82 protein-coding genes and 4 pseudogenes (1 of these 86 running past the window's edge) are annotated in these 115,343 nt (G+C 61.1%); 57 read left to right on the top strand and 29 right to left on the bottom strand.

What is annotated here, in order from left to right:
* Both IPI01_08460 and IPI01_08455 read right to left on the bottom strand, forming a co-directional pair.
* Positions 1 to 1,653, bottom strand: the 5' portion of a protein-coding gene (locus IPI01_08460) for an FAD-dependent oxidoreductase (protein ID MBK7257817.1). The gene continues 1,509 nt to the left of window position 1, outside the view; only the first 1,653 of its 3,162 coding nucleotides appear in the window; its start codon is at positions 1,651 to 1,653; its stop codon lies off the left edge, out of view.
* Complete coding sequence (locus tag IPI01_08455) at positions 1,653 to 2,171, bottom strand: NAD(P)H-dependent oxidoreductase subunit E (protein MBK7257816.1); 519 nt, start codon at positions 2,169 to 2,171, stop codon at positions 1,653 to 1,655. Before IPI01_08455 ends, IPI01_08460 begins: the two co-directional genes overlap by 1 nt.
* A 479-nt stretch (positions 2,172 to 2,650) precedes the next feature.
* On the opposite strand from IPI01_08455, the gene IPI01_08450 reads away from it, so the two are divergent.
* From IPI01_08450 to IPI01_08440, 3 genes are read left to right on the top strand one after another with little or no spacing between them, the layout of a single operon-like run.
* A complete protein-coding gene (locus IPI01_08450; GenBank protein ID MBK7257815.1) occupies positions 2,651 to 3,310 on the top strand; it encodes a redox-sensing transcriptional repressor Rex in 660 nt (219 codons plus the stop codon).
* On the top strand, positions 3,307 to 5,622 hold the full coding sequence (locus IPI01_08445; GenBank protein MBK7257814.1) for a TonB-dependent receptor: 2,316 nt from the start codon (positions 3,307 to 3,309) through the stop codon (positions 5,620 to 5,622). The genes IPI01_08450 and IPI01_08445 overlap by 4 nt, the downstream gene beginning before the upstream one ends.
* Positions 5,623 to 5,636: 14 nt before the next feature.
* On the top strand, positions 5,637 to 6,518 hold the full coding sequence (locus IPI01_08440; GenBank protein MBK7257813.1) for an EamA family transporter: 882 nt from the start codon (positions 5,637 to 5,639) through the stop codon (positions 6,516 to 6,518).
* 8 nt (positions 6,519 to 6,526) lie between these two features.
* Here the strand turns inward: IPI01_08440 and IPI01_08435 are convergent, their stop codons facing one another.
* The 3 genes from IPI01_08435 to IPI01_08425 all read right to left on the bottom strand — a co-directional run bounded on the left by IPI01_08435 (position 6,527) and on the right by IPI01_08425 (position 10,022).
* Positions 6,527 to 7,396 carry a prolyl oligopeptidase family serine peptidase gene (locus IPI01_08435; protein ID MBK7257812.1) on the bottom strand — a complete coding sequence of 290 codons (870 nt, stop codon included), beginning with the start codon at positions 7,394 to 7,396 and terminating at the stop codon, positions 6,527 to 6,529.
* Entirely contained in the window at positions 7,396 to 9,504 is a 2,109-nt protein-coding gene (locus IPI01_08430) for a S9 family peptidase (protein MBK7257811.1), read from the bottom strand. Before IPI01_08430 ends, IPI01_08435 begins: the two co-directional genes overlap by 1 nt.
* A 143-nt stretch (positions 9,505 to 9,647) precedes the next feature.
* Positions 9,648 to 10,022, bottom strand: coding sequence for a hypothetical protein (locus IPI01_08425; GenBank protein MBK7257810.1), 375 nt, complete (start codon positions 10,020 to 10,022; stop codon positions 9,648 to 9,650).
* 257 nt (positions 10,023 to 10,279) lie between these two features.
* Between IPI01_08425 and IPI01_08420 the strand changes: the two genes are divergently transcribed.
* The 8 genes from IPI01_08420 (at position 10,280) to IPI01_08385 (ending at position 24,068) form a co-directional block, all read left to right on the top strand.
* The gene (locus IPI01_08420) at positions 10,280 to 11,113 is read left to right on the top strand and encodes a phytanoyl-CoA dioxygenase family protein (protein MBK7257809.1); all 834 of its coding nucleotides are present in this window, start codon (positions 10,280 to 10,282) and stop codon (positions 11,111 to 11,113) included.
* Positions 11,114 to 11,209: 96 nt separating this feature from the next.
* Positions 11,210 to 11,767: a hypothetical protein gene (locus IPI01_08415; GenBank protein ID MBK7257808.1), complete on the top strand. Its 558-nt coding sequence runs from the start codon at positions 11,210 to 11,212 to the stop codon at positions 11,765 to 11,767.
* A 236-nt stretch (positions 11,768 to 12,003) separates the two neighbouring features.
* Positions 12,004 to 12,891, top strand: coding sequence for an electron transfer flavoprotein subunit beta/FixA family protein (locus IPI01_08410; protein ID MBK7257807.1), 888 nt, complete (start codon positions 12,004 to 12,006; stop codon positions 12,889 to 12,891).
* 7 nt (positions 12,892 to 12,898) lie between these two features.
* On the top strand, positions 12,899 to 13,918 hold the full coding sequence (locus IPI01_08405; protein ID MBK7257806.1) for an electron transfer flavoprotein subunit alpha/FixB family protein: 1,020 nt from the start codon (positions 12,899 to 12,901) through the stop codon (positions 13,916 to 13,918).
* Positions 13,919 to 13,926: 8 nt separating this feature from the next.
* A complete protein-coding gene (locus tag IPI01_08400) occupies positions 13,927 to 15,651 on the top strand; it encodes an acyl-CoA dehydrogenase family protein (protein ID MBK7257805.1) in 1,725 nt (574 codons plus the stop codon).
* A 178-nt stretch (positions 15,652 to 15,829) separates the two neighbouring features.
* Positions 15,830 to 16,693, top strand: coding sequence for a UTP--glucose-1-phosphate uridylyltransferase (locus tag IPI01_08395; protein ID MBK7257804.1), 864 nt, complete (start codon positions 15,830 to 15,832; stop codon positions 16,691 to 16,693).
* Positions 16,690 to 20,016: a UTP--glucose-1-phosphate uridylyltransferase gene (locus tag IPI01_08390; protein MBK7257803.1), complete on the top strand. Its 3,327-nt coding sequence runs from the start codon at positions 16,690 to 16,692 to the stop codon at positions 20,014 to 20,016. The genes IPI01_08395 and IPI01_08390 overlap by 4 nt, the downstream gene beginning before the upstream one ends.
* Before the next feature lie 284 nt (positions 20,017 to 20,300).
* Positions 20,301 to 24,068 (top strand): response regulator, encoded by a 3,768-nt coding sequence (locus IPI01_08385; GenBank protein MBK7257802.1) that lies wholly within the window; start codon positions 20,301 to 20,303, stop codon positions 24,066 to 24,068.
* Between the two features lie 17 nt (positions 24,069 to 24,085).
* Here the strand turns inward: IPI01_08385 and htpG are convergent, their stop codons facing one another.
* Positions 24,086 to 25,984, bottom strand: coding sequence for a molecular chaperone HtpG (gene htpG, locus IPI01_08380; GenBank protein MBK7257801.1), 1,899 nt, complete (start codon positions 25,982 to 25,984; stop codon positions 24,086 to 24,088).
* Between the two features lie 234 nt (positions 25,985 to 26,218).
* On the opposite strand from htpG, the gene IPI01_08375 reads away from it, so the two are divergent.
* A complete protein-coding gene (locus IPI01_08375) occupies positions 26,219 to 27,991 on the top strand; it encodes a hypothetical protein (GenBank protein MBK7257800.1) in 1,773 nt (590 codons plus the stop codon).
* Positions 27,992 to 27,999: 8 nt separating this feature from the next.
* Here IPI01_08375 and IPI01_08370 read toward each other — a convergent pair whose 3' ends face one another.
* On the bottom strand, positions 28,000 to 29,268 hold the full coding sequence (locus IPI01_08370; protein ID MBK7257799.1) for a T9SS type A sorting domain-containing protein: 1,269 nt from the start codon (positions 29,266 to 29,268) through the stop codon (positions 28,000 to 28,002).
* A 463-nt stretch (positions 29,269 to 29,731) separates the two neighbouring features.
* Between IPI01_08370 and IPI01_08365 the strand changes: the two genes are divergently transcribed.
* Both IPI01_08365 and IPI01_08360 read left to right on the top strand, forming a co-directional pair.
* On the top strand, positions 29,732 to 31,519 hold the full coding sequence (locus tag IPI01_08365) for a beta-galactosidase (protein ID MBK7257798.1): 1,788 nt from the start codon (positions 29,732 to 29,734) through the stop codon (positions 31,517 to 31,519).
* A 63-nt stretch (positions 31,520 to 31,582) separates the two neighbouring features.
* Positions 31,583 to 34,429 (top strand): glycosyl hydrolase, encoded by a 2,847-nt coding sequence (locus IPI01_08360; GenBank protein ID MBK7257797.1) that lies wholly within the window; start codon positions 31,583 to 31,585, stop codon positions 34,427 to 34,429.
* Between the two features lie 29 nt (positions 34,430 to 34,458).
* On the opposite strand, the pseudogene IPI01_08355 reads toward IPI01_08360, so the two are convergent.
* From IPI01_08355 to IPI01_08295, 13 genes and pseudogenes are all read right to left on the bottom strand, one after another.
* A pseudogene (locus IPI01_08355) lies at positions 34,459 to 35,202 on the bottom strand (SDR family oxidoreductase).
* 72 nt (positions 35,203 to 35,274) lie between these two features.
* Positions 35,275 to 35,487, bottom strand: a complete 213-nt coding sequence (locus IPI01_08350; protein ID MBK7257796.1) for a T9SS type A sorting domain-containing protein — start codon at positions 35,485 to 35,487, stop codon at positions 35,275 to 35,277.
* A complete protein-coding gene (locus IPI01_08345) occupies positions 35,435 to 36,241 on the bottom strand; it encodes a lamin tail domain-containing protein (GenBank protein ID MBK7257795.1) in 807 nt (268 codons plus the stop codon). The genes IPI01_08350 and IPI01_08345 overlap by 53 nt, the downstream gene beginning before the upstream one ends.
* Before the next feature lie 40 nt (positions 36,242 to 36,281).
* On the bottom strand, positions 36,282 to 37,640 hold the full coding sequence (locus IPI01_08340; GenBank protein MBK7257794.1) for a CotH kinase family protein: 1,359 nt from the start codon (positions 37,638 to 37,640) through the stop codon (positions 36,282 to 36,284).
* Positions 37,640 to 38,230, bottom strand: coding sequence for a Crp/Fnr family transcriptional regulator (locus IPI01_08335; GenBank protein MBK7257793.1), 591 nt, complete (start codon positions 38,228 to 38,230; stop codon positions 37,640 to 37,642). Before IPI01_08335 ends, IPI01_08340 begins: the two co-directional genes overlap by 1 nt.
* 139 nt (positions 38,231 to 38,369) lie before the next feature.
* Positions 38,370 to 38,915 carry a YceI family protein gene (locus IPI01_08330; protein ID MBK7257792.1) on the bottom strand — a complete coding sequence of 182 codons (546 nt, stop codon included), beginning with the start codon at positions 38,913 to 38,915 and terminating at the stop codon, positions 38,370 to 38,372.
* Between the two features lie 198 nt (positions 38,916 to 39,113).
* Positions 39,114 to 39,761: a T9SS type A sorting domain-containing protein gene (locus tag IPI01_08325; GenBank protein MBK7257791.1), complete on the bottom strand. Its 648-nt coding sequence runs from the start codon at positions 39,759 to 39,761 to the stop codon at positions 39,114 to 39,116.
* Positions 39,762 to 39,922: 161 nt separating this feature from the next.
* Positions 39,923 to 40,255: a septation protein SpoVG family protein gene (locus IPI01_08320; protein MBK7257790.1), complete on the bottom strand. Its 333-nt coding sequence runs from the start codon at positions 40,253 to 40,255 to the stop codon at positions 39,923 to 39,925.
* A gap of 150 nt (positions 40,256 to 40,405) precedes the next feature.
* A complete protein-coding gene (locus IPI01_08315) occupies positions 40,406 to 42,217 on the bottom strand; it encodes a DUF4153 domain-containing protein (GenBank protein MBK7257789.1) in 1,812 nt (603 codons plus the stop codon).
* Positions 42,218 to 42,246: 29 nt separating this feature from the next.
* On the bottom strand, positions 42,247 to 43,383 hold the full coding sequence (locus IPI01_08310; protein MBK7257788.1) for a DUF5009 domain-containing protein: 1,137 nt from the start codon (positions 43,381 to 43,383) through the stop codon (positions 42,247 to 42,249).
* Positions 43,380 to 44,501 (bottom strand): alginate lyase family protein, encoded by a 1,122-nt coding sequence (locus IPI01_08305; GenBank protein MBK7257787.1) that lies wholly within the window; start codon positions 44,499 to 44,501, stop codon positions 43,380 to 43,382. Before IPI01_08305 ends, IPI01_08310 begins: the two co-directional genes overlap by 4 nt.
* A 21-nt stretch (positions 44,502 to 44,522) precedes the next feature.
* On the bottom strand, positions 44,523 to 45,377 hold the full coding sequence (locus IPI01_08300) for a DUF5110 domain-containing protein (protein ID MBK7257786.1): 855 nt from the start codon (positions 45,375 to 45,377) through the stop codon (positions 44,523 to 44,525).
* Positions 45,326 to 47,152: an alpha-glucosidase gene (locus IPI01_08295; protein MBK7257785.1), complete on the bottom strand. Its 1,827-nt coding sequence runs from the start codon at positions 47,150 to 47,152 to the stop codon at positions 45,326 to 45,328. The genes IPI01_08300 and IPI01_08295 overlap by 52 nt, the downstream gene beginning before the upstream one ends.
* Before the next feature lie 218 nt (positions 47,153 to 47,370).
* On the opposite strand from IPI01_08295, the gene IPI01_08290 reads away from it, so the two are divergent.
* The 17 genes from IPI01_08290 (at position 47,371) to IPI01_08210 (ending at position 80,245) form a co-directional block, all read left to right on the top strand.
* A complete protein-coding gene (locus IPI01_08290) occupies positions 47,371 to 48,540 on the top strand; it encodes a GntR family transcriptional regulator (protein ID MBK7257784.1) in 1,170 nt (389 codons plus the stop codon).
* A gap of 226 nt (positions 48,541 to 48,766) precedes the next feature.
* Complete coding sequence (locus tag IPI01_08285) at positions 48,767 to 51,637, top strand: TonB-dependent receptor (GenBank protein ID MBK7257783.1); 2,871 nt, start codon at positions 48,767 to 48,769, stop codon at positions 51,635 to 51,637.
* Positions 51,638 to 51,677: 40 nt separating this feature from the next.
* Positions 51,678 to 53,357, top strand: a complete 1,680-nt coding sequence (locus IPI01_08280; protein ID MBK7257782.1) for a T9SS type A sorting domain-containing protein — start codon at positions 51,678 to 51,680, stop codon at positions 53,355 to 53,357.
* Between the two features lie 20 nt (positions 53,358 to 53,377).
* Positions 53,378 to 54,127, top strand: coding sequence for a hypothetical protein (locus tag IPI01_08275; GenBank protein ID MBK7257781.1), 750 nt, complete (start codon positions 53,378 to 53,380; stop codon positions 54,125 to 54,127).
* Positions 54,124 to 55,173: a PD40 domain-containing protein gene (locus tag IPI01_08270; protein ID MBK7257780.1), complete on the top strand. Its 1,050-nt coding sequence runs from the start codon at positions 54,124 to 54,126 to the stop codon at positions 55,171 to 55,173. Before IPI01_08275 ends, IPI01_08270 begins: the two co-directional genes overlap by 4 nt.
* Positions 55,174 to 55,343: 170 nt before the next feature.
* On the top strand, positions 55,344 to 57,749 hold the full coding sequence (locus IPI01_08265; protein ID MBK7257779.1) for an alpha-galactosidase: 2,406 nt from the start codon (positions 55,344 to 55,346) through the stop codon (positions 57,747 to 57,749).
* Between the two features lie 104 nt (positions 57,750 to 57,853).
* Positions 57,854 to 60,460, top strand: coding sequence for a glycoside hydrolase family 2 protein (locus IPI01_08260; protein ID MBK7257778.1), 2,607 nt, complete (start codon positions 57,854 to 57,856; stop codon positions 60,458 to 60,460).
* Between the two features lie 141 nt (positions 60,461 to 60,601).
* Complete coding sequence (locus tag IPI01_08255; protein ID MBK7257777.1) at positions 60,602 to 63,451, top strand: TonB-dependent receptor; 2,850 nt, start codon at positions 60,602 to 60,604, stop codon at positions 63,449 to 63,451.
* Positions 63,452 to 63,491: 40 nt separating this feature from the next.
* Positions 63,492 to 65,027 carry a T9SS type A sorting domain-containing protein gene (locus IPI01_08250; protein ID MBK7257776.1) on the top strand — a complete coding sequence of 512 codons (1,536 nt, stop codon included), beginning with the start codon at positions 63,492 to 63,494 and terminating at the stop codon, positions 65,025 to 65,027.
* A gap of 84 nt (positions 65,028 to 65,111) precedes the next feature.
* The gene (gene uidA / locus IPI01_08245; protein ID MBK7257775.1) at positions 65,112 to 66,899 is read left to right on the top strand and encodes a beta-glucuronidase; all 1,788 of its coding nucleotides are present in this window, start codon (positions 65,112 to 65,114) and stop codon (positions 66,897 to 66,899) included.
* Positions 66,900 to 66,902: 3 nt separating this feature from the next.
* Positions 66,903 to 68,597 carry a sodium:solute symporter family protein gene (locus IPI01_08240; protein MBK7257774.1) on the top strand — a complete coding sequence of 565 codons (1,695 nt, stop codon included), beginning with the start codon at positions 66,903 to 66,905 and terminating at the stop codon, positions 68,595 to 68,597.
* A 28-nt stretch (positions 68,598 to 68,625) separates the two neighbouring features.
* Complete coding sequence (locus tag IPI01_08235) at positions 68,626 to 70,524, top strand: hypothetical protein (GenBank protein ID MBK7257773.1); 1,899 nt, start codon at positions 68,626 to 68,628, stop codon at positions 70,522 to 70,524.
* Positions 70,521 to 71,786, top strand: coding sequence for a hypothetical protein (locus tag IPI01_08230; protein ID MBK7257772.1), 1,266 nt, complete (start codon positions 70,521 to 70,523; stop codon positions 71,784 to 71,786). The genes IPI01_08235 and IPI01_08230 overlap by 4 nt, the downstream gene beginning before the upstream one ends.
* A gap of 12 nt (positions 71,787 to 71,798) precedes the next feature.
* Entirely contained in the window at positions 71,799 to 73,112 is a 1,314-nt protein-coding gene (locus IPI01_08225) for an MFS transporter (protein ID MBK7257771.1), read from the top strand.
* A 15-nt stretch (positions 73,113 to 73,127) separates the two neighbouring features.
* Positions 73,128 to 73,922: a glucosamine-6-phosphate deaminase gene (locus IPI01_08220; GenBank protein MBK7257770.1), complete on the top strand. Its 795-nt coding sequence runs from the start codon at positions 73,128 to 73,130 to the stop codon at positions 73,920 to 73,922.
* The gene (locus IPI01_08215) at positions 73,919 to 75,526 is read left to right on the top strand and encodes a glycoside hydrolase (protein MBK7257769.1); all 1,608 of its coding nucleotides are present in this window, start codon (positions 73,919 to 73,921) and stop codon (positions 75,524 to 75,526) included. Before IPI01_08220 ends, IPI01_08215 begins: the two co-directional genes overlap by 4 nt.
* A 3-nt stretch (positions 75,527 to 75,529) precedes the next feature.
* A complete protein-coding gene (locus tag IPI01_08210; GenBank protein ID MBK7257768.1) occupies positions 75,530 to 80,245 on the top strand; it encodes a glycoside hydrolase family 88 protein in 4,716 nt (1,571 codons plus the stop codon).
* Positions 80,246 to 80,295: 50 nt separating this feature from the next.
* On the opposite strand, the gene IPI01_08205 is transcribed toward IPI01_08210, so the two are convergent.
* Positions 80,296 to 80,544 carry a hypothetical protein gene (locus IPI01_08205; GenBank protein MBK7257767.1) on the bottom strand — a complete coding sequence of 83 codons (249 nt, stop codon included), beginning with the start codon at positions 80,542 to 80,544 and terminating at the stop codon, positions 80,296 to 80,298.
* On the opposite strand from IPI01_08205, the gene IPI01_08200 reads away from it, so the two are divergent.
* Positions 80,537 to 82,141 carry a hypothetical protein gene (locus IPI01_08200; GenBank protein ID MBK7257766.1) on the top strand — a complete coding sequence of 535 codons (1,605 nt, stop codon included), beginning with the start codon at positions 80,537 to 80,539 and terminating at the stop codon, positions 82,139 to 82,141. The two genes, IPI01_08205 and IPI01_08200, sit on opposite strands and share 8 nt — an antisense overlap.
* Before the next feature lie 34 nt (positions 82,142 to 82,175).
* On the top strand, positions 82,176 to 83,396 hold the full coding sequence (locus tag IPI01_08195; GenBank protein ID MBK7257765.1) for a metallophosphoesterase family protein: 1,221 nt from the start codon (positions 82,176 to 82,178) through the stop codon (positions 83,394 to 83,396).
* Between the two features lie 122 nt (positions 83,397 to 83,518).
* On the opposite strand, the gene IPI01_08190 is transcribed toward IPI01_08195, so the two are convergent.
* On the bottom strand, positions 83,519 to 85,432 hold the full coding sequence (locus IPI01_08190; protein MBK7257764.1) for a T9SS type A sorting domain-containing protein: 1,914 nt from the start codon (positions 85,430 to 85,432) through the stop codon (positions 83,519 to 83,521).
* A gap of 381 nt (positions 85,433 to 85,813) precedes the next feature.
* Here IPI01_08190 and IPI01_08185 point away from each other — a divergent pair.
* Positions 85,814 to 87,741, top strand: a pseudogene (locus tag IPI01_08185) (AMP-binding protein).
* Between the two features lie 125 nt (positions 87,742 to 87,866).
* Entirely contained in the window at positions 87,867 to 89,168 is a 1,302-nt protein-coding gene (locus IPI01_08180; GenBank protein ID MBK7257763.1) for an alpha-L-fucosidase, read from the top strand.
* Positions 89,169 to 89,323: 155 nt separating this feature from the next.
* On the opposite strand, the gene IPI01_08175 is transcribed toward IPI01_08180, so the two are convergent.
* From IPI01_08175 to IPI01_08145, 7 genes are all read right to left on the bottom strand, one after another.
* Entirely contained in the window at positions 89,324 to 90,058 is a 735-nt protein-coding gene (locus tag IPI01_08175) for a T9SS type A sorting domain-containing protein (GenBank protein ID MBK7257762.1), read from the bottom strand.
* The gene (locus tag IPI01_08170) at positions 90,013 to 91,293 is read right to left on the bottom strand and encodes a hypothetical protein (protein MBK7257761.1); all 1,281 of its coding nucleotides are present in this window, start codon (positions 91,291 to 91,293) and stop codon (positions 90,013 to 90,015) included. The genes IPI01_08175 and IPI01_08170 overlap by 46 nt, the downstream gene beginning before the upstream one ends.
* Positions 91,294 to 91,568: 275 nt before the next feature.
* A complete protein-coding gene (locus tag IPI01_08165; GenBank protein MBK7257760.1) occupies positions 91,569 to 92,213 on the bottom strand; it encodes a response regulator transcription factor in 645 nt (214 codons plus the stop codon).
* Between the two features lie 62 nt (positions 92,214 to 92,275).
* A complete protein-coding gene (locus tag IPI01_08160; protein MBK7257759.1) occupies positions 92,276 to 93,352 on the bottom strand; it encodes a hypothetical protein in 1,077 nt (358 codons plus the stop codon).
* Complete coding sequence (locus IPI01_08155) at positions 93,330 to 94,100, bottom strand: hypothetical protein (protein MBK7257758.1); 771 nt, start codon at positions 94,098 to 94,100, stop codon at positions 93,330 to 93,332. The genes IPI01_08160 and IPI01_08155 overlap by 23 nt, the downstream gene beginning before the upstream one ends.
* A gap of 75 nt (positions 94,101 to 94,175) precedes the next feature.
* Complete coding sequence (locus IPI01_08150; GenBank protein MBK7257757.1) at positions 94,176 to 94,439, bottom strand: hypothetical protein; 264 nt, start codon at positions 94,437 to 94,439, stop codon at positions 94,176 to 94,178.
* Positions 94,440 to 94,545: 106 nt separating this feature from the next.
* Positions 94,546 to 95,337: a hypothetical protein gene (locus IPI01_08145; GenBank protein ID MBK7257756.1), complete on the bottom strand. Its 792-nt coding sequence runs from the start codon at positions 95,335 to 95,337 to the stop codon at positions 94,546 to 94,548.
* Positions 95,338 to 95,474: 137 nt separating this feature from the next.
* Between IPI01_08145 and IPI01_08140 the strand changes: the two genes are divergently transcribed.
* The 22 genes and pseudogenes from IPI01_08140 to IPI01_08035 form a co-directional block, all read left to right on the top strand.
* Entirely contained in the window at positions 95,475 to 95,879 is a 405-nt protein-coding gene (locus tag IPI01_08140) for an ATP-binding protein (protein ID MBK7257755.1), read from the top strand.
* Between the two features lies 1 nt (position 95,880).
* On the top strand, positions 95,881 to 96,174 hold the full coding sequence (locus IPI01_08135) for an STAS domain-containing protein (GenBank protein MBK7257754.1): 294 nt from the start codon (positions 95,881 to 95,883) through the stop codon (positions 96,172 to 96,174).
* On the top strand, positions 96,164 to 96,745 hold the full coding sequence (locus IPI01_08130) for a sigma-70 family RNA polymerase sigma factor (GenBank protein MBK7257753.1): 582 nt from the start codon (positions 96,164 to 96,166) through the stop codon (positions 96,743 to 96,745). Before IPI01_08135 ends, IPI01_08130 begins: the two co-directional genes overlap by 11 nt.
* A complete protein-coding gene (locus IPI01_08125; protein ID MBK7257752.1) occupies positions 96,742 to 98,007 on the top strand; it encodes a hypothetical protein in 1,266 nt (421 codons plus the stop codon). The genes IPI01_08130 and IPI01_08125 overlap by 4 nt, the downstream gene beginning before the upstream one ends.
* Positions 98,008 to 98,096: 89 nt before the next feature.
* Complete coding sequence (locus IPI01_08120) at positions 98,097 to 100,796, top strand: hypothetical protein (GenBank protein MBK7257751.1); 2,700 nt, start codon at positions 98,097 to 98,099, stop codon at positions 100,794 to 100,796.
* A complete protein-coding gene (locus IPI01_08115) occupies positions 100,763 to 100,909 on the top strand; it encodes a hypothetical protein (GenBank protein MBK7257750.1) in 147 nt (48 codons plus the stop codon). Before IPI01_08120 ends, IPI01_08115 begins: the two co-directional genes overlap by 34 nt.
* 234 nt (positions 100,910 to 101,143) lie before the next feature.
* Positions 101,144 to 102,463, top strand: a pseudogene (gene xylA / locus IPI01_08110) (xylose isomerase).
* Between the two features lie 132 nt (positions 102,464 to 102,595).
* A pseudogene (locus tag IPI01_08105) lies at positions 102,596 to 104,804 on the top strand (glycoside hydrolase family 3 C-terminal domain-containing protein).
* A 55-nt stretch (positions 104,805 to 104,859) separates the two neighbouring features.
* Positions 104,860 to 106,212 carry an MFS transporter gene (locus IPI01_08100; GenBank protein MBK7257749.1) on the top strand — a complete coding sequence of 451 codons (1,353 nt, stop codon included), beginning with the start codon at positions 104,860 to 104,862 and terminating at the stop codon, positions 106,210 to 106,212.
* Between the two features lie 88 nt (positions 106,213 to 106,300).
* Positions 106,301 to 107,560, top strand: coding sequence for a carboxypeptidase-like regulatory domain-containing protein (locus IPI01_08095; protein MBK7257748.1), 1,260 nt, complete (start codon positions 106,301 to 106,303; stop codon positions 107,558 to 107,560).
* Complete coding sequence (locus IPI01_08090; protein ID MBK7257747.1) at positions 107,535 to 107,678, top strand: hypothetical protein; 144 nt, start codon at positions 107,535 to 107,537, stop codon at positions 107,676 to 107,678. The genes IPI01_08095 and IPI01_08090 overlap by 26 nt, the downstream gene beginning before the upstream one ends.
* The gene (locus IPI01_08085) at positions 107,672 to 108,097 is read left to right on the top strand and encodes a hypothetical protein (GenBank protein MBK7257746.1); all 426 of its coding nucleotides are present in this window, start codon (positions 107,672 to 107,674) and stop codon (positions 108,095 to 108,097) included. Before IPI01_08090 ends, IPI01_08085 begins: the two co-directional genes overlap by 7 nt.
* A gap of 309 nt (positions 108,098 to 108,406) precedes the next feature.
* Complete coding sequence (locus IPI01_08080) at positions 108,407 to 109,165, top strand: TonB-dependent receptor (GenBank protein MBK7257745.1); 759 nt, start codon at positions 108,407 to 108,409, stop codon at positions 109,163 to 109,165.
* 150 nt (positions 109,166 to 109,315) lie between these two features.
* Entirely contained in the window at positions 109,316 to 109,498 is a 183-nt protein-coding gene (locus IPI01_08075; GenBank protein ID MBK7257744.1) for a hypothetical protein, read from the top strand.
* 107 nt (positions 109,499 to 109,605) lie between these two features.
* On the top strand, positions 109,606 to 109,842 hold the full coding sequence (locus IPI01_08070) for a hypothetical protein (GenBank protein ID MBK7257743.1): 237 nt from the start codon (positions 109,606 to 109,608) through the stop codon (positions 109,840 to 109,842).
* On the top strand, positions 109,839 to 111,068 hold the full coding sequence (locus IPI01_08065) for a T9SS type A sorting domain-containing protein (protein MBK7257742.1): 1,230 nt from the start codon (positions 109,839 to 109,841) through the stop codon (positions 111,066 to 111,068). Before IPI01_08070 ends, IPI01_08065 begins: the two co-directional genes overlap by 4 nt.
* Before the next feature lie 205 nt (positions 111,069 to 111,273).
* Positions 111,274 to 112,287, top strand: coding sequence for a VCBS repeat-containing protein (locus IPI01_08060; protein MBK7257741.1), 1,014 nt, complete (start codon positions 111,274 to 111,276; stop codon positions 112,285 to 112,287).
* Positions 112,253 to 112,390, top strand: a complete 138-nt coding sequence (locus tag IPI01_08055) for a hypothetical protein (GenBank protein MBK7257740.1) — start codon at positions 112,253 to 112,255, stop codon at positions 112,388 to 112,390. Before IPI01_08060 ends, IPI01_08055 begins: the two co-directional genes overlap by 35 nt.
* On the top strand, positions 112,384 to 112,917 hold the full coding sequence (locus IPI01_08050; GenBank protein ID MBK7257739.1) for a CRTAC1 family protein: 534 nt from the start codon (positions 112,384 to 112,386) through the stop codon (positions 112,915 to 112,917). The genes IPI01_08055 and IPI01_08050 overlap by 7 nt, the downstream gene beginning before the upstream one ends.
* Positions 112,918 to 112,971: 54 nt before the next feature.
* Positions 112,972 to 113,601: a hypothetical protein gene (locus IPI01_08045; GenBank protein ID MBK7257738.1), complete on the top strand. Its 630-nt coding sequence runs from the start codon at positions 112,972 to 112,974 to the stop codon at positions 113,599 to 113,601.
* Positions 113,602 to 113,832: 231 nt separating this feature from the next.
* Positions 113,833 to 114,069 (top strand): hypothetical protein, encoded by a 237-nt coding sequence (locus IPI01_08040; GenBank protein ID MBK7257737.1) that lies wholly within the window; start codon positions 113,833 to 113,835, stop codon positions 114,067 to 114,069.
* Between the two features lie 76 nt (positions 114,070 to 114,145).
* Positions 114,146 to 115,343: beta-galactosidase (locus IPI01_08035; protein MBK7257736.1), on the top strand; the 1,198-nt coding region annotated here is incomplete at its 3' end.

The following is a 115,343-nucleotide window of genomic DNA, read 5'->3' as shown; positions in this document are numbered from 1 at the left end:
ACGGAAGTACCGGAGTGTGCTCAGGACAGGGTTCGAACTCGTCTGTCCGAGTCCGCAGAGGGATGCATCGCGGATGACGTACGCAAGCCGCTCGAGCGTGTCCAGGTCGTCCATGGTGGCTTCACCGCGGGTGATCTTGTTCAGGATCGCAAGCGCCTGGGCAAGCCCCTCACGACAGGGGGTACATTTGCCACAGGATTCCGAGTACGTGACCTCCACAAAGTATCTCGCGACATCCACCATGCAGTTGTCCTGGTCCATCACCACCATGCCGCCCGATCCCATGATCGTGCCGAGCTTGTTCAGCGATTCGTAGTCGACCGGGGTGTTGAAGTGCTCCACCGGCACGCAGCCGCCGGAGGGCCCGCCGGTCTGCACCGCGCGCACCTTCTTCTTGTTGCCCGTGCCTTCGCCCATCTGGTAGATGATCGTGGCGAGGGGCGTGCCGAGCGGAAGTTCCACGAGTCCCGTGTTCTTCACCTTGCCGACAAGCGAGAAGACCTTCGTCCCCGTGCTCGTCGGCGTGCCGAATTTGGCGAATTCGTCGCCGCCGATGGTGATGATCACCGGGACGTTGATCCAGGTCTCGACGTTGTTGATGTTCGTCGGCTTACCCCAGAGCCCTTTCTGGGCCGGATACGGCGGGCGGGGGATGGGACGGCCCGCACGCCCTTCGATGGAGGCGATGAGGGCGGTCTCTTCACCACACACGAACGCGCCGGCACCTTCCACGTACGAAAGATCGAAACTGAATGTCGAGCCGAAGATGTTCTTGCCGAGCAATCCGCGCTCGCGTGCATCTGCAACGGCCTTCTTGAAGCGCTGGACGGCGAGAGGGTACTCCGCGCGGACGTACATGATGCCCTCGGATGCCCCCATCACATACGCGCCGAGCGCCATGCCTTCGATCAATGCATGCGGATCGCTCTCGATCTCGTTCCGGTTCATGTACGCGCCCGGATCGCCCTCATCCGCATTGCAGATGATGTACTTCTTGTCCGTACTGACCTTCTTCATCATCTCCCACTTCACGGCGGTGGGGAACCCTGCACCACCGCGCCCGCGGAGTTTCGACTTCTGCACCTCCTCGAGCACGGTGTCGGGAGTCATGTGCGTGAGCGCCTTGTGCAATGCGCTGTACCCTCCGACGCCGATGTATTCCTCGATGTCCTCGGGGTCGATGAGCCCGGCCTCGCGGAGGACGATCTTCTTCTGCCCTTTGAAGAACGGAACCTCGTTCCAGGCTGGCACGCTGCCGAGCCCTGTGCCGAACGCGACCTGGGTCGTGAAGAAATCCCAGTTCTCGATCTTGCAGAGTGCTTTCTTCAGCGGCGTCATCCCGCGCATGATCCCTTCCACGATGCCTTCGGCGTCCTTCGGGGTGACGCGGTGGAGGACGACCAGGGGCTGGCCCGGGATGTAGCAATTCACGAGCACTTCCTCGGCACAGAAGCCGAAGCAGCCCACCTTGTTCACCTCGATCTTCACCCGGTGTGCCTTCACGGCGTGCACCAGGGCCTCGTAGACATCATGTGCGCCCATGCCGATACCGCAGGTGCCGGCGCCGACGGAGATCTTCGGTACGTCCGGCAGGACCTTTGCCCGGCCGATCCGGGCGACGCGTTCGAGTGCTGCACCATCACGGATCTTCATTACTTTGCCCTCCGCTTGGTGATCTTGCTGACAAGTTTCTGGAGGGTGGCTGCCGTGACGTTGCTGTGGATCACGCCGTCAATGGCGACGACGGGTGCCATCGCGCATTGGCCGAAACACGCGACGGTGGAGATCGTGAACTGCCCGTCAGGCGTGGTATAGTCCGCTTCGGCGTCCTCCATGCCCCTGGTGCAGTTGAGGATCAGGCCGATGTCGCTCAACAATGCCTTCGACCCTTTGGTGTGGCATGCGGTCCCACGGCACACGGTGATCTTGTGCTTCCCCTGCGGGTGCAGGTTGAAGAACGAGTAGAACGTGACGACGTTATAGATACGGGAAAGGGGGACACCGGTGCGCATGGCGATGTGATTCAGGACCTCCTCGGAAAGATACTGGCGCTCGTTCAGGACCTGCGATTCTTCGAGGATGCTCAGTAGTTCTCCGTGACGGCCCCGGTTCTTCGTGATGACCGCATCGATCTCCTGCAGTTCCCGGGATACTGTTTCTGGTGCGTCCATGATGATGGCTCCTGTTTGACATGTGCAGCGTGTTCGCGGACAACGAATGCGTGTGACATCACGGGAAACACGACTCCCATGATGGAAACGAACGTGGAGCTGCCTGGGACTCACCTCTGGAGGGGGAGCGGGATGGAGCGCGCCGCCCGCGGAGCATACCGCGGGGACGCTACAGGGGAATGCTGTGCTGCTCGATCAGCTGCTGATCGCCGTACTTCAACCACGAATGAAGATCGTCCATCTGGCACGGAAACACCGCCGGTGTGCTGTGCTCCTCAGTCTTTCATATACTACAGGTATATCCAGAGTAGAGACGCTGTGTGGCGCCAGGGCAAAGAACGGGTAAAAGATCGGATCGGATATTTTGCGGGGGAAGTGGTTGACCTCATGCCCCCACAATTCGTATATTGGAGCGATTCGGTAAAACACTATCGATACAATTATACCGATATTAAATTATCAATACAACTGTGGACCCCATGAAAAATGGAAAGAAGAAGGCCCCGGCCCCGGTAATCCGCAGATTGTCCACGTACCATCATATCCTTCTGGGGCTGAAACACCGCGAAATTCACAGAATTTCCAGTAATCTGTTAGCCGAACTCCTGGAGTTCAAGCCCATTCAGGTCCGCAAAGACCTCCAGCTTGCCGGACTCGTCGGACGCCCCAGAACCGGGTTCGAAGTCGATGAGATGGAACGGGCGATCAGAGAGTTCCTCGGCTGGTCGCTCGAAAGCAAGGCCGTCCTCTTCGGCATGGGCAACCTCGGGAGCGCCCTCCTCAATTATCCATGGCGCGAGGATCACGGCCTGCGCTTCATTGGCGCATTCGAGACACAGCCCGACCGTTCGAACATCCTCGTCAACAACGTCCCGATCTTCCATCTCTCCTATTTCCCCGAGTTCGCGCGCGAGCACAAGATCGATATCGGTGTGATCGCTGTTCCGGCGGATGACGCACAGGACGTTGCCGATATGATCGCCGCGGCGGGCGTGATGGGGATCTGGAATTTCTCTCACACACATCTGAGAACACGGCAGGGCATGAGCGTCGAGAACGCGCTCTTCACGCAAAGCCTCGCCATCCTGACACGCCGGCTCGTTGAATCGCGCGTCGCAGACGGGGCCGCGGAAGAGTGAAACGGATCCACAGCATAGCGCTCTGTGCATTCCTCCTCGTTGCCGTACGTGGCATCGTGCGATCTGCAGATGCGGAAGCACTCGTGCTCTCCGGCCGCCTCACCGATGGCGAGACGGGACTCCCCGTGGCGGGTGCGCACCTCGTCGTCCGGGAGACCGGCCGCATGACCGCATCGGATAGTACGGGCAGCTTTGTGATACCGTTGCCACGCGCCGGACGCTATACACTCACGGTGCGCCACGTCGCGTACGTGATGGTGGAGCGGAGCATTCTCGTGCCGCGTGATGCGCCCATGCCGGTCCATATCTCGCTTACCCGCGGTACGGTCCAGGCGGAAGAGGTCGTGGTCCGATCAACCCGTGTGTCCGGGTCGCAGGCCTCCACACCGTTCCCCGTTGCCGTGCCCGGTGCCGCGGAAATGTCCAGGCCGGCAATGCCAACCGTCCCCGATGCGCTCGCCATGGTCCCGGGCATCGCGCTCGCGCGCGATGGGTCGTGGGAGACATCATTGAGTGTCCGTGGCATGGGGCGCACGGGCGTCGTGACGATGGTCGATGACGCACGTATCGAAACGTCCACCGATCTTGCCGGCCCGCTGTCCCTGATCGCTTTGCATGACCTCGAACGTGTTGAGGTCGTCAAAGGCCCGGCATCGAGCCTCGATGGTACGGGCGCTCTTGGTGGCAGCGTACACTTCATCTCGAAACGGCCGGCGTTCACGGACCACCCGCAGCTCGGTGGCCAGTACATCGCCGATGTCGCTTCGGTGAATGGTGCTGCCGGACAGTACCTTGCGCTCGAAGGAGGAGCCGGACCCGTCGCCGCCCGCCTCAGCGGCGGCCGCCGCATCGCACGCAATACCCGTACACCCGGCGGACCGCTGGAGAATTCGGGGTATACGGATTTCAGCCTCAGCGGTGCCCTCGGTGTCGAACTCTTCGCGGGCCATGCGCTCTTCGTGAACTATCAGCGTGTGCAGGGTGAGGATGCAGGCATCCCGGGGGGAGCTGCCATCGCCGCGCCAGCGCGTGCGACCTATACGCTCGCGCGACGAGAACTCCTGGCCGTGGAGTACCGCGCAGCGAACGTCTCGTCTTTTCTTCCGCTCCTTACCTTCCGCGCTGCACATCAGCAGATCGCACGGAACGTCGAGATCATCCAGTCGCCGGCGCTCACCCTGACACCGCATGCCGTTCATACCACGAAAAGTGCGCAGACCGAAGTCCGGCTGCTTCCCGCAGCGCACCTCCTCGTGACCGCGGGAGCAGAGGTCTGGCAACGTGCGCTCGAGAGCTGGCGGGAACGGAGGCAAGTACTTGCCGGCGTCATCACCGGTGAACGCCCCTTGCCGATGTCGCGATTCCTGAGTGCAGGAGTGTTCGCCCAGGGGGAATGGGAGATCGATCCGGACCATGTGACCGCAACATTCGGTGCCCGGCACGACTGGATCCGTGTGCAGAACGATGAGGTCTGGTCGCCGGAATACGTCATCAGCGCCGGTGTGAAGCAAGACCCTGCGCCGGGAAGCCGGATGCTGTGGGGCGCGCGCTCCGCCCGTGATGCCTCATGGAGTGCGAATGCAGGAGTCGTCTATAGCCCCTTCGCGGGGGTGGATGTGACAGCGTTGTGTGCCACGGCGTTCCGTTCACCATCGCTTGAGGAGCGCTATGACTTCATCGACCTCGGGACGTACGTCCGGCTCGGAAACCCCGACCTTCACGCAGAACAGAGCGTCAGCGTGAATACCGGGGTCCGCTTCACCGGAGCCGGGTTGCGTGCACAGGCGGATTGTTTCCTGAACGGCCTCACGGACATGGTCGCGGAACTTCCCGGGACGTTCGAAGGACGGCGCGCGTACATCCGGGCGAACATCGGCAGGGCGCGCCTCTATGGCTATGAAGTGAGTCTTGAGCAGAGGCCCGTGCGTTGGGGGACGGTGGCGGTAACGCTCGCCTCCGTGCGGGGAGAGGACCTCGTGCATCATACGGCGCTGCCGCAGATACCGCCGTGGAGCGGAACGGTGATGCTCGGTGGGACTCTGCCGGGTGCAGGCAGCATCACGCTGACCGCTGCCTGGGCGGCGCGGCAGGGGACGCCCGGGGGCGATGAGACCGCCACGCCCGGCTATGTGGTCCTCGATGCCGATCTTGCGGCCGCTCCGTTGGAGATCGCAGGTACCTCGTTCGCCCTGCGGGCCGGAGTGCGGAACATCTTCGACCGCGACTATCGCCTCCACCTGTCGACGCTCCGCGGGGTGGTCCGCTCTGAGCCGGGCAGGAACCTGGTCATCGCAGCATCCGTCACCTTCTGAGGACCATTCCCGCAATGCCCTGGTTCCTGCTTGCTACGATCTCCGCGTTGCTCTCTGCCGGCGCAGCCGTGCTGCAGAAGAAGAGCCTCCTGCAGACCCGGGCCCTGCCGTTCGCTTTCGTCCTGTCATTCTTCATCATGGTCTTCTCCGCCGTGTTCCTCACCGGCGTGGACGTGCTTGCCGTGCCCCCCGGCGTGCTCGCGCTCCTGGTGGGCAAAAGCCTTATCGGCGGCACTGCATTTCTCTGCGTGATGATGTCGCTGGAAAGGGGACAGATCAGCACGGTCCTGCCGCTCATGGGACTGACACCGGCCGTCACGGCGGTCCTGTCGTTCCTCCTGATCGGGGAGACGATGGCGATCACCGAGTGGTTGGGGCTTGGCATGATGATGACGGGTCTCTATCTTCTGGAGTGGACGCCGGACCGGAGGGGGTCGTGGGTGGAGCGGGTGCGGACGATCCTGACCGAGCGCCGGCTGATCATTCTGGCGTTGGTGCTCTTTGCCGTGTCGTCTGTCGCCGACAAGATGCTCGTGAGTACGCACAGGACCGACCCGCGCCTCGTGCTTGTCTACCAGCACGTGGTCTTCTGTGTGTTGTTCGGAGGTATGCTGGTGATACGGAACGTCCCTGCGGGAGAGGTCGTCCGCCAGACGAAGCAACAGCTTCCGCTGTTCCTCGTCATCGCCGTGATAACGATCGCCTATCGATACGCACAACTTGAGGCCACGCGGCTTGCGCCGGTAGCGCTGGTGCTTGCGGTGAAGCGGACGTCGATACTGTATGCGTCGCTCCTCGGGGGGAAGATCTTTGCCGATGACCGTCTGCGCGTCCGGCTTCTCGGTGCCGGCCTCATCGTTGCAGCAGGATTCGTCATCCTCCGGAACGTCGGCTGATCGCTGTCTCAGTGCCTCTCTGCTGTTGCCTTCAGGATGAACCCGACGATCGGGGCGGGGTCGATCAGGCTGTGCGGATGATGCCCGACGCCGGGCTTGCGGATCACCGTGATGCGTCCGCCGGCCGCGAGGATCTTCATCTCGAAGGGATCGGTGTTCTCGCTGATGGGCACCGTCATATCGGCATCGCCGCAGATGTGGAGCATCGGATAGCCGGCCGCGGCGATCTCCGCCGCGCGGTCGAGTGGGTTGCCCCTCCAGGCGATCGCTTCCTCATCCGTACGCAGCCCGAATTCCTGCTTGAACAACTCCCACAACGGATGTTTTCCTTTCCCCGCATCCTTGTATCCGGGCCAGCTTTTGAAGTCCAGTGATGGTGCATCGGCATAGACGCAGCTGACGCGGTCGGGGAAGGCGAGCGCATAGAGATACACGTACAGCCCTCCCCGGCTGAACCCCATGAGCGCTGCGCGTCGCGAAAGTCCCGCCGCTATGAGCTTTGCAGAGAACCTGTCCCAGATCCCGATGGCCTCTGCGTTGCCGAATAGTTCCGAGACGTCGCAGTACACCAGATGAAATCCCTTCTCCAGCAACACAAGCTCTGCCTGCGGTTCATGTCCCCAGAACCTTGCGCGCCAGAGCCACGGGTGCCCGGGGGCCGCGCGTTTCGGCACAACGATCTTCGCCTCGCGCCCTTCAAAGGTGAAGTTGCAGCAGTCGTAGCCATGATAGTCCGTGTGCGTGCCGGTGATCCCGGCGCGTTGGAGGACATGGAAGGCGGTGGTGTCCGGTGCCGCAGACGCTGCCGCACGTGCGCAGAGGAACACCAGCAGGAGCGCGACCGCACGGGCAGGCAGGGAAGATATCCTGCCGGCCATCACTCGTTCACGCCCAGCAGGTGCAGCATGAATGCATACTTGAGCGCCGTGAGCTTCTGGCGTTCGAACCGGCCGGATTCGCCCGAGTGGCCTGCACCCATGTTCACTTTGAAGAGGATCGGGTTGTCGCCCGTGTTGTGCTCCCGCACCCTGGCCACCCATTTGGCGGGCGAAAAGACCGGGACCTGCGTGTCGTTCAATCCGCCCGTGGCAAGGATGGCCGGATATCGCGCCGTCTTCACATTGTCATAGGGCGACCATGTCCGCAGGTACTCATACTGCTCGCGGTTGGCAGGATCTCCCCATTCATCGTACTCGAGGGTCGTGAGGGGCAGGGCAGGGTTCTCCATGTCGGTGATGACATCCATCCATGGAACATCCGCGATGACTCCCCGGAAGAGGTCCGGACGCATGTTGATCACCGCACCCATCAACATCCCGCCCGCGCTTCCACCATTGGCGAACAGGCGGTCGACCGACGTGTAGCGTTCATTCACCAGGTACTGTGCGCAGGCGACGAAATCTTCGAACGTATGTTTCTTGGTGAGCACTTTCCCGTCGTCATACCAATGCCGGCCCATCTCCTGTCCGCCACGGATGTGCGCGATCCCGAACACGAACCCGCGATCCAGCAGGCTGACCACCGATGACGTGAAGTACGGGTCCGAATTCGCTCCATAGGATCCGTAGGCGTACAACAGGAGCGGGTTGCTCCCGTCATGCTTGAAGCGGTCGGCACGGAACACGATGCTCACGGGAACGCGGACGCCATTTCCTCCATCGACCCAGAGGCGCTGGGTGGTGTACAATGATGGCTCGAACCCCGGCACGCGGTCGCGTTTCAGCAACGTGGCAGTTCTCGTGGAGATGTCATAGCGGTACTCGGACCCCGGTGTGGTGAGCGACGTGTAGGTGTAGCGGATGCTGTCCTGATCGTACAGGTCGGTCGCCAGATACATGCCGGCAACATACGCCGGCTCGGAGAACTGGACGTTTTCATCCGTCCCCGACTTCCGGTCGCGGATGACGATCGTGGTGAGTCCGTTGACGCGGTACTGGGAGACGATGGAGCGCGCCAGGATCTCGGTGTTCTCCAGCAACGCCTCCGGGCGATGGGGAAGGACATCCTTCCATGTGGCCATGCCCGGGGACATCACCGGGGCATTCACCAATTTGAAATTCTTCGCATCCCGGTTGGTCAGAATGAAGAGCAGTCCTTCCGCATGCTCGACAACGGAGTACAGCATGTCGGGCTGGCGCTTCTGGATCAGGACCGGGGGTGCGTCGGGCCGGTCCGCCGCGATCACACGCCATTCACTGGAGAGCGTGTTCATGGATGCGATGAAGATGAAGGTGTGGTCCCGCGATGCCCCGAGCCTGACGCTGAAGGTGCTATCCGCTTCGGTGTAGATCTCCTTGTCGGCAGAAGGATCTGTTCCCATGGTGTGGCGCATCACCCTGTAGGCGCGCACCGTCGGGTCGTTCAACACATAATAGAGTGAACGACTGTCATTGGACCATTCAAAATTGCCGCTGGTGTTGACGATCACGTCCGGAAGGACCGTGTCCGTGGCGAGATCGCGGACGGTCAGGACACATCGCCTGTCGCCCGTGGTGTCCGTGCCGTAGGCGACGAGCGCGTTCGCCGGATCGACACTGTATCCGCGCACCATGAAGATCTGATGGCCGGACGCGAGTGCCGGCACATCCAGGAACACCTCTTCGGACGCGTCCGGGGCTCCCTTCTTCCTGCAATAGAAGGGGTACTGTTGTCCCTTCTCATAGCGCGTGTAGTACCAGTAGCCGTTGCGCATCACCGGGTACGATGACTGATCGGGGTCGATGCGCCCCACCAGCTCGTCATAGATCTTCTTCTGCAGGGATTCTGTTGGCTTCAGCATCGCCGCCGTATACGCATTTTCCTTTGTCAGGTGCTCGACGAGGGCCGGATCGGATGCATCATTCATCCAGGAATAATCGTCGACGCGCGTTTGGCCGAACTCGGTGTAGGTCTTCGGAGCTTTGCGCGCTTCGGGTGGAACCGGCTTGCCACAGGACATGAGCAGGAGAGCGAGGAACGAAGCGACAACGACCAGCGTGCGGTTCATGGGTTTGCCTTTCATGGGGTAGGATGAACGTACGAACCCCGGGGATAAGATGAAAGCGGGATGCGGCAGGCCGCGGGCATGGCGGGGAAGAAGCCCCCCGGCCCGTGGCGCCTTGACCGCCACGTCACGGGTCAGGGACCGGGTCAGTTATTCAGGGCTCCCTGCGCGATCCACTCGGCGATCAGGGTGACCTCGTCTTTGGGGATGAGCCCCTGATGTGAGGAATCGGGTGGCATCCGGTAGTGCGCCTGGTTGGTCGAGCTCAGTATGTACAACCAGCTCTTCATATAGTCCCCCGGTATCACGAGGGGCTTCTTCCCGGGGGAGATGCGAGATGCCATCATGGCATCGTAGGATGTCAGGAGGATCTTCCCTTCTGCCCGGTCGGCTCCATGGCATGACACGCAGCGTTGAGTCAGGATCGGCTGGATCTTTGCGGAATAACTCACCGGTTCCGCCTTCTTTCCGCCGCACCCGATGAGCGCGGCAGCGATGACAACGGCAAAGAGGGATCTCATAGGTGCCTCCCGGTCGGTTGGGCCAACAGCGATGGGGACGGACACTTCCGGAGGGGGCGGGAACTGAAGGCCGCGCAGGGCCGTTCTACAAGGGCGACTCTGATGAGCGTGGCAACCGCCTCTCCGGATCCATCCGTGGGTGGTGCAGAGGGTTGCGATGGCAAATCCCGTTCTTCACCGCAGACCTCTGCGGGAAAAGATACGCCGTCACACCGCCAAAGTCAATACGAACCAGACACACCCCGAAGGCGCGAACCATGGAACACCTGGCATTCCTCTCCGATGATCAGATCGTGTTCTTTCACCGGGAAGGATATTTGTCGCTCCCCCGGTTGACGACCGACACCGATGTGGCCTTTCTCCGGCGGTCGTATGACCGGATCTTCGCCGGTCAGGCAGGGCGTGATGTTGGCGACCAATTCGATCTCGCGGGAACGGACGAGGAGGGGAAAGCTGCGGCTCTTCCCCAGATCCTCCATCCGGCGAAGTATGCACCGGAGATGAATACGTCGATCCTTCTGAAGAATTGCACCATGCTGGCCCGGCAACTGCTCGGACCCGAGGCGGTGTGCGAGATCGCCCACGCGATCAACAAGCCCCCCGACGGCGGCGCGGAGACCCCCTGGCATCAGGATGCCGCTTACTGGAACCCGGAACTCCGGTATACGGCGATCAGCATCTGGGTGCCGCTGCAGGAAGCGACGGAAGAGAATGGCTGCATGGAATTCGTGCCGGGGAGCCAGACGTTGGATATCCTCCGCCACCGTAGCATCAATGATGATCCGCGCATTCACGGGCTGGAACTGCACCCGGATGAAATGGGGCAGACGCGCCGGGCTGTCACCTGCCCGCTCCCGGCAGGAGGGGCGACCTTTCACGGGCCGTACATGCTGCATCATACCGGGCCGAACAGGTCGTCGGGGCCCCGCCGGGCACTGATCCTGAATGCCGGGATCCCGCCGGTCCAACGCGAAACCCCGCTCAGGTTCCCGTGGATGGAGCAGAAGGTGACGGCGCGCGAGGAGCGCATCCGGAGCGCACGGTCGAAAGGGCTCGACCCCGGAGGTACTCCGACCGGCGAAGTGCGCTGATCTGTCGCACGATGCGCACATTGACAATCCAGAGGAGCGGGGGTATATTCGATGTGCCGGATGGCATATGCGGCACCCACGTTTCTGGAGAGCTGTATGGAACTCAAAGGCGCCCTTTCGCGCACGGCTTTCGAAGCGGCACTGACACCCGCACAGGTCATGACCTCGCAAATGATCCAGGGGGCCTTGATGATGAGCGTCGTGATCTTCACCATGGTCGTGGCATTCATGTATTCGCAGGCCCCGATCGTGGCGCCGGGTGAAGCGGAGCTCGATCTGATCCGTCTCATGACCTTTGTCCATCTCGGGCTGCTTGCCGTGAATGTCGGTGTGAGCTTTTTCCTCGCCCAGCGGGTGTTCTCGCCCGAGGCGGTGGGGGAAGCCGTGGGGAGTGGCGATGCACGCGCCCTTATCGAAAAGGCCGTGCAACAACAGCGGGCAGCGATGATCGTCCGGATGGCGCTCCTCGAAGGATCAGCATTCTTCGGTCTGGTCATATGCTTGCTGGCGACAACGAATGGCGTTTTGCATGCTTCCCCCGCGTACTGGATCAACCTCCTCTCACCATGCCTCGTCATAGGCTTCGGAGTTGCCACATTTCCCTCGAAAGAACGGCTTGTTTCGTGGTTCGAGGAGCGATTCCTTGCCTCGTGATGTTGAGTTTTTCCACAACAACCCTTGATTGCCAACGAATCGAGCAGTATATTTCCGTGTCACCCGGTGCCCACCGGGTGCGGTCAGATCAGATCCAACCTTTCCTTCAGGGCCACAGCGGTATTACTCCGCAGCACAAGATGTCTCGCAGGGATGCCGGCTAAGCGGTTCCCCCCGCAGGCAACGAGAGCAGGTCTGACAGCGATCAGAAAACAACGACAGGGTGACGAACACCTATGTACCACTCGATAGTCCTCGTCAAGCAGGTCCCCGACACGGCCAACATCACGGGCAACGTGATGCAGGACGATGGAACGGTGAACCGGTCCAAACTTCCCGCCATCTTCAATCCGGAGGACAGGGTCGCGCTGGAAATGGCCCTCCGCATCAAGGATCAATTCGGCGGGAAGATCACCGTCATGACCATGGGGCCTCCTCGCGCCTCCGACATCCTCCGGGAATGCCTTTATATGGGCGCCGATGAGGGCGTGTTGATCAGCGACCGGAAGTTCGCCGGTGCCGATACGCTTGCCACCTCGTACGTGCTCAGCGAGGCGATCAAGAAAGAGGGTGCCTACGACTTCATCTTTGCCGGCCGGCAGGCCATCGACGGCGATACGGCGCAGGTCGGCCCTCAAACCTGTGAAAAGCTGGGCATTCCGCAGATCACCTACCTCGAAGAGATCCAGAAGGTCGAAGGAAAGACCCTGACCGCGAAGCGGAAGATCGAAGGCGGGTATGAGGTCGTGCGGTGCACCCTTCCTGTCCTGGTCACCGTCATCAAGGATGCGGTGGAACCCCGGCCGTTCAGCGCGAAGCGTGTCATGGCCTTCAAAGGCGCCAAGTCCCTCATGGAGATCGAAAAGATGGCGGAAGGGAACTCCCTTCTCTACGTCGATCAGCTCCGCCATGAATTCGAAGCACGCCAGCTCTTCATCCGGACGCTCACCATGGACGATCTGAAGCTGGATGCGGACCGTTGCGGGGTGCACGGGTCGCCGACGAAGGTGTATAAAGTGGAGTCGGTCGTCCTTGCGGGCGGCGACCGCGAGATGATCGAGCCGACCAAGACCGGACTGGGGAAGCTGGTCGACAAACTGATGGAAGACCATATCCTGGGATGATGCGCACATGAGCACGACAACACGTGATGTCTGGGTATTCATCGAGCAGCGGAACGGGAAGCCGGCCGACGTGAGTCTCGAGCTCCTGTGCAAGGGCCGCAAGCTCGCACAGGCCATGGGTGGTGCGGTGAAAGCCGTGGTGATGGGTGACAGCATCGACACGCTGGTCGCTGAAGCGTTCCGGTTCGGGGCGGACGAAGCGATCGTGATCGCGGACCCCGCGCTGGCGCAGTACCGTACGTTGCCGTACGGCCGGATCCTGTCGGACCTGGTGCGGGAACACACCCCGCGCATCGTCCTCTTCGGTGCCACGATCATCGGCCGCGACCTTGCGCCCCGGGTCGCCTCGGCGACGCGCAGCGGGCTGACGGCCGACTGTACCGATCTGCAGATCTCGAATGTGAACTACCTCCGCAAGGAATATGCGGACCTGCTGCTGCAGATCCGTCCGGCCTTTGGCGGCAACATCATCGCCACGATCATCACGCCGGACAATCCGGTGCAGATGGCCACGGTGCGCGAGGGCGTGATGGAGATGCATCCCGCGGAACACCCGGTCGCAGGGCCGGTGACACGCGTTCCGTACGCCGCGGATCCCGTCGATGAGCTGCTTTCGATCGTCGAGCAGCACCACGAGGAGAACCGTGTGAACCTGAAGGCCGCTCCGGTGATCGTTGCCGGCGGGTACGGCCTCGGCACAAGAGAGAATTTCAGGATGATCTACGACCTTGCCCATGCCCTGGGCGGGGAAGTGGCAGGCAGCCGTGCGGCCGTGGATGCGGGGTTCGTGGGGCCCGACCGTCAGGTGGGGCAGACCGGCGTGACCGTTCGTCCGCGACTCTACATCGCCGTCGGCATTTCCGGCGCCATCCAGCACCGGGCCGGCATGCAGGAATCGAACAAGATCATCGCGATCAATACGGACCCCGACGCCCCGATCTTCGGGGTGGCGCACTACGGCATCGTCGGCGATGCCACCGAGATCATCCCTCGGTTCATTGAAGTGTATCGCAACAAATTGAAATAGGCGCGACCATGGCCAACTTCTTCCTTGATAACCCTGACATCCAGTTCCATTTTAAAAGGCTCAAACTGGAGGAGATCGTCGGCATCGCCGAGGATGATTACGAACAGTCCAAGACCTACCGGTATGCACCTGTCAACTATGCAGACGCGATCGAGAACTACAAGAAGGTACTCGAAGTGGTCGGCGATCTCTCCGCCAACCGGATCGCACCCCGCGCCGCGGAAGTGGATCATGACGGCGCCACGTGGAACGACGGCACGGTGACCTACGCGCCGGGCACGAGGAAGAACCTCGACGAGCTGTCGCAGGCCGACCTGATGGGCATGATCCTGCCCCGCAAATACGGCGGGCTCAACTTCCCGTTCACGATGTATATGATGGCCACGGAGATGATCTCCCGGGCCGATGCATCGCTGATGAATATCTTCGGGCTGCAGGATATCGGCGATACGATCCGCAAATTTGGCAACGAGGCGCAGCGTGAGGAGTTCCTCCCCGGCTTCTGTACGGGTGAATACACCGGCGCCATGGCTCTCACCGAGCCGGATGCCGGCTCCGATCTTCAGGCCGTCAAGCTCCAGGCATACCAGAACGCAGAGGGGAAGTGGTTCCTGAAGGGGATGAAGCGCTTCATCACCAATGGGAACGGCGATGTGCTCGTCGTCCTCGCGCGTTCGGAATCCGGCACGAAGGACGGCCGTGGACTGAGCATCTTCGCGTGCTACGGGCGCGATGGCGTGGTGGTTCGCCGCATCGAGAACAAGCTGGGCATCCATGGCTCGCCCACGTGCGAACTCCAGTTCAACGATGTCCCGGCACAGCTGGTGGGGAGCCGGAAGTTCGGCCTCATCAAGTATACCATCGACCTGATGTACCGCGCCCGCATGGGTGTTTCGGCGCAGGCGCTGGGCATCTCCCAGGCAGCCTATGAAGAAGCCCTCGTGTACGCGAAGGACCGTGTGCAGTTCGGCAAAGCGATCTACACCTTCCCGGCGGTCTCGAACATGCTCGTGGAGATGCGCGTCGCCCTCGAGATGAATCGCTCGCTCTTCTATAGGGCGGCGCAGGTCGTCGACCGGAAGGAAAAGATCGAGGAGCTTATCGAGAAGAGGAAGGAAGAGGGGAAACCGGTGACGGAGCTGGTCCAGGACCTGCGGCAGGCGACGGCAATGGCCGGGCTCATGACGCCGCTCTCGAAGTATGTCCTCACCGAATCGGCGAACAAGATCACGTACGATGCACTGCAGATCCACGGTGGCACGGGGTACATGAAGGAGTTCCGTGTGGAACGCCTTGCGCGCGATGCCCGCATCACGAACATCTACGAGGGCACATCGCAGCTGCAGATCGTCGCTCTCTACGGCTCGGTGATCAACGACATCATGCGCGCCGACTTCGAGAAGAACGAGGCACGCGAGTACCGGGGCGGCCTCGCGCAGCTGGCGGCGAGCCTCAAGGAGATCCGGGCGCTCTTCCTTGACTGCCTGCGGTACGTCAATGAGAAGAAGGACAAGTCGTATCAGGAGGTGGCCGCGAAGGATCTCGTTGAACTGTACGGGTATCTCGTGATCGGCTATCTCCTGCTTGACGAGGCCGGGGAGAACGACCGGAAGGTCTTCATCGCGAACCGGTACATCCTGAGCTCTCTCGCTTCCGCACGCCGGAATGCAGAGAGCATCAAGAGTGGTGTGTTCATGGACCTGCTCCACGCGGATTCGATCCTCCAGGGATAGCACGCAGCATCGATCGTACCACAGAACGGGCGTCCCGCATGCGGGGTGCCCGTTCCTGTTTCTCCGCGTCTCCCGTCCCGTGTGTTGAATCTCTCGTCTCTTCGCGCTACATTGAGCCATCTCCAGAACAGCAGTCGTGCGTACCAACGTCACATGCAGCACCCCGGGAGGGTTACGGATGAAAGTGGCAAAGGCGATCGTCACCGCGGCAGCGCGGGGCCAGCGGAGCCTTCCCCTGCAGACACTGATCGACAGGGATGGGCAACAGAAATCGGTCCTCGGGATCGTGATCGAGGAGATCATGCGGGCGGGCATTCAGGAGATCTGTCTGATCGTGCATCCCGATGATGAAACGGCGTACCGGTCGGTGGCGGGCGATGCCGCGCGGCATGTGACCTTCGTGCCCCAGCACGATCCCCGGGGCTATGGCCACGCGCTCTGGTGTGCCCGGGCCTTTGCCGGAAAGGAACCGTTCCTCCATCTGGTGGGCGACCATCTGTATGTCAGCAGGACCTCCACCGGGTGCGCGCAGCGTATCGTCGAGACCGCGGTCAAGGAGTCGTGCGCCGTCTCCGGCGTGCAGCCGACCCGCGAAGCGCTGCTGCCGAATTTCGGAGCGCTCTCGGGCAAACGCATCAGTGGCAGGACCGACCTCTACACGGTCGACCATGTGATCGAGAAACCCAGCCCCACGGAGGCCGAACAGCACCTGATCACGCCCGGGCTCCGGGCCGGGCACTACCTCTGTTTCTTCGGCATTCATGTGCTGACACCGGCGGTGATGGAGATCCTTGATGCCCAGGTGGCGGCTGCCGACCGTGTACCGACGATCTCCGCGGCCCTCCGCGAGCTTGCGGGAAAAGAGAAATATCTCGCTCTCGAGATGCACGATGATCGCTACAATGTTGGTGTGAAATACGGACTCCTGAATGCTCAATTCGCGCTCGCGCTCTCCGGGAACGACCGGGAGGACGTCGTCGCCATGCTCATGGAACTCCTGCTTCAACGCGAACAGCATGCGCAGGATAGGGGAGTTGCATGAGCCTCCTCATCGAGATCATCACCTCCCGTGATCCGCAGGTACGCGACCGGAGCCTCGGGGATGTGTGCGGGACGGCTTCGACGCGCATGTTGCTCGACGAATGTGCTGCGCTCGAGAAGTTCCGGCATACGGCTCCGAATCTGTACGAACAGGTGCGCGCGCTCTTCTTCCTGTACGCGATCCACCGGTTCTATCTCCCCCGCGCGGGGGGCATCGAACACCGGGGCGACATCCCGTTCGATGGCTACGCCGATCTCCTCAACCGCAGGTTCGAGGAGGCTATCCAGCGCTTCCTGCAGGTCCAGACCGCACAGGGGCCGCATGATGGGATCTCGAGTGCCCTCGCCGCGGCCTACCGCAGCCTCGGCTTCCAGACACTCGCGGATCAGGTCCGCGCGAGCGTCCGCTCTGTTCGCGGGAACCAGTGGATGTTCCGTACCGGCCACCCCTCCGACCATCCTCTCCGCATCGATCGGCGCCTGCTCCAGCAAACAGACGGGCTCTTTCCGGTCCTGCATGAACGCACTCCCGTGCGCATGGACCTCTCGCACAGCGGGTGGAGCGATATCTTCTTCCTCGGGATGGATTTCCCCGAGGGAGCCCGGGTGGTGAATATCTCGGTGGATCTGGCCGTGCGTGAGCACGGGCAGAGCATGGGCCCCACCCCGCCCGTGGAGGCCTATGTACGTGTCATCGACGCACCCGTGATACGCCTTGTCAGCACCGACCTCCGCACGAGCGTCGACTGTACTTCCTTTGTGCAGTTGTTTGACTTCGCCGCCGACTACCTCGGACTCTTGAAGGCAGCCGTGATCGCTTCGGGGATCGTCCCCCCGGGGATGGAGGGGGCGCATCAGCCGTTGGAAGAACTGCTCGCACGTATGGTGGGCCCGGGCCTCGGACTCGAGATCGTAAGTCAGGTGAATGGCATCCCGAAGGGGTCGCGCCTTGCAGTGTCTACGACCCTCCTTGCTTCCATCATCGCAGCGTGCATGCGTGCATCGGGGCAGACCGCGAGCCTGGATGGTGCACTCACGGAAGAAGAGCGCCGTACTGTTGCTGCGCGTGCTATCCTCGGCGAGTGGCTCGGGGGTTCAGGTGGTGGCTGGCAGGATTCCGGCGGGGTGTGGCCCGGGATCAAACTCATCGAGGGCGTCGTCAGCAGGGAGGGGGATGCAGAGTTCGGTGTCAGCCGTGGCTGTCTGCTGCCCCACCATCGCGTGTTCTCACTGGATGAGGTCTCTCGTGCGACCCGCACGAGGCTCCAGGAGAGCCTTGTCCTCGTCCACGGCGGGATGGCACAGGACGTCGGCCCTATCCTGGAGATGGTCACCGAGCGGTACCTCCTGCGTTCTTCTGAAGAATGGCAGGGACGGCGGGAGGCGCTCCGTCTTTTCGATGGCATCATCGGCCATTTGCAGCAGGGCGACATCCGGGCACTCGGCGGTGCAACGCACCAGAATTTCTTCGGGCCGATCCAGACCATCATCCCGTGGGCATCCAATCTCTATACAGAATCGATCGTCGCACGGATCTCGCAGGAATTCGGGAAGGACTTCTGGGGATTCTGGATGCTCGGTGGTATGTCCGGAGGGGGGATGGGATTCCTGTTCGAACCGTCGGTCAAAGCCCGGGCTCAGGACCGCCTCCACACGGTGATGGCCGAAGAGAAACACCACTATCAGGATGGGATCCCGTTCGCCATCGAACCGGTGGTCTATGATTTTGCCATCAACGAGAATGGCTCGTGGGGCATCCTCCATGCAGGCGCTGATGCGCTGATGCCGCGCACATACTACACGCTGACGGTGCCCCATCTCCTCCGTAAGGACCCGCGGGAACTGTCGCCGGTGCAGCGCCGCGAACTCGAACAACTCTCCGCTTCGAGCCGGACGGTGACCTCCTTGGACGGTACACTGCAGGGGATCGTCGACCGTATGATGCCCGACCGGGGAATGCTGAGCGCGGAGCATTCCTCGTTGGATGATCTGTTGCGCCGGTATGGATTCGACAGGTTGCAACACGAGCAGATCAAGGCCGATCTCCGGAGTGGCCGGATCGGACTTGCGCAGAACCGGCTCCCGATCAATACCGAGATCGACGACGTCGCTGAAGGCGACGTCGTCGATTGTACGTCCGCGTCGCCACGGGAGTTGCAGAGGATCGGCGAAGAAGCGCTCGCTGCCGGATCCGTCGGTGTCCTGACGCTGGCTGCGGGGGCTGGCAGCAGATGGACACGTGGCGCAGGGACAGTGAAAGCCCTGCATCCCTTCTGCCGGCTGGGAGGTGTGTACCGGTCGTTCATCGAGACCCATCTGGCGAAAAGCAGGGCCACATCGGCGAAGTATGGCGTGCAGGTCCCCCATATCATTTCCACCGGCTATCTCACCCACGACGCGATCGCACGGACTCTGGAAGCGGAGAAGAATTACGGGTACCATGGTGGTGTCCACCTCTCACCGGGTTCAAGCATCGGGCTTCGGCTCATTCCCACCGTGCGTGATCTGCGGTTCGCCTGGATGGAGATGCCCCAGCAACTGCTCGATGCACAGGCACAGAAAGTGGTGGAGAGCCTCCACGCATCGCTGATGGATTGGGCAGAACGGGCAGGGGAGGGAACGGACTATACGGACAATATTCCCATGCAATGCCTCCATCCTGTCGGACACTGGTATGAGGTGCCGACAGTGTTCCGGAATGGTGTTCTGCAACGCATTCTCGAAGATCGTCCCGCGCTGAAATACCTCCTCGTCCATAACGTGGATACGATGGGTGCGCATCTGGATCCGGGGCTCCTGGGACGGCATATTGCGAGCGGCGCCGGGATGACCGTGGAAGTGATCCATCGACGGCTTGAGGATCGTGGCGGCGGGTTGGCAAAGACCGATGGGCGCATACGGTTGATCGAGGGGCTTGCGCTGCCGCGTGAGGAGTACGAATTCCGTCTGTCGTACTATAACTCGGCGACGTACTGGCTTGATATCGACCGCGTCCTCGCCGTGTTCGGCCTCAGCCGGAGAGAGCTCAGTGATAGTGAGAAGGTGAACCGGGCGGTGCGCGACCTTGCCCTGCGCATGCCGACGTACATCACGCTGAAGAACGTGAAGAAGCGGTGGGGGAAAGGGCAGGAGGATGTGTTCCCAACCCTGCAGTTTGAAAAGCTCTGGGGGGACATGACGGTCCTTCCGGGCCTGGCGTGTGCGTATATTGCCGTTCCCCGGGAGCGTGGACAGCAATTGAAGGAGCCGGCACAAATGGACGGTTGGTTGCGTGATGGGTCCGCCGCGTATGTGAATGCTCTCTGTGCCTGGGAGACTGCGTAAGCTTTTGCGATTCCCCGGGGGCTGTTCTATTATAACCAACCGTTCAGCAGCAGTCATGAGTATGCCGGCAGAGCGCCTTAACGCTCTGCCGGGCTATCTCCCCCGTGTAATTTCCCCAAATATTGACACATTTTTGCCCTTTTCTTTCCCTCCCGCCATGCCGTGATGGCACACTGATTGAACTACAGTCCTCCTGAGCACTGCGTCGTCTCCCGTCAAACATGAACCTCCGGACGGGAAATGAGCAAACGTTACCATGAGCAAGGACCGTAGGGACCAGCAGGATGGCAGAAGGATTCGCGCTACATGACCGGATGAAGGGCCGATTCTGGCCACTAAGTCTTGGTCTCGCCGTCATCCTGCTCATCGCCAGCGGCTGGTGGTTCGGCGACCGGGAGGCGGACCGACACGATCAGGAAATGCGGGAGGAGGTCCTCCGTAGTGCGATCTATGTCGCGGGGACGGTCGACCCGGCACTTGTCGGTCAGCTCACGTTCACCCCCGGGGACCGCGATATTCCTGCCTATCAACGTATCAGAGAACAAATGAATGGGGCAGTGGGTGAGATCACCCATGCGGGCGTGTACAGTCTCGCCCTCAGGGGTGATCACATTCTGTTCGGTCCCGAAACCTATCCGCTCAACGACCCGGCCTCCAGTGCTCCCGGGTCTGAGTTTCGTCAGGCTGGTCCGCAGTATCGTGCGATCTTCCGGGACCATGACCCGGTCGTGTTTGGTCCGCAGGAGGATGAGTTCGGGACCTGGGTGACGGCACTTGCCCCCGTGATGGATGGATCGGGGAGCCACGTCGTCCTCGTGGTCGGTGTGGATGTTCCTGCCTCGGAATGGAACCGATCCCTGAATATTGTCCGGATCCGCCCTCTGATTCTTACCGGTCTTCTCGCCGTGTTCCTTGTTGCGGCGAGCATGCTGGCATATCATGGCCTGCGCCGATTGAGTCCGACGAACATCCAGGTCCGGGTGTGGGTGATCACGCCATCGGTCATCGCGGTGCTCGTCGCCGCGATCTTCTACGGTTTGTACGAGTACCATGTCTACACGCAGGACTCCCACCTGCGGCTGCACACCCTGCACGATCAGGTGCAGGATAAATGGAATACCCTCTATGGGGTGCAGGTGCAGTCCTTGCGGTCAGTGCATGATCGCTTCATGCTCGACGCCGGCATGGAGCGGGCATGGGTGAGGGGTGATGCGGGCGCATTGCGTTCGGTGGCCGCGCAACGATTCGAAGAGATGAAGTTCGACGTGGGCATCAATCAGTTGTTCTGCATCACACCGGATGGCACCTGCCTGGCGCGCGGACACAAACCCGCCGTGTTCGGCGATCGCATCGACCGGCCAACATTTCTTCTTTCCCGTGCAAGCGGGGAGGATTCATGGGGGACAGAGCTGGGTTCACGTGGAGCGGTCTCCTTAAGGTACACCCGTCCCTGGACGGTGCGTGGGCGTCAGATCGGCTATCTCGAGATCGGGAAGAATATCGAAGCGATCGTTCAACGCTTCGCGATCAGTATGCATCTGGATGCGATCGTGATTCTCCATAAACGCTCTGTGGACCGTGAAGAAGTGGAACAGGGGGTCCGGAACAACTACATTGCCGGCGACTGGGAGACGTACCCGGCCGGCGTGGTGGTGCAGAGTACGCTCAAGGGTGTACCCCGGGAGATCGAGGAACTCCTTCGCGAGGGACGAAATAATGGTCCGACCGCGCGCGTGCTCGTCGCCCATCATGGTGATCATGTCTATGGCTGCGGGTTCATCCCGGTCAATGATCCGCATGGCAATGAGATCCTCTCCCTGATCACGCTGACTGATGTGACGAGAGAACAGGATGCGGCAGGGAACGGGATCCTGATCAGCCTGGGATTCTGGGTCGTCCTCCTCGGGAGTGTGATCGCGTTCCTGTGGATCGTCAGCGGCAAGATCCAGGATCAGCTGATGAACATGTTCGCGCAGATCCAGGAAGGTGAATCGAGGATGCGGGCGATCACGGGATCGGCCCAGGATGGGATCATCATGATCGATCCTCACGGCACTGTCTCCTTCTGGAACCCTGCCGCCGAACGCATCTTCGGATACTCCGCGGCGGACGTGATCGGCAAGGACCTGCACAAGATCCTCGCGCCGGAGCGGTACACGGTGGGTTATCGGGACGCCTTCGCGGAATTTCAGTCCTCCGGCACGGGTGCAGGGATCGGTAAGATCCTGGAGGTGGAGGCCCTCGCAAAGGACGGCCGTGAGGTGCCGGTCCAACTTGCACTGTCTGCCGTCCGTTTGAATGATGGGTGGCATGCCATCGGGCTTGTCCGGGATATCACCGAACAGCGGAAGTATGAAGCGGAGCGCGAAGCCGCGCACCTCGAGCTCAACGAGGCCCTCATGGAAGTGCGCGAGGCGAATGAAGCCCTGAAGGAAACCACCGCACGCGCGCATGCGCTCGCCGGTCAGGCGGAAGCCGCCAATGTTGCGAAGTCCCAGTTCCTTGCGAACATGAGCCATGAGATCCGCACACCGATGAACGGGATCATCGGCATGACCGGCCTGCTGATCGATTCTCCCCTGAACCCTGAACAGAGGCAGTTCGTCGACGTGGTCCGGACCAGCAGCGAGGCATTGCTTGCCCTCATCAATGACATCCTGGATTTTTCCAAGATCGAGGCGCACAAGATCGAACTGGATGATCTGGAGTTCAATCTCCATACGATCCTTGAGGAGACCACGGAACTCCTCGCGGTCAAGGCGCACGAGAAAGACCTCCATATCGTTTGTCTCATCGACCCCAATGTACCCCAGCTCGTGCGGGGTGACCCCGGACGTGTCCGGCAGGTCCTCCTGAACCTCGGGGGGAATGCCGTGAAATTCACTCACGAAGGTGGTGTGACGCTCCATGCATGTCTGGACCGGATCGAGGAGGGGCGGCCGGTCGTGCGGTTCGCCATCACCGATAGTGGCGTCGGCATTCCCCAGGAGAAGCAGCAGAAGCTCTTCACCCCGTTCACCCAGGTCGATGGTTCCATCACCCGCAGGTATGGTGGTACGGGGCTGGGACTTGCGATCTCCATGCAACTTGCCGAGCTCATGGGAGGGGAGATCGGCATGGAGAGTCCGGCCCGCTCCCCCATCACGAAAGAGGAGCAGCGCGGTTCGATGTTCTGGTTCACCGTACGGTTCGCTCCGGTGGAGCATGCCATCCCCGATGTCTCCGGTCCGGCCAGCATCCTGGAAGGGGTGCGTGTTCTGGTGGTGGACGACAGCGAGGCAAACAGATTCCTCGTGCGCACGCTGCTGCATAATTGGGGGTGCCGCTCCGGCGAGGCGATCAGTGGTGAGCATGCGCTGGAGGTCCTGGAGGAGGCGCTGAACTCCGGTGATCCATACCAGTTCGCCCTCATGGACATGGCGATGCCGGGGATCGATGGCGCCGAGACAGGGAAGAGAGTCAAAGCATCGCGCCGGCTCATGGACACGCACCTGGTGATGTTAACATCGCTGGGTGAGCGGGGGGATCGGCAGCGGATCCTGGAGACCGGATTCGCCGCATACTTCACGAAGCCGTTCCGCCAGAATCACCTGAAGGAGGCAATGGAAGCCATCCTCGGCGGGAAGGGAACAGATGTCACACCCGAAGATGCGCCACCGAAGCGCGCAGCCGCAGAACCCTCGCCGGCGCGGATCCTGATCGCTGAAGATAACCCGATCAACCAGCTCGTGGCGCTGAAGATCCTCGCGAAGCTTGGCTACCGGGCCGAAACCGTCTCCAATGGCGCGGAAGCAGTGGAAGCCGTCACCTCGGGCAGCTATGATATCATCCTGATGGATTGCCAGATGCCGGAGATGGACGGGTTCGAGGCAACACGCACGCTGCGCGGGCAGAACCGGGAGATCCCGATCATCGCGATGACCGCCAACGCCATGAAGGGCGACCGGGAACTCTGCCTCGAGTCCGGCATGAATGACTATCTCAGCAAACCGGTGAAGTCCGGCGAGCTCGCCGCCATGCTGGAGCGGTGGTTGCCTCCCACGCGTCCGTGATCCTCACCCCGGCGGGCTCAGCTCCCTGCGCCGGTCCCCGCAGCCAGGTCCCCTGAGATCAGGTCGTTCACCCTCTGGGCGAAGCCCTGGGGGTCCGTCAGCTTCGAACCTTCGGCAATGATCGCCTGCTCGTACAGCAATCGCACAACGCGTTCGATCCGTGCGTCACCGGGTTGTGCGGCATACAATGCCTGCACTGCACGCACAACTGCATGGCTGCCATTCAGCTCCAGGATGCGATCGGAGACCCTGCCGGCCTGGCCGAGCTTCTGCATGATCCGCTCCATGTTCGCGCCCATGGCTCCCTCGTCGCTCACGAGGCAGGAAGCGCTCTCCTTCAGTCGGGACGAGAGGCGGACCTCCTGGATCCCGTTGAGTGTCTGCTTCATGAAGCCGAAGAGCGGTTCGAACTTCTTCTTCTCTTCCTCCGGGATCACCTCGCTTCCTTCGAGGTCGCCCTTGTCCGCTGCCTTCAGGTGCTTGCCCCGGTAGTCATGCAGGGAGGGGAGAACGAACTCGTCGATGGCGTCGGTCATCAAGAGCACATCCCAGCCGCGGGAGCGGAAGATCTCGAGCGTCGGGGCATGCTCGATGAGCGCACGGCTCTCGCCGGTGAGATAGTAGATGTCCTTCTGGTCCGCCGGCATCTTGCCCGTATACTCCGGCAGCGTGGTGGTCTTGCCGGTTTCGGTATTGATGGACTCGTAGAGCATCAGGTCCGCCACCTGCTCGCGGTTCGTGTGGTCCGTGGCGATACCTTCTTTGAGCACACCGCCGAGTTCTTTGAAGAATGTGCTGTACGCTTCCGGCTCCGAAGCCTTCATCTCTTCCAGCGCCTTGAGCACGCTCTTCACCAGGTTCCGCTGGATGCGTTCGAGCAGGGGGTTCTGCTGGAGCAGCTCACGAGACACGTTCAGAGGAAGGTCGCTGCTGTCCACGACGCCACGGACGAACCGGAGATAGGGTGGAAGCAACTGCTCGCAGTGCTCCATGATCAGGACGCGGCGGATGTACAGCTTCGGGCCATACTTCGGTTCACCGAATTGCATGTCGAAGGGTTTGTGCCCGGGGATGAACAGAAGGACCTTGAACTCCATCGTCCCTTCGCCGGCGTAGTGGATCACCTTTGCCGGTTCGGTGAAGTCGCCGGAAACCTGCTGATAGAACGCGTTGTACTCCTCGGTGGTGACATCACTTTTCGACCTCAACCACAATGCCTTGCGGGAGTTGAGTGTCTCCTCGACCGTTTCCTTTTCCTTCTTGTCGTTCTCCTTCTCCACGTCCATGACCACCGGGTGCTCGATGAAATCGGAGAACTGCTTCACTAATCGGCGGAGCGTCCAGGGCTCCAGGAAGTCCTTCTCGTCCTCTTTGAGATGGAGGGTGATGTCCGTCCCGCGGGTCGCTTTGGGTACGGATTCCACGGTGAATGATCCCTGACCGTCGGACTCCCAGCGGACACCCATGGTCGGATCGCCCGCCATGCGCGAGAGAACCGTCACGCGGTCGGCCACCATGAAGGCGGAATAGAAGCCCACCCCGAACTGCCCGATCAGCTCTGGCCGGTCCCCTGATCCCGCCGCCTTGAGCGATTCGAGGAACGCCTTGGTGCCGGACCGGGCGATCGTTCCGAGGTTCTCCACAACGGTTTCACGCGACATCCCGACCCCATTGTCCGAAATGGTCAGCGTGCCGGCCGCCTTGTCGGGGACCAGTTTGATCTTCCAATCCCGGTTCCCTTCCAGCATGTCCTCATTGCTCAGCGAGTTGAAACGGACGGTATCGATCGCGTCGCTCGCATTGCTGATCAGTTCCCGGAGGAAGACCTCCTTGTGGGAATAGAGGGAATGGGTGATGATATTCAGGACCTGGCGGAGCTCACTCTTGAATTCAAGGGTTTCCTGGTGCGATGACATGGGCAACTCTCCGGAAATGACGTATGGAACGAAAGAAAAGGCACTGAGAGAATAGCGGATTCAGCGAAAAGAATCAAGATGTGCCCGTTGCCTCATCAATAAATCGAGTCCAAGCTGATTCGTTGCCTCACCGAAAAATCGAGACGTATTGCATTCCGGCCAACGACTTCGTAGGTTTCGGGCACTATTGCCATGGGTCAGGTCCACCCGATCCATCGTCCGGACAGTGCACCTATGAAACGATTCATTGAACGCGTCCTCGGCCACCGCTCATTGCCGTACATCTGTGCGGGGATCGGGCTTCTTCTGGTCCTCCCGTCCGCCTGGATCGGTTGGCAGCAGGATGACCTCACCCAGCGGTTCTTCCTGCACGGGTATGCGGACACGACCGGGCATGGCGCAGCGAACCTTGAGATCTTCACGTTCCTGACCGGAAACCCCGCGCAAGCCAAGGTCCTCATGGATATGGGGGTCGCGCCCTGGTGGACCCTGCCGACACTCCGGCTGGCATTCTGGCGGCCGCTCGCCGCGCTGACACACTACCTGGACTACCTGCTCTGGCCTGAGAGCCCGATTCTGATGCATGTGCAGAGCCTGGTATGGTTCATCGCGCTGGTCATCGCCGGGGCCTATTTGTATCGGCGCTATCTTGGCGTGAATGTGACCGCCGGACTCGCGGCGCTGTTCTTTGCTCTCGATGACGTGCACGGGCTCGCCGCGGGGTGGATCGCGAACCGGAACACGCTGCTGACGCTTCTGGCGGGCTGCCTCGTCCTCCTCGTGCACGACCGATGGCGGCGTGATGGCTGGAAGCCGGGGTTCATCCTGGGCCCGCTGTTCCTGGCCGCGGGTCTTCTCGCGGGCGAATCGATGCTCGCCGTATGCGGTTACCTCTTCGCGTATGCGCTCTTCCTGGACCATGGTACGGTCAGAAGAAGGATCCGGTCGCTCCTGCCGTACGCGGTACTGACGGTCATCTGGTTTGTGATTCGCTCTGAACGGGGATACGGCACGTGGGGATCCGGATACTACATCGATCCGCTGTCCGAGCCGCTCCGGTTCCTCGAAGCTGTAGGAATGCGTGCGCCCCTGCTCCTCGCCGATCAGTTGTTCCTGCCGCCGTCATCCCTCGTCCTCTTCCTGGGCGAACATCTGCTCAGTCCGCTGTTGATATGGGGAACGGTGATCGTGGTGCTGTTCGGTTTCTTGTTCTGGCCGCTCATCAGGTCCGATCGTGTCTCCCGCTTCTGGGTGACCGGCATGCTGCTGTCCGTGCCGATCGTGTGCACGGCCCTGCCGCATAGCCGTCTGCTGATGTTCACCGGGCTGGGTGCGTTCGGATTGATCGCGATCTGGATCCAGCGGGCACGTGAATGCAATGCCAGGCCCGGGGAGCCGCGGACCCATGTGCGGGTCCGCCGGTGGGCCGTGATCCTCCTCGTGGCAGTGCACGGTCCGATCGCTGCACTCTCGCTTGTGTACAATGCCACAAGCACGACCTTTGCGCAAAAGTACATTCAGGATGCCGCGCTTGCGCTCGAGGATGATGGAAGCATGCGCGGGACGGATCTCGTGATCGTGAATCATCCGATCCCATTCTATGCGCATCAGGCGGGCATCGCGCGGATGGTGCTGGGCAGCGTGCCACCACGGCGGCTACGTGTTCTCTCTCCGGGTCTGGAGGCCGTCCATATCCTTCGACCGGACAGTGCGACCCTCATCGTCCGGCCTGAGGGAGGGTTCATATCCTCGTCATTCGACAACGTCTTCCGCGGGCCGGCGCATCCTATGGTGAAGGGCGAGCGGGTGACATTGACGGGGATGACCGCCGAAGTGATCGATCTGACCGATGATGGGAGGCCTGCAGGTGTGCAGTTCAGGTTCGCAGGCCGACTCGAAGACCGTCCCTGGCGGTGGGTGCAATGGGAAGGGAACCGGTATGTGCCGTTCGTGCCGCCGCCGGTCGGCGGACATGTTGAACTGCCCGGGTCGAAACTCGAGTTCTGAACTCCGCGTCAACGAAGGAGCAGCATCGTCTTTGCTGCCGAGCGCCCACCTGACGTCGCCCTGCAGATGTACGTCCCGCTCGCCATCCCGCGCGCATCCCACGTGAGCGCGTACCTTCCCGGGTCCAGCACATCATCCATCAACGTTGCCACCTCTTGTCCGAGGAGATCATAGATGATCACGGTGGTCTGTTGCCGTTCGGCCACCGACAGGGTGATCGACGTTGATGGGTTGAAGGGATTGGGATAGTTCTGGCCAAGGCTGAACGTCGCGGGGACGTTCCAATCGGCGATCACATCCGTGGGTGCACCGCCCGCAAGTTCATCCGCGATGCCGGAGAGGAGCGCCGTTGCGGTGGAATCGAACGCACGGGCATTTGCCGAGTTCATGTCCTCGTACGTGAGGGCGATCACGTTCGCACCGTGGTTCGACCAGAACCAGCTTTCCGGGTATTGCTGTGCAGGGGCGGAGGTCCAGGAGACGAAGTACGTGTACGGTTGGATGCCCCCCGGGAAATACGACCGCACCGCATTGATGAACCGCTGTTCGATCAGGGCATATGCAGGGGAGGTCCCTTGCTCAGCATGATAGACGAAGTAGCGTTGCTCACCGTACGCCGAGTGCATATTGAGCATGATCCGGATCGGGTTCTCCGTGGCCATCAGTGTCGTGAATGTCCGGCGAAGGGTCTGCACTTCGGGTTCGCCGGGGACGGCGGTCCAGTTGCTTTCGATATCGATATTGTGGGCATTCTGCCGTGCCTTGGCGAGCTCCACGCCGTCCGGATTGATCATCGGGACGATGTTGAACACGCACGCCTTTCTGAGTTTTTCTCCGAGTGCTGAAGGGCTGAGGAGTTGCCGGATGATCTCGTTAGTTACCCAGGTTCCCTGAACCTCATTCGGATGGGTCCGTGCGTGGATCCACACCCGTTTGCGGGGCGAGAACGTTGGCACCGTATCCTCGATCGTCAGCATGAAGATCGGCCGGTTCTGCACCGTTGCGCCGATGGAGTCGATGCGCACGAATGGACTGAGGCCCCAGCGCGCGAGGTCTGCTTTGAGTGAATCGAAGCCGTAGCCCCAGTTCAAGGCTGCGGCGAGCCGGTATTCCACTGTCGTCGTGTCGGGCAGGCCGCACGGGTCGTCGAGAAGGGGCGAAGGCGCGCGGCCCTTGGTGTCGGCGAGTGTCGAGGAGATGGTGAGCAGCGCAAGAGCACAGGTGACAGCGACGCGCACGAAGTGCGCCGTGGCGGAAAAGCGTGTCGATGAGATCATGGATATAATATCGTGACGGGGCGGGGGAGTTGCAAGCCGGTGGCGCATCAAGTGTCCCACGCGTCCAATCTGCCGATCCAGCATGTAGGGGCGGTGCATGCACCGCCCCTGGGGGGAATCTTTCCGCCTGCGTCACCGCACGATGACCATCTTTGTCGTCCGGTTCACCGGGCCCGCCGTGAACCGGCAGATGTCACATCCCGCTTGCGAGGGCCTTGACCCATCGAACTGCACGCGATACTCTCACCCGATCCTTCCATTCATGCCTGTCTTGGTGTGTTCCTCCGGGTGTTCCCATCGGAGTCCCGTGCCACCCATCTCGATACCAACCGGTCGATCACGGCATTGAAACCCGTCGATTTTAATCCCTACCTTGCTTCCAGCATCACTGTTCCAACGTCCCACTCCCACTGAAGGCCCAAGAACGATGATCCGGTATGTCCGAACCCTCTTCGCGTTCCTTATGCTCACGACCCTGACCGTTCTGCCGGTCACCGCCGGACAACCCGGTACCTTCGCCATTCAGGGCGAACACTTCCTCCTGAACGGCAAACCGTTCCGCATCATGTCGGGCGAGATGCACTATCCTCGCGTGCCACGTGCATACTGGGCAGATCGCTTCGCCAAGATGAAGGCCATGGGACTCAACACGCTCTGCACCTATGTCTTCTGGAATGCCCATGAGCCCCACCCCGGGGATTTTACCTTCGAAGGGAATCTGGATATCGCTGCGTATGTGCGCGAAGCACAGAAAGCCGGGCTCTACGTCATCGTCCGCCCCGGCCCGTACGTCTGCTCGGAATGGGACTTCGGCGGACTCCCGTCCTGGCTCCTTGCCGAACCTGATATCAAAGTGCGGTGCTCGGATCCACGGTACATGGCGGCTTCACGGCGCTACATCGAACGCCTCGCACAAGAACTGAAAGGCCTCCAGATCTCCGAAGGCGGGCCGATCATCATGGTCCAGCTCGAGAATGAGTACGGCAGCTACGGCAACGACAAGCAGTACCTCCGCGACCTGCGCGATATCCTCGTGAAGGCGGGCTTCACGGTACCACTCTTCACGTCGGACGGCGGTGCGCACTACCTCCTCGAATCCGGAACGCTGCCCGACATCACTCCTGTGGTGAATTTCGGCGGCGGACCCGAAGGCGAGTTCGGCGCACTCATGAAATTCCGTCAGAACATCCCGCTGATGTGCGGCGAGTTCTGGTGCGGCTGGTTCACGCACTGGTCGGACAGCCTCTGGGGCCGCTCCGATGGCGTGAAGCAGGCGAAAGAACTGGAATGGATGCTGACGACAGGGAAGTCGTTCAACCTGTATATGTTCCATGGCGGCACGAACTTCGGCTTCACCGCAGGGTCGAACCACGCGAAGCTCTTCGAACCCGACGTGACGAGTTACGATTACGACGCCCCGCTGGATGAAGCCGGACGGCCGACACCCAAGTTCTTCGCGTTCCGCGATCTCCTCCAGAAGCATGGCCATGGCGGCAAGAAACTGCCGGCCCTCCCGGCACCGCTCCCGATGATCGAGATCCCGAAGATCACGCTCACCGAATATGCCGCTCTGTTCTCCTCGCTCCCCGCACCGATCCATATGCCGCAACCGCAGCCTATGGAGTACTTCGGACAGGAACACGGCCTGGTGCTTTACCGCACGAAGCTCGTCGGCCCCCGCTCGGGCAAGCTCGTGATCACGGAACTGCACGACTTCGCGAGCATCTATATCAATGGCAAGCTCATCGGCCGCATCGACCGCATGCGCGGCGAAAATATGCTCGAGATCCCGAAAGGGATCGGCGACGGCGATGCCACGCTCGACATCCTCGTGGAAGCGATGGGACGCGTGAACTTCGGCGACAAGCTGATCGACAGGAAGGGGATCACCGAGCGGGTCACACTCTCCGGAGTGACGCTGATGAGCTGGGATGTGTTCCCGATCCCGATGAATGACGAATTCCTCGGACGGATCCACTATGCCGCCGGCGATCCGGTGCAAGCCCCGGCGTTCATGCGCGGATCCTTCGACCTCAAGGCCACCGGCGATACCTATCTCGATATGAAGGGATGGAAGAAGGGTATCGTCTGGATCAACGGCCAGAACCTCGGCCGCTTCTGGGATGCCGGCCCGCAGGAACGTCTGTTCGTCCCCGGGTCATGGCTTGTGAAAGGAAAGAACGAGATCGTCGTGTTCGATATCGACCGCACAGGCAATGCACCCCTCCGCTCTGTGACCGCCATGAAGTGATCGCACCTACCAGGCCGGGGACCGTGCCGTCCCCGGCCTGTTCATTCCACCCTGAGGATCCCCATGCCACGACTCTGCACCGCGCTTCTCCTCACGTTGTTCCTCTCGCTTTCCGGCTTTGCCGGTACCACCGCCGACCTGAAGAAAGGATTCGCCACCCCTCCGGATAGTGTACGCCCGTGGGTCTATTGGGTCTGGATGGACGGCAACCTTACAAAAGAGGGGATCACCGCCGACCTGGAGGCGATGAAGCGCGCGGGCATCGGCGGCATGATCATCATGGAGGTGAACGTCGGCATCCCGCAAGGCCCGGTCGAGTTCATGAGCCCGGTCTGGCGGCAGCATTTCAAACACGTGGTGAAGGAAGCGGAACGCCTCGGTTTGGAGATCAGCCTCATCACCGGCCCGGGGTGGACCGGCAGCGGCGGCCCCTGGGTGAAACCTGAGCAAGGAATGAAGCACATCGTCGGCATGCCCACGGTCGTCACAGGTCCCCGGCGCTTTGATGACACGCTCGCACGACCCCAACGCCGTCCCGCGTTCTTCGGCGACGGACTCCTTCCGCCAGCCCGGGAACAGGAGAAGAATGCGTACTACCGCGACCTGATGGTCCTTGCCTACCCGACGCCCGCGCCGACAGCCCCGATCCCGGGCATCGACGAGAAGGCGTTCTACACACGTGCACCGTATTCTTCGCAACCCACCGTCCCGTCGTTCTTCCCGACGTTCGCGCAGTACCCGGCTCCTGTTGCCGGGACGACGATCGATCCGGCACGTGTCATCGACATCACGGGATCGTTCGGTGCGGATGGCAAACTGCACTGGGATGTCCCCGCCGGATCGTGGACGATCATGCGGCTCGGCGCGACAAGTACCGGCTCGAACACACGCCCGGCTCCTGTTCCGGGCCTCGGCCTCGAGTGCGACAAACTCGACACCAATGCACTGAACGCGCACTTCGATGCATTCTTCGGGACCCTCATCCGCGAGATCGGTCCACGTGACCTCTCCGCGCAGGGCGGCTGGAAGATGGTGCACATCGACAGTTGGGAGATGGGCGCGCAGAACTGGACCGGCGCGTTCCGGGAGGAGTTCCGGCAACGGCGCGGATACGACCTCCTTCCGTATCTTCCTGCGATCACCGGGGCGACCGTCGGGAGCAGGGAGATCTCCGAACGTTTTCTCTGGGACCTCCGCCAGACCGTGCAGGAACTCGTTCTGCAGAATCATGCCGGACATCTGAAGACGCTCGGACAGCGGCACGGCTTCACGCTGTCGATCGAACCGTACGATATGAATCCGACCTCGGATATGAGCCTCGGCTCCGTCGCCGATGTGCCGATGTGCGAATTCTGGATGTACGGGTTCCATACCAGCTACAGCGTCATCGAAGCCACATCCATCGCCCACACGACGGGCAGGTCCGTCGTCGGTGCGGAAGCGTTCACATCGGCTGATACGGAGCACTGGGATGCATGGCCGGGATCGATGAAGGTGCTGGGCGACTGGGCTTTCGCCCAGGGCGTGAACCGTTTTGTCTTCCACCGCTACCAGCACCAGCCGTGGAACTCGGTGAAGCCCGGCGTGACCATGGGGCCGTACGGCGTGCACTGGGAGCGGACACAATCGTGGTGGGACCTTGCGCCCGGCTACCACACGTATCTTTCCCGTGCGCAGTTCATGTTGCGGCAGGGACTCGCCGTCGCCGATGTCTGCTTCCTTGTGGGTGAAGGCGCTCCGCAGGTCTTCCAGGCACCGCGGTCGGCCCTCCGCGGCAACCCGCCCGACCGCACCGGATACCGGTTCGATGCATGCGCGCCGGAAGTGCTGATGGCGCGCGCATCGGTGCACAACGGCGACATCGTCTTCCCGGATGGGATGCGCTACCGTGTTCTTGTGTTGCCGGATCGTGAAACGATGACCCCGGCCCTTCTCCGGAAAGTGAAGGCTCTCGTCGCCGCCGGCGCAACCGTGATCGGGCCACCACCGTTGCGGTCGCCTGCGCTCTCGGGATATCCGGCGTGCGATGATGAGATCGCCGCTCTGACAAAGGATGCACTGCTGAGATACGGCCACCGCCGACTTGGTGATGCCGACATCTATTTTGTAGCGAACCCGTCGGGTATCGCTCTTGATGCAGAGTGCACATTCCGCGTGGCAGGGAAGCAACCGGAATGCTGGGACCCGGTCACGGGGACAACACGCGTACTCCATGATATCACGATCTCCGGCGGCAGGACCAAAGCAAGGATCCGCTTCGAACCGCACCAGTCGTTCTTCATAGTCTTCAACGCGCCTGCGGTAGCGCAGCCCGGCCGCCGCGTGATGCGGGAGACCGTTCTGGCGCACCGGATCAAGGGCCCGTGGGAGGTGACGTTCAGCCCCTCGTGGTCAGGGCCGGGTACGATGAAGCTTGACGCACTGTCCGATTGGAGTGAGAACAGGATGGACTCCATCAGGTATTTCAGCGGGATCGCGACGTACAGGAAGACATTCGACGTTCCTGGCCCGCTCCGCGTTGGCAAGGAGTCGGGCGATGTCTACCTGGATCTCGGGGTGGTGCACGACATGGCGCGCGTGCGGCTCAACGGCAAGGACCTCGGGATCGTTTGGACCCCGCCGATGAGGGTTTCGACGGCCGGCGCACTGCGTGCGAAAGGGAACGTGCTGGAGATCGATGTCGCGAATCGCTGGCGGAACAGGCTGGTGGGGGATGAACGGTTCGCGGCCGACGCGGAATACGGGCCATTTGGAAATATCGTGCGATGGCCGGAGTGGCTGACCTCGGGTGGGGCACGTCCATCGACCGGGCGTGCTGCGTTCGCAAGCTGGCGCCACTTCACCGCGTCAACGCCGTTGCTACCGTCCGGCTTGCTCGGGCCGGTACAACTGATGATGCAGGGCGAGTAACCTCCGCCCTGCATCACCGCATCCACCTGCTACGGGTTCTCGCCGAGGGAACCGTAGTACTCGAGCACGCGCTCTCGTGAACCGGGGCGCGTGTAGACGTCAGGCCGCCTGCGGGTGATCACGGAGAGGATCACTTCTGCCACCGCTTCCGGCGTCTGCGGGTCAGGCATCGTCCGGGAATCCACCCCGCCGTGCCGTGCATTCAACCCGAAGTTCGTTGCGACAACCCCCGGGGAGACCAGCGAGAACAGGATGCCGGGGTGCGACTCCGCGAACTCCATCCGGAAGTTCGCGGTCAGTGAGTTCAGGAAATGTTTTGCCCCGTTGTAGGCGCTCCGCGGAAGGGCATACGGTATCCGGCCCAGCATCGATGAGATATTGATGATGTGACCCGCGTTCCGCTCCTTGAAGTGGGGGAGCACCTCCTGCATACCAAAGAGCGCCGTCTTCACGTTCACGGTCATCATCGTGTCGATGTCCTCGGCGGTCAGCTCCGACGGCATCCGCGTGATGCCCTGACCGGCGTTGTTGATCCACACGTCGATGTGCCCGTACTTCCCGACCACCGCCGCGACGGCCCGCTTCACCGCAGCGCGATCGGTCATGTCCGCACCCACGGCCACCGCCTTCGCGCCGCAGCGTGAGGCGAGCTGCTGCAACACGTCTTCCCTGCGAGAGATCAGCGCGACGGAAGCTCCGCGATGCCATCACTGCAACCGCCTCACCGATCCACTGCTCGCCCCGGTAACCACGATCACTGTGTTCTTCATGATCCCTTCTTTCTTTGCGTTCTTCATTTCACCCGCTCCCCGCGCCACTCTCCGCTGCGTATGCATCAGATGGTCCTACTTCACCAGGACGCATTTGCGCATACCCACGAACGCGGCGGTTTCCAATCGTACGATGTACACACCGCTGGAAAGTCCCGCTGCGTCGAACACCGCCTGGTGTGTACCGGCGTTCGCTCGTGCATCGACAAGGACCTTCACCGCCCGTCCGAGGAGGTCATAGACCACGAGTCGCACCCGCGATGCGATCGGCAGTTGATACCGGATCACGGTGGACGGATTGAACGGGTTGGGGTACGGCCCTCGTGTAGGCTAGTGGAAGCTGGCGGGACGGCGTGCGCCCTGCGTCCCCGGTCACAACGTTGGGTTGACCGGGTGTCGGCTGACGCATCGCCGCGAACGCGCCGTTGCCATCGGGATGCCGGCCCCAGGAGATGTCCGTCTCCTGAAGCCCATAGGTGAGTGAATCCATGACCACGAACCCATCAGAGGTGGAATCGAAGATCCCGACCGCTTCGCCTGCTTTGTCGAGCTTGAACGGAGCATGGAAACGCCCCTGTCCACCCTGGTCGTCGGCCCAGATGAGCGCGATCCCGCCTGGCGGCAATGTCGTATCCGGCAACGCCCATTTGTTCGGCCGTGCGAGGTTATCGGTCAGGTACCTGCCTCGCAAGTCAATCATGGAGCCGGAGATGTTCAGGATCTCGATCCAGTCATCATGCTCTCCCTGGGCATCGGTGAGCCCCGTGCTGTTGGATGCAAGGAACTCGTTCACCGCGAGCGGGCCCGCCACGAACGTTCCCGGTATCTGCCAGAGGAGGTCCGGCGCATTCGGGGGATCCACCGACACGTTGCCCGATGCATCCTCGGCGCGGATCATATAGGAGGAGGTCTGCGATGCAGGAGGGCGGGGTACCCGTCCACCGTACACGCCATCGCCCGCTGCGCCATCACTGCTCCGGCCGTCATCCCGCAACTCCACGGTCGACGGCGAACCCACACCTCCCACGATGACCGCCGACACGGAGAGCTCGCGGCCGTCATCCTCGACGACCGCCGTGACGTCACCGAGTCGGGCCGGAGAGCGAGAACCCCTGATGCTCGATGATGGGGAAGATCTCCACCGGCCCGAGCTGGTTCGATGCAGCAAAGGCCCGGTTGTCTATGTAGTGCTTCAATCCGTACGGGACGTGCCCTCCGAGCGGTTGCGTGAAGGACGCATGAAACTGCGCGACGGTAAATTTGTAATCCAGTGGCCGGTAGGGATCGGCCTCTGCAGCGGGCGTGATCATCGTGTGGATGGCATCGACGCGGGGGTAGAGCCGCTCCCGAACGAACTGCTCCTGGAAGAAGCGGTGCAGATAGTATCGGTACCATGCGGAGAATTTGGGGACGGACAGGAGACGGGCTGCCAGCGGCCTGGGCTGCGTGGGGTGCCCCCAGGCGTAGAGGTCGCGTGTCCCGATGTCCACCCCCGCCAATTTGCCCGACCACCAGATCCCCAGCGTGTTGTCATAGTCGTACGGGATGAACTCAAAGCGGTCGGTGGCCGTGTTGTGGTACAGATAGTAATTGTTCGAGTTGAACCAGTAGTCGTCCCACGATCCCAGTGCTGCATCCATGGCGAGCACCTTCAATGCCCCGGGAACGTTGATGTAGTTCCCGATCTGCTCCTCGAGCTCCACGGGGGATGACCAGTTCAGAAAGGTGATGAACGTGGCGAGGTCCGCATAGTCCTGTATCTCCTCATTAATATGCATCTCGTACACCTGCGTGCCGCCGGAGGTGAACGATTGGTACGCCGAGGGGGCCGTCCCGCGCCAGGTCAGGTCGGCCGGCCACGTGCACTTGTAGAGATTCCCCGTGTTATTGCCGAACCTGGTGCGGACGAAGTTCTCATCGATGTGCTCGACGCTCAGGTACAGGCCATAGTAGGCCCCGTTGATGTACACCCGTGCATGGCTTGCGCGTGAAGACGGGACACCGAACGCGTTGAAGAGCTCCCAGCATATCTTTGCCCGGGAGAGCGTAGGATCGTTGTGTTCGCCGTTCAGGTTCAGCTTTTCCACACCGTGGAAGGAGCGGCCGGGGACGAACGTGTTGAACGACACCTTGAAGGATTTCTTCTTCGCATGGCGCGAGGTGTTCCCCCGGAGGCGGAATCCGATGCGGGGGATCGAATCCTGGATGAGACCATTGTCGAAGAACAGATCGGCCGGATACTCATGGTCGCTCTCGAGGGAGTCCGATCTGTACATGAGCGCCAGCGAATCAGGGTGGATCAACACTCTGATCGTTGCCACAGAGGAATCCCTGTACACCAGCCCCTCGGAGACCGGCTGGGCGAGAGCCAGAGAGGAAGCGGCGGACATCAGGAGTATGGCCACGAGGGAGGCAAACCACGGAGAGCGTGGGGGAAGCATTACTGGTCTCCAGAGTTCTTGGCGATCCTGCCGCGGATCCTGCTCAATGCCTCAGGCGTGATCCCGAGGTACGAGGCGATGTGGCGCTGGGCTACCCTCTGCACGATGGAGGGATACTCCGCGATGAGTTGCAGGTACCGATCTTCGGCGCTCAGGCTGATGGTGGCGAGCAGACGGCGGTGGGTCGCAACGTAATTGTTCTGCAGGAGGATCCGGAAATACCGCTCGAACGCGGGGACGGTGGTGCACACCTGTTCGTATGCCGCGGCGTCGATGAGGAGGACGTCTGATTCCTCGAGGGCCTCGATGATGTACTCTCCGGGTTTGCCGGTGAGGAAGCTGTACATGTCGGTGATCCACCACTGCTCGAGCGCGAACTGGACCACGTGCTCCTCACCTTTCTCATCGATCGAATATGCACGAAGGCAGCCGGAGGTCACGAACGCCAGGTAGCGGCACGGTTCCCCGGCCTGCGAGAGCGTATGTCCCTTCCGCAACCGGCGGGGGGCCATGAGCGAGGTGCACCGCGGGAATTCTTCATCCACGAGCTCGGTGCGGGCGGCCACGTGTGCCTTGAGCGCATCGAACATCACCCGCACATCATGCACGGCGGTACCTCCCAAAATGTGAGTGGCAGGAGCGATCCATCATCCGACTGTAATATCGGAAAATGGATCGACTCCTGCCACCCGGTACGTCCCGCTCCGGAGCGACGACTTCCTGCGGAGGTCAGGCGGCTGCGGATGCCGCTGCCTGGGCACGCTTGAGTTCCACCGCGATCACGAGCTTCACCTCATCGCTCACCACCACACCGCCGGTCTCGGTCAATGCATTCCACCGGAGCCCGAAATCCTGACGGTTGAGCACGCCGCTGATCTCGAAGCCGGCAACATCGCCGTCGAAACCCTTCACCGTGCCATTGTACGCCACATGCAGCGCAATGGACCTCTTCGTGCCGCGGATGGTCATGTCGCCCTTCATCACCAAGGCGCCGTCGCTCTTCGGTTCGATGGCGGTGGAGGTGAAGGAAAGCTCGGGGAAGTTCGCTGCGTCGAAGAAATCGGCCGACTTCAGGTGCCCGTCACGCTGCTCGTTATTGGTGCTGATGCTGTTGACGTCGGCCTGGAACGACACGCGCGCGTCGCTGAAATCGTTCTTCGTCGCTTCCACTGTGCCACGGACGGACGTGAAGCGGCCCGTGACGGTCGAGACGACCAGATGCTTCACTTTGAAGGTGACTTCGGAATGAACCGGATCGATGATCCACTGTGCCATGACTGACCTCGCTGTTGTATGTTGGAATGCCTTGAACGTGTGGTTCCAATATACCACGCGGGGGTCGGGAACACATTGATCCAGGATAGGAAGTGCAGTTGATCCAGATCAATGCCCAGGGGAGGCCGGGGATACAATGCAGAAGCCCCGTCCTGCGAGGCAAGGCGGGGCTTCTGAAGAGAGTGCTATGAAGAGCGATCAGCGCACCAGCAGCATACGCTTGGTCAGAACCCGTTCGCCTGCCGTCAATCGGTAGGTGTATGTGCCGCTCGCGAGTCCCGCCGCATTGAACGGAACGGCATGCTGGCCTGCGGCACGTACTTCATTGAGGAGCTCCGCGACCTGCCGGCCGAGCATGTCATACACGGCCAGGCGCACGGTGCTTGCCGCCGGAAGCTGGAATTCCACCATGGTCGTCGGATTGAACGGGTTGGGGTAGTTCTGCATCAGGTCGAGCCGCAAGGGGACCCCGTTCTCCCCCACGGAAGCGGTGGTCGCCGTTTCCTTCGCCCCGCCCATGATCCACTGCACGATCACTGCGATCTCAGCTTCCGATAGGTACGGTCCGCCGAAAGGCATCTGCGCGCCGAAGGTCTGTGTTCCCTTCAGCTTCCGGACGATCACGCTGTTCGAATCGTTCGCCACCACGACCGGTGCGTGGAGACCGGTGGACATGATGCTCGCGTAGGGCGTGATATCCATCCCTCCCGATCCACCGTGGCATCCCGCGCACTGATACTTTTCAATGATGCCCGTAACATCCGGTGTGTAGAATTTCTGGGCCGGTGCGGTGGCTGTCCCCGCAAGTACGAGCGCCAGCAATGCAAGTATTACGCTTCCCTTCATAGTGCCTCCTGTGGTCAGTTGACGTGGCTGGTTGGTCCTGATGCTCACTTTAACAGGGACCATACAACACGTGTTCCCGGGCCACAGGAGAAATGTGCGATTGTGCCCCGAAGTGTGGCACCCATGTCACATGAGGCGGGTGCGGCACACCGGGGACACACTCAGAAGGGGAGATCGGTAGCGTAATTCGGTTGATCCGGGCCGGGATCGAAACCAGAACCGGAACCGGAACGGGGCGGCGCGTCACCGCCTGCGGGAAGCGTTTCGTATGCGGCAAGTGCCAGTCGTCCGAGTTCCGCTTTCACTTCGCGCGACGCGGTCACGGTCTCGATGAACTTCTCGCCCACCTTCTTGCTGGGCATGCTCGCGAAGAGCCCGTTCTTGCCGTTCATGATCTTGAACCCCTCGATCACGAGCCCTTCCTCTGTCTGCAGTTTGAAGAATGCCTTGATATTGCCTTCTCGGTCGGATCGCCGCATATCGATGATCTGCATCGCAACTCCATGAGTGGGATGAATGATGAACCTCATCCAATATCGCGGATTGTTACCCCCGTGTCAATATGCAGCGGCGGTGTTCGTGTTGCATTCGGCTGGTACCTTCCTGACCAGGAGCTTCCTTCTGGTCCGCGTGCCGGCGGTTGATCACGGCGTCCGTTCCGGCGTGGTGAAGAGGACGATGGCCTCCATGTAGGTGATCCGCGTGCTGTCGTCTTTCGTCCATACGTCAATGGACCACTGGCAGATGCAGACATCGAGTCCGTTGCCGGACGCCCGGAGCATCATGATGGTGTCCGGAACGGCCTTGATGACGTTCCGGTCGTATCTCTGCAGGATCGCGGCGGCATGCGCCCTCAGATCGACAGTGAGGTACTGCACACTCGTGTCCGGCCCCGTGAAGGTGAGCGTGTTGATGCCGTCGCGCGATCGGATGCAGATCCCTCCTCCGAGCGTGTCCACGCGATCGTTGAATCCCGCGTACGGCGAAAACCGCGCCAACCGGTCATAGCCGGTCACCGGGAAGCCGCCGCTGGCCCGGAGTGTCACGCTTCCTCCACGCGTTCCTTCCCATGGCTGAACGAACGTGATGCCCATCATCTCTGCAATGTCCGAGGCTGGCTTGTACCGCAGGCGTGACACGGCCGTGTCGATGCGGAGGTTCGTCTCGAACCATGGCTGGATGCTCTCGAACCCATGGGCGTCGCGCAGGTACGTCAGTATCCCGCTGATCTCCTGTACATCTTCGAAGGGGACCGGCGGGTGTGTCGCCGTGACGCGTCCATTGTTCAGTACGCCGGCGGACGTGAGGAGGGCCTCAAGCCGGGCATGCTGACTGGATTCCGACACCGCGAACACACCCCACGGGCCGAAGCTTATGCCGAATGCCATGAGGCAGAGGGAGAGCGGGATGAACCGCAATGCTTTCTTCCTGCTCAGGAGGAAATAGAGGACGATGATCCCCAGCCATGCTGCCACGGTGAGCGCGATATAGCGCGGTTCCGTGATGCCGTATTCCGAGACCCGCCGCCCTATGGCAAGGAAGAGCATCACGAGAAGTGGAACGAGGACGATATGGAACCAGAGGATCGCCCGGCGGATCCATACCATCCCTTCTTTCTCGATCAGGGGTTTCAGAAGGACGACGAGCAGCACCCCGCAGCCGGCGAAGCCGAAGATGAGTCCGCTGACCCACCCTTTGGGCCAATCCCATGCGACCAGGACCTTGATCAGGTACGCGTACAGGATCACCAGGTACACGAGGACGATCGGGCCGAGGATGTACAGCGCGAAGACCTTCATGCCGCGGGGGTAGGGATGATCGCGGGCGACACCGGGCCTTGCATCCGGGGTTCCCGCAAGCGTGAACCAGGGTGCAAACAGTCCGACGATCGCCACCCAGAGTTCCGGATACCGCTTGCCGGGGATGGTGACCCCGAAGAGGTTATCGAGAGCCGCGAGCGCCAGGGCGAATCCTGTGAAGAGGACCCCGGCGTACACTCCGGCGATGACCACGCGGAGGAAGAACTGCCAATTGAAATGCCAGAACGTCTGCTCCGGTGTATCGTTACCCGACGGGATGAACATCATCAGGAATGACAGTGCCGCCCCGAACAGGAAGAACCTCCCGGGCACGGCCGTGGGAGCAAAAGTGAGGTCCTGTGGTACGGTGGAGGCGTAGACAACAAGGAGGAGGATGCCGATCGCCTGGAAGCCCAGTGCCTGTGGCCACCTGAAGTTCTTCCGTTCCGCATACACGGCCAACGAGAAGAGGAGCGGGATCCCGAGGATCGTTGCGAACAGGATACTGAAGAGTATCGATGGCTCGCCGCTTCCTTCATGGTCCACGAGGATCAGTGCCACTGCCGTGCCGAGGATCGCGTTGCAGATGATCGCCGGAAAGCGGACGAAGGTATCGCGCGCGTCCTGGATCGCCATGCGCATCGATGGGAGCTTCATAGCATGCCTCGATCTGAAGTTGTGGGGGATCAGATCTTGATGAAGATCTTCTTCCTGTGCATAGTGTACAACACGCCGTACAGGACTGCAAATCCGCCGAGCGAGAGTATGAACCACTGCCATGGACCGGAGTACTGCTCCAATCCGTCGAGGAACACGCGTGCGACGCTGGTGTAGTCGAAGAGGTGGGACGTCACGTATGCGAATATTGCATTCGATCCGATCACCACAAGTCCGGCTGTCCATGACTTGTAGCCGAGGATATCGGTCAGGACATAGAACACGGAAAGCATCAGTAAGCATACGCCGCCGGAGAAAAGAACGAATGAGCCGGTCCAGAGGTGCTTCACCATTGGATGCAGCGGCATCCATGCGAAGGACAGCAGGAGCAGCCCCACGCCACCCGATGCGAGTATCATGAGCGTACGCGTTGGGCGCCATCCTGCACGGAGGATATACGCCGTGAATGCTCCGAGCATCGTTGTGGCGCCGAAGTTCAGGCTCGAGAGTATCCAGGTGTAGGTCGTACCGTCCTGGAAGTTGCCCAGGATCAACTTGTCTATATGAAGGGCGATGTTCCCTTCCGGGTCATACGGTGCTCCCGGTCCGGGAACGAAGGCGAACACGGCCCAATAGGCCAGCATCAGACCGGCTGTTGCCGCGGCCTGCCACAGACGCGGGAGGTACAGGGTGATCAGCGAGGCGATGAGATATCCTGCGGCAATGGCCTGGAGTGTATTGCTGTAGAGCGCGATCTTCTCGATGTCGTAGGAGAGGAGGTGACCTTGCACCATCATCCCGAAGAGCCAGAGGAGCGCGATCCGGATCACGATATGTTGCCAGAGCCGACGATGGGAGGGGTCGGCCGCGAGCCGCTTCGATGTGGAGTACACCATGGACACCCCCACGAGGAACATGAACAGCGGCATGATGATGTCATAGAACGTGAACCCGTACCATGGCGAGTGGTCGAGTTGGGACGAGATCCATTGCGTCGCCGGGGAGCCCACACCGCGATCGAACGCCTTGAAAATATTCTCGCCTCCGATGATCCAGAACATGTCGAACCCGCGCAAGGCGTCAATGGCGAGCACGCGTGGTGATGGCGGGGGAGCTCCGCTGCTGGCGCTGCTTTGATGATGGAGGCCGATCGTAGAGCGATTCATGGGAGTGTGGTCCATAGGAGAGGTTCACGGATAGGGAATGTGCGTGCGATCTCTGCCCGTATCTGGTTCGGAACAAGGGTGTGCCAAACGTCGATATAATGATCGTCATCGTACGCGTCAAAAGCAAAGAGCCACGCCATCTGACGGGCAGGGAACATTTCAAAATTCATCACATCCGGTGGGAACGGCCAGCGTGATTTGTCGATGACGAACGGGGCCATGTACTGGAAGGCCCGGCGGATGGTGCGGCCGTCCGGCAACGTGAACGTCCAGAGATCGTCGTGCGGCGTGGAAAGGATGCGGCAAATGACCGCCATCCCTTCGAGGTTGAACAGTGCATAATTGTACGGTTTGGTGCGGGCGAGTTCGAGCGGGAACCTGCCATCGGAAGAGAGTTGACCCGGGAGCAGGATGGTGCGGAAACGCCAACGGCAGGAGTCGAGTACTGCAGCATCGCCCGTCAGCGATGCGAATGCCGCAATCTGTGCCACCCACCATGTTCCGTGGTTGTTCTTCTCGTCCCGCTCCTGCAGTCCGTACGGATGTGTCGTGAGCCATCGGAGGTAGCGGGAGAACCACGAGATCAGAGGGACCGCTTCTTCGTGGGTGATCCCGCCGTCGCGTTCCAGGACGTACACCGCGCGGGCAACCTCGATGAGATGGATCGTGCCGATGATCCCGATCCCCCGGCCCGTGACCCGACCCTTGATGGCCTGTGCATAGAGCAGGTGCGGGGACATTGCGGTCGATGTATCGGCGAACCACGCCCGGAGATGACGCAGTGCGTGTCGCGCAAAGCGGTGGTCCCCGGTCATCCGGAACGCGGCCGTGAGCGTTGAGGCCTGCTGACTGAATCGGATCAGGGCGATGCGGTGATCGTTGAAATTGCCGGGATTCGTCAACCCATCCTTCTTTATAAAAGGCCCGTCGGGCTGATCGGGGTCCGGCCACCAGTAGTCACCTTCGGAGAAATAGTCGTGCGATCCTCCGGCACTCCGTGGCGCATGATAGGCGACGATGGTCTTCGGTTCTGCCCGGAGTGCTTCCTCCGCGGCAGTGCTGATGCGCTTCCGTTCCGCGGGGGAGAGGATCTCGGCGCTCAACAGCTGAAGCAGCATCAACAGGATCATGCGGGTCTCCTAGGGGATGGCGCGCAGGAGCGCGTCGTAGGGTGCGAACTGCGGGTAATCGGCCGCAACCTGGTGGACGGCTCCGATGACCGCCGGCCATTCCCCGATCAGGTTCCGGAGTTCGTGGGCCACCGTGTGCGGGCCGTTGCCAATGCGTATCCCGGTCTGCGCCAGGCGCATGATCGCGTCGCTGGGATGGCGTGCATCGCTCCACAGGTCCTGCCTGCGGAAATTCCGGCGGTCGGAAAGGAACTGGGTGAATCCATCGAGCAGGGCCAGCCGGTACAGTGCACCATTGAGAAGCGCCGTGTCATCATCCGGCATGGCGATGCTCACAACGATCTGCTTCCTGCACGAGACGGCAGGGAGGGGTATCGAGGCCGTGAGGGATGGGCCGTCATAATGCCAGCCATGTGCGTCCTGCTCCTGTCCGGAGGGGATCGGTACGCCGTTCACGGTCACGCGCGACGGCGGGAACGAGCGGAGAAGCTCGAGGGTGTACCATCGGGTTGCCGGCATGCCGGGATACGAGCCTTCGACAGGGTCGATCGTCACGGTGAGTGTCCGTCCTATGGTGGACGAATGGATCCGGGTGAGCGATGAGTGTCCGCGCTCATATCCTGATGTTGTGCCATCGTCATCGTAGTACACAGCGTCACCCGTGCCGCCGGGAACGACCATCAGCGTGAGGGAGTCGCGGTGCCACGCCCCGGTGTATTGCATACGGGGTGCCATCGGGATGATCGACCCGGCGCGGATGTACACCGGCACATCGTTGATGCGGAAGGGACGCGTGATGGTCGTGTCGCCGTTCAGGGTCGTTCCGGTGTGCCACTCGTACCCAGGCTCCCGGGGGGGAGCCACGTCGACTGCATGGTGAACAGGCTGTCACCCCCGAGCGGGCGTGTCACCGGGTGAACGATCATGTCGGGGCCGAAGGAGTATTCGTTCTTGAATGCATACGCCTCGTCCTGGTCCGGATGATCATAATAGAGGGGATGACATGGTGAGATGCCGGTCGAATGTGCCGTGTGCGCTGCGGTATAGAGATAGGGAAGCAGGGCATAGCGGAGGTGCACCAGATCCCGGAGATGGAGGAATGTTGCGTGGGGATACTCCCATAATTTCCGGAGGATGGCGAAGTCGCGTCCCGTCGCGTGGGTCTTGAGAATCGGGCTGAACACGCCGAACTGGAACCAGCGCGTGAAGAGCTCCGGCGTGTTCGGCGGGCCGTAGAACCCGCCGATGTCATTTCCCCAATAGCCGAATCCGACGTTGGCGGCGGTGACGGTGAAGAAGGGTTGATAGGCGAGGGACGCCCAGCTGGTCTTCGTATCGCCGGAGAAACCGATCTGATAGCGATGATTGCCAAGTCCGCCCCAGCGGTGATAGATCATCGGCCGGCGGAGTGACCGTCGCTGCATATCCGTGAAGTGGAGGTAGTTCAGATAGAAAGTCGGGTTCACGCCGGGAATGCTGGTGGTGTTCCATTGTTGCCAGTCGAGCCACCACAGGTCCACACCATCACTCTCCATCGGATGAAGGAGTGTGTCGAAGTACGCCTGTGCGAACCGGCGATCGACGATGTTGAACGGCACATACGCCCGGGTGCCGGGGTCGATCCCGACTGCGCGGGCCATGGCCGGGTACTTCTCTTCATGGGGTTGGATCCCGGAAGCGGGATGGAGGTTCAATCCCACCTGGACGCCCTGACGTTCCATCCACCCCAGGAAGCGGCGCGGATCGGGGAACAGGTTCTGGTTCCAGGTGAAGCCGGTCCACCCATGGTCCTGCCCCGCCTGATCCTTCGTTCTGGCATCACCATGGAAGAATTCCGGCAACGCAGTGATGTGCCAGTCCATGTCGATGAGGAGGACGTCCAGCGGAATGTCGAGCGATCGGAAAGTCCCGACCAGCCCCCGCAATTCCGACTCTGAGGAAGTCCTCCACCGTGAATACCAGTAACCGAACGCGTGACGAGGTGGGATGGGGATCGGTCCGGCGAGCGCAGTGAACTCCTTCAGCACGCGGCGATAGTCACGGCCGTAGGCGAAGAAATACAGGTCACGTCGTTCTCCGGAAGGGCGCGGGGTGACCCACGGCCAGGGGGAGGCATCGAGCAGCGGCCGTGCAGAATCGTCGATGAGCGTCCAGCCCGAGCGTGAGAGGAGTCCGGGTTCAAGCACGACACGAGAGCTGTCCCGTGGGATCAGATCTCCGTCTGCGCCGTCAAGTGTCCGTGTGGTCCCCAGCAAATTGGCGGTATCCAGTTGGTCCGGTACCCACGCCCCGCGCATCGACCCGGCGGAGAATACGATGCGGGTATTCAGCGAATCGAAAGGTCGGCCGTCATCACGATAGGTCAGTGTTATCACGCCCGTGGAGATGGTGAGCGTAGTCCCGGATATGGTCTTTGTGAATGCGGGGGGAGGGAGTGACCGGTTCACTGCTACGAGCGAGGCGCGGTCTTCGAATATGGAATCAGCCGCCCACTCCAGGCGGATGGCATATGGGGTCAGGATGGTGAACCGTGCCTGACGGTGGATCACGACGGATCGGGAATCCGGGCGGGGAACGGATGCCTGGGTTGGCCCGGAAGCCCCGAGCAGACCCAGGAGAAGTGCGATCAAACAGGTCATAGATTCTCATACTAGGTATACTGTCTATGGAGAAATCTACATGACCCTATCCACAAAGTCAACATTATTCGTTGACTTTTCGGGAGTAGGGTTGTAAATTGAAGAGACCTGGTATACCAGATATGGTTATAGTCATCGAAGCCGGGTCTGTGGCTGGTGGGGCGGGGAGATGTCCATCGTTTACGTCTTGGGCCGCAGAATCTAAAAGGAGACTGACAGTGAGCAAAGGCATCGATTTTTCGAATCCGACTCCCTTGTACGAGCAGATCATCCGGGACATCAAGAACCGGATCGCACGTGGAGATCTGAAGGCAGGCGACAAGCTGGAGACGCATCAGGAGCTCTCGAAGCGGTACAAGGTCAGCCTCATTACCGTGAAGAATGCACTTGCGAATCTTGTCAAGGAGCAGGTCCTGTACACGCGTGTCGGCAAGGGGACCTATGTAGCGGAGCCGACGCCACGGAAGATGCCCAGGTCGGACGAGCGGATGATCGGGCTGGTTCTGCGTGACCTCAAGCAGCCATTCTTCTCAATGGTGGTAGAGAGCGTCGAGCGGCGTGCCTCGGAGCTGGGCTATCATTTCCTCCTCTCGAGTTCTTCGGAGAACATCGAGAAGGAAGAGACGCAGATCGAGCGCTTCAGGGAGCTCGGCGTCCAGGGGCTCATCATCGCATCGCTGTCGTATCAGTACCGTGCCACCGAACACATCGAGCGTCTGCACAACGACAATTTTCCGTATGTGATGGTGTCGTACATCCACGACCCGGCGTACTGGTATGTCGGTTGCGACCAGGAATTGGGCGGCTATATGGCGACCGAGCATCTGATCAAGACGGGGTATAAGTCCATCGGTTATGTTCACGTGGGGAAGGGAAACCTCTTGAGTGAGGTGCGCAAGAACGGATACTCGCGTGCGCTCATCGAGAACGACATACCATACATCGCTGATCTGATCTACTATCTTGAAGAAGAGCCTGTGGATGCCGGGGCCGACCGGTACACGCTTGGTACGCAGTTCGCAGGCAGGTTCGCCGGACTGCCGAAGCGTCCGGAGGCCCTCTTCTTCTATAATGATATGGTCGCGCTCGGGTTCATCCAGGCGGCCGCAGAATTCGGGATCCAGGTCCCGCGCGATGTCGCCATCGTCGGCTTCGACGACGTCCTTGTCGCGAGGTATGCGTCGGTCCCTCTTACAACCATCCATCAGCCGGTCGACCGTATCGGTAAGTGGGCGGTGGATGTCATCAACAGCCGGTTGACCCATCAGGATATCGGTAACCGCATCACCCTCAAGCCCCAGCTCATCGTCCGGGAATCGTGCGGGGCCCGCAAACGCGGCATCCTCGTGCCCACTACTCTTGCCTCAGGTTCTTCGCCCGAAGCCTGAACTTCGGGCGCGGAGCCATCTTCTCCGCCCGGTAATCTCAATTCAACGCACTGTTCTGCACATTTTTCTTGACAGAGTCCTTGTTCTTCTATATATTATACCTGGCATACATAGTATGTATGCCAAACTTCCGATCGCCTGTTCTTCCCTCCAGTCTATGCAGTGATCCTCAGTCTATTTGGCCAAGGAGCATTCAATGAAATGGTGTTGCACTTTTCTCCTTTGCATGGCGTCCCTGCTCCTCCTCCCGTCGTCTGCATCCGGTCAGGGGAGTCTCGAAGGGACGGTCCGCGACTCGCTCGAGAACGCACCACTTCCCGGTGCACACGTTCAATTGACGGGAACTGCGTTCGGTGGCGCCACCGATGGTGCCGGGCACTTTCTGATCAAGGGGATCGCTCCCGGCTCCTATACCCTGCGTGTCTCCTATATCGGCTATCGAACCCGCCTCTATCCCGTTACCGTGGCGGAAGGCAAAACGACGGTCCGCAATGCCATGCTCGATATCGATGCGATCGAGGGTGAGACCGTTGTCGTGACCGCGCAGGCGATCGGGCAGGCCGCGGCCATCAACAGACAGCTCACCTCATCGACGATCACGAACGTCGTCTCGTCCGAAAAGATCATGGAACTCCCCGACGCCAACGCCGCGGAGTCCGTCGGACGTCTCCCCGGCATCTCCATCCAGCGGCAGGGCGGCGAAGGAAGCAAGGTCGTCATCCGCGGACTCTCACCGACATACAATGCGATCACCATCGGGGGAGACAGGATACCCGCGACCGACCTGGATGACAGGAGCGTGGACCTCAGCATGATCGCTCCGGAGATCCTCGCCGGGATCGAAGTGACGAAGGCGCTCACACCGGACAAGGACGCGGATGCTCTTGGCGGCACGGTGGATTTCCAGCTCGCCACCGCAGCGCCCGGAGGATACACGCTCAACGTCCGCGCGCAGTCCGGATACAATCATGAACGATCGGAACTCGGCGAGTATCGCGGGCGCGTGGTGATGAGCGACCGCCTCTTCGACCAGCGCTTCGGCATCCTCATCGCCGGGAACCTCGAGCGCACCCAGCGCGGCTCCGATCAGTTCAATGCCGCGTACGCCCTCGCGCGCGAGAAACGTCCGGGCGAGGACTATGCGCCGATTACCACCACGCAGGTGACCTTCGAACACACGCGCGATATACGTCAGCGGTTCGGGTTCAGTGCGATGCTGGACTATGAATTCCCCTTCGGCAAGATCATGATGAACAACCTGCTCAGCCGGTTGGACCGCAACGAAGTGATCCAGTCGCGCCGCTTCGATATGAGCGGCAGCAACAAGATGAAGTACTATCTCCGTGAGCGCGAGCGCCAGATCGACATCCTCACGAATTCCCTCGCCGGCAAACACGACCTTTCGGTCCTATCGCTCAACTGGCGGCTGTCCCGCAACGTTTCCACGACACGCTACCCGTTCAACTCCCGCTTCCAGTTCGAGGAAGCGAATGCATTCAACACGGCAGCGATCCCGGCGATCGCGACGCCGGCCGATATCATCCGCAATGCCCGCAACCGCACGGATCTGGCGTACCTGTACGATGGTGAGGTCGAGCCCGAGCGTTCATATGAACGCGACCTGACCGCCCAGATGGATGTGGAGGTCCCGTATACGGTCACCGACTGGATCGTCGGAAAGGTGAAGGCGGGCATGAAGGTCCGGGAAAAACTCCGCGAACGGGACCGCTCCTATGCCACCTCGCGGCTCGACAAGACCGATTCCCGGTATCCCCAGTACCACTCGCAGTATGGGACACCGGGTTTCACCTACACGCGCATGCCCGGAACCGGGTATGCCGCGATGTCGAACTACGTGGACACCGGGTTCGATCCCGGGACGTTCCTCGATGGCGAATACGAGTATGGGACCGGGTTGAATACCGGTGAGCTCCATTACTTCCTCACGCACTATCTCTACGACCAGGTGTACCGGTTCTCCCTTCAGCGCGACCTCGATGACTACGAGATCACCGACGTGCTCCGGGCAGGATACGCCATGACCCAGATCGACATCGGTTCGTTCCTCATGATCATGCCCGGTGCCCGCTATGAACGTACCAGCATGAATGCCGTAGGCCGTGTCGGGGTGGTAAACACACCGGAAGATGAGGGGTTGCTCGACAATGAACAAGTACGCGACACAGCGGCCACAGTGACGTACGGCGAGTGGTTCCCTATGCTGCACGTGCGTGTCCGGCCGACCGAGTGGTGCGATCTCCGTGTCGCATACACGAAGAGCATCTCCTACCCCCGCCTCGACTACGTGATCCCTGCGAAGAAGATCCGTGCATCGACCGTGACGGTGGAGTATGGCAACCCCCATCTCGCGCCCCAGCTGGCGACCAACTACGATGGATACCTGTCGTTCTATGGCAATCGCATTGGCCTGCTCACGCTCGGGGGGTTCTACAAGAAGATCGAGAACCTCATCTATGTCCGGAGCGGACACGTCATTCTCGACCCGGTGAAGGAGGGCGTCGAGCCGAACCTGCGGGGGTACTCGATCATCCGGCCCGAGAACAACCCCTTCACTACGGAAGTGTACGGCTTCGAATGCGAGTGGCAGACGAGCTTCAAATGGCTGCCGCAACCGTTCGACGGGATCGTGGTGAACGTGAACTATTCGCACATCTGGTCCGAGACGAAATTCCCCCGGTCGTTCGTCCGCCAGGACCGGATCCCGACCCCGCCGTTCCTTCTCACGTCGGTGGTGGACACGTTCCGCACAGGGCCCATGCCGGACCAGGCCTCCGACATCGCGAATGTGTCGATCGGCTATGACGTCGGCAATTTCTCCGGCCGCGTCTCCATGCTCGTCCAGGGCAAGACCCTGACGTTCGTCGGCGTGCGCGAGGAACTGGATGGGTACACCGATACATTCACACGGTGGGATCTGTCACTCAAGTACGATCTCCTCAAGAATCTCAGTGTGTTCGCAAATCTCAACAACTTCACCAACGCGCCGGATCAATCGTTCATGCAGACCGCCCGGTATGCGACCGGGAGGGAGTATTACGGATGGACAGCAGATCTCGGCGTGACGGTGAAATTCTAACACGACGCAACATGCAATACCCTTACCCACAGGAGGACCAATGCAGAGATCTATGATCGGTATCGTTGTCCTGTTCATGGTGCTGACGGGGGCTGTCCAGAGCGGGAGTGCACAATGGGACTATCTGGATGTGCCGCAGGGCTTTGAGACACTGAATCTCGCGATCGAGGGTGACACGACCGCCGCCGGCGAGGCGAAATCGTTGAACCGGGTGTACCGCCTCGAACGGGGTGGCATGTACCTGCTGAACGGCCACGTGGCCAACATCAAGGGCGCTCCGCTCCGTATCTGGGCCGCCGACGGCGCCGGGCCGAAACCGCTCATCATCACGGCGGTCAACCAGAGCGGGGCTAACGATGATGTGGCGTACCTGGAAGGCGACGGGCACTTCAAGAACCTGTACATCTCCGGGATCGACAACATCGGGATCCAGGATCGTTATACGATGGCGGTGTACGACACGGGTGCGCGCGTGGTGTGGGAAGGCGTCCACATCGACCACTCCCGGCAGTCGCACATCCGTGTCTATGGTGTCAACACGCGTCTCTTCTTTTACGACTGCGAATTCAGGAATTCCATCGATCTGGCGACGCCCAGCAACGGGCGGTTCTTCGACGGCCGTGGCCTGGCGATCGATACGATCATGTATCAGAACTGCACGATCTATTTGAACTCGCAACGAATGTTCCGGACCGACGGCGCAGTGGTGAATACGATCATCATGGACCACAACACGTTCTATCAGAATGCGTACGGTGCCTTTACGACCTCCGGCGCGAAGCAGGCCGGTCCGCTGGAGATCCGTCGCGGGGTGAACGTCCGCATCACCAACAATATCTTCCAGGACCTCTGCACGGAGGCCATGCGCCATCCCAAATCGCTGGATCCGCCGGACCGCCTCCCGATCATTGCGGTGGATTCGCTGGGATCGCCCTCCATCACCGAAGCATCACGCAATTGGGTCGTCCGCAACAACGCGTACGGATGGGCGCCCGCATTCAAGACCTTCTGGGCCGGTTGGGGTATCGATACGCTCGTGAAGGCGCCGGCGTTCATCAGCCCGTATGGCGACAGCGTCTTCTTCAAGGTGAAGCCGAACTTCGCCCAGTCAGGGAACTTCGAGGAACTCATCCAGTTCGCCGATGCGCCGTCGTCCGATTCACTCCTGAAGTACGTCCGGTATCGCTTCACCAGCAACTTCACGAATAGCGGCAATCCGGATCCCCGGGCGGACCGGAATGGCGTGGGTGACCTGACCACGAAGCCGGAGACGTTCGGTCTTGAATCCAATCCCTTCAACTTTGACTACCCTACCACCCAGCAAGCCTACACGGCAGGTGATGGCGGGTTCCCGGTGGGCGACCTGAATTGGTTCCCGTCGAGAAAGGCAGCATGGCAGTTGGTGAATGCCGTGGAAGATCCGCTCGGATCGATCGTGACGGAGTACCGGCTCGACCAGAACTACCCGAACCCGTTCAACCCTGCGACCCATATCGCGTTCGCCCTCCCGCATGCGGCGCGCGTCACCCTGACGATCTACAACGCTATCGGTCAGGAGATCGCCCGCCTCATCAATAACGAGGAGCGTTCGGCGGGCCAGCACATCGCCATCTGGAGCGGGAAGGATGCCTCGAGTGTGGGCGTGCCGACAGGCGTGTATTTCTATCGCCTGCAGACACCGCAGACGCAGATAACGAAAAAGATGGTCCTGGTGAAGTAGCAGGAAACGGAGTCCATGCAATGAAACGTCTCATCGCAGTACTGATGCTGATGACGGTTGCCCTTCCTGTGCCCGGAAGGGCACAGGAGGAGGCCACGCCTTCCTTCACGATCTATGGCAGCGCGCTTCTTCCCGCCGGTACGTACAAGGCGTCCCTCGGTTCCAATCCCGGGATCACCCGACGCTTTGGCTTCGACATCGGCGAAGACGCCGGGCTTGCAGCGGTCGGCGGAGGAGTGGGATGTGATCTCCGGATCCCCGTGCTGACCCGCGGCCTCGATTGGGTGGTCAGCCTCCAGGGGCTCGTGAACGGTGTTCGGACCGGGGATGCATTGGATCTCTTCCGCGAAGAATTGCACGATACGGTTGCGGTCGGGATGTCGACAGGAGCGTGGATCCATGTGCCGCTGTTCACGGGCCTGGCCTATGGCATCGACCTCGGAGATGGTCTGCAACTGGATTTGACCGCGCAGGGAGGGATCCATGTGACACGCCAGGCGCCGCGGACCGTGATGGTCCATGGTACTGTCGTGGAGGAGACGTCGTTCCAGTTCATGCCCGACTTCGGGTATCAGGTGGGCGCCGGCTTTTCCTTTGCCGGAGGATATCAGATCCTCCTGCGCTACGTCGACCTCGGCACGCCACGCTACGAGGGGACGCAGGTGCTGAATGAGAAGTACTTCACGACGATCCCGCGCAAGGAGAACGCTATCAACGGCGATCCACGCCGTGTGTCGATGTTCCTCATCGCCCTGGGGTATACGCTGTGAAGCACCGGTCCATCCCCCGTGCCGGCCGGCTGACGTGCGCGGCACTCGCCCTGTGCGTGCTGAGCACCGGTCCGGCACGAGGTGCTGATAGCACACGTGCCGCCTATCTCTCCAACCGCGGCGGTGTGGCGCGCACCTTCGATGTCATCCTGCATGACTTTCGGTCGGATGGGGAGGTGAACCTCACCGCAGGCACAGGGATCGCAGGCGTCGCCAGTATCAGCTCACCCCGCCTGCTCGCGACCCGCAACAGTGTCGTGTGCATCGCATCGGGAGGGAAGGACCTCGTCGAAGTGTCGTGCGCGGGGGGTGCCCCGAGGTTCCTGGCGCGGGGCCTTGCGATCACCGGAAGTCTCGCCATCGCCCCGGATGAGAAGGCGGTCGCATTCGCCTGCACGATCGATGGGAGAAGCCAGATATGCGAAGTGGACCTTACCGGCGGCGTGAGCCGGAATCTCTCCGCCAATGCCTGGAATGATAGTGAGATGGCGTACGCACCCGATGGCCGGTCGCTTGCGTTTGTTACGGACCGTGATGGCTCACGGTCGGTCGCGATCATGCAACGCGACGGCCTCGGGCAGCGGGTCTTGACCAATGATCTGGGCGACGACCGGTTCCCGTGTTTCGCGCCCGCCGGTGACAGGATCGTGTTTGCCTCTTCCCGAAGTGCGCTCGGGGAGGGAGCGTTCGATCTGTATAGCATCGAAACCGGCGGGCGCGCTTTTTCATTGTTGTTCCAGAATGGAAGCTACAACGCGCATCCCGTGTTTTCACCTGATGGGACGCACCTGGCCTTTCTCTCGACGAACCTGACCAAGAAACTCGGTCATATCGTTCTCATGGATGTTCCCTCCGGACGGGTCAGGACCATCACGGACTCCCTTGCCTACCTCAAGGGGCCTCCGGCATTCAATGCCAATGGTCGGTACCTTGTGTTCGACCACAACACCATCCGCGACTGCGAGATCATGCTCGTTGATATGCTCTCCGGTGACCTGCGGAACATCTCCAATACCGGGAGCTGGGATTGCGGCCCGTCGTTCTAAGTGTTCCTTCGTGCACTCCGTGGACCGGAAGGCGGCCTGGCGCGAGCTCCGGATCCTGCCGGGTTCTGGCCGCCGCGATCCTCCTCGCTCTGGCCTCAGGGTCCGCCGGTTTCGCCGGTGATGTCCGCGTCACGCATGACGCACACGGCCTGATCATCGGCACGTCCGCGATGACGCGTACACTCACGTTCACACCTGGTGTCCCATCGGCGGTCATCCCTTCGTCGTACCGGGTCACAGGTGGAGACGAGATGTTCGGAACGAACACCCCGTGGTTCTCCATCCGCCTCGGCGCGGCCCTCTGGACGAACCGTGACCCGGTCTGGATGTTTGCGGGTGATAGCTCACGCTCGTTGCGGAACGGTGGGACGGAGACCCGCCTGCGGTTCATCGGTACCGCGGCCGCGCGTGATCTGCAATGGGACGTCACGATCCAGTCATTCCCGCAGTCGACGCTGAGCCGTGAACGTATCCTCTTCCGTGCGCGTGCGGGTGCACGCATCGCGATCGGCGCGGCGCCCGGAGAACCTCTCCTTGTGTTTCCCGCGTATCGCTTCAGGCGCGGGGCCTCCGGCTGCGTGCGCGATCGTGTCGTGTCGCTTGCGGTGTGGGGGAATGAACTGGCGACGCTGGACCCGGAGGCCTCCTTCGATGATCGCTCCCTTGAATCGGGTACCCGGATAGGGAAGAACCTCGCGCAGAACTATATGTATCATCCTGCCGCAACCGCGGCCGTGGCCGGTCCCGGTGATGAGATCGCAGGTGCCGGACCGGTCCTCCTGGTTGACACGCTTGCGGACGGCCGCGGACTGTTCTTCGCCTATGAACATGGTGCACCCGACCGGGATCCAGAACAGGAGTACATTCATATCCGCCGCATCCATCGGGAGGACGAGGTCGAGATTTCGACCGTCTATCGTGCCGGATTGTCCGGGAGCGGTGAGTACCTCGGAGGGGATCGATACCTTGCATCGGTGTGGAACGTCCTGGGCTGCTATGATGCCCGGGATGCCGGCGCCGGGCCTGCGCTGATGCGGGACTTCCTGCAGGACAAGATCACGGAGGCGCATCACTCCCGGACCCCGCACTTCTACTACAACACGTGGGGGATGCAGCGCGATGAGGAGCGGAAAGGGGCCGACGTTCGCAACGTCCTGACGCCCGAACGGGTCCTCCGGGAGATCGAGCTCGCGAAGCGGATGAATGTCGAACTCTTCGTCCTGGACGATGGGTGGCAGGAGAGGTTTGGCGACTGGACCCCCGATCACAAGCGTTATCCCTCCGGATTGACTTGGTATGTTGATGCGCTCAGGTCGCGTGGTATGATCCCCGGCATCTGGATCGCTCCGCTCGCAACCGATCCGGGAACCCCACTCGCCCGCGCCCATCCCGGGTGGCTGATCAGAGACGATCAGGAGAAGCCGATCGTGGGGCGGTGGGACAAGCACATCTTCTGCTTTGCGAGCGGCTACCGGGATGAGTTCATTGCGGCATGCAAGCGCCTGATCGATGGAGGGATCCGTTACTTCAAATGGGATGGGATCGATAAGCATCTTTGCTCGTCCCCCGGGCATGGCCACGGCTCCTTGCGTCAGAGTGCGGATGAGCGCCGGGCGATGCAAGGCTACGCGCTGCCTCTCCTCATTGCAGATGCCATGAGGCAATTGCGTGAGTACTGCCCGGAGGTTGTTGTGGAGATGGATGTGACCGAGCCCGGCCGCAGTGTGGGACTTGCGGTGTTGAGTGAAGGAAAGTATTTCTGGATGAACAACGGCGCCGGCGCGTACGGCGATCACACCACGAGGCGTGGCAAGAGTACCCGCTTCATCCCTTCGCTCTACCATTCCTACATTCCCGCCTCATTGCAGACGTACGCCTGCTACCCGCACCATGACCCGGTGCACGCTGCCCAGCGATACAATGTGAACTCGGCGCTGATCGCCGGTTGGGGATTCTGGGGCAATCTTACGACCCTCACTGCCGGGGACATCGAACGGATAGGGGAGGTTGTGGCGCTCGCGCGACAGACTCTTCCCTCTGTCGCTGCACGGACCCCGGAGGTGTCGGGCGACGTCGGAGGGTCGCCGGAGATCTATGTGATGGTGGATGACCGTTCTGCAACGGGCCAGATCATCGGGTTCAGCGGGACGGCGCTGGAGCATCGTTTTGCGAGGGCAGGTGTGCGGACCGACAGCGTGCTCGCCATTCTCAGGAACGCGTACGAGATCCATGATGATTCGGTCATCATCCCATTCGTATTCCCCATGCCCGAGTCATCACGTGAAGCCTTCCTCGTGCCGAATCACGGTGCCGGGATCACGATCCTCTCATCCACATCCTGGCTGCGCACTGCCCGTCTCGCCGGTCCTGATACCCTTCAATTCACCCCGGGGGCTCCCGGCAGACACGTGATCGGATGGGGAAGCCGGCGTGGGGTTCCTCTGGTCGTTGCGGGTCCGGAGGTAAGAACCCGCATCACGAAGACGCCCGGGGCCGATGGTGCGGGCGAAGTGTATCTTGTCGAGATCGAGAGCACGCAGCCGGGGAGCATGATCGTCGTCACGCGCCGGAAGTGAAGCCCGGCGTGCGACGGAACTGCACATTTCCGGCGCCGGCAGGACTGCCGTCTTCCGTCTGACTGTCCCGGGCAACTCACCATAAAGCTAACACTGGAGTACTCATGTACGCAGCACGCGGGCGACGGCTTTTCCTGACCGTATCGATGATCACTGTGCTGATCGGTGGCCCGGTCAGGTCGCAGACCGACGGCAGCATCTCATTCAAGAATGCGACCATTCTCACCCCCGATGTGCGGGTGAACGCCGGGCTGGCGAGCGGGTCGATCGCGCCAGCGTCGGTGGTCGATGTACGTGTGACCGATGAAGGCCTGGTCGTCAATCCGGTGCTCCGCCCGGGGTGGACCTGGGTTGCGGCGAAAGGGATCACGGTCAACGGCGCACCCCTCTCCTTCGTGTTCGCCGATGGACGGCTCTACTCCGACGTCATGCTGAAGACGTTGCACCGCCGCATGAAGTTCGCGAAGGACGTATCGGAGCACATCGCGGGCAACGGGCTCACCTGGGCATGGTACCGGGAGAACGTGATCGAGAGGGAACTCGTGATCTTCGGGTATCGTCAGGCCGGGGGGTCGGATTCGCTCTCGATCAGCGCGCGGGTCTTCGGTGTTGCGAAGGTGGTGCCTATCCGTTTCGAACGGTCCGGGCTTGGCTTTGCCGGCGTCCTCCGTATGGCGAGTGAATTCCGCCCATGGTTCATAGAGCCTGCCCATGGTTCGCCGCGGAGGACGACCCTCCTGAATGACGGATGGAAGTTCACAAAGGGGGATGTGCAGAACGGTGCAGCCCGGGGGACGTCCACGCGCGGATGGGAGCAGGTGACGATCCCGCATTGCTGGAATGCCACCGATCTGTTCGACGGGCGCAACGTGGACGATGGCTTCGAGGTGAACAACGGTTACTACCGCGGGCCGGGATGGTATCGAAAGGAGTTCACGCTCGAAGAAGCCCTGAAAGGGCAACAGGTGTGGGTCGGGTTCGAGGGCGCTTTCCAGAAGGCCGACGTCTGGCTGAACGGCCACCATCTCGGGACACACAAAGGCGGGTACACCGGGTTCTCCTTTGACGTTACGCCATACCTTGCTCAGGGCGGGATACCGAATCTCCTTGCTGTGCGCGTCGACAACGCGTTCGATCACGACCTCCCGCCGCACACAGCGGATTATGCCATGTACGGTGGGCTCTACCGCGATGTGTTGCTCACGGTCACAGGCCCACTGCGCATCAATGGTGTTCCGGCGCTCGTGCCAACGGCCGGGCCTGACGGGGGGGGGAGGCTGAAGGTGGATGCGTCGGTCAGCAATGCTGGACCGACGGATGAAGCTGTGGAGATCCGATGTGTTGTGGTCAATGGCGGGCACGAGATCGTCACATCGTTCGGCGAGCGGCTGGTGCTTGCCCCGCGGTCAGAGAGCCGCGTCCGGTTGGCCAGCGAAGATATTCGCTCTATAGACCTGTGGTCCCCGGAGCACCCGACCCTCTACACGGTCCACACCCAGGTACTTCGCGATGGACGCGTTCTCGATGATGTGACCGATCGGATCGGCTTCCGGTGGTTCTCGTTCGATCCTGATTCGGGATTCGCGCTCAATGGGCAGCCGCTCCGGCTCAAAGGGGTGAACCGTCACCAGGAGTTTCCCATGCTCGGCATCGCCCTTCCTGATTCGCTCCACGTGCGGGACATGGTGCTTATCAAAGGGCTGGGTGCGAACGTTGTGCGTCTGGCGCACTATCCGCAGGACCCTTCCGTCCTCGCCGCGTGCGACAGCCTCGGGTTGCTTGTGTGGGAGGAGATCCCGATCGTCAACTCGATCGGAGGGCCCTCGTTCGTGACGAACGCGATGACGATGATGCGGGAGATGATCGAGCGTGACCGGAACCGCCCATCGGTCATCCTCTGGGGCCTAGGGAATGAATGCTTGACGGACTATGCCGAGGCGGGAGCCGTGCGTCCGGTGACGGATCTGCTCCGGGCCCTGAATGCGCTGGCGAAGGAGATGGATCCCACGCGACTGACGGCACAGGCACACAACGACCTCCGTGACGACAGTGTGGCGGACATCACGGATGTGATAGGGAGGAACCGGTACTTCGGCTGGTATACGCCGCGGATGGAGGATCTCGCGCCGGCGCTCGACCGCGAGCACCGTGACCATCCGCGCCGTGTGCTGTTCATCAGTGAGTATGGAGCCGAATCGAAGAGGGGGTACCATGTCGGCCGGCCCGCGCTGTTCGACCATAGTGAAGAGTATCAGTTGAAGTACCATGAGCATTACTGGAAGGCGATCAGTTCGCGTCCGTTCGTCAGCGGGTCGACCGTGTGGACCGCTTTTGATTTTGCCTCGCCCTTCAAGATCGGGAACATCCCCCGTGTGAATCAGAAGGGGATCTGGGATGCCTGGAGGAAGCCGAAGGACCTGTATTACTTCTACAAGTCGCAGTGGACGAGCGACCCGATGGTGTATATCGTATCGCACACACGCACCGAGCTCGTCTCGGAGCCCGGGGTACCGGTTGAGCTCACCGTGTATAGCAACTGTGATGAAGTGGAGCTGATCATCAATGGCGCATCGGCCGGGAAACAGAAGAATTCCGGCGTCTTCCGGTGGATGATCCCTCTCCAGGAAGGGGTTAACACCCTTGAGGCTGCTGGGGTAGTAGGAAGTTTTGTCTGTAGGGATCATATGGCGTTGACGGTCCGCCGGAAATAGCATTCTCTGCTTGACAAAGCGTTTCAGATTTAGTAGATTAAGTATACCAAGTATGCCAACATACTTCTCCATGAGGTACTTCTTGGGTATGCAGTACTTGCTCCGGCAATACCCCTGGTTTTCAACATTCTGGAAGCAGTTATGAAGACTCGCTCGCTGCTGTTGGCCGTGTCCGTGCTCACCTGCTGCATGGGCCAGGGGGTCCTTCTCGCTCAGTCCAATTGCGTCCTGTCCGGAAGGATACTGGATGCAACTGACAATTCTGCGCTGGTGGGAGCTCTCGTCATCCTCAAAGGGACGACCATAGGAACGGTGACGGACATCGAAGGGCGGTACACGCTCGCGTCTCTGCCTGCCGGGCGCTCGACGATCTTCTTCCGGTATCTCGGATACGGCTCGGATAGCACTACCGTTGACCTCCGCCCGGGAGTCACGGGCCGCGCCGATGCGTCCCTGGCTCCCGAAGCACTCCAGGGCCAGGAAGTCGTCGTCACAGCGCAGTTGCGAGGGCAGCGTGCTGCCATCAATCAGCAGCTCACCTCCAGCCGGATCGTGAACGTCGTGTCGAAGGACCGGATCCAGGAACTTCCGGACAACAACGCCGCGGAGTCCATTTCGCGGCTTCCCGGCATTTCGATCGAGCGTGATGCGGGGGAAGGGAGCAAGGTCGTGATCCGTGGCCTCGCCCCCGCGTACAACGCGATCACGGTGAATGGTCAGAAGATCCCGGCAACGGATCCGCAGAACCGTTCTGTGGACCTGAGTATGATCTCCTCGGACATCCTTGCGGGGATCGAAGTCGTGAAGGCGCTCACGCCCGATCAGGATGCCGATGCGGTTGGCGGGACGGTGAACTTCGCCCTGAAGAAGGCCGATGAAGGATTCTCTTCCGATGTCCGGGTCCTGGGTGGCTATAACAAGCTGAACAACGACTGGGCAAATTTCCGTGGGAGCGTGACGGTTTCTGACCGCTTCCTCGATACCCGCCTGGGAGTGATCGCGTCGGGCAACTGGCAGAGGGCCAACCGCGGATCGGACAACCTCTCAGCCGACTACGGTGTCGTGGGCACACTTGCTTCCGGCGAACCCGATCTCCGTATCAGCAGTCTCAGCCTTGTCGATAAGGTCGAAACCCGGTACCGCTATGGTGGCAACCTCGTGCTCGACTATCAGATCCCTGACGGCGAGATCCTCTTCAATACCATGTACAGCCGCACCGAACGCGACGAGGTTCGCCGGCGGAAGGGGTATTCCCTGGGCAGTTCGCCGATCGTCCGTTATGTCCTGCGCAGCGGCGACATCAACACCGATCTGTTCACGAACTCCCTGTCTGGCAAGCACCAGATCGACCAGCTCAAAGTCTCGTGGCAGTTCTCGTCACTCATCTCCCGACAGAACACGCCCTTCTCGCACGAATCCGAATTCCGCGAACTCGCGGCATATGTGAACCAGACCGGCATCCGGAGCATCGATGATGCCATCGCGCAGGCACGCAACGATACCGCCAATACCATCTTCTACACGGACACCTACGGAAGCCAGGTGATCCGCGACCGTGACCTGACGGCGCAGATCGACCTCACGCTGCCGTTCACTGCCTGCGACCTGATCACCGGAGAGATCAAGTTCGGGGGAAAGTACCGTGACAAGGAACGATCGCTGGACGGCGACTTCCGTTACATCGAGGGAAAGGACTTTGAGCCGATCATGCAGTCCGACTCCGGCCGGACATGGCGCCCGGGGTCGGTGCTCTACCTTTATCCGAACATCGGCAACTTCAAGGACAACGGGTTCACGATCGACAACTTCCTGGAAGGCAGGTATCTCGTGGGCCCGGCCGGCCCGCTGTCCCGTGAACAGCTCGATGGTTTCAGGGACAGATATCAGTCCCTGTATAAGCCCGACTACGAGACCGACCTGAAGGACTATAACGCCGGCGAACGTATCGCTGCAGGCTACGTGATGACCACCATCAATCTTGGCCCGCGTATCATGTTCCTTCCCGGAGTGCGCTATGAACGCACGTCGACACATTATGTGAGCAAGCACAGCTCCGTGCTGAGCTACGATGAGAACGGGGACGAGATCGCGAGTCCGGGCGTCGATACGATCGGGACCCGTGTGGAGTCGGAATTCCTTCCCATGATCCATCTCCGGTATCGTGCCGCGGACTGGGCCGATGTCCGCCTGGCGTTCACCCGGACGCTCTCGCGTCCGAATTACCTCGACCTCGCCCCGTGGGAACGCGAAACGAGCGATGGCCTGGAACGGGGCGAACCCTTTCTGAACAACACGCGTGTCAGGAACTACGACCTCATCGTGTCCATGTACAGCGACTACGGCCTCCTCACCCTGGCGGGTTTCTACAAGTCCCTCGATGGTATCACCTACATCAGGAAATCCCGCGCTACGTCGATCCTCGGGGCCGGACAGGTGGACTACTACCATCCCGAGAACTCGCCCTATGAGACGAATGTGTACGGGATGGAAGTGGAGGTCCAATCGAATCTGAGTATGTTGCCGGAACCCTTCGACGGACTGCTCGTGAATTTCAACTACTCCCTGATGCGGTCGAAGACCTACTTCCCGTATCAGATCATCCGCACGTTCAAACGGCCGCCGAATCCCCAGACCTTCATCCAGTACGTCGACTCGACACGGGAATCGCGTATGCCGGGCCAGGCCGACCAGCTTGTGAATGCAACGCTCGGCTATGAGAAGAAAGGTCTCTCGGTACGGGTCTCGATGACGTACCAGGGGGATGCGCTCCAATTCGTCGGCGCAACGCCGCAGCAGGACGGTTACTCCAAGTCGTTCCTCCGCTGGGACGTTTCCATGCAGTATAAGTTCATGCCCGGCCTTGCGCTGCTGGCGAACATCAACAACATCAGCAGTCTCCCCGAAGGGTCGTATCTCGGCACCATCGGTTCCCCGATCCGCGAGGAGTACTTTGGCTGGACGATGGATCTTGGCATACGGATCGACCTCTGACCAGTTCACTGTTCCATTTCTTCCCGGAAAGGAAGGCTCAATGAAACATCTGCTCGCCTCTCTGTTCGTGGTGTGCGCCATCGCGCTGCTCGCATCGGACGTGTATGCTCAGGCCGAACGTGTGGTCCCGATCATGTCGGGTGATGGCGTGATCGAAGCCACGCTCGACGCGGACGCAACCAACCGTGCCGCGAACCCCAACACCGTGTACGAGCTTGAACGGAACGGGTACTACACCGTCAAGACCCCCATTGCCAATTCGGGATATCACCTCCGTCTCCGCGCCGCCGCGGGCGCAGGCAAACGTCCGATCATTCGTCCCTTTGCAGGGACCGCGCGGTGTTTCCTGCCGGCGGGCGACGTCACGCTCGAGGAATTGTATATCAATGCCGTTGACGCAGGTGGCACGCTGAAGCAGAACAGCCTCCGGACCGCCGGGGCCAACATCAAGATCACGATCACCGGGTGCCAGTTCGATCGCGACCTCCAGTCCGTTCTGCGCATCGAAAGCGCGAATACCAAGTGGTTCGTCACCCGGTCGGTCCTGTCCAACCTGGGCCTGATGGCCGACAACAACGGCCGTGCCTGGGACGACCGCGGGCAGAACGTGGATTCGGTGGTCATCGAGGACAACGTCATCTACAATCTGACCGGCCGGTTGATGCGCGATGGTGGTGGCATCCTGAACTACTTCCGCTTCAACCATAACACCGTCGTGAACATCTTTGACGATCTTCTCGCGATGGGTGAGGTGAAGACGGCGCACGTGATGAACAACCTCTTCATCAACACCTCCTTCATGGGAGACGATTCCGTCACCACGTGGGGTTCGCAGATCACCTGTCTTCGCCTCCGCGCCGACACGGTCGGCGGAACGCCGCAGGTGGTGCGCGTCCATCACAACAACTTCCTCATGACCCCGGGTATGCTTGCGGGATATACCGGTACCACGGGGCCACGTGGCCCGGTGACTCCGAACGGGATCTTTGACTCCCTCACCGCCTCGTTCATCCGCACCAACGGCGATAGCGCCTCCAATACGCGCTTTGCCGTCACATTGAACGCGGGTCCGCGCGACGAGGTCGGTCCGATGCAGGACTTCTGGAACAATGCCGTACCCATCGGGTCCAAGCGCAATCTGTACGCCGGTCCGGACAGCGGGCGCGGAAGCTGGGATTCGACGCAGGTGCCGTGGGATTTTCGGTACGCATCGTCAAGCCCGCTCTATACCGCGGGCACCGATGGAAAGCCGCTGGGCGCCGTGTTCCTCTACGGCATCACGGTCGATGTGCCACGCCCGGTCGAGGCGCCGCAGAGATTCGTGCTCGCGCAGAATTTCCCGAATCCGTTCAATCCTTCAACCTCCATCGAATATTCGCTGCCCGAGCGCATGGAGGTGTCGGTCCGTGTCTATTCGCTGCTCGGACAGGAAGTCGCCCTCCTGGCACATGGTACGCAGGAAGCAGGGCTGCACCGGGTCGAGTTCAATGCCGCCGGACTTCCCAGTGGCACGTACTTCTGCAGACTCAGTGGCGCGGCGGGAACGCAGATCCGCACGATGGTCCTGATCAAGTGATTGGTGGTTGTGCCACGCGGCGGGGGGGCGGGAGTCGCCCGAACCTCCCCGCGCGTGGGTCTCTTCTATCCAACGAGGTGATGTGTGCTCTACCCGATCATGAATTCCTTCCGCAGCACGATCGACCTCTCGGGGTTCTGGCGTTTCCGCACTGATCCCCGGGACGCCGGCGAACAGGAAGCGTGGTTCAACAGGTGCGAGACCGATCTGGAGATAGCTGTTCCGGGCAGCTGGAACGAGCAGCTCGAAGAGGCCGGACTGCTCCACTATGTCGGCGCGGCGTGGTATTTCAATGAGGTCCACCTGCCACGTGGCTTTTCCTCGCACCATCTCGAACTCCGCGTTGGTTCGGCGGACTACCACGCGACCGTGTGGGTGAATGGCATCCGGCTCGGTGAGAATTGCCTCGGATTCCTTCCGTTTTCATTCCCCCTGACCCATCAGGTCACGGAAGACCAGACCCTGCGGATCGCGATCCGGGTTGACAACAGGTTGAGCAATGAAACGATCCCCCAGGGGATAACGAGCTCGCAGTATGAACAAGAAGGGCGTATGCGGGAAGAGACCTTCCCCCCGGCGCGGTTCGACTTCTCACCGTTCGGCGGTATCCATCGGCCGGTCGTGATCGTCGCCACCCCCCACCAACGGTTGGAACGCATCGCGGTCGGTACCTCGATCGATGGGGACAAGGGGAACGTGGAACTCACGATCGGGACCACGGGTGCCAGGCAGGGGGTGGCCCACATCCGGATCGATGGGAACGGATCGTCGGTGAGTACCTCCACGGCCCTTGTGAACGGGAAGGGGTCTGTCAACCTGGTGCTTGAAGGGTGCCGGTTCTGGTCGCCGGAGGATCCGTTTCTGTACACCGTGACCGTGGCACTGGCTGACGGGGGAGAGGCCGTGGATGAATATACGCTCTCCGCCGGTGTCCGGGAGATCCGTGTCGACGGAAACCGCTTGCTCCTGAATGGCAAACCACTGTATCTTCAAGGGTTCGGCAAACACGAGGATGCATTCGCCGTCGGCAAAGGGCTCCACCTGCCGTTGCTGGTCAAGGACTTCCAGTTGATGAAATGGATAGGTGCCAACTCTTTCCGCACGTCGCACTACCCCTATGCTGAAGAGTGCATGGCGTACGCGGACCGGAAAGGCATCCTGGTGATCGATGAGGTGCCTGCGGTCTCCCTGGATTTCCGGTATGTGAACGGCGCGACCTACGAACATCACCGGGAATATGTTCGCCGGCTGATCGAACGCGACAATAACCATCCGTCTGTGATCATGTGGGCGCTTGGCAATGAACCCAATTTGGTGGGGGAGAACGGCTACGGCGATGGCCGCGGTAAGGCCTATTGGAAGAAGATCTTCACCGTAGCGCGCGAACTCGACCCTTCCCGCCCGATGATCGTCCCCAACTGTCTCCGCGCCGGGATCGACGACCCGGTCCTGGAACTCAGCGACATCGTCTGTATCAACAGGTATTACGGATGGTATGAGTTTCCGGGTCAGCTCGAACGTGCGATGGAGGTCCTCACTGCGGAGCTGGACCAGATCCATGAACGGTACAGGCGGCCGGTGATGATGACGGAATTCGGTGCGGATAGCATCCCCGGACTCCACTCGGTATCGGACCAGATGTTCACGGAAGAGTATCAGGAGAATCTGCTCGGCGCGTACATCGCTGTCCTCCGATCGAAGGACTACACGGTGGGCGAGCATGTATGGAATTTTGCGGACTTCCGCACACCCCAGAACCTCCGGCGGGTGATGCTCAACATGAAGGGGGTGTTCACCAGGACCCGCAGTCCGAAGATGGCGGCACATTCCCTGCGGAAGATCTGGACATCGTCCACCACGAAGAAGGATTGACCCGTGATGTGGGGACTCTCCATTGCCGACCTCGGTATCATCGCCGGGTATGTGATCCTCATCCTCTGGCTGGGGCTCCGTGCCCGTAAGGGGGTCACATCTTCCGGTGACTACTTCCTCGGCAACCGCCGCGCAACGAAGCTGAAGATGATCGCGAACGCCATCGGTGCCGGGACACACACCAACCAGGCCATCCTCGTTGCGGGTGCCACCTATGAGATCGGCCTTGCCGGTGTCTGGTACCAATGGTTCTTCCTGTTCGCGACCCCGTTCTTCTGGATCGTCGCACCCATCTACCGGCGGCTGCGGTATGTGACCCTCGGGGATTTCTTCCAGGAGCGGTATGGGTCAGGGACCGCCATCGCCTATACCATCATGGGCCTGTTGTTCTTCACGCTCAACCTCGGACTGATCATGAAGGGGACGGGAACGGCGATCGAGTCGATCACCGGTGGCCAGATCCCGACCGCAACGATCGTCATCGCGGTCACCATCTTCTTCCTGCTCTATTCCCTGATGGGTGGATTGGTCTCGGCCCTCTCCGTGAATCTTCTTCAGGGTGTGTTCGTCGTGATCCTGTCGTTCCTGATCATCCCGTTCGCGCTCCAGGCGGGAGGCGGCATGACCGCGATCAAGGCATCGCTTCCCGAGCACATGTTCTCGTTCGTTGCACCCACCGAAGTGACATTCATCTTCATCGTCATGGTGGTTCTCAACGGACTCGTCGGCGTCGTGGTTGAACCCCACCATATGGCCATCGGTGGTGCGGGCAAGACGGAGATGAACTGCCGTACCGGATGGACCTATGGGAATTTCGTGAAGCGCTTCGCGACGCTCGGTTGGGCCTTCATCGGAGTCTTCGCAGCATCGCTGTTCCCCGGCCTTGCAGGTGCCGACAGGGAGCAGGCGTTTGGGCTCGCCGTTGCCCGGTTGCTGCCATCCGGATTGATCGGACTCATGATCGCCGCGATGGTGGCGATGGTCCTCGGCGCATGCCACAACTTCATGGTCGGCGGGTCGGCGCTCTTCACGCGCAATCTGTACCGGCGGTTCGTGCCTTTCCGCTCCGACCGTCATGAGCTCCTGATCGGCCGGATCGCCGCCCTGGTCATCGTGGTCGGGGGCGTGACCATCGCGCTCACGCTGTCGAGCGTGCTCCAGGGCATCAAATTCCTCTGGCAGATCACGGCGTTCTTCGGGATCGCCTTCTGGGCCGGTGTCGTCTGGAAACGCGCGAACAGGTACGGGGTCATGGCAAGCGTCCTCCTCGCACTCGCCGCGGCGGTGGTGACCGGGCCATGGGTGCTCAACTGGCCCTATCACCTCCAGATTGCCACGTATTTGCCCGTCGGCTTCGTCGCGATGATCCTCGTGAGTGTACTGACGCCTCCGGAGCCGGCGGAGAAACTCCGCGCCTTCTATGCACTTCTCCATACACCCGTGGGCGAGGAGCAGCAGCTCAAGGACAAAGGCATCCCGATACTCCTCGAAGGCGAGGGGATCGCTGCCACGACATCAGAGAGCGGGTCGGGATCTCTGGAGGACCGCGGGCACAGTCTGCTCGTCGTCGACCTCCTGTCCCTGCCATCGTTGTTCTCACTCCGCCGGTACCGCGTGGATGTCGGCGGGTTCGCACTTGCGATCGTGTTCGTGGCCTGCATCATTGGCATCGGCCTCTGGGCCGCTCAGCTTGGTTGACATCACCGTATCGTAACGGGAACTGTTCATGAAGAACTCGATCTTCTGCCTCCTCCTTCTGCTCGTTGTTCTCAGCCCCGCGCTCCCGGCTGAACCACCAACGATGCGCGATGCGTGTCTCAGCACGATGATGGACCTCACCGGGGCGCTGCGGTCCCTCCAGGTGCGGGATGCCGCGGATCCGGCGTTCGGGGCCATCCGTTGTCCGTCCTGCGGGATCTACCACACACGTGGCGCCGAAGCCGTCTATCCATTCGCCGTTGCATTCCACACGACGGGCGATACCGCGTATGCCTCGGCCGCGATCAATGTTGCCGAGTGGCTATTCCAATGGCAGAAACCAGGTGGTGAGTGGGACGAGACACCCTGGACGTGGACGGGCACGACCGCTGACCAGTTGCTGATGCTCGGACAGGCGTATCCGATCCTGAAGCCGCGGCTCTCCGCCGTTCAGCAGGCCCGATGGGAACTGGTGATGAAGCGCGCCGCGGATTTCCTTGTGCGGATGATGGATCCGGGGTTCGCCAGCATCAATTACTGTCCGACATCCGCGGCCGCACTCATGGTGATCCATGGCCTGGTTCCCGATCCCGCGTACGTCCGCAAGGCCTACCGGCTCGCACATCAGGTGCTTGCGAAAATGGATGAGGATGGATTCATCCAGGGCGAAGCCGCGCGCGCGCACGGCGTGAAGTATGGCGTCGACCTCGGGTACGAGATGGATATGTCGCTCTGGGGTCTCGGGCTCTATGCCCGGCTGAACAAGGATGGTGTGGTGGAACAGGCCGTGCTCCGGTCCCTTGCGAAGAACCTTCCGTTCATCTATCCCAACGGCGCCATCGACGGGTCGTGGGGTGCCCGCTGCTACAAATGGACGACGTACGGCAGCAAGACCGCCGATGGCGTTCAGGTGCTTCTGTCGATGTATGGTGACCGCGACGCACGCTACCTCACCGCGGCCATGCGGAACCTTTCCTACCTCCGGACAATGATCTCGGATGGCATGATGGGGAATGGACCTCACTTCTGGCAATACTTTCGCACGCAGGTCTGCATCTATCCTACCTTCGCGCGCGCCAAGACACTTGCGATGGCCGCCATGATCGGCTTCCAGGGGCGCACGCCGTTGCCAGCGCTCCCGTCGGATCGTGGGAACTGGCTCCGGTACTATCCGACAGTGGATGTTGCCGTCGCGCGCTCACGGCATTTCATGATGACGGTATCGGGCTATGGCTATCGGGATCCGTCGCGGACCAACGACGGTCAGTACAACCAGCACCCGACCGGCGGCTCCGTGTGCAACCTCTGGGCCGAAGGTGCGGGCTTCCTTACGACATCGAGCCAGACACGGTACGTTCGGGGGGAGACCATCCATATGCCGGTGGCGAAAGATACCGCGATCTGCCTCACACCGCGGATCGAGTACCGTGATTCGCTCGGGTACTTCACGAATCTATATGAGTTCGAGGGGCGCCTGACGGCGCGAAGCACGCGGGATACCACGGCGGTGGTCACCACGACCGGGGAACTGAAGGATGAACTCTGGGCTCCCGGTGGGGTCGCGTTCTCGCTCACGAATGCTCTCTACGACAACGGGATCGTGAAGACCATCCGCCTCACATTCCACGACCGTACACCCACCGTGCGGATCGTCGAACCCATTGTCACGGATGACCGGACGCGCGTGACATTCGACGGGCCGCGCCGCGTGACCGTCCACACCCCCGCGCGTACGTTCGCGATCGATCTCCTCGACGGGGCCACGTCGTTCGCACCCGATCCGGTGTTCCCCTACTACTCCTATCCATTCCCGGCGATGCGCACGACGCCGGTCGTCATGGTCGTCGCTCCTCCGGACAACGGCGCGGTCGCCGTCATCCGCTACAGGATCTCGATCGCGGGGTCCACTTCGGGAGGGCTCAGATGAAGCGTCTCCGTTCGTCTGCCCGGGTGATGCATGTGCTTGCCTTCCTGTGCGGAGTGGCTGTCGCGCCTCCATCGGCTCGTGCCGGTGAGGACTCCCTCCGTGTGGAGATCATCACCGCCGTGCAGAGCTGTGCGACCCACGCGGCGACCGTTCTGCTCGATGACCGGGGGGAATCACGGTGTGAATACAACCTCCTCGAGGGACGGTGGCAGTCCTACGAACCCGCATGGCACACCGGACAGATCATCTACGGTCTGCTGGAGGCCTACGACCTCACGAACGATCCGACGTTTCTTGTGGCTGCCCGGAAGGCCGGCGCGTGGTGGATCTCGCTGCAGGTCAAGGACCATCCCACGTTGTCGGGCATGCTCAGGGCGATCCACGGTGCGGGGGTTGACTATATCATCTTTGCGACGGTATCCGATGGCACACCCGGCCTGTTCGAGCTCTCCCGCGTCACCGGCGACCGGCGCGCTCCATCCGTCGCACCCGACGCCGGGCGGTGGATGCTGAAGCATCTGTATCACCCGGGGGAACGGATCTTCTATGACGCCGTCGACCCCGTGACGGGAGAGGTGCAGAAACTCCGCAGTCCCTTCTGGAAAGAGAAGAGCGCACAGGTTCTCTCTGATGTCGCGCGCCCGAACAATGAGGGGTCACTGTTCCTGGATATGTTCCGGTTCACGGGGGATTCGACGTACCGGAGGGTCTTCGTCGACCTCTGCGAGAGTCTTGTAGAGAAGCAGGGGCCGGAAGGCCTCTGGATGGACTTCACGCCGAACAATAAGGCCACCGGGAGTTTTCATCCGCGGTTCAATCTCTGGTATGCGGAGTCGCTGATCAATGGATATGAAGAGACGGGGCGCCGGGAATTCCTCGACGCCGCCGTGCGGACCCTGCGGTACTACACACGGTACCAGCGGAAGGACGGCACGATCTTCTACGATAACAACGTGAACGGGACCAGCATCGAGAGTTCTCCTTCGGGATCCACCGTGGCCTTCGCGGGTCTGCTCTGGCTCCGCCTTCTGCAGCACGGGGTTGGTGAGGAATTCACACCGAACATCGAACGGTCCTTCCGGTGGATCATGCGGTCCCGCTTCTCCGTGCACCATCCCGATCCGAACCTCGCCGGCGGCGTATACAACCTTCGTGCGCGCGGCAAAAAGGACGGCATGTCCGTGGTGCAACGCGACCTGGGCACCTCCTTCGGACTGCGTTTCCTGGCAGCATACTACCGTCACATGTATCCCCACCAGTAGATCGGAAGCCCCGTGACCACAGCAGCTCAGCTTGCATCGCCACGCCGTCCCATTCGCGGCCTCCGATGGTGGATCGGTGGCATCCTCTTCGCTTCGACCGTCGTCAATTATATCGATCGGCAGACACTGTCCGCCCTGGCACCATTCCTCAAGCGTGACTATCACTGGACGAATGAGGATTACGCGATGATCGTGATCGCGTTCCGCGTGGCGTATGCCATCGGACAGACGGCCCTTGGCCGGCTGATGGACCGGCTCGGCACGAGGCTCGGGTTGACGATCACCGTTGCCTGGTATTCCGTTGTGGCCATGGCCACGTCCCTTGCGGGTGGGCTGCGGAGCTTCGCGTTCTTCCGCTTCCTCCTCGGTTTCGGGGAATCCGCGAACTGGCCGGCGGCGACCAAGGCCGTGGCAGAGTGGTTCCCCCGGAAAGAACGCGGATGGGCGGTGGCGCTCTTTGACAGCGGCTCATCCATCGGCGCCGCGATCGCGCCGGCACTTGTCCTGTGGCTCTATACCAGTTTCGGGGACTGGCGTCCGGCATTCATCATGACCGGCATGCTCGGGTTCTTCTGGATCCTGCTCTGGCGGAAATTCTATCACCCCCCCGAATCGCATCCGCGCATCAGCGATGAAGAGCGCCGCATGATCCTGGCCGACCGTGAGGAGCCAGGTGCGGGCAACGATGGACCACAGGAACGTCCGGGGATCCTCCACCTCCTTCGCATGCGGCAGACCTGGGGAGTGATCATCGCGCGCGCGTTCACCGATCCGGTCTGGTTCTTCATTGCTGATTGGTTCATGATCTACCTCGTCTCCAAGGGTTTCGATCCGGGGGCCACCCTCATCGCGTTCTGGATCCCGTTCGTAGCGGCGGACCTCGGCAACTTCGCGGGTGGTGGGTTCTCGAGCTGGCTCATCCGCCGCGGCTGGCCCGTCGGCCGGGCACGCAAAGCCGTCGTTCTGTTCGGGGCGGTCGGCATGACCATGCTCATTCCGACGATCGCCATGTCGGGCCTCTTTGCCATCGCCGGCCTTTTCGCGGTTTCGACATTCGCGTATGCGGCCTACAGCACCATGGCCCTGGTGTTGCCTTCAGACCTGTATGCAAGTTCATCCGTTGCCACCGTCAGTGGTTTGAGCGGCACCGCAGCAGGTATCCTCACCATCCTGTCGACCTTCATCGTGGGGTGGGTGTCCGACAGGTACTCGTTCGAACCTATCCTGATCGCCGCGAGTATCATCCCGGCGGTCGGCGCTGTCCTCACGTTCATTCTGGTCCGCAACACTCCATCGAGTGGCACGGGCGTACTCAAGAAGATCTAGGGAAGGGGGTTGATCATGGAGAAATTTCAGGTGGACCGTCTCGGTGTGATGGTGCTCGCGGATCGCGCAGCGCTCGGTAAGGCCGCGGCTCTCAAGGCCGCCGACATCATCCGGGAGGCGTTGAAGACCAGGGACCATCTCCGCGTGGTCTTCGCCGCGGCGCCCTCGCAGAACGAAATGCTTGCCTCGCTCGTTGCCGATACGCGGATCGACTGGCCGCGGATCGAAGCGTTCCATATGGATGAGTACCTTGGTTTGGGCACCGGTGCGCCGCAACTCTTCGGTTCGTATCTGTATTATCATATCTTCTCCCGGGTCCCCATGGCCCGTGTCCACTATCTGGACGGACAGGCAACCGATCATGCCTATGAATGCGCCCGGTATACGATGCTCCTCCAGCAGGCGCCGATCGATCTTGTCTGCATGGGCATCGGGGAGAATGGCCACATCGCCTTCAATGACCCTCCCGTGGCCGATTTCGAAGACTCGGCGTTCGTGAAGGTGGTGCGCCTCGATGAAGCCTGCCGCACACAGCAGGTCCACGATGGGTGTTTCCCCGGCCTGGAGCAGGTGCCCCGGCATGCCCTGACGCTCACCGTGCCCGCCCTGATGAGCGCGCATGCCCTCGTCGCTTCGGTCCCCGGCCCCGCCAAAGCGGCGGCCGTTCGCGACACCCTCGAGGGCCCGATCGCGACATCATGCCCGGCCTCGATCCTCCGCACACATCCATCGGCACACCTCTTCCTCGACCACGATTCGTCTGCGCTGTTGCACCTCCATGATCTCATGATGAAGGGCAGGGTGGCATGACCGGAAGAGTGATCACATACCTGACGTTCATCCTCCTGGCGTGGACGTCGACCGGGCTCGCGGCGGGTGCGTCGTATGACGTACGTGATTTCGGTGCACGCGGAGATGGTGTGACGAACGACAGGGCGGCGATCCAGCGGGCGGTAGATTCGTGCGGACGGACCGGAGGCACGGTGGCGTTCCCACCCGGGCGCTACCTCACAGGATCGATCGACCTCGTCAGCAACGTGGAACTCCGCCTGGAGCACGGGGCGGTAATCCTGGGGAGCACCAGGATCGACGACTACGTGGCCCACACCCCGGCGCAGGCTTCGTACAATGACCTCTTCCTCCGGTACAGCCTGTTCTATGCCGAAGGGAAGACGAATATTGCGATCAGCGGCAGCGGGACGATCGATGGTCAGGGAGGTGCATTCACGGTGACCACGCGCGCAAAGCCTGCGCGGTACATGAACCGCCCGTATGTCCTACGGTTCGTGGGGTGCAAAGATGTCACCGTCACCGGTGTCACCCTGCAGAACTCCGCCATGTGGATGCAGCACTACTTCGCCTGTGAAGGGGTCGTGATCCGCGGCATACGCGTGTGGAACCATGCGAACCAGAACAACGACATGATGGACATCGATGGTTGCCGGAATGTGATCATCGCTGATTGCATCGGCGACACCGAGGATGACGCTATCACCCTGAAGAGTACCTCGCCGCATGTCACCGAGAATGTGACCATCACGAACTGCGTCGTGAGCAGTCACTGCAACGCGATCAAGACCGGTACGGAATCCACCGGGGGCTTCCGGAATATCACCATCACGAACATCGTCGTGAAACCCTCGGCGAACACCAAAGCGATCGTGGGGCATCCGGCGGGCATCAGCGGGATCACGCTTGCTACGGTGGATGGCGGGGTCCTTGAGCGTGTGTCTGTGAGCGATTGTGTCATCGATGGGCCGAAGGTGCCGATCTTCATCCGCCTCGGAGCCCGGGGGCGGAAGTATGCCGCCGACGCCCCCGCCCCGGGTGTGGGGACGGTGCGCGATATCGTGGTGCGCAATATCACCGCCACCGCCGGTGGGCCGATAGGCTGTTCGGTCAGCGGCATTCCCGGCCACCGTGTGACATCGGTTCACCTCAGCAACATCGTGATCGGATTCCCCGGTGGCGGGACTCTCGCCGATGCGAAGCGGATGCCGGAGGAGGCCGTTGATCAATATCCGGAAGGGACGCATTGGGGTGCACTTCCCGCCTACGGGCTGTATATCCGCCATGCGGAGGAGGTGGTGGTGGACAACGTCGTCTTCACCCGGCAAGGGTCCGATGCACGCCCCGCGCTTGTCGTTGCGGATGCCTCGAATATCACCGTCGGCCGCTTTCGGGCGCAGGGCGATCCCACCGCAGCGTCGCTGATCCGCTGTCAGAGCGCCTCCGATGTCCTGATCCAGGGGTCATCGGCCACATCCGATGTCCCCGTGTTCCTCGAAGCGGATGAGCGCTGCGATCGGATACTCCTCCTCGCCAACGATCTCCGGCGTGCCGCCCGGCCCGTCCATCCCACCGGTTGTTCGTCCGTCCGTCTGGAAGGGAATGCGAGTCATGATGGTAAGTGACCGATGAGACATTCTTCCCTCCTTCTCCTCGCCTGCATCAGCGTGTGTGCGATCCAGGCGGCGCAGCCTGCTTCCCTCCGTCCGTTCCGATGGGATATGGGTCCCGTGGCAGTGCCTCCCGAGCGCCATGCTGTGCGCATCGACGGGGCGTCCGGGTACGCACCTGCACGCGGGTATGGTTTCATCACATCCGGCCTCGCAACCTACCGGAATGACCGTCTCGCCGCACTCGGCATAGGCGGGATCGCCGACGGCGTGAAGAAGGATGGCCCCATCGCGTTCCGCATCGATGCGCCACCGGGGCGGTACATCCTGGAAGTGCTCATGGATGCCGGGCGCTTCACCACCTGGAAGGGGAGTATCACGGTGAACGGCGTGGGTGTCGCCGGTCCGCTCATGTGCTTCGGTACCAACACGGAGGGCGAGATGCCTCCTCCGTTCTGGGGCGTGATGATACCCATCACGAACCGGGAGACATCCCTGGTGGTCGAGGTGCGCGCCGAAGGCCAACCCAGCACGATCGCCGGGATCGGCTGTTACCCCGAGGCACACTTGCCGGTGAACTACGCACACGGCGTCGCTGCTGCCGTCCGTCCGCTCCACATCCCGAACAGTGAACTCGTGCTCCGCCTCATCAACAGCGGGAAAACCGCAGAGGCCGGGAGGGTCATAGGATCGTTGCCGGACGCTTTTGCCCATGAGAAGGCCGCGCTGCTCTTTGCTCTCGCGTCGCGGCCGGATGCGCAAGGGGCGATGGACCTGGTCGCTCGCGGGCGGGACCTGCTCGAGAATATCCTGGTCACCCAACCGGACCCGGCCGCTGCGCTGGGAGTGAGGCTTGCCGATCTTCTTCTCGATGGAAACCGTCTCGTGCGGGCCGGGGGATGGCAATGGGCGCGGGAGGCATACGGCGACCATGGGATCTTCGACCTGAACAATGTTGGCGGGATGTGCTTCACGGAAGTTGCCGCGGTCCCCGATCATCCTCTTCTGCCCGCGGCGTTGTGGCTCTGTGCGAAGACCGCCTACTGGCTCTGGGTGGAACAGCATGATTCTCCGATGATCCAGCTCGCCGACAGCACGTTCGCGCGGCTCGAACGCTTGTTCCCGTCATATCCGTTGCTCGCGATGTATCAGGGCAAGACGCGCGTTGATACGGACCGCGTGCCCACGCCCGATGGGGTGCCGCGCTGGGCGTTCTTGCAGAAGGATCTGACCGGCATCACGCTTGACATTCTCCACTATTGGGTCACGCAACGCCAGTCCGGGAACGGCGAGTTCGGTGGCAAGTACGACGATGATGTCGAGATGCTGCGATGGTGGCCGTTCGCGCGCCTTGCCTTCGATGACTCCCTCGCGTTGGTCGGGATGAAACGGCTCGTGGACGGCATCTGGCACAGCGGTTGGATCGAGAAAGGGTTCTCGAAAAAGGTCCGCGATGTGGAGCATTCTTCCGAGCCGGTCGCCGACACCCAACCCATGATGATCGGGTTCGACTATGGCAACCCGATATACATCGAACGATGCATGGAGAGCGTGAAAGGGCTCCGCGACCTCTGGACGGGGATCAACGCGCGCGGGCACCGGCATTTCCGGTCGAGCTGGTACTCCGCGACGCGGGTGGACTCGACCCCGCCGAAGGACTGCGACCTCGCGATGAACACCCGCACGGTGAAGGCCGCACAATGGCTCGCCTGGTACAACCGCCACCCGTTCGTGATGCAGTTCCTGAAGGAATGGGGCGATGCGTGGCTGGAGGATTGCCTGCGCACCGACAAAGGGAAGCCCGCGGGTATCGTTCCGGCCGCGATCCGCTTTCGTGATGATGCCATCGGCGGGAACGCGGACAACTGGCACCATCCGGGCATGTTCTGGAACTACTACGATTATAATGGTGGCACCGCGATCCTGCAGCAGCTTCTGCTGAATGCCATGGTGTTCGACGATACGTCGTACCTCCGGCCCATCGAACTTTCTCTCGATCTGGTGCGGAAGTACGAGCATGTTGATCCGGCCACCGCCGATACCGGCTCTGCCGCATGGGCCGCAGGGATCCTCCGGCGGTCGGAAGGCTTCTGGGGCGTGATCGAACTCTGGCGGCTGACATTCGGGGACCCGCGGTATGATGATCTCATCCTCCGCCTCGGCTCACCGTACATCCGGTTCGCCCTGACGGGGGACAGGACCCACCTGACGACGGCCATGACCCGCACGATCAATACGATGCGCGAGAACCTGGACCTCTTGACGACGGAAGGGTATTTCACGGACCGTGTGGAGCTCCGGTCGATGCGGGGTGGCGACGACCAGACCGCATCATTCCTCGAAGCAATGCTCCTGGGTGGCTCACTGAACCGTGCAGCGTATCCATTCAACCGTGTCTCCTGGACCGGATTCGGGAAGGACTTTTCGGTGATCGTCGGGAGATCCACGGACACATCCGTCGTGGCTGTTGCCTTCAATCATGCAGACCGGCCGGCGCATGGATGGATGGTGCTTCAGGACCGTCCCGCGGGGACCTATCGTGTCAGGACAGGGATCGATCGGGACGGGGATCAACGCATCGATTCGATGCTTACATCGCAGGACATCCGGATCGATGACCGGCGTGTCCGGGCCGCGCTTGCACTCCCTTCACGAACCGAAATTGCCGTGAACGTGGATCGCATCGCAGCGAGCAGCGGATGGGCTCTCGCCGTGCCGCTTCCCGATCTCGCTGTGACCGGAGATGAGCTTCGCCTGCTGCGCGACGGAGATTCCGTCGTGACGGTTGAGCTTCCGGTGCACAATGTCGGCATTGTCCCTGCGGCTCCTTGCGGTGTTGTTCTGCTGTACGGCGAGGATGGGGAGGCGGGAACGGTCGTTACGGGTGCTCCGGTTCCGGCGATCGCGGCGCCCGTCGACCTCGAGCCGAAGATCCACATCGTCCGCTTCACCCTCCGCAATCCGCGGCCGGGATCCTACACGGTGCTGGTCGATCGTGAAGGCCGGGTGCAGGAGATCAATGAGGCGAACAATTCGGCCGTATTCAGGGTCGGGGACCCCGCATTCAGGGCCGCCATGCCCGACCCCATCAGGTACGGGCGCCGTGCTGCGGAGAAGGTGATCCGCGAGACCAGTTTTGCATTCGTGCAGCGGGAACGAAAGGCCGGAGGCCCCATCCCCGTGATCGATCTCGGGGCCATCGCAACGAACGGCAGAGGCGGCCGGCTGTATGCACGCGGATCGATCACTGCGGCGCAGGACACCAGCGTGCATCTCAGTGTCAGTCATAGCGGGCCGCTCAGCCTCTCTGTCAATGGCCGGCTGTGCTACGATTCTGCCGGAGGTGGTGGTACGTACCGGGAATATGCGTACGACATGTACCGCTTCCCTGCCAGCGTGGGCGTGCGGCTGCAGAAGGGGAAGAATGTGGTGGTCGTTGCCAGCCCGGATGGTGACACGCTTGCTCATGCGGCGGTGTCCATCCTTGATACGGCCGGCCGGATCGCTCCTGGATTCACATTCGATGCTCTCACGCCGGAAGTTCCCGGCACGCGTTGGGAGTTCGCGAAGTTGCCGACGGCAGGGGACAGTCAGGTACCTCCACCTGGGACCGGGTGGTTCGTCCCCCCCGTGCGCATCATCAGGAAGGATGTCATCCCTCCGCGGACATCGTTCACGTCCCATTCGTACTTTGAGTGGCACTATGCGAACGGACAGATGGCGCTCGGGATGCTCGCGCTGGCGGAACGCTCCGGCGATGCGGGATGCCGTCGGTGGGTGGACCAGTACTGCTCGACCACACTTGATACGTACGACGAATTCCACCGGCAGTACGATGTCCTCCAGGAACGCACGGGGTTTAACTACCGTCTCTTCCGTGGCGCGATGCTTGATGACACCGCCGCGCCTGCACTGCCGTTCGTGGAACAACTCCTGCACGGAGCGTTTCCGGGAGGCCGACCGGTTGTCGACAGCGTCGCAGCGTTCGTTGCACGTGGTCAGTCCCGCCTCGCGGATGGCACTCTCTGCCGGCCCGAACCCGAGCCCGGCACTGTGTGGGCCGACGATATGTTCATGTCGGTGCCTTTCCTCCTCCGCTATTCCGCCCTCACCGGCGAAATGAAGTATGCCGATGATGCGGCAGCGCAGGTCGTGGGCATGTATCGAAAACTTCTGGATCCGTCCACCAAGCTTGCTGCGCATGCCTGGTTCGCAAAGGGAAGCATGCGGCCTGCGGTCCGGTGGGGACGGGCGAATGGGTGGATGATCTGGGCGGCATCCGAGGCGCTGCTCAGGCTTCCACACGGCCACCCGCGGTATCAGGAGATCCTCGCGTTGTACCGCGAGCACATGCAGGGACTCCTCCGTGTACAATCGGCCACCGGGCTCTGGCATCAGGTGCTCGATCATCCGGAGACCTACGAAGAGACCTCCTGCTCGGCGATGTTCGTCATCGGTCTGGCACGGGGCCTGAAAGGTGGCTGGCTCGACCCGGTCCACGCAGCCGCCGCATGGCGGGCATGGGATGGGGTCTGTACGAAGATCGATGCCGACGGAACGGTGCGCGGCATCTGTCAGGGGACCGGGGTTGGCGACGATCTGATGTTCTATGCGAAACGCAAGACGCCTCTGCACGATCCGCGGGGACTCGGCGCAGTGCTCACCGCCGCGGTGGAGATGCAGGACCTTCTGGATCATCAGCGCGGACGACCCCCGGTGAGAGGGCATCAATGAAAAGGAATAGGACAATGGTATGGCGGACGATGGTCGCCCTGCTTCTTGTGTCATCCTTGCACATGGCCGAAGCCGGGGGAAGAGTGGACCTGCGCAAGGAGTATGCCTCCACGTTGCTCGAGCTTTCGCGGGCACTCCTGGAGCGCCAGGTGATCGCGCCCCTGGACCCGGATGATGGAGCCATTCGCTGCGATCATTGTGATGTTCTGCACACGCGCGCGGCGGAGTCGGTCTTTCCCTTTCGCCCTCGCGTTCCATCTGTCGGGCGACAGCGCCTTTGCGAGGGCCGCAGTGCGCACGGGCAACTGGCTCATCCGGCAGCAGGAATCCAACGGCAGCTGGAAAGAGACTCCCGAGGAATGGACCGGGACGACGACCGATCAGATGCTCATGATGGTCCTTGCCTACGAAGAGATGCATGGCCTCCTTTCCGCGGCGGAAGACCGGGCATGGCTCGGCGCCATCGAACATGCCGCGGACTATCTTGCAGCGGTCATGAGTCCGGAGTTCGCGAGCATCAACTATGTCGCCACCACAACCGCCTCGCTCACTGCGGCCTCGCGCCTGATCCCGAAGGCACTCTATGCTGACCGTGCGCGGTTGCTCGCGCACCGGACCATTGCGAAGATGGATGAAGATGGCTTCATCAACGGTGAGGGTGGGCGTGGTGCTGCGGGCAAGAGCGGTGTGGATCTCGGGTATGACATGGAAATGTCCCTGTGGGGACTCGGATACTACGCGAAGTACACGGGGGACTCCACTATTGGAGCCGCCGTCCGCCACGCATTGCGCAACCATCTCTCCTTCATCTATCCCGACGGCTCCATGGATGGATCATGGGGGATCCGGTCGAATAAATGGACGATGTATGGCGGTGCGACATCGGATGGCTGTCAGGTGTTGTTCTCGCTCTATTCCCATGAAGAGCCGCGCTATGCAACGGCTGCATTCAAGAACCTCGAGTTCCTCCGCACGTGTATGCGGAATGGGATCGTCGGATATGGGCCGCAGCATGCGGAGGTCTTCACGGTTCCGCCATGCATTTATCCGACGTTCGCCAAAGCAAAGAACCTTGCCCTCGCGTATCGGCTGGAGACCGGCACGCATTCTCCCGGCACACCCCTCCCCACGCAACGGGCCGGGTGGATGAAGGTGCATCCAACACTGGATGTCGCGCAGGTCCGGACGAAGAACTTCATGGCGACCGTGACCGCCTATGGATATGAGGACCATGCGGCGCGCGCAAAAAGCAAGTATATGTACCGTCCGTCGGGCGGGGCGCAGTCCTACCTCTGGCTCGAAGGCCACGGTGCACTTCAGGCATCGAGCGTCACGGTCTACTCCCGCCCCGAACCGATGCATTTTCCTGAGGCCGCCGGCATTCGCTCCCTCACCCCCCGGATCGAATACACCGATTCGCTCGGTACGTTCACGAACCTGTTCGAATTCGACGGCCGCATGACGACCCGGCAGGAGGGGACGAAAGCAACGTCGTACGTCGTTGTCACACGAGGGGAGCTGAAGGACAAGAACTGGCTGTCCGGAGGCATCGGCTACCGGTTGGAGCACCGCTACGCCGACCGTGAGATCCTTACCTCCGTGCATCTGACCTACCATGACGCCCGTCGGACGGTGCACGTCATTGAGCCGTTCATCGACAGGGAGGGGATGACGTTCGAGCAGACAGGCCCCCGGGCCGTAAAGATCAAGGCGGGACGAAGGGTTCTGGAGTTCTCACTGGTGGAGGGTGAGGCGGAACTACGTTCCGGTGCAGGTCGCGAGCAGTACTGGGCACCGTATCCGGCGCTCCGGGCCTTCCCGATCGAGCTTCTTGTGCGCCCTGCCGGGGAGGAATTCGAACGCGAGATCACGTACCGCCTGCGCATCGTGGAGTAGGGGTTCATCAATCGGAAACGACAAGGAGAGAAGCATGAGGATGCTGAGAGGACTATGTTCATTGGCGGTCATCATCGCGGCGGCTGCCGCCGTCGCGCTGGCGGGAGCAGACGTTCCGCAGCGCGTGATCCTGAATCTGACGGCGACGCCTGCTACGAGCATGGCGGTCACCTGGCGGACACTGGAACATCATGATTCCGCTGCGGCGGAATTTACGGAGGCAACCCCCGGACCTGCATTCGCGAAGTCGGCGCGCAAGGTCGGGGCAGTCACCACGGCGCTTGCGGGAAAGAAGGATGTTGTGTACACGCAGTGCTCCGTCGTGTTGTCGGGCCTCGCCCCGCAGACCACCTATATCTACAGGGTCGGTCACGACAGCGTCTGGTCGGAATGGAACCAGTTCACGACGGCGGGTGCCGGTGCGGATCCATTCTCCTTCGTCTTCTTCGGCGATCCCCAGGATGATCTCCTGGAGCACGTGAGCCGGTCGTTCCGCGAAGCATTCCGCCGTGCCGGTGAAGCGAAGTTCTGGGTGTTCAGCGGTGATCTCACCACGGACCCGGAAGAGAAGCTCTGGGAGGAGTGGTTCGGGGCCGCGGGGTTCATTCCACGCGTGATGCCCATGATCATGGTGCCCGGGAATCATGACCATGCCTCCATCCGGAAGGCGAATGGCAAGAAAGAACGTACAAAGGAACTTCCCCTGTGGCGTCCACAGTTTACGCTGCCCGAGAACGGCGTTGCCGGACTCGAGGAGACGTCATATTTCATCGACTACCAGGGTGTACGATTCCTGATGTTGGACGGCAATGACAAACTGAAGGAACAGGCGGCGTGGGTGGACAGCGTGCTGGTGGACAATCCGAGCCGTTGGACGGTGGCAGTGTTCCATCAACCCTTCTATTCGTCGGGCCGGAACCGCGATGAGCGGGATACCCGGAATGCCTTCCAGGAGGTATTCGAGCGGCACGGCGTGGATCTGGCCCTGCAGGGCCACGACCATACGTATGCGCGGAGCAAGAAACTGTTCGGTGGTGTTCCCGTTGCCCCGGATGCGAAGGGCATTGTCTATGTCGTATCATCATGCGGTCCCAAGAATTACGTCCTCCAGCCGCTGTACAAGGACCTGATGGAGAAGATGGGAGAGAACCTGCAGTTGTTCCAGGTGATCACTGTGGATGGAGGGACGTTGAAGTACAAGGCGCTGACCGTGGACGGTGTGCTGTACGACAGCTTCGAGCTGCACAAGAAGTAGTTGCCACGCGACGGGGGCGGGTAAGGAGCAGGGGGCGAAGTGGTGATAGGATGGAAACGACGAAGGGCCGTCCCGCTATGCGGGACGGCCCTTCGTGCTTGTGATGCGGGTCGCTGCTGAGGTTACTTCATCAGCAGCATCTTGTGCATGACCTGGTTGCCGTCGGATTCGAGGCGGGCGAGGTAGAGGCCCGAGGCGAGTCCGATGCCATCGAACGATACTTCATACTGCATGCCTGTTGCGGCATCCTGATCGAAGAGTGTCGCCACCTGCTGTCCGAGAACGTTGTACACTGTCAGCCTTGCGCGGGCGGCCCGGGCCACGGTGAAGGAGATCTTCGTCGACGGATTGAAGGGGTTCGGGTAATTCCCGAGGAGCGCCAGTGTGGTCGGTTTCTCGAGCGTGGTCGGGGTGACGCTGGTGGCGGGTCCGACCGGCCAGGTGGTCTGCACCGTGATGCCTCCGACATACGCATGCGGCTTGGTTCCGCGCTGATAGATCCCGATCCTGCCGAGGTCCGTGTTGGTGTCCGTCGTGCCCAGGTTGGACGTTGCATCCGGTGCGGGTTCCACTGCGCCGACGACGGGGTTGACCCAAATCTGGGCGGTTGCCGTTGCAAGCTCGTAGCTCACCACGACCAGCTGTGTGACGGTCGTGTCGAGGTCCTTGGCGGTCACCCATCCGGCCACGGACGTGCTGCTGGCACGGATGCCGATGATGTACTTGCCCGTCGTGGGCGACAGGCGGAAGGTGACCACGCTGCGGCCTGCGGCTGTGGAGAAGGATGCATTGGTATAGAGGCCCAGGAGGTATTCGCCGCCGCTCGAGGTGCTGGAAGAGAGGTCGGCGATCGTAGGCAGATTCACCATGGCGGCATAGTACACTTTGCCCGTCTGGGGGGTGAACAGGCGTGAGGCGCGGTTGTTGCTGGTGTTCCCCGCGAGGTTCGGGCACCAGACCTTCTTGCCCTGGCCGGAGAGAGCGTAGCCGGCGTACGTGAGAGCGGTATCTTTGACAAGGAGCGGATCGTCGTGCTTGCTTGTGCTGCCATTGAGCCAGACTCCGCCGCTGACGTTGTTCGCCGCGACCGGGAAGTACGTGGAGGTCGTGTTCAGGGTTGCGGACACATCGCAGAGAGCACCGGAGGTGTAGGTGAAGGTCTCGGTGAGCGGGAGGGGCGAGATGTTGCTGACCGCATCCCAGCCGGCGCCGACGCGCAGCCCACTGATCCAGCCCGAGGGGCCTTCCGAACGCTGGTAGATCGTGAAATACTGAAGGGAGATGGCATCTGCTCCACCGGTGTTGATGCAGATGGCATCGGGTGTGGGTTCGGTGCCGGTGAGCGACGGGTTGATCCAGAGTTTCGTCGTCGTGCCCGCCACATCCGTGCAGACGACCATAAGGTAGGTTTGCAGGGTGTCCAGAAGCTTTGTCGAAAAGGTGGTAGCAACATCGTCGCGCTTATAGCTCACGCCCGCGACGTACTTGCCCGCGTTCGCACCGCCAACGGTGTCGGCCCGGTTGAAGACAAGGAGGCCGCGGATCCCGGAACTCGACGTGCTGCTGTTCACACAGGCGATCGTCGTTCCGTTCAGGTCCTGCTTGCTGATGTCGACGACGGTGCCGTTGTAGGGCGTGCCAAGCTGGAAGATCTCCTTCAGCCGGACGAGCATCGCGTAATAGACTTTGCCCGACTGCGCCACGAACTGGCGGCGTGCACTCTGGCGTGAGGAGTCGGAGGAGGGGAGATAGATCCTCCGGCCCATGCCGGAAAGCGCGTACCCGGTATAGGTCAGCGCGGCGGAATCCACGAGCACAGGAGCCTTGAAGGCCGATGTGGTGGCGGTGACCCAGGTGGGTGAACCGATGCTCTGGTTCGCCAGGGGAGCATACGGCGAGGTCAGATTCATCAGCGAGCAATCCACAAGTCCGCCCATCTTGCTGTAATCGAAGGTCTCGGAAAAGATGATCTGGGACTGGGCGGTACCGGCAACAAGAAAGAGTACTACGAGGAGAACGCTACCAAAGGTTCGCATGATACCTCCTGCGCTTGGTTGGTCGATTGATGGTGGGGATTGAGTTGTATGGTTATACCTAGTATACAAGGAATATCGCACAATCCGATTGAGAAGTCAAGTGCTAAATGGAATTCACTGTAAAGTGTTATAAATGAAGCTATTATGGTTCTCTCACGTAACCTCTGACGGGGGGGCGCCCGCCTGGCAACGCCCGCAACTGTCTGCATCTCCACTCTTCTATAGAGTGGCAAGCCCCGGGGCCCCCGATCCCATCAGGAACTGCTCCCGGCTGTCCTGATGCAGTTCCCATGGATCTTCACTACATTGATCATCCGGGGTCTCACAGTCCCATCACTTGTTCGGATCCCGGTCCGATCCCGCACCTCAACGGCTCAGGCAATGTCCGACCATCAAACCCTTCCGTGGCTCTTTGAACAGAGCACCCAGAGATTTGCATCCAATGCTTTCATGTGGGAAAAGCATGATGGCCGTTATGGATCTACCTCCTACGCCGCTGCACGTGACCGGGTGTATCGTTGCGCTGCAGGGTTCCTTGCTCTCGGGCTCCTGCAAGGCGACCGCGTTGCCCTGATCTCGGAAGGACGCAACGACTGGGTCATCGCCGAACTCGGCATCCTGTATGCCGGCGCCACCAACGTCCCGCTCTCCGTGAAGCTCGATGAACCTGCCGATCTCCGCTTTCGCCTCGCCCATGCAGGCTGCCGCATGGCAGTGGTTTCCGGCAATCATGCGCACAAGGTCCTCGCGCTGCGCCGGGAACTCCCGAACTCGAGACCATCATCTATTTCGATCCGCCGCCCACACTCGCCTCAGGCGAACTTGCGTTCGGTGAACTCGAGCGGATGGGCGAGCGGTATCTGCAGGGCCACCGGTCCGACGTCGAAGAGCGATGGCGTGCTGTGAAGGGGAGCGACATCGCGAACATCTGTTATACCTCCGGCACAGTCGCCGATCCCAAGGGCGTTCTCCTGTCGCATCGGAACTATACGGCGAACATCGCACAGGGGACCGCCCTCTACCCCTTGCCCGAACATTTTGTCACATTGCTGATCCTCCCCTGGGACCATGCCTTCGCGCACACCTGTGGCGTGTATGCGGTCGCGTCCACGGGTTCCAGCTTTGCGTCGGTCGAACCCGGGAAGACCCCGATGGAGACCCTCCGGAACATCCCGGTGAACATCAAGGAAGTGCGCCCGACCTTCCTGATGAGTGTCCCCGCCCTTGCGAAGAATTTCCGGAAGGGTATCGAATCAGGGATCCGCGCGAAGGGGCCGGTCGCGGAGGCTCTCTTCACCCTCGGGTTGAAGATCGCCTATGCATACCATGCGGATGGCTGGTCGCGCGGCAGAGGATGGCGGACCCTGCTCGCTCTCCCTGTCCGCCTCTTCGACCTGATCCTCTTCTCCAGGATCCGGGAGAATTTCGGCGGACGCATGTCGTATTTCATCGGCGGCGGCGCGCTGTTGGATGTGGAGCTCCAGCGATTCTATGCCGCGATCGGCATGCCCATGTATCAGGGATACGGCCTTACCGAAGCCTCGCCGGTGATCTCTTCCAATACCCCCGCGAAACACAAGTTCGGTTCATCCGGCCAGCTTGTCCCGGACATGGATCTGAAGATCTGCGATGACCAGGGGAACGCGCTCTCCACCGGACGGCAGGGTGAGATCGTCATCAGGGGTGAGAATGTGACCCCTGGCTACTGGAAGAACGAGAAGGCCACGGCATCGACGGTGCGTGATGGGTGGCTCTTCACGGGCGATCTGGGGTTCATGGATGACGATGGGTTTCTGCATGTGCTCGGCAGGGAGAAGAGCCTTCTCATCGGGCATGATGGCGAGAAATACAGCCCCGAAGGCATCGAGGAGACGATCGTGGACAACTCGCCCTACATCGATCACCTGATGCTGCACAACAGTCAATCGCCGTACACCGTGGGTCTTGTCGTCCTGAACACCGAACGGGTCCGGTACTGGATGAAGCTCCACCATCACGACCCCGCGAGCGATGCCGGTCGGGACGCGGTGCTGGGGTTGATCGGCCATGAGATCGAAGCGTATCGCCCCGGTGGAAAATACGGTGGAGAATTCCCCGAGCGGTGGCTCCCCGCCGCCATTGCGGTCCTTCCCGAACCCTTCACCGAGCAGAACCGGTTTTTGAACAGCACGATGAAGATGGTCCGGAGCCGGATCGTGCAGGCCTATGCGCCACGGATCGCCGGGCTGTATCAGGCGGAAGCGAAGAATATTCTCTCTCCGGAGAACCGGAAGGTCGTCGCCTCGCTCCTCACGGGGACGGGGGTATGATGGCGTCCTGCGTCCTGTGAGCGAGTGCGTTTCCGCTTGTGATTCCGTATCTTCTTAAAGGCCCGGGCGGGCCATCGTCCGTCCTGCACCGCCCCTCCACCCAGGATCACTACCGGGAGTCGCACATGAAGTACGTTGTCGCTCTGCTCTCCATGCTCCTTCTGAGCACCGCACTCAGCCAGGAACCCGATTCCATCAAAGAACGGCGCATGCGTTGGTTCGAGGATGCCAAGCTCGGCATCTTCATCCACTGGGGCATCTACGCCGTCAATGGCATCGATGAATCATGGTCCTTTTATAACGGCTATCTGACGTACGACGAGTATATGAAGCAGCTCAAGGGCTTCACGGCATCAAAGTACGACCCGGCCGCCTGGGCCCGCCTCATTAAAGAGAGCGGTGCACGGTACGCCGTGCTCACGAGCAAGCATCACGACGGCGTCGCGCTGTACGATACGCGGCAGAACGATCTGAGCGTGGTAAAGAAGACCCCCGCTGCCCGCGACCTTGTCACCCCGTTCTGCGCTGCTCTCCGGAAGGAAGATCTGAAGGTGGGGCTGTACTTCTCCCATCTCGACTGGTCGCACCCCGACTACCCGCATTTCACGCGGACGCAAAAGCGTTATGAGACCGACTCTGTCCGCTGGCAACGGTTCCTGACCTTCCAGCGGCGCCAGATCGAGGAAGTGGCGACGACGTTCCATCCCGATCTCCTCTGGTTCGACGGCGATTGGGATTACTCCGCCGAACAGTGGGATGCGAAGGCTATGCGCGCCCGCATCGCATCGTGGCTCCCCAATGTGATCGTCAACTCCCGCATCAATGGCTACGGCGATTACGCAACGCCCGAACAGGGTGTGCCCATCGCGACTCCGAAGAGCCGGTGGTGGGAACTCTGCATGACCATCAACGATTCGTGGGGGTATCAGGGGAACGATCGCAACTTCAAGACCCCGAACCAGATCATCCGCATCTTCGTTGACTGCATAGCGATGGGCGGGAACCTGCTCCTCGACATCGGTCCGAAGGAGGATGGAACGATCCCTCAGGAAGAAGTGCAAGTCCTGAAAGAGCTCGGCCGCTGGTCGAAGAAGCATGAGGACGCGGTGTATGGCACCGTTGCCGGGATCCCGAAAGAGTATTTCTACGGTCCGACCGCTCTCTCCAAAGACCGCACAACGCTCTATCTCTATGTTGACGGGAAGCCCAATGGGCCGCTCCTCATCAAAGGGTTGAAGAACAAGATCAACCGTGTCTGGGTCGTGGGGAACGGCACCAAGCTGAGCGCGAAGGTGATGATGAAGATGTACTGGAGCCAGATCCCCGGCCTCGTCTACATCGATGTCCCCGACCAGGTCCTCGATCCCCAGGTCACGGTGATCGCCGTTCTCCTCGATGGGCCCGTGGATCTTTTCCACGAACAGTGATCGTCTCCGAACGGCACGGATCGTTGCGGAAGGGGCCGGGTGCCCGGCTCCTTCCAGCGGTCATGTTCGTGTCGGCTCTGCTGTCCGGCCCCGCCGGCGCACACCACCCGCCTCCCGACACTCTGTTCGTCCTCCCGGCAGCATGGCCTACGTGACTATCTGACGAGCAGCATGCTCCTGGCCGACTGGAACGCGCCCGACTGCATCCGACAGAAGTACACACCGGATGAAAGGCGACTTCCATCGAACGGCACGGAGTGGATCCCGGCATCCAGCGTCCCGTTGAAGATCGTTGCAACCTCCTGGCCGAGCATGCTGTACGCGATGATGCGCACGGACGACCGGACCGGAAGCGAGAATCGGATCGTTGTGGATGGGTTAAAGGGATTGGGAAAGTTCTGCTCGAGAGTATACTGCAACGGAGTTGTCCTCTCACCGTCATTCACATCGAGGAGAACCTCTGACAATGCCCTCCGCCAGACGCCCTGGCCTTCGATCCCAGCATAGAGGTGCTGGCCATCTGAGGCAAGAGCATTGACCGTAGGGCCAAGCGTGAAACCGGTGCCGGCCGTGGACCACTTGATGGTGTCGCTCCGGGAAACCCAGACGCCATAGGCGGAACTACCCGCCACGACGGTCGAACCGCTCAGAAGCAGTGCGTACACGATATTCGGGTTGAGGCTCGTGTTTCGTGCGGACCAATTTGCCCCCTTGTCGGTGCTCATGAACACCCCGCCGTAGACCGTTCCAGCAAGAAGTTTTGAGCCGACCACACACAACGAACGCACATCCGCTGCGGTCATTCCCGTGCTGCGCACTGACCAGCTCGATCCGGCATCTGATGTCACGTAGACGCCCTGGCTGGTGGCCGCGAACAGGAGGGAATCCATGGAGACGAGTGCAAACACATACCCCGACGAGGGCAGGCCCGTGCTGCGGAGCGTCCATGTGGCCCCGGTATCGAGCGACAGGTACACCGTGCCTTTGTTTGTGCCGGCGTAGAGTTCCTTCCCCGTTGACCGAAGCAGAGGAAGGAGGATCCTGCTTCTCCTTGCATGCTTGTCATCCACGTTTTGCCTGAATCGGCCGAAACGCCGATCGAAGGGGCTGTCGCACCGAACACTCTTCCCCCGAATGATGCGAGCGCGTAGATGTAGTCCCCGGGGGATCCGGAGTTGGATTCGATCCAGGTTCCCCCTCCGTTCGTGGAACGGAATATCCCCAGTCCGAACGAACCACTGAGGATCGTTGTGCCGATCGTACAGACACTGCGTATACCTGAAGCATTGAGTCCTGTGACGGAGGGAGCCCAGTTACTCCCTCCGTCAAGGGAAGCGAACACGCCTCCGTGCTCTGTGCCCGCGAGCAATCGTGTGCCGAACTTTATGACGGCGCGGGCGTACCGGTGTTTCATGCCGGTGACGGAACTCGCCCAAAGTGATCCGTTGTTCGTGCTCACATAGACGCCTCCTCCATAGGTGCCTGCATAGAGTGCACCCGGCGTACCGGTGATGGTGAAGATACTGACGTACGAGATGCCGGAGAATGCAGCCTGCCAGGGTTGGCCCAGGGCCGATTGGCGAAAGATGCCATATCCCGTTCCCACGAACACGTCCGTGCCGCTGCTGTACAGACAATTCGCCTTCAGGTTCTTCAATCCGACAGTGTCAACCGTCCATGTACTCCCATGGTCGTGGGAATAGTAGACACCGCTGCCCGTCCCGGCGATGATGCTATCGCCGCGTGATCCCAGCGCATACACGATTCGGGAACCAAGCCCCGTGTTGGATGAATCCCACGTCGCGCCATTGTCGGTACTTCTGAACACTCCCAGCCCTGTTCCGGCAAACAAGGTTGTCTGGAGTGCTGCAAGTGCAAAGATGGACCTGTGCAGGTTGGCGCCGCTGGTCAGCTCCCATGTGGTGCCACCGTTCGTTGACCGGTACACCCCGAGGCTGGTTCCCACGTAGAGGGTCGAGCCGACGAGCATGAAGCACGTGGCATCCCGGTTGTTCAGTCCTTCGCGCGCCGGTGTCCATGTCGCTCCGCTGTCAGCTGACCGGTACACACCGGAGCTTGAGGTCCCGGCAAAGAGGATGCCGTCACGTTCGATGAATGCGTTCACAGTCCCCCCGTACGGTCCGGCGGTCGGAACCCACTGGGAGCGTACGGGTGAAGCCACGGTCAGTGGAGAGGAGACAGAGAGCCAGGGTGCATGAGCAGGGTCTTCATAGTGATCACCATGCAATGTGCAGGGAGTGTTCCGTGCGATCCGGCGCGCCGGGTCGGGGGGAGGCATCAGGCAGAATGTACGGCAGAGGGAGCTGCGCCATAGAACAGATTGACCATTTGTCGGGCGGAGGGATCCGATGCGCATGGTGCAGACCGCGACAGCCGGTGCTACCTGCGGGGAACGATATGGTCCTGGAGCGCGCGTGCCACCGCCTGCGACTTCGAATGAACGTGGAGCTTATCGTAGATATTCCGGAGATGGGCGCGCACGGTGTAGACGCTGATGAACAGGACGTCTGCGATCTGCTGATAGTCATCGCCTTCGACGAGGCGTTCGAGGACTGCGACCTCGCGGTTGGTGAGCTGATGGTCCACCTTCTCCGGTGGCCTGAACTCCGTGAACATGGTCAGGACGCGGCGGGCGATGTTGGGTGACATCGGCGTACCGCCGCCGAAGGCATTCTCCACTGCCTCGAGCAGGGTGGCGGGGAGTACAGGCTTCGTCACGTAACCGATCGCCCCCGCACAGAGCGCACGGAACACGTTGTCATCGTCCTGATGCACGGTGAGGACGATGATCTGGAACCGCGGATGTTTTTCACGAAGAAGGCGCGTGGCCTCGATGCCGGACATCCCCGGCAGGCTGATATCCATCAGCACGACGTCGGGGTCAATGGAGTCGGATGCGGCGAAGAACGCTTCGGCGCTGGCGAATTCCCCGGCCACCTGGAATCCGGAGGAGGATCGGAGGATCAGCGATGTCCCCATTCGGAAATCGAGGTTGTCTTCGATGATCGCTACACGGATCGGCATGGATGCCTCATGGATGGGCATGTGTACGCACTCTTTCCCTGGTGTTCAATAGGCCGATGTGACTATTTCTCGAGGTGAAGGAAGAAGACGATGCAGGTTCCGGTTGGCGGATGGGGTTCAATGGACATCGTTCCGCCAAGCGCTTGTGCCCGCATTCTCATGGTCGTGGAACCGCGGCCGCTTTCCGTGCTCTCTCCGGCCCATCCGCGCCCGTTATCCGTCACCGTCGCAAGGACCCCATCCCGATTCTTGCGGATAACGACCGCGAGCTCTGTTCCTCCGGAGTGTGTGATCGCATTGTTCATCGCTTCTTTCAGCATCATCCAGAGGTTCTTCCGCTGCTCCGGACTCAGGTCCATGTTCTGAAGATCGTCGTCGTCCTCGACCGTTATCGTGAGCCGCACACCGCGGGCCCTGCAGGCCGTGACCATCATGTCGCGTAGCCTGTTCATCAGGCTCGCAACGGTCTCCACTTTCGGATCGAGGGACCAGATGATCTCCCGCACGACCTCCGCCGACCCGGTTGCGAGCGCCGTGATCCTGTCCAGCAATGCGCCGGATTCCACCGTGCCATTCCGGATGAGCGCACCGAACATGGCGATACTGCTCAGGTTCGATGCGAGTTCGTCGTGAAGGTCCGATGCAAGGCGCATGCGCAACCTGGTCAGTTCACGCAGTTTCCGCACGCGCGCCCGGTAGAAGAGAAGCAGCACGGATGCGCATACCGCCAGGGATGCAAAGATGAACCACCACGCCCGCCAGAACGGCGGCAGGACCCTGAAGGCCACGCTTGCGGGGTGCACGCTGGCGGCTCCGTCGGGTCCTATGGCCCTCACGCGGAAGAGATAGTCACCCGGCGCGAGGCGCGCGAAACTGACCGTCCGCTGGTGAAGCGATATCTCCCGCCATGCATTCTCTGTGCTCATCGCGTATTGGTATCGGATGTTCGCCATTGCATACAGGGCGATGCTCGAAAAGTCAATGGCGAGGTCATGCTGGTCATCCTCCAGAGTCAGCAGCCCCACCGACCCTTCTCCCGGGTCACGTATGGGAATGGACTCTCCGCCGATGCGGATGCCGGTGATGAGGATCGACGGCGGGCCGTCAGGGACGATCTCATCCGGACGTTTGGATGACACTCCCCTGGAACGTTCCGGAACCACAGCACGCCCCCGGGATCCCTGTGTGCGGCAGTGACGAAGTCGCCGGCGAGGCCATCATCCATCGTGAAATGGCGGAACCGTCCCGGCCGGACATCCAGTCGGTCCACTCCGCGGACCGTTCCGGCCCAGAGTGGCCGGGATCTTCGGTCACGAGACAGCGCACGTTGTTGCTCGAAAGTCCATGCGCACGTGTACCGGACAACGGTGAGCGAGTCGCGTGAGGGGTCGTCGATGCGGAGGATCCCGTTCGTCGCTGTCGCGATCCACAACCGGTTGCCCCGTCCACAAGGATGTCCGTCACCATACCCGTGGGTATCCCATCCTGTGTCCCGAATGTTCTGAACACATGGTCCTTCCATCGAACGATCCCACCGGAGTACAGACCGATCCAGAGCGCTCCGGTGCTGTCCTCGGTGAACGCGCTGGGTGCGCGCCTTGCCGGGAGCCCCGGCGACCCGGCGAGGTCGTGGATGGTGGAAAGATCCGGATCCAGCGTGGCAATGCCGTCGTCCTGCGGATCACCCGTCCGGGTGCCGATCCAGTAGGTCCCGCGAGAGTCCTCATACAGGCGGAAGATCTGTGAACACGGCAATCCATCACGTTCTGTATAGATGCGCTCGGGAGGTCCGGTGCTGCGGCGCTTTCCATACCGGCACAACCCCTGCGATGTGAGGGCCCACCACCGTCCCTGCCTGTCATGGTAGGCGAGTTGCGATGCCCACATGGATGCGGCTCCCGGAGGGAACGCGCAGCCGGTCGGACCGCATGATCCTGCCCTTGAATCGTGCTGATCCACCAATCACGGGTGACGGCGCAGACGTACCGTCCCCCTCAGCGTGCGCGATGGTTGCCACGGCAAGATTCGCAACAGGCTCTCTGGGAGGAACGGAGACCAAGTGTCGGGAGGCAGGCACATCGCTCCCGTCGGAGATCCGATCCAGAGGCCACCCTGGCGGTCGAGGGTCAGCGAGTGGATCACATTGCTGCACAGGCCGTTCGATGTCGTGATCCCCGAGAACGTGCGGCCATCGAACCGGGAGGCCGTTTGGCAGTTCCGATCCACATCACCGGCGGGGATGGATGGAGGGCGTCACGTCATTGCTCGTGAGCCCGTCCGCAATGTCGAAACGCATTGCTGTTCCCGGTGTGTCCGCAAGCCACCATGGCGTTCATGCCGGTAGATGACCGCATCCGTCCCGGGCCGGCAGCGAAGAGCACCCGTGCTGTCGGGAACGAGGACGATCAGCCCCGCGAAGCGGTGGCCGATCCATATCCTGTCCGTGCCATCGATCGCCAGGTGGGCAGAATATCGCCGCCGCTCCTTTCATACAGGGTGTAATGCCGGATGGGCCTGCCGGGTTCTGCGACGTAGAGTCCGCGATTGGTAGCGACCCATAGTCGGCCGTGTCGGTCTTCCCGAGTCCAGAGACCCTTAACACCGGATGGGCAGGGCCGCGCGAGGTATCGAGCTGGATGACGGAGGGATTCCCATCGAGATCGCGGACGACATTGCCGGTGCCTCCACCCCAGAGGATGCCGGTAGGGCCCAGGGCGAGCGCTTGGACGTTCGGTTGGGGATTGGCATCGTGGATGAGAAATGGTGCGAACCGCGGGGCATGATCCGAAGCTCCTGATGCCTGGTTCGAGGCGATCAGGCCGCCGTTGGTGATCACGAACAGACGTCCGGAAGGGGCTTCCAGACTGAGCAGCGCCGTGCCGGATGATAGTCCGTCTTCGGCTCCGAACGTCACGAACTCGTAACCGTTGTATCTACTTAGCCCATCCCTCGTCGAAAACCAGAGAAATCCTGCCCGGTCCTGCATGACGTGCGCAACGAATGCGCTTCCCAGGCCATCAGAGGCTGTATAGGTCCGGATGGGCAGTCTTTCCGCGAAGGCAGCGTAGGACCACAGGGTCAGCATGGTGACCGCGATGAGTTGTGGTAGACCGGTGGATCGCATGGATCGAGTGTCCGTACTGCGGTGTGGGGGGTCCGCCCCTGCGTGCCATCCCGTCATCCCATGGGTGGAGTATACAACTTGGGGTTTGGATAGTCAATGCATTGATTTTGTCCGATTATTCCGTTTATTGCTCGCATATGCAGCGAGACTTCAAAAAGGCCGTTTCCTCCCTCAGCGAGATCTTCGCCTTTATAGATGAGCATGTCGCGGGCACCGGGATCTCGCCGGCCGGGGTGTATGCCATGTACTTCGTCGTCGAAGAACTCTTCACGAATATGGTGAAGTACGCGACGGCGTCTGCCGAGGACGTGACCATCGGTGTGACGATCGACGGCCCGCGACTGACGATCCAGCTGACCGATCACAACGTGGATCCTTTCGATCCGGCCAATGCCCCGAGGGTTGACCCCTCGACGCCGCTTCAGGAACGCAGGATCGGGGGACTCGGGATCCAGCTTGTGCAACAGATGGTCGACGACCTGAAGTACAGTTACGCCGACCGGTGCAGCACCATTACGATAACCAAGACCCTGGAGCCCTAGCATGTTCTCGATCACACCAGCCGACAACGGGGACGTCCTCCTGTCCGGACGCTTTGATGCGGCGCAGGTCGACCGCGCCGATGCGGTCCTGGGACAGCTCCAGTCCACCACCCGGATCGATTTCTCGGGCCTTGAGTATATTTCCAGCGCCGGGCTCGGATGCCTTCTGAAAGCTCAGAAAAGGCTGGCACAGTCCGGCCAGGGACTCGTCCTGATACGGATGAACAAGCTCGTACGGGACATCTTTCGCATGGCCCGTCTTGAGGTCGTATTCCGGATCGACGATGACGCCTGAGACCAACTTTTCACGGGACCCCGTGTATATTCAGAAAGGGGATGACGACGGCGAGATCATCGGCCGCATCCTCTCGGGTGACGTCGGGGCGTTCGGGATACTTGTCGACCGCTACCAGAAGGTGGTCTTCAACGCGGCGCTCAGGTTCGTGCAGGACAGCGATGAAGCGGAGGATGTCGCCCAGATCGTCTTCGTCAAGGTCTATGAGCACCTCGGCACCTACGATCACCGCCTCAAGTTCTTCAGCTGGCTGTACCGGATCACGGTGAACGAAAGCCTGAATCACCTGCGCCAGCGAAAACCGACGGAACGGATTACCGATCATGCGTCTGTTTCCGATGCGCAGGATGAGGCGGAACGGGCCGATACCGCCCGGCGGATACAGGATGCGATCAGGATGTTGTCACCCGACCATCAGGCATTGATCGTCCTCAGGCATTACGAGGACCTTGGGTATGACGAGATCGCTGAGGTCCTTGCGATCTCGGAGAAGAAAGTGAAATCGCGGCTCTTTACAGCGCGGCAGATCCTCCGGGACCTGCTCATCAAATGCGGAGTGCAGGCACCATGATCGACGACCGGACGCTGGACCTGATCAACAGAGACCTCGATGGTGTGGCCTCCGTTGACGAGCATGCCGCACTTGATGCGCTGCGCGCTTCACGAAAGGATGTCGACGATGCGTACAGGGGCCTGCTGGCCCTTCAGCGTGCGCTCGTGGCACCGCAGGTCCAGGAACCCCCGCCGGCACTGAAGCCGGCGATCATGCGGGCGGTCACTGCTCATGCACGCCCTGCCGCAAACCCCACGATCATGGACCGTCTTGTCGGCACACTGGTCCCACTGCCATTGAAAAACACACTGATCACGTACTTCACAGGAGATCGTATGGAATCCAACGGGACGCAACCGAAAAGCAAACGGGGCACTCTGCTGATCACGGCAGGCGTGTTCGCTGCCATGATCCTCGTGATCATGGTCGCGGTGAAGAACCCTTCCGTGGATCCGGAAGATTCTGCCGGCACCATCGGCGCGGTGAAGAAGTACAATGCCGCCCAGATCGCCGATCAGGATGTTGTGCTGCAGGGCGAATCGGAGAATCCGATCATGGCTGATGCCGCAACGATCGGCAGCGTGGCCACCGTGAGCGAGCATGCACGCGAACTCGCCCGCCTTGCCGAGGGATTGAAGTCGGAAGGAAAGTCCGTGGAAGGTGCGCAGGCACTTGCCGATCAGGCACGTGAACTCGCCGCACAGGCGGAAGCGGTCCGCTCCCTCGGCCGCGCAGCGGAAGCGGCGAAATATGCTGAGGCAGCAAAGGAACTGGCACGCAACGCCGAGGGCCTCCGCTCGCTCGGCCGCACCGCTGAAGCTCTGAAGATCCAGGAAGCCGCGCGCGCCCTCGGGAAGTCCGCGGAAGGCGCCAGCGCCGCGGTCCTTACGAATGAAGCACGCGTCCTCGCTGAGGGTGCACGCGAGGTCGCACGCGCCGCCGAAGGCATGAAGAGCCTGGGTAAGACCGCGGAAGCCGCGCGGCTGGCGGAAGCCGCGAAAGAGTTCGCGCGCTACGCCGAGTCCGTGAGGTCGATCGGCCGGACCGCGGAGTCCATGAAGCTCGCCGAGCGTGTCGCCGATCTTGGCGCCATTGCCGTCGGATTGAAAGCCGAAGGGAAGACCGCACTGGCCCGTACTCTTGAGTCAGGCGTTCGCGAGATCGGCCGCGTTGCCGAAGCGGCAAAGGTGATCGGCGCGTATGAAGATGGTGCACGTGCGGCAGAAGGCGCAAGGGCTTCTGAAGCAGCGAAAGCACTCGAAGGCGCCCGCACGAACTGACCTGACGGGTCTTCTTCCAGACTGTAGCTCCCAGGGACGCCCGCACGGGCGTCCCTGCTCGTATGTCGCCACCACCCCGGATGGGATCCATGTCGATCAGGCGCTCCTGGCTGTCTCTCCTCTGCCTCGTCGTGACCACCCCCGCCATCGCGCAGTTCCTCACCGTTCGCACGAACGATCTCCGTCTCATCTACTACGACCCCTCCCATGAGTACGTGATCCCGCATCTGGTGCGCACGTTCGAGAACTCCCTGGGCTTCCACCGTCGCTTGTTCAACTACCATCCTGACGGACCGGTGCATGTGCTGCTCGAGGACTTCGATGACTACGGGTATGCGGGGGCGACAGGCGTGCCATTCAATTACCTCCGGCTCGGCATCGAGCCGTACCGGTATGATTTCGATACGGCACCGACCAACGAACGATTCAACTGGGTGATGAACCACGAGTTGCTGCACATCGTGGCATCGGACAAGGCATCGGCGGGTGACCGGTTCTTCCGCGGGCTGTTCGGGGGCAAGGTCGCCCCGGCCGCAGACCAGCCGCTTTCGATGCTCTACAGCTATTGGACGAATCCGCGGAAGTACTCGCCGCGGTGGTACCACGAGGGGCTGGCGGTGTTCATGGAGACGTGGATGGCCGGCGGCATAGGCCGCGCACTCGGGGGGTGGGACGAAATGGTGTTCCGGACCATGATCAGGGACAGCAGCTTCATCTATGATATCGTCGGGCTCGAGTCGGAAGGGACCACGGTCGATTTCCAGGTCGGCGCGAACTCCTATCTGTACGGGACCCGTTTTGTGAGCTACTGCGGGTTGACCTTCGGGCCGGAGAAGGTGCTTGCATGGTGCTCGCGGACAGACTCGAGTGCGGCGGATTTCAGCAGTGCCTTTGCAGCGCTGTTCGGCACGTCGCTCGAGGACGAATGGGGCCGGTGGATCGCCTGGGAGCACAGGTTCCAGCAGGCAAACCTGGATTCGATCCGGCGCTATCCCGTCACCCGCGGTCGGCGGGTCTCGCCACGCGCATTGGGTTCGCTCTCCCGCGCCTTCTTCGATCCGGAACGACAGGCCATCTATGCCGCGATCAACTATCCGGGACAGCTTGCCCACATCGCCGCCATCGACATGCGGACGGGGAGCCTCAGCAAGATCTGTGATGTGGAGACCCCTGCACTGTATTCCGTGTGTGCACTCGCCCATGATGCAGAGGGGGAGAGGCTCTTCTTCACCACGAACAATAGCCGCGACTGGCGCCATCTCTACGCGGTGGATATCCGGACACGTGATGTGCGCCGGCTGATCCCGGAAGCGCGGGTGGGCGATCTTGCGTTCTCGCGCAACGACAAGGTCCTCTGGGGTGTGCGGCACAGCGGCGGGATTTCAACGATCGTGCGCATCCCACCGCCGTATACGTCGTGGTATACTGTGCTGCCATTGGAGTACGGGAAGGACATCTTCGACCTCGATGTATCCCCTGACGGCACGACGCTCATCGGTTCGTTGATCGAGATCAACGGAACACAGTCGCTTGTCAGCCTCTCCATCCCGGCGCTGATGGCCGGGAAGGGCGACGCCCGGACCCTCCTCGCCTTCGAGAACAACACCTCTCCACAGAATTTTACTTTCTCAGAGGACGGGCGATTCCTCTACGGCTCGTCGTACTATACTGGTGTGTCGAACCTGATCCGGTACGATCTCGAGAACCGGAACCATGCGGTGCTGACGAATGCCGAGACCGGGTTCTTCCGTCCGATGCCGATGTCCGGGGATTCCGTGATCGCATTCGAATATACCGGACGCGGGTTTGTTCCGGTGGTCCTCCCGGTGGCCGCGAAAGAGGACCTGAATGCCGTCACATACCTCGGCCAACGCATCGTGGATGAGCATCCGGTCGTCACCCGATGGACGGTGGGATCGCCACGCGCGATCGATCCCGATTCGGTGATCACCTTCCGTGGGGAATACAACGGCCTCAGCGAACTCCGGCTGCAATCCGTCTATCCGATCGTTGCCGCGTACAAGGACTACACCGCGGCGGGTCTGAAGATGACGTTGTCAGATCCGCTGCAACTTGAGAGCATCGAAGCCACGGTATCGTATACGCCTTCACCGTCGTTGCCGGTGGGGGAACGCATTCATGCATCGGTGGACATCCGGCACTGGCCGTGGAAGGTGAAGCTCTCGTACAACCGGGCGGATTTCTATGATCTGTTCGGGCCGACGAAGACGAGCCGGAAGGGGTACGGCATCAGCGTCGGATATGCGGGGAGCCTGATCATCGATCGTCCCCGCATGCTCGACTACACCATCACAGCGTCGGCTTTCGGCGGATTGGATCATGTGCCGGAGTATCAGAACGTATCGGCATCCTACGACCGCCTGCTCAGTCTGCGCGGGGGTCTCGACTACCACAACCTCCGCCGGTCACTGGGTGCCGTGGAGTACGAGCAGGGTGTCAGTGCGTCGGTGAACATCTTCTCCAACTATGTCCGCTCGTCATTGTATCCCCGCTTCTCGCTTGAAGGAGCGTACGGCTTTTTGCTGCCCCTTGATCATTCCTCGATCTGGCTCCGTGCCTCCGCCGGACAGGCGATCGGCACACGCGGCGAACCGTTCGCAAGTTTCTTCCTTGGAGGGTTCGGGAATAACTGGGTGGATCATCAGGACGAGCACCGGTATTCTGCACGTGGGCGCGGCTTGCGCTCTTTTCCTCTGCGGCGGTGGCCGATCCAGATCACAGGCCCAGCAGGACGATGGTGTATAACCTGGGTGGCCAGGTGGATCTGAGGCTGGTGCTCTTCTGGCGCCTGGAATCCATGCTCTCGGTGGGGTATGCCGTTGCCGCGATCCAGGATCAGCGCTCCACGCGGGAACTCATGGTTTCCCTGAAGATCCTTTGATGGCATAGAGCTTGTATCGCCACCCCCGGCATACCCCGACCGCGGAGGAATGAATATATCTTAGCGAAATGCGTTTTTTCACTTGACAAGTCAGAATTTGTTTGTTAAAATTGAACCGGTACAAGTGACGCTGAACTGATATGCACGTTTTCCGTTTCCCGCAGCTCTCCAGGTCTTCCTTCATCCGATCTCATCAGTCGTAACGCCTTCGACCACGAAGGCACGGAGCACACAATGACGAACACCTTCTTCCCCGAGGTCACAGGGCCCATCCCCTTTGAGGGCAAAGAGTCGAAGAATCCCCTTGCGTTCAAGTACTACGACCGGAACCGCAAGGTCGGCGGCAAGACCATGGCGGAGCACCTGCGCTTCTCGGTTGCGTACTGGCATACCATGATGGGCACGGGTGCCGATATGTTCGGCAGCGCAAGTGTAGCACGCCCGTGGACGAAGGCGGCCGACCCCATGGATCAGGCACGGCAGACCATGGAAGCGGCGTTCGAGTTCATGCAGAAGCTCGGGGTGGACTTCTACTGTTTCCACGACCGTGACATCGCACCTGCGGCCGGGTCGTTCGCGAAGACCTGCAAGCAGCTCGAAGCGATCGTGGACCTCGCAGGCGGACTCCAGAAGAGCACCGGCATCAAGTTGCTCTGGGGTACCGCGAACCTGTTCAGTGACCCGGTGTACGCGCAGGGCGCGGCAACAAGTCCGAATGCGCACGTCATGGCCCTCGCCGCGGCCCAGGTGAAGCATGCGCTCGATGCGACGAAGGCCCTCGGCGGTGAAAACTACGTGTTCTGGGGCGGCCGGGAAGGGTACGAGTCGCTCCTGAATACCGATCTGAAGCACGAACAGGACCAGATGGCGCGCTTCCTCCACATGGTCGTCGACTACAAGAAGAAGATCGGGTTTACCGGGCAGTTTCTCATCGAGCCGAAGCCGGCCGAACCGATGAAGCATCAGTACGATTCCACCGCTGCCGCGACGCTGTATTTCCTGAAGCAGTACGACCTCTATGACCACTTCAAGCTGAACATCGAGGCGAATCACGCGACACTCGCGGGCCATACCTTTGAACACGAACTTGCCGTTGCCTCTGCGGCGGGAAACTTGGCAGCGTCGATGCGAATCGCGGCGACCTGTTGCTGGGATGGGACACGGACCAGTTCCCGACCGACATCTCCAGTGCCACACTGGCGATGATGGTGATCCTCGGTCAGGACGGCCTCGGCACCGGCGGGTTGAACTTCGATGCCAAGGTGCGTCGCACGTCGACCGACCCGACCGATCTGTTCTACGCACACATCGGCGGCATGGACACGTTTGCACGCGGATTGCTCATCGCACAGAAGCTGCGTGAAGAGAAGGTCTTTGAAACGGTACTGGCGAAACCGCTACGCGACGTATGGCAGCGGCATCGGCGCTTCCATGATGGCAGGGAAGTCCGATCTCACGGCGATCGACGCATGGATCATGCAGAATGATGCACCTGTCACCCCGAGCGCCCGTCAGGAGATGCTCGAGAACATCCTGAATTCGTACATCGCATAAGAAACCCGATCATGACCCCGCAGACACGAAGCGATGCGACCCCGTCCTCCGTCGGAGAGCGGCCCGGCACGAACGTTCCGTACAGGAATCCCGCCTCCCGTGGCGGAGCGTGTTGCCGATCTCCTGAGTCGCATGACGCTGGATGAGAAGATCGCGCAGATGACCGGCGTGTGGCGCCAGCGCACGGCCGTGATGCTGGGCGAGAACGGGACCTGGACATTGCCCGTCTCCGGACGCACTTGCCGCACGGCATCGGGCAGGTGGCGCGGCTCAGCGATGCGCGCCCGGGGCTTCGTCCCGCCGATATGGCTGTCCTGGCGAACGCCATCCAGAAATACTTCGTTGAAGAAACACGGCTCGGCATCCCGGTGATCTTCCACGAGGAATGTCTCCACGGCCTTGCTGCCTTTGATGCGACAAGCTACCCGCAACCGATCGGCCTGGCATCAACCTTCGATCCCGCTCTCGTCGAAGAAGTCTACACGGCCATTGCGGAAGACACCCGGAGCCGTGGGGCACAACATGCACTCACGCCCGTCGCCGACGTGGCGCGCGATCCGCGGTGGGGCCGCGTGGAAGAGACCTTCGGTGAGGATCCCCATCTCGTGTCACAGATGGCGCAGGCGGCGGTCCGCGGGTTCCAGGGCGACGCGACGTTCAAGGACGGCAAACACGTGGTGGCGACACTCAAGCATTTTGCCGCGCATGGACAGCCGGAAGCGGGGACGAACTGCGGCCCCGTGAACGTCTCGGAGCGGGAACTGCGCGACACGTTCCTGGCACCCTTCCGCGATTGCATCCTCCATGCCGGGGCACTCAGCGTCATGGCCTCCTACAATGAGATCGATGGCGTCCCCTCCCATGCCAGTTCCTGGCTCCTCCAGGATGTCCTCCGGCGCGAATGGGGCTTTTCCGGGATCGTGGTCTCCGATTATTTCGCCATCACCGAGCTTCATGACCGGGATGAATCGACGGGACACTGGCTCGCACACGATAAGCGCGAAGCGGCGAAGCTTGCGGTGGCCGCCGGGGTCAATATCGAACTGCCCGACCCGGATTGCTATCCGGAACTCGCCGTGCTTGTCAAAGAGCGTGTGGTGGATGTCATCGTCCTCGATGCGCTCGTTGCGCCGCTGCTCGAACAGAAATTCCGGCTCGGTCTGTTTGAAGAGCCGTACGTGGAGATCAGGCCTGCCTACCACGAGCGGAAGCTCGACGACGACCGTCCCATCGCCCTGCGCGCTGCGCAGGAGACCATGGTCCTCTTGAAGAATGAAGGGCGCGTCCTTCCCCTCACCCTGCCTCCGGGCAGTACGATCGCCGTGATCGGGCCGAATGCGGACAGGAGGCTGCTGGGTGGATACAGTGGAGAGCCCCGCTACTACACCACGGTGCTGCAGGGGATCAGGGAACGGGCCGGCAAGGATGTGAAGGTCGTGTACAGTGAAGGCTGCAAGATCACGGTGGGTGGATCGTGGAACGAAGACACCGTGGTCCCGTCCGATCCGGCAGAGGACATCGCAGCGATCGCGGAAGCGGTCACCGTCGCGAAGCAGTCGGACGTGGTGGTCCTGGCGATCGGCGGCAACGAACAGACCTCCCGTGAGGGATGGGGGAAGACCCATCTGGGCGACCGTCCCGACCTCCGCTTGTTCGGACGGCAGCAGGATCTGGTGAGCGCCGTGGTCGCGACGGGGAAGCCGGTGATCGTCCTCCTGTTCAACGGCCGGCCGAAAGTGATCGGCGATATCCAGCAGCAGGCGCGAGCCGTGATCGAGTGCTGGTATCTGGGACAGGAGACGGGCCATGCGGTTGCCAGCGTGCTCTTCGGCGACTGCAATCCTTCCGGCAAGCTTCCGATCTCCTTCCCGCGCTCCTCCGGCCATCTCCCGTGCTTCTACAATCACAAGCCCTCCGCCCGCCGGGGGTATATCTTCGACGACGTGACAGCACTCTTTCCGTTCGGATTCGGACTGAGTTATGCTTCGTTCTCCGTGGGTGCGCCGGTCCTGGCTCAGAGCGATATCGGCGCCGGCGAGACAACGGCCGTCACGGTGGAGGTGAAGAATGCGGGTTCCTGCGACGGCGTGGAGGTCGTGCAATGTACATCCGCGACATGGTCAGCTCCGTGACTCGTCCGGTGAAGGAACTCAAAGGGTTCATGCGTGTGGCCTTGCGTTCCGGCGAGTCCCGGACCATCACCTTCACCCTCGGGCCCGATCAGCTGGCCTTCACGAACATCCGCAAAGAGCGTGTCGTGGAGCCCGGCGAATTCGCGATCATGGTCGGCACGTCCTCCCGGGACTGCGATCTCACGAAAGTACTGCTGCGCGTCCACTAGTTTCACTCATCCTTAGCGGCGAGGCATGGCGTCATGGTGAAATCGGTCACACTCTATCAAAGAAAAGGTCGGCTACGCGCTGGGCGACACCGCGGCCAACTTCATCTTCCAGACGATGGTGATGTTCCAGCTCGTGTTCTATACGGACACGTTCGGTATCACGGCTGCAGCCGCGGGAACGCTGCTGGTGGTCGTGCGGGTGTGGGACGCCATCTTCGATCCGATCATGGGTGTGGTTGCCGACCGGACGAATACGCGGTGGGGCAAGTTCCGTCCATGGGTCCTCTGGACCGCCGTGCCGTTCGGCATCATGGGGTTCCTGACCGTCGTGACGCCGGACCTGTCGGCGGACGGCAAGCTGATCTATGCGTACGTCACCTACATCGTCCTGATGATGGTCTACTCCGCGAACAACCTGCCGTACTCGGCCCTGAGCGGGGTCATGACCGGCGATCTGGGTGAACGCACCAGCCTCTCTTCGTACCGTTTCGTCTTCGCCATGCTCGCACAACTCGTCATCCAGGGCCTAGCTCTGCCGATGGTCACCTACTTCGGGGCGGGGGACAGCGCCCGCGGCTATCAGTTCACCATGGCGATCTTCTCCACGCTCGCCGTGGTCTTCTTCTTCATCACCTTCGCAACGACGAAGGAGCGCATTCAGCCTGCGCCCGACCAGAAGGCGACGGTCGGCCAGCATTTTGCTGATCTCATGAAGAACGGCCCGTGGCTGGCGATGTTCGTGCTGACCCTCATCCTGTTCATCACCCTGGCGATGCGTGGCAGTGTGGTGCTGTACTACTTCAAGTACTATGTCGGCGACGACAGTTACTTCAGCCTTTTCAATGTCCTCGGTACCACCGCGACGATCATCGGGATCTTCTTCTCGAAGGGGATGGCGATGCGGTTCGGGAAGCGGAATGTGTTCATCGGGGGGTTGCTCGGCACCACCGTGTTCACAGCGCTGTTCGTTTTCCTGCCCCCGGCGGCGGTGACGCTGATGATCGTGACGGAGGTCCTCCGGCAGTTCATCTATGGTTTCACCATCCCGCTCCTCTGGGCGATGATGGCGGACGTGGCGGACTACTCCGAGTGGAAGAACAACCGCCGCGCCACGCGGATCGTGTTCTCTGCCATCGTGTTCGCCCTCAAGGCCGGACTGGGTTTCGGCGGCGCGATCACAGGCTATGTCCTTGCTGCCTATGGCTATGTGCCGAACGCGGTACAGTCGCCCGAGGCGCTCAACGGGATCCTCATGACGATGAGCATCTACCCGGCGGTGACGTTCGCGCTGTGTGCGGTGATCCTGTTCTTCTACAAGATCACCAGGAAGTTGGAAGTCCAGATGGCGGAGGAACTTACGGAACGCCGCAGCCATTACGGCGAAGCCACCGCCCCTGCGGGGGCATGACACGGCATGCCCATTCCCCCGGAGGGGAAGTGGAACGGTATCTTCAATGACGAATCCAATTCACGCTTGTTATCAGGAGGGTCAGGTTATGTCTCCACGATACGCAATGCGGCACGTCGTGGTCCTCGTGCTGGTCGCTCTGTTCGCGGTCGCGCAGGTTGCCCTGGGTCAGGGCACGGGAACGATCAAGGGAACGGTCTCCGATAGGACCTCGAAGGATAAGCTGCCGGGTGCCAACGTCATCATCAAAGGGACGAGTTCCGGCGCATCCACGAACCTCGACGGGTTCTACACCATCAAGAATGCGCCGGCGGGTGTGCAAACGCTGACGGTGGCGTACGTGGGATACAAATCGGTGAGCATCACCGTGACGGTTCCGGCTGGTGGCACGCTCACGCAGGACTTCTCGCTCACTGCGACGACGATCGAAGGTGAGGAAGTGCTGGTGACCGGGCAGGCCCAGGGACAGTTGCAGGCGATCAACCAGCAGCTCTCGTCCGACAAGATCGTGAGCGTCGTGTCCGAAGCGAAGATCCAGGAACTGCCGGACTTCAACGCCGCGCAGGCGATCAGCCGCTTGCCGGGTGTGTCCACGATCCAGAGTTCGGGCGAGGCGAGTAAGGTCGTCATCCGTGGTCTGGCGCCGCAGTACAACCAGGTAGCCGTGAGCGGCATCACCCTCTCGGCAACGGGCAGCACCCAGATCGGTGCGGCATCCCAGGGCGGGACTTCCGGCGCGATCAGCAACGACCGGAGCGTCGACCTCACGATGATCACGCCGTACATGATCAAGACCGTGGAGGTCTACAAGTCGCTGACCCCCGACATGAACGCGAACGCGATCGGCGGCTACGTCAACATGCAATTGCGCGAAGCGCCGGAAGGGTTCCGGACGGACATCCTGGCCCAGTCCGGCTACACCGCCAAGAGCGGGAAATACGGCAACTATCGGTTCGTTGCCGCGGCGAGCGACAGATTCCTGGACGGCGATCTCGGCGTCTATGTGCTGGCGAACGCGGAAAGCTACGACCGCAACGCAGACAATGAGTGCGGCATATTCACCCCAGTCCAGCATCGTGCAGGCGGATGGCTTCCGTCCGGTGATCGTAACGAGCGTCACGCTCAACCGCCATCTCGAGACCCGCAACCGGTACGGCGGGAACCTGATCCTCGACTTCCGTCTGCCGTCCGGATCATTGAAGATGATCAACGTCCTCAGCCGTTTGTCGTCGGACTACAAGGACTACCAGCAGATCCTGGACTCTCAGTTCCACAATATCAACTTCCGGTACCGGCAGGGACTGAACAAGACCGATATGGCGATGAACTCCCTCGAGTACGAGAATGACTTCGGCTTCATGTCGGCGGAGATCAAACTCGCGAACTCGTATTCCCGCAACTACACGCCCGGCCTGCCGCAGTTCGATTTCTCGCAGACCGGGGGATCCCGGGGACGACCGTGGTGAACGCCGTGCCCGAAGCCCTGGTGTCAGGCATCAACTACCTTGGCGCGTCGCGGACCTTCCTGAGCAACGTCAGTCTCTTCAGTGCCTCGTACAAGCAGAATGCGCAGGTCCTGAAAGCGGATTTCAAAGTACCATTTGCGCCTGAGGGGATCACGTCTGGCGCATTCAAGGTGGGTGGAGAACTGCGTCACAGCCTCAACGTCAACGATCAGGGGACCCCGTTCGTCACGCTGAAGCCGGGTTCCGCGATCGGCACGGCTCTCGTGAATCTGGTCATTCAGCAGTACAATCTGCGGCTCGACTCCGCGGCCTCTGCCTTCCCGGGGACGAATTTCACGTCAGGCGATATGAAGCTGACCGACCCATTCCTGGATAACACGTTCGGCGGCATGCTCTGGGCGAGCGACCCGGGTGGCTGAACGGCGTCGTCGGGCTTCTGGAGAACACCCCTTCCATCAGTGCGCGGAATGCCAGCGGCAGCAATGCCGGGGGGTGGTTCGATGGCCCCTACCAGCGCATGCCGAACAAGTACCGGTACCTCGAGAAGTACTATTCCGGTTACGCGATGACCACGCTGAATTTCGGCGAGGATCTTTCCGTCGTCGGCGGTCTGCGGTGGGAGAAGTGCGGTCCTACTTCGATGCGTTCAACCTGTCCGATGGCCGTGATGCGACGACCCAGGTGATCGATACGGTCTCCGCCCATCCGGGAACCGTTATCTGCTTCCGATGGTCCAGGCGAAGTACAACATTACCCCCTGGGTGGACGTGCGGTACTCGTATACGAAGACCCTGGCCCGGCCCGACTATCACCAGCTCTCGCCGCATTTCAATATGGACTACACCCAGACCAACGTGTGGGCGGGCAATCCGCGGTTGGTGCCGGCCGAAGCCATCAACCACGACCTGTGCATCACATTCTACAGTGGCGAATTGGGACTCCTCTCGGTGGGCGGCTTTTCCAAAGAAGTGAAGAACTTCACGTACTACACCCAGTATACGCTGCACAATTCCGCTCCCGCAGGGCTCGATTCCGTTCTGTCCTACAGCGTGCGGACGAACAGCGGCGTGATCCATCCCAAAGATGGGGCGCGCCTCTACACGTATACCAACAGTCCGTATACCGCATACATCCGGGGAGTGGAGGTCGACTTCCAGACCCGTCTCTGGTACCTGCCGGAACCCTTCAATGGCATTGTGCTCGGTGCGAATTACACGCACATCAATTCCAGCGCGGTCTACCCGTGGCGCAATGATACGACCATCATCGTCCCGCCGGTCCCGCCGGCAACCCGTCCGACGACCAAGGTCATCACGATCGACCGCACCCGGTCCGGGCGGCTCATCAATCAGCCGGACGATGTGCTGAACGCGTACATCGGCTATGACTACGAAGGATTCTCCGGGCGCCTGTCGTTCCTGTTCCAGGGGAACTCCGTCAGCAATATCGGGGCTGCAGGTGTTCCTGGACATCAACAATATCAATAACAAGAAGAACGAGTCCGCCCAGGCATCGATCAACGGGTTCACGTCGCAACAGTACTATGGCCTGACGGCCAACCTCGGTGTCCGCTACACCATGCAGTAACGAATGTTCAGCAGACGACGGTAAATCAAAATCACATCAGGAGGTGTACCATGAAGAAGTGTGCATGGTTGATGCTGCTGTTGATGGTGTCATTCCCCGCGCTGCTTGTAGCGCAGACCGATACGGTGGACGTCCTCGATATGTTCGATGTCGGCGGTGGGGAAGGGACGCTGAATATCGCGGTTCAGCCAAGATCGATGCGGGGACCCTCTCCAACACGGTCTTCCGTCTGAAGCCCTATGGCCTGTATGTCCTCAGCTCGACGATCACGGTCCCGGCAGGGAAGAAGCTGACGCTCGTCGCACCTGATCCGGGAGCGACGCAGGAGACGGCCCCCCCGATGATCTGCTGGACCCCGAGCAGCGGCGTGAGCACGACGTTCAACTTCGACTGCTATGGCGACATCTATATGAAGAACATCTGGCTCCTGTACGCCACCACCAACACGGATGGCGTCGGCACCCAGGTCGGATCGGCGCTGGAGATCGACCAGGATACCACGGACAATGTGAACTACGGTGTCTTTGAAAATGTGATCTTCAACTATGCCCCATCTCCAATGGTGGTGGGGCAGTGACGGTGTCGGCGGCGCATGCACGGTTGAAGTTCACGAACTGCTATTTCAAGAACCTCATCGACACGCATTTCCGCTACTACGGCAGGGCTGTCTCCTTCCCGTTCAACACCCAGGGATGGCATATCGACTCTCTGTCGTTCGAGAACACCACGTTCGCCAACATGGGCTACGTGTACATGCAGGAGGGCGCCGAGTACGCGGACTATGTGAGCTTCAACCATTGCACGTTCCTGAACACCGTCATGTACACACTGGAATCCGGCTGGTGGTGGTGGCTCTCCGTGACGAACTCCATCTTTGTCAATCCGTACATGTTCGGTTACATCCCCGGCGCCGATGGCGACACTCCGACGGGTGGCGCGATCAACATCGATACCATCGGGACCGCGAATTTCAATTTCCTGGTCCCCTTCACCGAGAACCAGCGGCATATCCTGTTCGCGAACAACAGCTACTACCACGACCAATGGCTGCGGGACTACTACGCCGGCGGCAATCCGTACAGCGATACGGCGACCACGTGGAAGCCGCAGGCGATGCCGCTCATGAGTGAGAAGACGCGCATCTTCTTCAACGACAAGACGACGTGGCCGTACATCTCCATGCTGAACGTCTATGATTCCACGAACCCGGGCTTCCTCATTCCGCCGACGAATGTGGATGGCATCAAGAGCTTCCTCCTCCGGAAGTGGACGGACAACTCGGATACCACATGGGCGTTCAACCCCAATGATGATATCAATCAGAAGTGGCCGATGAGCGAGCAGCTCCGCTACACCAACACGAAGCTCAGGACCGCAGCCATGGGCGGGTTCCCGCTGGGCGACCTCTGGCGGTGGTGGGGCAGCTTCCCGACGACGTACTCGGGCTGGAAGGCCCAGGCAGCGACGGAGCGTGCCAACATCACGACCATGCTCACGAATGGCGTGACCGCCGTGGACGAGGATGCTCCTGGCCGTCCGCTGGAGTTCTCCCTGGACCAGAACTATCCCAATCCTTTCAACCCGGCCACGCAGATCACATACGCGCTCCCCCAGAGCGGCCACGTGACGTTGCGTGTCTTCAATGTTCTCGGTATGGAAGTCGCGACGCTCTTTTCGGGCGTGCAGGCCGCGGGGAGTCACGAGGTCCAGTTCAATGCCGGATATCTCGCCAGCGGCGTGTACTTCTACAGGCTCACCGCCGACAATCTGTCGCTGACGAAGAAGATGGTTCTCATGAAGTGATCCTTTCCTCAGGCACTTGCCCGTCCGATGCATTGCATCGGACGGGGGCCTGCTGATGCCCGCGAACGTGCAGGATGTGAAGGGAGGTGACCCGGATAGTCGTTGACGTTCGATTGAAGCTGTTCAATCTTTTTACTGAAGTGTCGTAACCCGCAACTCCTCTAACTCACAACACTCCATCACCCCACAATCGTGGAGGTTTTGTATGAACAAGCTCTTCTGGTTCAGCGTCATGGGAGCTCTCTTCCTTGTGCTCGGGGCCAGCACCCTGTCCGCGCAGGAAGTCGTGTTCAGTTCCGCTCCGACGCCGGCTCCGGCGGCAGGTGCATCCAATGGCGGTTTCGCATGGCTGGATATCAACGGCGACGGCACGCACGATCTCTGGATCCCACCGAATAACGTCCTGTTGAACAACCTCACCTCGTTCACCCAGGTGGCGTACACGAGGACGGCCGCGATCGGGAACAGTAACAACTCCGTCGGCGGGCTCTTCGCCGACATCAACGGCGATGGCGTTCCTGATCTGTGGTCGACGAACAACGCCGCTCCCCAGACGGGACTGTATTTTGACAGCCTTGGCACCTACGTCCCCGCAACGGGCGTAGGCCCGCTTGCCAGCGCGGGCGCCACCCGGTTCGGTGTTCGCCGGCATGGCGGTGGCGGACATCGACCACAGCAACTACCTGAGTGCGGCGGCACGGTCACAAAAATGCCGCATGGAGCGATGGCGCGATCTGCCGCGCGGCACGGGCATCGAACTGCTGAAGGGCGGTCCTCCGGTTTCACGCGCGTCGGGAATGGCGCCGCTGCCGGACAGTTGGCCATCGATACCACCCGCGCCTATGAATGCTGGAGCATCCACTTCATCGATGCCAACAATGACGGCTATCAGGACCTGTTGATGCCCAGCTTCCGTCACGGCTTCCGGGCATTCAACGGCGGTTCCGACACGATCGGTGCAAAGAAGGGGAGCATCCTGTTCCTGAATGATGGTACCGGCAAGTTCTTTATCCCGGGCTCAGCATCGCTTGGCCGTACGCTCTATGCACTCGATTCCATGTCGGCGGCGGGGGAATTCTACGCCCGGGCGGTCGCCGATACGGGCATCATCGTTGAAGACACCGTCCGGCATTTCAACGCCATTGGCAGCCAGTGGGGACCTCAACAACGATGGGAACGTCGACGTGCTGTTGACCGGTACCGAGGCCAACAACTGTGATGGCCTGCGCCGGGCAACGAACATCGTCCTCCTGTATGGCAAGGGCGATGGCAGTTCACGTTCCAAGTGGAACGGGTCGAGCTATGTCGATGCGGATTGCTGACCTCGGGCAGCATCCGTGCGTGGGACATCGGCGATTACAACAACGACGGATTGCCGGATGTCTACGCAAGCACGACGTTTGGCACCACCCGCCTGTTCCGCAACAACGGCAACGGGACGGTCACCGAAGTGACGAACCAGGATTATGTGGCGACGGCTGGTGGCGGGCGCGCCGGCGGGTTCGTGGACTACAACAACGACGGTTTCCTGGATATCTACAATTATACCGGCCTGAATTCGGTGTTCCAGAAGAACAGCGGCAATTCGAACCATTGGATCGGCTTCACCCCGGTCGGCAAGGGCCACAACCTGAATGCTATTGGCGCGAAGTTCACCCTGTATACTCAGGGCGGCACGTTCAAACAGTACCGTTGGATCAAGGGTGAGGGTGGTGCGGCGGGCCGCGGCGAGATGCGCGCGATCTTTGGCATCGGCATCAACACTACCATCGACAGCGTCAGCGTGCGGTGGCCGGATGGCGAAATGGCCACGTACACCGGCTGGCGGTTGACAAGTACTGGACGGTGAAACAGGGGTTCGGCGGTTCCGGGTGGGCAATCACCGACCGCACCGGCGAATGCAGTGCGGTCTCGGTTGCCGCAACCGATACGCTGGACGGATGCGGCCTCGGGTGCCTCGCTTACCGTGCAGGTCTCCCTCGATCCGACCTTCGAGAAGAAGTCGCTCATCGCAGTGAATGCCACCGTGAATGGCACGAGCTACGCCTATTCCCTCGGCGCCGCCACGAAGTACTACTGGCGCGTTGCGGCGATCAACGCCGGCTTCACGAGCGAATATACTGCAGCATTCAACTTCACGACGTCCGGCAGCGCAGCGGCGACCGTCCCGACGCAGGTGGCTCCGCCCAACAAGGGCACCAACCAGCCCTCGTTGCTGTCGCTGAAGGTGAACCGTACCGCCGATGCATCGCGGTATCAGTGGCAGGTGTCAAATATGCCGTCGTTCACGGTGCTGTATGCCGATGAAGTGACCGCGGATACGGCCTACCCGGGTCAGTTCACCGGCGGCCAGAAGTTCTACTGGCGCGTCCGCGGTCTCAACGATCTGGGCTCGACCGCCTATTCGTCGATCGATACGTTCAGCGTCATGGCCCCGCCCTCCAGGACGACACTTGTCTCGCCGGCGAACGGCGCCATCAATGTCGTATCGGATAGCGTGTTCTTCACCGGCGTGTGGTGGGCAACGCAGTGAGCTACAATCTGCAGCTGTCGACCATCAGCTCCTCCGTCACGTACACGACGACGGATACGATGTACCGGGTCAACGGGCTCGCCAAGCTGACCAATTACACCTGGAAGGTCGAAGCGATCAATGCGGGCGGTACGAGCTTCTACACCGGTGGTTTCAGCTTCACCACGGTGCCTGCCGCTCCGGTCGCCCCGTCACTCGTCGCGCCGGCAAGCGCGGCAGCGGGCGTCAACCGTGCAAACCATCATCCGCTACGACGTTCCGGCGAATGCCGACGTGAAGATCGTCATCTACGACATCCTTGGCCGCGAGGTCAATACATTGGTGAACGGTGTTCAGGTCGCTGGTCGGTATAGTATCACATGGAACGCTTCGGGCCTGGCCACCGGTGTATATCTACCGGATGGAAGGCCGTCCGGCGGATGGCGCCAAGGCCTTCACGTCGGTCAAGAAGCTGCCTTCGCGAAGTAGTGGTGGTGCTGTGATGGTGGCTGTGGCAGCCCGCCCGTGAGTCACGCGGGCGGGCTGTTTTGTTTATCGATCATCCATGGAACATTCTCTGATGCATACCGAACGCATTTTCCGACGCTGCTCACGCCCCTTGCGGCCGTGCCCGTTGCAGCCGTCGTGCTTCTCCGGCGCACGCGGCAGTGCCGGCGCTCAGGACGTTACGGCGATCCCGCACCTGCAGAAGCAGGGAGCGGCGACGCAATTGATCGTCGGCGGCAAACCCTTTCTGATGCTCGGCGGCGAGCTCGGCAACTCCAGTGCCTCCGACCTGAAGTACATGTCGGCAGTGTGGCCACGGCTCAAGGCTATGCATCTGAACACGGTGCTGATGCCGGTGTACTGGGAACTGATAGAACCGGAAGAAGGCGTGTTCGATTTCACGCTTGTGGATGGCCTCATCGCACAGGCGCGGGCCAACGATATCACGATCGTGGTCCTCTGGTTCGGGACGTGGAAGAACAGCATGTCCTGCTACGCGCCACTCTGGGCGAAGACGGCCCAGAAGCGATTCCCGCGCGCGCGGACCAGTGACGGCAGGGCCGTGGAGATCATGACGCCGTTCAGCAAGGACAACAGAGATGCCGATGCCCGGGCGTTCGCGGCGTTCATGAAGCACCTCCGCGCCGTTGACGGCACCACGCATACTGTCGTGATGATCCAGGTAGAAAATGAGATCGGGATGATCCCGGAGGCACGGGATCATTCGCCGGAAGCGGACAGGGCGTTCGCGCAGCAGGTTCCCCCGGAGCTTCTTGCTTTCATGCAGAAGCACAAGGCCGCGCTTACCGATGAACTGCAGAAGGCATGGGCAGGCGGCGGCGGGCGGGGTGCGGGAACCTGGGAAGATGTCTTCGGAAAAGGCCCCGCGACGGACGAGATCTTCATGGCCTGGCATTTCGGAAGGTACACCGATGCCGTGGCGCAAGCGGGGAAAGCGGAATACCCGCTCCCGATGTATGTGAATGCGGCGCTGATACGTCCGAACTACAAGCCCGGACAGTATCCCAGCGCGGGTCCGCTCCCCCATCTGATGGACGTGTGGAAAGCGGCCGCCCCACAAATCGACTTTCTCGCCCCCGACATCTACTTCCCGAACTTCGCGGAGTGGGTAGGGAAGGTTCGACCGGAATGCGAACGCGATGTTCGTTCCGGAGGTGGACAGGAAGCAGAGCGTCACGAACGCATTCTACGCCCTCGGCCGGCACAACGCCATGGGCTACAATCCTTCTCCATCG

It is taken from the genome of Ignavibacteriota bacterium (assembly GCA_016707525.1).
In the GTDB taxonomy this organism is placed as follows: domain Bacteria; phylum Bacteroidota; class Ignavibacteria; order UBA10030; family UBA6906; genus JAGDMK01.
The sequence above is the reverse complement of the archived record's forward strand: the minus strand, read 5'-3'. Positions and strand labels throughout refer to the sequence as shown.

Excerpts from the sequence above, each read along its gene's own strand:
- IPI01_08455 (MBK7257816.1), bottom strand. The coding sequence starts at position 2,171 with ATGGACGCACCAGAAACAGTATCCCGGGAACTGCAGGAGATCGATGCG.
- IPI01_08450 (MBK7257815.1), top strand. The coding sequence starts at position 2,651 with ATGAAAAATGGAAAGAAGAAGGCCCCGGCCCCGGTAATCCGCAGATTG.
- IPI01_08440 (MBK7257813.1), top strand. The coding sequence starts at position 5,637 with ATGCCCTGGTTCCTGCTTGCTACGATCTCCGCGTTGCTCTCTGCCGGC.
- IPI01_08435 (MBK7257812.1), bottom strand. The coding sequence starts at position 7,396 with ATGGCCGGCAGGATATCTTCCCTGCCTGCCCGTGCGGTCGCGCTCCTG.
- IPI01_08430 (MBK7257811.1), bottom strand. The coding sequence starts at position 9,504 with ATGAACCGCACGCTGGTCGTTGTCGCTTCGTTCCTCGCTCTCCTGCTC.
- IPI01_08425 (MBK7257810.1), bottom strand. The coding sequence starts at position 10,022 with ATGAGATCCCTCTTTGCCGTTGTCATCGCTGCCGCGCTCATCGGGTGC.
- IPI01_08420 (MBK7257809.1), top strand. The coding sequence starts at position 10,280 with ATGGAACACCTGGCATTCCTCTCCGATGATCAGATCGTGTTCTTTCAC.
- IPI01_08415 (MBK7257808.1), top strand. The coding sequence starts at position 11,210 with ATGGAACTCAAAGGCGCCCTTTCGCGCACGGCTTTCGAAGCGGCACTG.
- IPI01_08410 (MBK7257807.1), top strand. The coding sequence starts at position 12,004 with ATGTACCACTCGATAGTCCTCGTCAAGCAGGTCCCCGACACGGCCAAC.
- IPI01_08405 (MBK7257806.1), top strand. The coding sequence starts at position 12,899 with ATGAGCACGACAACACGTGATGTCTGGGTATTCATCGAGCAGCGGAAC.
- IPI01_08400 (MBK7257805.1), top strand. The coding sequence starts at position 13,927 with ATGGCCAACTTCTTCCTTGATAACCCTGACATCCAGTTCCATTTTAAA.
- IPI01_08395 (MBK7257804.1), top strand. The coding sequence starts at position 15,830 with ATGAAAGTGGCAAAGGCGATCGTCACCGCGGCAGCGCGGGGCCAGCGG.
- IPI01_08390 (MBK7257803.1), top strand. The coding sequence starts at position 16,690 with ATGAGCCTCCTCATCGAGATCATCACCTCCCGTGATCCGCAGGTACGC.
- IPI01_08385 (MBK7257802.1), top strand. The coding sequence starts at position 20,301 with ATGGCAGAAGGATTCGCGCTACATGACCGGATGAAGGGCCGATTCTGG.
- htpG (MBK7257801.1), bottom strand. The coding sequence starts at position 25,984 with ATGTCATCGCACCAGGAAACCCTTGAATTCAAGAGTGAGCTCCGCCAG.
- IPI01_08375 (MBK7257800.1), top strand. The coding sequence starts at position 26,219 with ATGAAACGATTCATTGAACGCGTCCTCGGCCACCGCTCATTGCCGTAC.
- IPI01_08370 (MBK7257799.1), bottom strand. The coding sequence starts at position 29,268 with ATGATCTCATCGACACGCTTTTCCGCCACGGCGCACTTCGTGCGCGTC.
- IPI01_08365 (MBK7257798.1), top strand. The coding sequence starts at position 29,732 with ATGCTCACGACCCTGACCGTTCTGCCGGTCACCGCCGGACAACCCGGT.
- IPI01_08360 (MBK7257797.1), top strand. The coding sequence starts at position 31,583 with ATGCCACGACTCTGCACCGCGCTTCTCCTCACGTTGTTCCTCTCGCTT.
- IPI01_08340 (MBK7257794.1), bottom strand. The coding sequence starts at position 37,640 with ATGCTTCCCCCACGCTCTCCGTGGTTTGCCTCCCTCGTGGCCATACTC.
- IPI01_08335 (MBK7257793.1), bottom strand. The coding sequence starts at position 38,230 with ATGTTCGATGCGCTCAAGGCACACGTGGCCGCCCGCACCGAGCTCGTG.
- IPI01_08330 (MBK7257792.1), bottom strand. The coding sequence starts at position 38,915 with ATGGCACAGTGGATCATCGATCCGGTTCATTCCGAAGTCACCTTCAAA.
- IPI01_08325 (MBK7257791.1), bottom strand. The coding sequence starts at position 39,761 with ATGAAGGGAAGCGTAATACTTGCATTGCTGGCGCTCGTACTTGCGGGG.
- IPI01_08320 (MBK7257790.1), bottom strand. The coding sequence starts at position 40,255 with ATGCAGATCATCGATATGCGGCGATCCGACCGAGAAGGCAATATCAAG.
- IPI01_08315 (MBK7257789.1), bottom strand. The coding sequence starts at position 42,217 with ATGAAGCTCCCATCGATGCGCATGGCGATCCAGGACGCGCGCGATACC.
- IPI01_08310 (MBK7257788.1), bottom strand. The coding sequence starts at position 43,383 with ATGAATCGCTCTACGATCGGCCTCCATCATCAAAGCAGCGCCAGCAGC.
- IPI01_08305 (MBK7257787.1), bottom strand. The coding sequence starts at position 44,501 with ATGCTGCTTCAGCTGTTGAGCGCCGAGATCCTCTCCCCCGCGGAACGG.
- IPI01_08295 (MBK7257785.1), bottom strand. The coding sequence starts at position 47,152 with ATGACCTGTTTGATCGCACTTCTCCTGGGTCTGCTCGGGGCTTCCGGG.
- IPI01_08285 (MBK7257783.1), top strand. The coding sequence starts at position 48,767 with ATGGCGTCCCTGCTCCTCCTCCCGTCGTCTGCATCCGGTCAGGGGAGT.
- IPI01_08280 (MBK7257782.1), top strand. The coding sequence starts at position 51,678 with ATGCAGAGATCTATGATCGGTATCGTTGTCCTGTTCATGGTGCTGACG.
- IPI01_08275 (MBK7257781.1), top strand. The coding sequence starts at position 53,378 with ATGAAACGTCTCATCGCAGTACTGATGCTGATGACGGTTGCCCTTCCT.
- IPI01_08265 (MBK7257779.1), top strand. The coding sequence starts at position 55,344 with ATGACGCGTACACTCACGTTCACACCTGGTGTCCCATCGGCGGTCATC.
- IPI01_08260 (MBK7257778.1), top strand. The coding sequence starts at position 57,854 with ATGTACGCAGCACGCGGGCGACGGCTTTTCCTGACCGTATCGATGATC.
- IPI01_08255 (MBK7257777.1), top strand. The coding sequence starts at position 60,602 with ATGAAGACTCGCTCGCTGCTGTTGGCCGTGTCCGTGCTCACCTGCTGC.
- IPI01_08250 (MBK7257776.1), top strand. The coding sequence starts at position 63,492 with ATGAAACATCTGCTCGCCTCTCTGTTCGTGGTGTGCGCCATCGCGCTG.
- IPI01_08235 (MBK7257773.1), top strand. The coding sequence starts at position 68,626 with ATGAAGAACTCGATCTTCTGCCTCCTCCTTCTGCTCGTTGTTCTCAGC.
- IPI01_08230 (MBK7257772.1), top strand. The coding sequence starts at position 70,521 with ATGAAGCGTCTCCGTTCGTCTGCCCGGGTGATGCATGTGCTTGCCTTC.
- IPI01_08220 (MBK7257770.1), top strand. The coding sequence starts at position 73,128 with ATGGAGAAATTTCAGGTGGACCGTCTCGGTGTGATGGTGCTCGCGGAT.
- IPI01_08215 (MBK7257769.1), top strand. The coding sequence starts at position 73,919 with ATGACCGGAAGAGTGATCACATACCTGACGTTCATCCTCCTGGCGTGG.
- IPI01_08210 (MBK7257768.1), top strand. The coding sequence starts at position 75,530 with ATGAGACATTCTTCCCTCCTTCTCCTCGCCTGCATCAGCGTGTGTGCG.
- IPI01_08195 (MBK7257765.1), top strand. The coding sequence starts at position 82,176 with ATGAGGATGCTGAGAGGACTATGTTCATTGGCGGTCATCATCGCGGCG.
- IPI01_08190 (MBK7257764.1), bottom strand. The coding sequence starts at position 85,432 with ATGCGAACCTTTGGTAGCGTTCTCCTCGTAGTACTCTTTCTTGTTGCC.
- IPI01_08180 (MBK7257763.1), top strand. The coding sequence starts at position 87,867 with ATGAAGTACGTTGTCGCTCTGCTCTCCATGCTCCTTCTGAGCACCGCA.
- IPI01_08175 (MBK7257762.1), bottom strand. The coding sequence starts at position 90,058 with ATGGATTCCCTCCTGTTCGCGGCCACCAGCCAGGGCGTCTACGTGACA.
- IPI01_08165 (MBK7257760.1), bottom strand. The coding sequence starts at position 92,213 with ATGCCGATCCGTGTAGCGATCATCGAAGACAACCTCGATTTCCGAATG.
- IPI01_08155 (MBK7257758.1), bottom strand. The coding sequence starts at position 94,100 with ATGTGGGCATCGCAACTCGCCTACCATGACAGGCAGGGACGGTGGTGG.
- IPI01_08145 (MBK7257756.1), bottom strand. The coding sequence starts at position 95,337 with ATGCGATCCACCGGTCTACCACAACTCATCGCGGTCACCATGCTGACC.
- IPI01_08140 (MBK7257755.1), top strand. The coding sequence starts at position 95,475 with ATGCAGCGAGACTTCAAAAAGGCCGTTTCCTCCCTCAGCGAGATCTTC.
- IPI01_08135 (MBK7257754.1), top strand. The coding sequence starts at position 95,881 with ATGTTCTCGATCACACCAGCCGACAACGGGGACGTCCTCCTGTCCGGA.
- IPI01_08130 (MBK7257753.1), top strand. The coding sequence starts at position 96,164 with ATGACGCCTGAGACCAACTTTTCACGGGACCCCGTGTATATTCAGAAA.
- IPI01_08125 (MBK7257752.1), top strand. The coding sequence starts at position 96,742 with ATGATCGACGACCGGACGCTGGACCTGATCAACAGAGACCTCGATGGT.
- IPI01_08120 (MBK7257751.1), top strand. The coding sequence starts at position 98,097 with ATGTCGATCAGGCGCTCCTGGCTGTCTCTCCTCTGCCTCGTCGTGACC.
- IPI01_08115 (MBK7257750.1), top strand. The coding sequence starts at position 100,763 with ATGGTGTATAACCTGGGTGGCCAGGTGGATCTGAGGCTGGTGCTCTTC.
- IPI01_08095 (MBK7257748.1), top strand. The coding sequence starts at position 106,301 with ATGTCTCCACGATACGCAATGCGGCACGTCGTGGTCCTCGTGCTGGTC.
- IPI01_08090 (MBK7257747.1), top strand. The coding sequence starts at position 107,535 with ATGAACTCCCTCGAGTACGAGAATGACTTCGGCTTCATGTCGGCGGAG.
- IPI01_08080 (MBK7257745.1), top strand. The coding sequence starts at position 108,407 with ATGGTCCAGGCGAAGTACAACATTACCCCCTGGGTGGACGTGCGGTAC.
- IPI01_08075 (MBK7257744.1), top strand. The coding sequence starts at position 109,316 with ATGAAGAAGTGTGCATGGTTGATGCTGCTGTTGATGGTGTCATTCCCC.
- IPI01_08070 (MBK7257743.1), top strand. The coding sequence starts at position 109,606 with ATGATCTGCTGGACCCCGAGCAGCGGCGTGAGCACGACGTTCAACTTC.
- IPI01_08060 (MBK7257741.1), top strand. The coding sequence starts at position 111,274 with ATGAACAAGCTCTTCTGGTTCAGCGTCATGGGAGCTCTCTTCCTTGTG.